At 73.4% G+C, this 115,343-nt stretch carries 91 protein-coding genes and 5 pseudogenes (1 of these 96 running past the window's edge); 41 read left to right on the top strand and 55 right to left on the bottom strand.

Annotated elements, in window-relative coordinates; genetic code table 11:
- From ACZ5DC_RS33020 to ACZ5DC_RS33000, 5 genes are all read left to right on the top strand, one after another.
- A protein-coding gene (locus ACZ5DC_RS33020) for a carbamoyltransferase family protein (RefSeq protein ID WP_468658862.1) crosses the window boundary here: on the top strand, positions 1-1,464 show its 3' portion. 246 nt of this gene lie to the left of the window's left edge; only the last 1,464 of its 1,710 coding nucleotides appear in the window; its start codon lies off the left edge, out of view; it ends in the stop codon at positions 1,462-1,464.
- Positions 1,465-1,544: 80 nt separating this feature from the next.
- On the top strand, positions 1,545-2,831 hold the full coding sequence (locus ACZ5DC_RS33015) for an MFS transporter (RefSeq protein WP_468658860.1): 1,287 nt from the start codon (positions 1,545-1,547) through the stop codon (positions 2,829-2,831).
- Positions 2,832-2,844: 13 nt separating this feature from the next.
- Positions 2,845-6,063 (top strand): AMP-binding protein, encoded by a 3,219-nt coding sequence (locus tag ACZ5DC_RS33010; RefSeq protein ID WP_468658858.1) that lies wholly within the window; start codon positions 2,845-2,847, stop codon positions 6,061-6,063.
- Positions 6,060-9,290, top strand: coding sequence for a non-ribosomal peptide synthetase (locus ACZ5DC_RS33005; protein ID WP_468658856.1), 3,231 nt, complete (start codon positions 6,060-6,062; stop codon positions 9,288-9,290). The genes ACZ5DC_RS33010 and ACZ5DC_RS33005 overlap by 4 nt, the downstream gene beginning before the upstream one ends.
- An 83-nt stretch (positions 9,291-9,373) precedes the next feature.
- Positions 9,374-12,382, top strand: a complete 3,009-nt coding sequence (locus tag ACZ5DC_RS33000) for a lantibiotic dehydratase (protein ID WP_468658854.1) — start codon at positions 9,374-9,376, stop codon at positions 12,380-12,382.
- A gap of 687 nt (positions 12,383-13,069) precedes the next feature.
- Here the strand turns inward: ACZ5DC_RS33000 and ACZ5DC_RS32995 are convergent.
- The 5 genes from ACZ5DC_RS32995 to ACZ5DC_RS32975 form a co-directional block, all read right to left on the bottom strand.
- Positions 13,070-14,311, bottom strand: a complete 1,242-nt coding sequence (locus ACZ5DC_RS32995; protein WP_468658852.1) for an MFS transporter — start codon at positions 14,309-14,311, stop codon at positions 13,070-13,072.
- Between the two features lie 85 nt (positions 14,312-14,396).
- A complete protein-coding gene (locus tag ACZ5DC_RS32990; protein WP_468658850.1) occupies positions 14,397-14,513 on the bottom strand; it encodes a class III lanthipeptide in 117 nt (38 codons plus the stop codon).
- A gap of 100 nt (positions 14,514-14,613) precedes the next feature.
- Positions 14,614-14,751 carry a class III lanthipeptide gene (locus ACZ5DC_RS32985; protein WP_468658848.1) on the bottom strand — a complete coding sequence of 46 codons (138 nt, stop codon included), beginning with the start codon at positions 14,749-14,751 and terminating at the stop codon, positions 14,614-14,616.
- A gap of 73 nt (positions 14,752-14,824) precedes the next feature.
- Positions 14,825-17,410: a class III lanthionine synthetase LanKC gene (lanKC, locus tag ACZ5DC_RS32980; RefSeq protein WP_468658846.1), complete on the bottom strand. Its 2,586-nt coding sequence runs from the start codon at positions 17,408-17,410 to the stop codon at positions 14,825-14,827.
- Positions 17,411-17,618: 208 nt separating this feature from the next.
- The gene (locus ACZ5DC_RS32975; protein ID WP_468658844.1) at positions 17,619-17,849 is read right to left on the bottom strand and encodes a hypothetical protein; all 231 of its coding nucleotides are present in this window, start codon (positions 17,847-17,849) and stop codon (positions 17,619-17,621) included.
- A 621-nt stretch (positions 17,850-18,470) separates the two neighbouring features.
- On the opposite strand from ACZ5DC_RS32975, the pseudogene ACZ5DC_RS32970 reads away from it, so the two are divergent.
- Positions 18,471-18,847 (top strand): annotated as a pseudogene (locus ACZ5DC_RS32970) (aldo/keto reductase); the annotation flags it as partial.
- 217 nt (positions 18,848-19,064) lie between these two features.
- Here the strand turns inward: ACZ5DC_RS32970 and rox are convergent.
- Entirely contained in the window at positions 19,065-20,501 is a 1,437-nt protein-coding gene (gene rox, locus ACZ5DC_RS32965; protein WP_468658842.1) for a rifampin monooxygenase, read from the bottom strand.
- A gap of 211 nt (positions 20,502-20,712) precedes the next feature.
- On the opposite strand from rox, the gene ACZ5DC_RS32960 reads away from it, so the two are divergent.
- A complete protein-coding gene (locus ACZ5DC_RS32960) occupies positions 20,713-20,952 on the top strand; it encodes a hypothetical protein (RefSeq protein ID WP_366753567.1) in 240 nt (79 codons plus the stop codon).
- On the top strand, positions 20,952-21,329 hold the full coding sequence (locus tag ACZ5DC_RS32955; RefSeq protein ID WP_468658839.1) for a fic family toxin-antitoxin system, toxin component: 378 nt from the start codon (positions 20,952-20,954) through the stop codon (positions 21,327-21,329). The genes ACZ5DC_RS32960 and ACZ5DC_RS32955 overlap by 1 nt, the downstream gene beginning before the upstream one ends.
- Before the next feature lie 22 nt (positions 21,330-21,351).
- Here the strand turns inward: ACZ5DC_RS32955 and crcB (ACZ5DC_RS32950) are convergent, their stop codons facing one another.
- From crcB (ACZ5DC_RS32950) to crcB (ACZ5DC_RS32940), 3 genes are read right to left on the bottom strand one after another with little or no spacing between them, the layout of a single operon-like run.
- The gene (crcB, locus tag ACZ5DC_RS32950; protein ID WP_468658837.1) at positions 21,352-21,726 is read right to left on the bottom strand and encodes a fluoride efflux transporter CrcB; all 375 of its coding nucleotides are present in this window, start codon (positions 21,724-21,726) and stop codon (positions 21,352-21,354) included.
- Positions 21,723-22,079 (bottom strand): DUF190 domain-containing protein, encoded by a 357-nt coding sequence (locus ACZ5DC_RS32945; protein WP_468658835.1) that lies wholly within the window; start codon positions 22,077-22,079, stop codon positions 21,723-21,725. The genes crcB (ACZ5DC_RS32950) and ACZ5DC_RS32945 overlap by 4 nt, the downstream gene beginning before the upstream one ends.
- Positions 22,076-22,570, bottom strand: coding sequence for a fluoride efflux transporter CrcB (gene crcB, locus ACZ5DC_RS32940; protein WP_468658833.1), 495 nt, complete (start codon positions 22,568-22,570; stop codon positions 22,076-22,078). Before crcB (ACZ5DC_RS32940) ends, ACZ5DC_RS32945 begins: the two co-directional genes overlap by 4 nt.
- A 423-nt stretch (positions 22,571-22,993) precedes the next feature.
- Between crcB (ACZ5DC_RS32940) and ACZ5DC_RS32935 the strand changes: the two genes are divergently transcribed.
- Both ACZ5DC_RS32935 and ACZ5DC_RS32930 read left to right on the top strand, forming a co-directional pair.
- On the top strand, positions 22,994-23,620 hold the full coding sequence (locus ACZ5DC_RS32935; RefSeq protein WP_468658831.1) for a TetR/AcrR family transcriptional regulator: 627 nt from the start codon (positions 22,994-22,996) through the stop codon (positions 23,618-23,620).
- A gap of 110 nt (positions 23,621-23,730) precedes the next feature.
- Positions 23,731-24,684 (top strand): LysR family transcriptional regulator, encoded by a 954-nt coding sequence (locus tag ACZ5DC_RS32930; protein ID WP_468658829.1) that lies wholly within the window; start codon positions 23,731-23,733, stop codon positions 24,682-24,684.
- A 59-nt stretch (positions 24,685-24,743) separates the two neighbouring features.
- On the opposite strand, the gene ACZ5DC_RS32925 is transcribed toward ACZ5DC_RS32930, so the two are convergent.
- Positions 24,744-25,208: a MarR family winged helix-turn-helix transcriptional regulator gene (locus ACZ5DC_RS32925; protein ID WP_468658827.1), complete on the bottom strand. Its 465-nt coding sequence runs from the start codon at positions 25,206-25,208 to the stop codon at positions 24,744-24,746.
- A gap of 56 nt (positions 25,209-25,264) precedes the next feature.
- Here ACZ5DC_RS32925 and ACZ5DC_RS32920 point away from each other — a divergent pair, with 56 nt between their 5' ends.
- On the top strand, positions 25,265-26,152 hold the full coding sequence (locus ACZ5DC_RS32920) for an SDR family NAD(P)-dependent oxidoreductase (protein ID WP_468658825.1): 888 nt from the start codon (positions 25,265-25,267) through the stop codon (positions 26,150-26,152).
- A 115-nt stretch (positions 26,153-26,267) separates the two neighbouring features.
- Entirely contained in the window at positions 26,268-26,489 is a 222-nt protein-coding gene (locus tag ACZ5DC_RS32915) for a hypothetical protein (protein WP_225809492.1), read from the top strand.
- Positions 26,490-26,909: 420 nt separating this feature from the next.
- On the opposite strand, the gene ACZ5DC_RS32910 is transcribed toward ACZ5DC_RS32915, so the two are convergent.
- Together ACZ5DC_RS32910 and ACZ5DC_RS32905 are read right to left on the bottom strand one after the other, a co-directional pair.
- Positions 26,910-29,006, bottom strand: coding sequence for a hypothetical protein (locus tag ACZ5DC_RS32910; protein ID WP_468658822.1), 2,097 nt, complete (start codon positions 29,004-29,006; stop codon positions 26,910-26,912).
- Between the two features lie 262 nt (positions 29,007-29,268).
- The gene (locus ACZ5DC_RS32905; RefSeq protein ID WP_468658820.1) at positions 29,269-30,198 is read right to left on the bottom strand and encodes a LysR family transcriptional regulator; all 930 of its coding nucleotides are present in this window, start codon (positions 30,196-30,198) and stop codon (positions 29,269-29,271) included.
- A 71-nt stretch (positions 30,199-30,269) separates the two neighbouring features.
- Here ACZ5DC_RS32905 and ACZ5DC_RS32900 point away from each other — a divergent pair.
- Together ACZ5DC_RS32900 and ACZ5DC_RS32895 are read left to right on the top strand one after the other, a co-directional pair.
- Positions 30,270-30,647, top strand: a pseudogene (locus tag ACZ5DC_RS32900) (RidA family protein); the annotation flags it as partial.
- Positions 30,648-30,671: 24 nt separating this feature from the next.
- Positions 30,672-31,034 (top strand): antibiotic biosynthesis monooxygenase family protein, encoded by a 363-nt coding sequence (locus ACZ5DC_RS32895; protein ID WP_468659110.1) that lies wholly within the window; start codon positions 30,672-30,674, stop codon positions 31,032-31,034.
- On the opposite strand, the gene ACZ5DC_RS32890 is transcribed toward ACZ5DC_RS32895, so the two are convergent.
- Complete coding sequence (locus ACZ5DC_RS32890) at positions 31,012-31,254, bottom strand: hypothetical protein (protein WP_468659124.1); 243 nt, start codon at positions 31,252-31,254, stop codon at positions 31,012-31,014. The genes ACZ5DC_RS32895 and ACZ5DC_RS32890 overlap by 23 nt on opposite strands.
- A gap of 226 nt (positions 31,255-31,480) precedes the next feature.
- On the opposite strand from ACZ5DC_RS32890, the gene ACZ5DC_RS32885 reads away from it, so the two are divergent.
- From ACZ5DC_RS32885 to ACZ5DC_RS32870, 4 genes are all read left to right on the top strand, one after another.
- The gene (locus ACZ5DC_RS32885) at positions 31,481-31,771 is read left to right on the top strand and encodes a hypothetical protein (protein WP_468658818.1); all 291 of its coding nucleotides are present in this window, start codon (positions 31,481-31,483) and stop codon (positions 31,769-31,771) included.
- 1,106 nt (positions 31,772-32,877) lie between these two features.
- Positions 32,878-35,697, top strand: coding sequence for an AAA family ATPase (locus tag ACZ5DC_RS32880; protein ID WP_468658816.1), 2,820 nt, complete (start codon positions 32,878-32,880; stop codon positions 35,695-35,697).
- Positions 35,698-36,032: 335 nt separating this feature from the next.
- Positions 36,033-38,330 (top strand): ATP-binding protein, encoded by a 2,298-nt coding sequence (locus ACZ5DC_RS32875; protein WP_468658814.1) that lies wholly within the window; start codon positions 36,033-36,035, stop codon positions 38,328-38,330.
- A 293-nt stretch (positions 38,331-38,623) separates the two neighbouring features.
- Positions 38,624-39,526 carry an NADP-dependent oxidoreductase gene (locus ACZ5DC_RS32870; protein ID WP_468658812.1) on the top strand — a complete coding sequence of 301 codons (903 nt, stop codon included), beginning with the start codon at positions 38,624-38,626 and terminating at the stop codon, positions 39,524-39,526.
- Positions 39,527-39,794: 268 nt separating this feature from the next.
- Here ACZ5DC_RS32870 and ACZ5DC_RS32865 read toward each other — a convergent pair whose 3' ends face one another.
- On the bottom strand, positions 39,795-41,861 hold the full coding sequence (locus ACZ5DC_RS32865) for a SpoIIE family protein phosphatase (RefSeq protein WP_468658810.1): 2,067 nt from the start codon (positions 41,859-41,861) through the stop codon (positions 39,795-39,797).
- A gap of 178 nt (positions 41,862-42,039) precedes the next feature.
- Between ACZ5DC_RS32865 and ACZ5DC_RS32860 the strand changes: the two genes are divergently transcribed.
- Positions 42,040-44,490, top strand: a complete 2,451-nt coding sequence (locus ACZ5DC_RS32860) for a SpoIIE family protein phosphatase (RefSeq protein ID WP_468658808.1) — start codon at positions 42,040-42,042, stop codon at positions 44,488-44,490.
- Between the two features lie 15 nt (positions 44,491-44,505).
- Here ACZ5DC_RS32860 and ACZ5DC_RS32855 read toward each other — a convergent pair whose 3' ends face one another.
- From ACZ5DC_RS32855 to ACZ5DC_RS32845, 3 genes are all read right to left on the bottom strand, one after another.
- Positions 44,506-45,300, bottom strand: coding sequence for an SDR family NAD(P)-dependent oxidoreductase (locus ACZ5DC_RS32855; protein ID WP_468658806.1), 795 nt, complete (start codon positions 45,298-45,300; stop codon positions 44,506-44,508).
- 51 nt (positions 45,301-45,351) lie between these two features.
- Entirely contained in the window at positions 45,352-46,176 is an 825-nt protein-coding gene (locus ACZ5DC_RS32850; RefSeq protein WP_468658804.1) for an aldo/keto reductase, read from the bottom strand.
- A gap of 194 nt (positions 46,177-46,370) precedes the next feature.
- The gene (locus ACZ5DC_RS32845) at positions 46,371-47,324 is read right to left on the bottom strand and encodes an alpha/beta hydrolase family protein (protein WP_468658802.1); all 954 of its coding nucleotides are present in this window, start codon (positions 47,322-47,324) and stop codon (positions 46,371-46,373) included.
- Positions 47,325-47,499: 175 nt separating this feature from the next.
- On the opposite strand from ACZ5DC_RS32845, the gene ACZ5DC_RS32840 reads away from it, so the two are divergent.
- Entirely contained in the window at positions 47,500-48,108 is a 609-nt protein-coding gene (locus ACZ5DC_RS32840) for a TetR/AcrR family transcriptional regulator (protein ID WP_468658800.1), read from the top strand.
- Between the two features lie 98 nt (positions 48,109-48,206).
- Positions 48,207-49,205, top strand: coding sequence for an aldo/keto reductase family protein (locus ACZ5DC_RS32835; RefSeq protein ID WP_468658798.1), 999 nt, complete (start codon positions 48,207-48,209; stop codon positions 49,203-49,205).
- A gap of 26 nt (positions 49,206-49,231) precedes the next feature.
- On the opposite strand, the gene ACZ5DC_RS32830 is transcribed toward ACZ5DC_RS32835, so the two are convergent.
- From ACZ5DC_RS32830 to ACZ5DC_RS32815, 4 genes are read right to left on the bottom strand one after another with little or no spacing between them, the layout of a single operon-like run.
- Entirely contained in the window at positions 49,232-50,392 is a 1,161-nt protein-coding gene (locus ACZ5DC_RS32830; protein WP_468658796.1) for an XdhC family protein, read from the bottom strand.
- Positions 50,385-52,523, bottom strand: a complete 2,139-nt coding sequence (locus ACZ5DC_RS32825; RefSeq protein ID WP_468658794.1) for a xanthine dehydrogenase family protein molybdopterin-binding subunit — start codon at positions 52,521-52,523, stop codon at positions 50,385-50,387. The genes ACZ5DC_RS32830 and ACZ5DC_RS32825 overlap by 8 nt, the downstream gene beginning before the upstream one ends.
- A complete protein-coding gene (locus ACZ5DC_RS32820; protein WP_468658792.1) occupies positions 52,520-53,512 on the bottom strand; it encodes an FAD binding domain-containing protein in 993 nt (330 codons plus the stop codon). The genes ACZ5DC_RS32825 and ACZ5DC_RS32820 overlap by 4 nt, the downstream gene beginning before the upstream one ends.
- Complete coding sequence (locus ACZ5DC_RS32815; protein WP_366753587.1) at positions 53,509-54,090, bottom strand: (2Fe-2S)-binding protein; 582 nt, start codon at positions 54,088-54,090, stop codon at positions 53,509-53,511. The genes ACZ5DC_RS32820 and ACZ5DC_RS32815 overlap by 4 nt, the downstream gene beginning before the upstream one ends.
- Before the next feature lie 317 nt (positions 54,091-54,407).
- On the opposite strand from ACZ5DC_RS32815, the gene ACZ5DC_RS32810 reads away from it, so the two are divergent.
- Positions 54,408-54,986, top strand: a complete 579-nt coding sequence (locus tag ACZ5DC_RS32810) for a TetR/AcrR family transcriptional regulator (RefSeq protein ID WP_468658789.1) — start codon at positions 54,408-54,410, stop codon at positions 54,984-54,986.
- 305 nt (positions 54,987-55,291) lie between these two features.
- On the opposite strand, the gene ACZ5DC_RS32805 is transcribed toward ACZ5DC_RS32810, so the two are convergent.
- From ACZ5DC_RS32805 to ACZ5DC_RS32790, 4 genes are all read right to left on the bottom strand, one after another.
- Positions 55,292-58,174: an FAD-binding and (Fe-S)-binding domain-containing protein gene (locus ACZ5DC_RS32805; RefSeq protein ID WP_468658787.1), complete on the bottom strand. Its 2,883-nt coding sequence runs from the start codon at positions 58,172-58,174 to the stop codon at positions 55,292-55,294.
- Positions 58,175-58,190: 16 nt separating this feature from the next.
- Positions 58,191-59,357, bottom strand: a complete 1,167-nt coding sequence (locus tag ACZ5DC_RS32800) for an anhydro-N-acetylmuramic acid kinase (RefSeq protein ID WP_468659108.1) — start codon at positions 59,355-59,357, stop codon at positions 58,191-58,193.
- Positions 59,358-59,534: 177 nt separating this feature from the next.
- Entirely contained in the window at positions 59,535-61,106 is a 1,572-nt protein-coding gene (locus ACZ5DC_RS32795) for a sodium:solute symporter (protein WP_468658785.1), read from the bottom strand.
- 8 nt (positions 61,107-61,114) lie between these two features.
- Positions 61,115-62,113, bottom strand: coding sequence for an N-acetylglucosamine kinase (locus ACZ5DC_RS32790; protein WP_468658783.1), 999 nt, complete (start codon positions 62,111-62,113; stop codon positions 61,115-61,117).
- Between the two features lie 225 nt (positions 62,114-62,338).
- Here ACZ5DC_RS32790 and ACZ5DC_RS32785 point away from each other — a divergent pair, with 225 nt between their 5' ends.
- From ACZ5DC_RS32785 to ACZ5DC_RS32775, 3 genes are all read left to right on the top strand, one after another.
- Positions 62,339-63,283, top strand: a complete 945-nt coding sequence (locus ACZ5DC_RS32785; RefSeq protein WP_468658781.1) for a MurR/RpiR family transcriptional regulator — start codon at positions 62,339-62,341, stop codon at positions 63,281-63,283.
- A gap of 562 nt (positions 63,284-63,845) precedes the next feature.
- Positions 63,846-64,742 carry an N-acetylmuramic acid 6-phosphate etherase gene (murQ, locus tag ACZ5DC_RS32780; protein WP_468658779.1) on the top strand — a complete coding sequence of 299 codons (897 nt, stop codon included), beginning with the start codon at positions 63,846-63,848 and terminating at the stop codon, positions 64,740-64,742.
- Positions 64,743-64,872: 130 nt separating this feature from the next.
- Entirely contained in the window at positions 64,873-66,444 is a 1,572-nt protein-coding gene (locus ACZ5DC_RS32775) for a glycoside hydrolase family 30 protein (RefSeq protein ID WP_468658777.1), read from the top strand.
- Between the two features lie 2 nt (positions 66,445-66,446).
- Here the strand turns inward: ACZ5DC_RS32775 and ACZ5DC_RS32770 are convergent, their stop codons facing one another.
- From ACZ5DC_RS32770 to ACZ5DC_RS32760, 3 genes are all read right to left on the bottom strand, one after another.
- Positions 66,447-67,091 carry a CatB-related O-acetyltransferase gene (locus ACZ5DC_RS32770; RefSeq protein WP_468658774.1) on the bottom strand — a complete coding sequence of 215 codons (645 nt, stop codon included), beginning with the start codon at positions 67,089-67,091 and terminating at the stop codon, positions 66,447-66,449.
- 639 nt (positions 67,092-67,730) lie between these two features.
- Positions 67,731-68,954, bottom strand: coding sequence for a helix-turn-helix domain-containing protein (locus ACZ5DC_RS32765; protein WP_468658772.1), 1,224 nt, complete (start codon positions 68,952-68,954; stop codon positions 67,731-67,733).
- Positions 68,947-69,165 carry a hypothetical protein gene (locus ACZ5DC_RS32760; RefSeq protein WP_468658770.1) on the bottom strand — a complete coding sequence of 73 codons (219 nt, stop codon included), beginning with the start codon at positions 69,163-69,165 and terminating at the stop codon, positions 68,947-68,949. Before ACZ5DC_RS32760 ends, ACZ5DC_RS32765 begins: the two co-directional genes overlap by 8 nt.
- Before the next feature lie 241 nt (positions 69,166-69,406).
- Here ACZ5DC_RS32760 and ACZ5DC_RS32755 point away from each other — a divergent pair, with 241 nt between their 5' ends.
- The 8 genes from ACZ5DC_RS32755 to ykgO all read left to right on the top strand — a co-directional run bounded on the left by ACZ5DC_RS32755 (position 69,407) and on the right by ykgO (position 75,745).
- On the top strand, positions 69,407-71,326 hold the full coding sequence (locus ACZ5DC_RS32755) for an ABC transporter ATP-binding protein (protein ID WP_468658768.1): 1,920 nt from the start codon (positions 69,407-69,409) through the stop codon (positions 71,324-71,326).
- 470 nt (positions 71,327-71,796) lie between these two features.
- Positions 71,797-71,997: a hypothetical protein gene (locus ACZ5DC_RS32750; protein ID WP_468658766.1), complete on the top strand. Its 201-nt coding sequence runs from the start codon at positions 71,797-71,799 to the stop codon at positions 71,995-71,997.
- Positions 71,998-72,193: 196 nt separating this feature from the next.
- Positions 72,194-72,562, top strand: coding sequence for a hypothetical protein (locus tag ACZ5DC_RS32745; RefSeq protein WP_468658764.1), 369 nt, complete (start codon positions 72,194-72,196; stop codon positions 72,560-72,562).
- A gap of 145 nt (positions 72,563-72,707) precedes the next feature.
- Complete coding sequence (locus tag ACZ5DC_RS32740) at positions 72,708-72,974, top strand: DUF2630 family protein (protein WP_366753600.1); 267 nt, start codon at positions 72,708-72,710, stop codon at positions 72,972-72,974.
- Between the two features lie 122 nt (positions 72,975-73,096).
- Entirely contained in the window at positions 73,097-74,992 is a 1,896-nt protein-coding gene (locus tag ACZ5DC_RS32735) for a Na+/H+ antiporter NhaA (protein WP_468658762.1), read from the top strand.
- Between the two features lie 93 nt (positions 74,993-75,085).
- Positions 75,086-75,250, top strand: coding sequence for a 50S ribosomal protein L33 (rpmG, locus tag ACZ5DC_RS32730; RefSeq protein WP_468656418.1), 165 nt, complete (start codon positions 75,086-75,088; stop codon positions 75,248-75,250).
- A 74-nt stretch (positions 75,251-75,324) separates the two neighbouring features.
- Positions 75,325-75,585: a type B 50S ribosomal protein L31 gene (locus ACZ5DC_RS32725; protein ID WP_468658760.1), complete on the top strand. Its 261-nt coding sequence runs from the start codon at positions 75,325-75,327 to the stop codon at positions 75,583-75,585.
- Between the two features lie 37 nt (positions 75,586-75,622).
- Entirely contained in the window at positions 75,623-75,745 is a 123-nt protein-coding gene (gene ykgO, locus ACZ5DC_RS32720) for a type B 50S ribosomal protein L36 (protein ID WP_366753603.1), read from the top strand.
- A 148-nt stretch (positions 75,746-75,893) separates the two neighbouring features.
- On the opposite strand, the gene ACZ5DC_RS32715 is transcribed toward ykgO, so the two are convergent.
- A complete protein-coding gene (locus ACZ5DC_RS32715) occupies positions 75,894-76,829 on the bottom strand; it encodes a LysR family transcriptional regulator (RefSeq protein WP_468658757.1) in 936 nt (311 codons plus the stop codon).
- Positions 76,830-76,962: 133 nt separating this feature from the next.
- Between ACZ5DC_RS32715 and ACZ5DC_RS32710 the strand changes: the two genes are divergently transcribed.
- On the top strand, positions 76,963-78,207 hold the full coding sequence (locus ACZ5DC_RS32710) for an MFS transporter (RefSeq protein WP_468658755.1): 1,245 nt from the start codon (positions 76,963-76,965) through the stop codon (positions 78,205-78,207).
- A 112-nt stretch (positions 78,208-78,319) separates the two neighbouring features.
- On the opposite strand, the pseudogene ACZ5DC_RS32705 reads toward ACZ5DC_RS32710, so the two are convergent.
- From ACZ5DC_RS32705 to ACZ5DC_RS32695, 3 genes and pseudogenes are all read right to left on the bottom strand, one after another.
- A pseudogene (locus ACZ5DC_RS32705) lies at positions 78,320-80,015 on the bottom strand (hypothetical protein).
- 130 nt (positions 80,016-80,145) lie between these two features.
- A complete protein-coding gene (locus tag ACZ5DC_RS32700) occupies positions 80,146-81,348 on the bottom strand; it encodes a hypothetical protein (protein ID WP_468658753.1) in 1,203 nt (400 codons plus the stop codon).
- Positions 81,349-81,362: 14 nt separating this feature from the next.
- Positions 81,363-81,704: a CU044_2847 family protein gene (locus ACZ5DC_RS32695; protein WP_468658751.1), complete on the bottom strand. Its 342-nt coding sequence runs from the start codon at positions 81,702-81,704 to the stop codon at positions 81,363-81,365.
- A 236-nt stretch (positions 81,705-81,940) separates the two neighbouring features.
- Between ACZ5DC_RS32695 and ACZ5DC_RS32690 the strand changes: the two genes are divergently transcribed.
- Together ACZ5DC_RS32690 and ACZ5DC_RS32685 are read left to right on the top strand one after the other, a co-directional pair.
- On the top strand, positions 81,941-82,354 hold the full coding sequence (locus tag ACZ5DC_RS32690; RefSeq protein ID WP_468658749.1) for a YciI family protein: 414 nt from the start codon (positions 81,941-81,943) through the stop codon (positions 82,352-82,354).
- Positions 82,354-83,499 (top strand): RNA polymerase sigma factor, encoded by a 1,146-nt coding sequence (locus ACZ5DC_RS32685; RefSeq protein ID WP_468658747.1) that lies wholly within the window; start codon positions 82,354-82,356, stop codon positions 83,497-83,499. Before ACZ5DC_RS32690 ends, ACZ5DC_RS32685 begins: the two co-directional genes overlap by 1 nt.
- Positions 83,500-83,912: 413 nt before the next feature.
- Here ACZ5DC_RS32685 and ACZ5DC_RS32680 read toward each other — a convergent pair whose 3' ends face one another.
- Complete coding sequence (locus tag ACZ5DC_RS32680; protein WP_468658745.1) at positions 83,913-87,911, bottom strand: trypsin-like peptidase domain-containing protein; 3,999 nt, start codon at positions 87,909-87,911, stop codon at positions 83,913-83,915.
- A 247-nt stretch (positions 87,912-88,158) separates the two neighbouring features.
- On the opposite strand from ACZ5DC_RS32680, the gene ACZ5DC_RS32675 reads away from it, so the two are divergent.
- The 3 genes and pseudogenes from ACZ5DC_RS32675 to ACZ5DC_RS32665 all read left to right on the top strand — a co-directional run.
- Entirely contained in the window at positions 88,159-88,485 is a 327-nt protein-coding gene (locus tag ACZ5DC_RS32675; RefSeq protein WP_468658743.1) for a trypco2 family protein, read from the top strand.
- A gap of 118 nt (positions 88,486-88,603) precedes the next feature.
- The gene (locus ACZ5DC_RS32670) at positions 88,604-88,774 is read left to right on the top strand and encodes a hypothetical protein (RefSeq protein ID WP_468658741.1); all 171 of its coding nucleotides are present in this window, start codon (positions 88,604-88,606) and stop codon (positions 88,772-88,774) included.
- Positions 88,726-88,848, top strand: a pseudogene (locus ACZ5DC_RS32665) (aldo/keto reductase); the annotation flags it as partial. The gene ACZ5DC_RS32670 and the pseudogene ACZ5DC_RS32665, both read left to right, overlap by 49 nt.
- Positions 88,849-88,955: 107 nt before the next feature.
- Here the strand turns inward: ACZ5DC_RS32665 and ACZ5DC_RS32660 are convergent.
- A pseudogene (locus ACZ5DC_RS32660) lies at positions 88,956-89,218 on the bottom strand (IS5/IS1182 family transposase); the annotation flags it as partial.
- 502 nt (positions 89,219-89,720) lie between these two features.
- Here ACZ5DC_RS32660 and ACZ5DC_RS32655 point away from each other — a divergent pair.
- Together ACZ5DC_RS32655 and ACZ5DC_RS32650 are read left to right on the top strand one after the other, a co-directional pair.
- Positions 89,721-90,554: an MmyB family transcriptional regulator gene (locus ACZ5DC_RS32655; RefSeq protein ID WP_468658739.1), complete on the top strand. Its 834-nt coding sequence runs from the start codon at positions 89,721-89,723 to the stop codon at positions 90,552-90,554.
- 117 nt (positions 90,555-90,671) lie between these two features.
- Positions 90,672-91,718 (top strand): beta-ketoacyl-[acyl-carrier-protein] synthase family protein, encoded by a 1,047-nt coding sequence (locus ACZ5DC_RS32650; protein WP_468658737.1) that lies wholly within the window; start codon positions 90,672-90,674, stop codon positions 91,716-91,718.
- Positions 91,719-91,782: 64 nt separating this feature from the next.
- Here the strand turns inward: ACZ5DC_RS32650 and ACZ5DC_RS32645 are convergent, their stop codons facing one another.
- The 21 genes from ACZ5DC_RS32645 to ACZ5DC_RS32545 form a co-directional block, all read right to left on the bottom strand.
- Entirely contained in the window at positions 91,783-92,934 is a 1,152-nt protein-coding gene (locus tag ACZ5DC_RS32645) for a sugar phosphate isomerase/epimerase family protein (protein WP_468658735.1), read from the bottom strand.
- On the bottom strand, positions 92,931-94,346 hold the full coding sequence (locus tag ACZ5DC_RS32640; protein WP_468658733.1) for a nucleotide pyrophosphatase/phosphodiesterase family protein: 1,416 nt from the start codon (positions 94,344-94,346) through the stop codon (positions 92,931-92,933). Before ACZ5DC_RS32640 ends, ACZ5DC_RS32645 begins: the two co-directional genes overlap by 4 nt.
- On the bottom strand, positions 94,343-95,512 hold the full coding sequence (eboE, locus tag ACZ5DC_RS32635) for a metabolite traffic protein EboE (RefSeq protein ID WP_468658731.1): 1,170 nt from the start codon (positions 95,510-95,512) through the stop codon (positions 94,343-94,345). Before eboE ends, ACZ5DC_RS32640 begins: the two co-directional genes overlap by 4 nt.
- A gap of 3 nt (positions 95,513-95,515) precedes the next feature.
- Complete coding sequence (locus ACZ5DC_RS32630) at positions 95,516-96,364, bottom strand: TatD family hydrolase (protein ID WP_366753618.1); 849 nt, start codon at positions 96,362-96,364, stop codon at positions 95,516-95,518.
- Complete coding sequence (locus ACZ5DC_RS32625; protein ID WP_468658728.1) at positions 96,364-97,008, bottom strand: EboA domain-containing protein; 645 nt, start codon at positions 97,006-97,008, stop codon at positions 96,364-96,366. Before ACZ5DC_RS32625 ends, ACZ5DC_RS32630 begins: the two co-directional genes overlap by 1 nt.
- Complete coding sequence (locus tag ACZ5DC_RS32620; protein WP_468658726.1) at positions 97,005-97,886, bottom strand: sugar phosphate isomerase/epimerase family protein; 882 nt, start codon at positions 97,884-97,886, stop codon at positions 97,005-97,007. Before ACZ5DC_RS32620 ends, ACZ5DC_RS32625 begins: the two co-directional genes overlap by 4 nt.
- Positions 97,883-98,113, bottom strand: coding sequence for a hypothetical protein (locus ACZ5DC_RS32615; RefSeq protein ID WP_468658724.1), 231 nt, complete (start codon positions 98,111-98,113; stop codon positions 97,883-97,885). The genes ACZ5DC_RS32620 and ACZ5DC_RS32615 overlap by 4 nt, the downstream gene beginning before the upstream one ends.
- Entirely contained in the window at positions 98,110-99,009 is a 900-nt protein-coding gene (locus ACZ5DC_RS32610; protein WP_468658722.1) for an SCO3242 family prenyltransferase, read from the bottom strand. Before ACZ5DC_RS32610 ends, ACZ5DC_RS32615 begins: the two co-directional genes overlap by 4 nt.
- Positions 99,006-100,130 carry an inositol-3-phosphate synthase gene (locus tag ACZ5DC_RS32605; protein ID WP_468658720.1) on the bottom strand — a complete coding sequence of 375 codons (1,125 nt, stop codon included), beginning with the start codon at positions 100,128-100,130 and terminating at the stop codon, positions 99,006-99,008. Before ACZ5DC_RS32605 ends, ACZ5DC_RS32610 begins: the two co-directional genes overlap by 4 nt.
- A 123-nt stretch (positions 100,131-100,253) precedes the next feature.
- On the bottom strand, positions 100,254-101,573 hold the full coding sequence (locus ACZ5DC_RS32600; RefSeq protein ID WP_468658718.1) for a ThuA domain-containing protein: 1,320 nt from the start codon (positions 101,571-101,573) through the stop codon (positions 100,254-100,256).
- Positions 101,574-101,585: 12 nt separating this feature from the next.
- Positions 101,586-104,072: a PQQ-dependent sugar dehydrogenase gene (locus tag ACZ5DC_RS32595; protein WP_468658716.1), complete on the bottom strand. Its 2,487-nt coding sequence runs from the start codon at positions 104,070-104,072 to the stop codon at positions 101,586-101,588.
- Positions 104,073-104,166: 94 nt separating this feature from the next.
- Positions 104,167-105,165, bottom strand: coding sequence for a sugar phosphate isomerase/epimerase family protein (locus tag ACZ5DC_RS32590; protein ID WP_468658714.1), 999 nt, complete (start codon positions 105,163-105,165; stop codon positions 104,167-104,169).
- Between the two features lie 14 nt (positions 105,166-105,179).
- A complete protein-coding gene (locus ACZ5DC_RS32585) occupies positions 105,180-106,475 on the bottom strand; it encodes a Gfo/Idh/MocA family protein (RefSeq protein ID WP_468658712.1) in 1,296 nt (431 codons plus the stop codon).
- Between the two features lie 70 nt (positions 106,476-106,545).
- A complete protein-coding gene (locus ACZ5DC_RS32580) occupies positions 106,546-107,586 on the bottom strand; it encodes a substrate-binding domain-containing protein (protein WP_468658710.1) in 1,041 nt (346 codons plus the stop codon).
- Between the two features lie 17 nt (positions 107,587-107,603).
- The gene (locus tag ACZ5DC_RS32575; RefSeq protein WP_468658708.1) at positions 107,604-108,620 is read right to left on the bottom strand and encodes an ABC transporter permease; all 1,017 of its coding nucleotides are present in this window, start codon (positions 108,618-108,620) and stop codon (positions 107,604-107,606) included.
- Positions 108,617-110,134 carry a sugar ABC transporter ATP-binding protein gene (locus ACZ5DC_RS32570; protein ID WP_468658706.1) on the bottom strand — a complete coding sequence of 506 codons (1,518 nt, stop codon included), beginning with the start codon at positions 110,132-110,134 and terminating at the stop codon, positions 108,617-108,619. The genes ACZ5DC_RS32575 and ACZ5DC_RS32570 overlap by 4 nt, the downstream gene beginning before the upstream one ends.
- Positions 110,135-110,334: 200 nt before the next feature.
- Positions 110,335-111,516 carry an ROK family transcriptional regulator gene (locus tag ACZ5DC_RS32565; protein ID WP_468658704.1) on the bottom strand — a complete coding sequence of 394 codons (1,182 nt, stop codon included), beginning with the start codon at positions 111,514-111,516 and terminating at the stop codon, positions 110,335-110,337.
- A 316-nt stretch (positions 111,517-111,832) separates the two neighbouring features.
- Positions 111,833-113,113: a phosphatase PAP2 family protein gene (locus tag ACZ5DC_RS32560; protein WP_468659106.1), complete on the bottom strand. Its 1,281-nt coding sequence runs from the start codon at positions 113,111-113,113 to the stop codon at positions 111,833-111,835.
- Between the two features lie 228 nt (positions 113,114-113,341).
- The gene (locus ACZ5DC_RS32555; RefSeq protein WP_468658702.1) at positions 113,342-114,139 is read right to left on the bottom strand and encodes a restriction endonuclease; all 798 of its coding nucleotides are present in this window, start codon (positions 114,137-114,139) and stop codon (positions 113,342-113,344) included.
- Between the two features lie 201 nt (positions 114,140-114,340).
- Positions 114,341-114,838: a MaoC family dehydratase gene (locus tag ACZ5DC_RS32550; RefSeq protein WP_468658700.1), complete on the bottom strand. Its 498-nt coding sequence runs from the start codon at positions 114,836-114,838 to the stop codon at positions 114,341-114,343.
- A 160-nt stretch (positions 114,839-114,998) separates the two neighbouring features.
- Positions 114,999-115,343 (bottom strand): NAD(P)H-dependent oxidoreductase (locus ACZ5DC_RS32545; RefSeq protein WP_468658698.1); only part of this gene is annotated, 345 nt, incomplete at its 5' end.

The raw sequence follows: 115,343 nt of genomic DNA, 5'->3' as shown, positions 1-115,343 counted from the left end.
GACTGGTTCCCCGACAGCGCCACCGCCCTGGACTTCCTCTTCCCGCGGGAGCTGTACCCGCGCGGCCGCGACCCCGAGTTGGTGTTCGTCCCGCACCACACCGCCCACGCGGCCAGCGCCTACTACTTCTCCGGCCGGGACCAGGGCGCCGTCCTGGTCCTCGACGGCCAGGGAGAGTGCGAGAGCGCCACGCTCGCCTCGGCCACCGGCGGCGAGCTCAAGGTGCTGGAAACCGTCCCGCCCGGCTGGTCCCTCGGCTACTTCTACGCCGCCGTCTGCGAGTACGCGGGCCTCGGCGCCGACGCCGCCGGCAAGGCCATGGGGCTCGCCCCCTACGGAACCCCCGGCGACCTGACCTTCGGCGGCGGCCTCGGCCTCCAGGACGACGGCTACGCCGTCGGACCGGTGCCGCGCTCCCTGCTGTCCACCGGCAGCACCGACGAGGAGGCGGACACCCTGCGGCTGTGGCTCGCCCACCTGGAGAAGACCAGCGCGCTGCCGCCCAACCGCACCAGCCGCCACTACGACCGCGAGCGCGGCCGCTTCGTCCGGCGCACCGAACGCGACCCCTACGAGTACCGGGACCTCGCGGCCACCGCCCAGGAGGCGCTGGAGCGCTCGGTCATCGCGATGGCCCGGCGGCTGCTCCGCGAGACGGGCCAGGACACTCTGCTGGTGGCCGGCGGCGTCGGCTTCAACGCGACCCTCAACGGCAAACTCGCCCGACTGCCCGAGGTCCGCGACCTGTTCGTGCAGCCCCTCGCCGGCGACCAGGGCGTCAGCCTCGGCGCGGCCGGCTGGGTGGCCGCCCAGCACGGCGAGACCATCACGCCGATGACCGGATCCCTCGCCTGGGGCGAGCAGTGGGACGCCGACGCCGTCCGCCGGGAACTGCACCGGCAGGGCGTCCGCCACACCGAGCACGACGACATAGCCGACGCGGTGGCCGGGCTGCTGGGCCGCGGCCAGATCGTCGGCTGGCACCAGGGACGCGGCGAGGGCGGGCCCCGGGCCCTGGGCCACCGCTCCATCGTGACCGCGCCGTTCCCGGTGGCCAAGCGCGACCGCATCAACCTCACGGTCAAGGACCGCGAGTGGTGGCGGCCGTTCGCGCCCAGCATGCGCCTGGAGGAGGCCGGCGCCCTGCTCGGCGACGACACCCCGCTGCCCTACATGATCGTCACCACCCCCGTGCCCGACGCCGGACGGGCCGCGATGCCCGCGGTGATCCACGTCGACGGCACCACCCGTCCGCAGACGGTCACCGCCGAGGACGACCCGCTCTACCACCGGCTGCTGGGCCGGGTCGCCGAGCACACCGGCCACGCGGTCGTTCTCAACACCTCGTTCAACGGCCGCGACGAGCCGGTCGTGTGGACCCCCGCCGATGCGCTCGCCACCTTCGCCCGAAGCCCCCTGGACGCCCTCGCGCTGGGCCCGTTCCTGATCCGGCGCACCGACTGACTCCACCGGCCCGCGCCGCCGACCGCCCTGTCCGCCGGACGCCCTCGTGCTAGCGTCCTTCCATGCCTTATTAGGTCCGCATGTCCCAGCCGCCGTCCTCCGGCCCCTTCCGTGTCGGCTTGGTGTACCTGTACACCGGCCTGACCGAACTCCTCCCGCTGCACGCCGTCTACGCCCTGGCGATGACCTCGCACGGGGTCGCCACGGGAGAACTGTCGGTTCTCTTCGCGGTGTGGACGGTGACCACCTTCCTCTGCGAAATCCCCTCCGGGGCCCTGGCCGACCGCTTCCCCCGCCACCGCGTGCTCGCCGCCGCGGCGCTCGCGCAGTGCACCGGGTTCGCCCTGTGGACCGCGCTGCCCACGCTCGGCTCGTTCGCGGCCGGATTCGTCCTGTGGGGTGCGGGCACCGCCCTCACCTCCGGGACGCTCCAGTCCCTGCTCTACGACGGGCTGGCCGCCGAGGGCAGGGCCGGACGGTACGCCCACGTCAGCAGCCGGGTGGCCGCCGTCCAGGCGTGCTCGGTGGCGGCCAGTTCCCTGGCCGCCACCCCGCTGGTCCTGCTCGGCGGCTACCCCGCCGCCGGCTGGGTGTCCGTCCTGCTCACCCTGCTCGCCGTCCCCACCGCCCTCGCCCTCGGTCACCGCACCCCCGGTCCGGCTCAGGCCGCCGCGCCGGAGCCGTCCGCGGACCCGGTCCCGGCTCCCGGCGCGTCCCCCGAGGGCTATCTGGCCGTGCTGCGCTCCGGCCTCGCCGAGGCCCGCGGCGAACCGCGGGTGCGCTCCGCCGTCCTGCTGGCCGCCGGCCTCACCGGCCTCGCCGTGGTCGACGAGTACGTTCCGGTGCTGGCCCGCGAGGCCGGCACGCCCGCGGCGGCCGTACCGCTGCTCATGCTGCTGCCCTGGGCGGCGATGGCGGCGGGCGGCTTCGCCGGGGGACGCCTGGCCGGCGCCGGCGACCGCCTGCTGGCCGTACTGCTCGGCGCGGGCGGCGCCGCCCTGGCCGCCGGCGCGCTCACCGGCCGCCCGGCCGGGTTCCTCGGCATCGCCGCGTTCTACTGGGTGCTCCGGCTGGCCCAGGTCGTCGCCGACAACCGGCTCCAGCACGCCATCTCGGGACCGGCCCGGGCCACGGTCACCTCGGTCGCCGGTCTCGGCGCCCAGGCCGTCGCACTCTGCGTCTTCCTGACCTTCGGCCTCGCGGCACGCCGGGCCTCCACGGCCGTGCTGGTCGCCCTCACCGCCGTACCGGTGCTCCTGCTGGCCGTCCGGCTGGCCCTGCGACCGGCCCGGGCCCACCACACCCCACCACCGCCCGACGACTCCCCGCGTCCCGCACGGGACGAGGCCGTCGAACGCAACTCGTGAAGGAGAGCGAAGCATGACAACGAACACGGCTGACGCCGTCGTGGAAAGCCTGGCCGACGACGTACGGCAGGCCCTCGGCCTCGCCCCGGGGGAACCGCTCGGCCGATCGTTCGCCGCCATGGGCGGCAGCTCCCTGGACGCCGCCCAGCTCACCCTGCGGATGCGCCGCGCCCACGGACTGGACGTCGGCGCCCACGAACTGCTCAACACGGCCAGCGTGCGGGACCTCCTGGACGACCTCGCCGCCCGCCCCCGCACCGCCCCGGCCGCCGACGCCGCGGACCCCGCGCCCGCCGACCGCGCGCCCCTCACCTGGCAGCAGCGGGTGATCTGGTACCAGTCCCTCCTCGACCCGGACTCCTCCCGCTACGTCTTCCACGCCCTGTTCCACCTCGCCGAGGCGCCCCGGCCCGCGGCCCTGCGCGAACTGCTCCGCCGGCTGCTGCGCCGCCACCCGGTACTGCGCACCCGGCTGGTCTTCGACGACGGCGAACCCTGGCAGGTGGTACCCGGCGCCGACGTCACCGACGCCGAGACCGACCTCACCGTCGTGGACCTCCCCGAGGCGACGGCGTCCCCGGAGGAACTCGTCCGGCTCAGTGGCGCCGACCGCCCCTTCGACCTGCGGACCGGCCCGCTGCTGCGCTGGGTGCTGGTCCGGCTCCCCGACGGCCGCGCGGTGCTGGTGCACACCGAGCACCACCTCATTCACGACGGCAAGTCCTTCATCGCCCTGCTCGGCAGCCTCCACGACGACACCGACACGCCCGACACCCGCTACTTCGGCTACGCCGCCGCCCAGACCCCCACCGACCCCGCCGAGGTCCGCGAGGTCGCCGAGCGCGTCGCGAAGGCCGCCGGCCACATCCTCGACGGCGGTCTCGCCACCACCGGCCGGGACACCTTCCTGCGGCTGCCCGTGCCGCCCGCCCTGCTGCGCGAGGTCCGGGCGGCCGCCAGCCGGGCGTCCGTGTCCCTGTTCACCGCCCTGTTCACGGCGTTCTCCCAGGCGCTCACCCAGTACGAGGGGGTCGGCGCCGCCGTCCTCGGCAGTGCGGTGGAGAACCGGCCGCCCGGCCACGAGGACACCGTCGGCATGTTCGTGTCCACCGTCCCCGTGGTCGTCGAACGGCGCCCGGGCGAGCTGCCCGAGGCCACCCTGCGCCGCACCCGGAGCGCCCTGCGGGAGGCGATGGACCGTTCCGCCGTCCCCCTGCCCGACGTCGTCCAGGCCGTCGGCGGCACCGACGGACGCGGCGACGGCGCCGTGGTCCGGGCCGCGTTCAGCATGCACCAGCAGGTCGAACGCGAGGTCGAACTGGCCGGTGTCACCGCCCGGGTCCAACTCGGCGTGTTCAACGGAGCCGCCAAGTTCCCCGTCAACGTCATCGCCGTCACCTCCGGCACCGGCGACGACACCCGCGTCGAACTGCTGATGGAGGCCCAGGACGGCGCCGTCGGCCGCGACGACCTGTGGGCACTGTGGACCGGGACCGTGGAATGGCTGCGCACCTGGGTCCAGCTGCTGCCCGAGCGGCGGACCCCGCCCGCGGCCGAGCTCGTCGCCCGGGTGACCGAGCGCGCCGCGGCCGACCCGGACGCGGTCGCGCTCGACGACGGCGAACGCCGGATCACCTATGGCCGGCTCGCGGCCTGGGGCGAGGCCGCCCGGCGGCTGCTGGACAGGCCCGGCGAGGTGGTCGGCATCCTGGGGACGGCCTCCCCCGACTTCTTCGCCTGCGCCTACGCCGTCCTGCACGCCGGCGGCACCTACGTCCCGCTGGAAGCCGGACAGCCCGACGAACGGCTGGCCTCCATGGTCGCCCAGGCCCGCTGCACCACCGTCGTCCGGCTGCCCGGCGTCCCCGACCACCGGGTCGCCGCGCTCGACGGGCCCGACACCGCGCCGCGGCGGGTGGACTGGGCCGGACTCGTCGCCTCCTGGTCCGCCGTCCTCGCCCCGGACACCGTGCCGGAAACCGCCGGCACCGTCCCCGCCTACGTCATGTTCACCTCGGGCAGCACCGGTGAGCCCAAGGGCGTCATGGTGCCCCGATCCGCCCTGGACCGGCTCGCCGACTGGGCGGCCCGCGAACTGCGGATCGGCCCCGGCACCGCCGTCGGGCAGCTCGCCAACGCGGCCTTCGACGCTTCCGCGTTCGAGGTGTGGTCCGGGCTGTACGCCGGCGCGCGCATCCGGTTCGCGCCCGCCGGACTCCGCGCCGATCCGCAACGTCTCGCGGACTGGTTCGCCGAGACGGGCGTCGAGTGCGCCTTCGTCCCCACCCCCATCGCCGAACTCCTCGTCCGGGTGCCGAAGCCGGCCGGCAGCCGGCTCGACCGCATCTCCACCGGTGGCGACCGGCTGCACGCGCTCCCCGAGGACACGCCGTTCGAGGTGCTCAACATGTACGGCCCGACCGAGACGACCGTGGTGGCCACGGCCGGCTGGGTCGACCCCGGCGGCACCGGGCTGCCCCCGATCGGCCGCGCCCTGCCCTACGGCTACACGCGCGTGGTCACCCCCGACGGCGCCCTCGCCGCACCGGGTGAGCAGGGCGAACTCTGGGTCGGCGGGGACGGGGTGGCCACCGGGTACGCGAACGCGCCCCGGCAGACCGCCGCGCGCTTCGTCGCCGACCCGCACGCCGAGGACGGCGCGCTCGTCTACCGCACCGGTGACCTCGTCCAGCTCGACAGCGGCGGCCGGCTGCACTACTCGGGGCGCCAGGACCGGCAGTTCAAGCTCGCCGGGGTGCGCTTCGAACTCGGCGAGGCGGAGGCGGTCGCGCTGCGCAGGCCCGGCGTCGAGCAAGCGGTGGCGCTGACGACCGGGTCGGCCACCGGACCGCGGCTGCACCTGTTCGTCACTCTCGCCGCGGGCACGGACCCGGACGCGACCGACGAGGCGATCCGCGCGGCCCTGCCCGCGCAGCTGCGCCACCTGACGATCCACCACCCGGACGCCCTGCCGTACAACTCCAGCGGCAAGGTGGACCAGCGCCGCCTGACGGAACTGGCGGCACAGGGGCGGGGGGCCGGGACCGCGGCGCCCACGCCGGCCGGGCCCGCACCCGCCGACGCCACCGCGCGCACCCACGGCCGAAGCGCCGCGCTTGAGGTGCTGTGGCCCGCTCTCGCACCGTTGTCCCGGCGGGAGCGGCTGGACCTGGTCTACCGGCTGATCGGCTCCGTGCTCGACGAGACGACGGCCGGCGAGGAGACCCGATGAACACCGCCCGGCATCCGGCGCCCACGCTGGAAGCGACTCCGTACCAGGCGTCCCAGCTGATCGCCTCACTGCTGTCCGACGGACACCGGGTCGGCACCCTGCCCGTCCGGATCCCGCTGAACGGCGACGGCGACGGCGCCGGGGCAGCGGACGGCGTGGTCGGCCTCGCCGAGGCGCAGCGTGCCTGGACCGCGCTGCTGCGCTCGGCGGCGGCCCTGCGCGTCCGCTTCCACGACACCTCCGACGGGCTCGTCCAGGAACTGCGCGGGTACGACGACCTGCCCGAGGAAACCGTCCGGGTCACCCTCGGCGACGCCGACCCGGACGCGGACGGTCTCGCACCGTTCGGACCTGTGCTGCTCACGGCCCGTCTGGACCTGCGCGGCAGCAGCCCGGTGCTGGCGCTGCGCGTGCACCACGCGCTCGTCGACGAGCACTCCGTGCTGCTCCTGGGCCGGGCGCTGCGGCACTTCCTCGCACACCCCGATGCCCTCCCCGAGGACGACGGCGACCACTACCGGCGTGCGCAGGAGGCGCTGCTGGAGGCCTCCCGCCGGCCGCCGGCGCCGCGTCCGCGGGGCGAGGCGCCGTCCCGTCCGGCCGGCTCCGGCGCGGCGGACGCCCCGCTGCTGAGCCGTCCCGGCACAGACCCCCGCGAACGTGCGCACCACGCGGTGCGGCTCGCCCCCGGCACGGTCGCGGCGCTGCGGCAGGCGGCTCGGCAGGCCCGCGCCTCGGCCGTCTCCGTGGCGCACGCCGCCGTCCTGGCCGCGCTGCACCGGCTGGCGCCGGACCGCACTCCCGTCGTCGGCGTCCCGATGACCCTGCGCGACCTGCGGGCCGTCGGCTTCGACGCCGTCGGTCTCTACCTCAACGTCGTGCCCACCGTGATCCCGTGCTCCGGGAGCGACACCTTCGGCGAACTGGTCGACCGGGTTCGCGCCGAGTCGCTGGCCCTGCACGGGCGCAAGTTCGCGTCCGTCGGCGACCTCGCCGCGGCGGACGGTGTCGCCCGTCCCGGCGACCGTGCCTACGCCGATCTGGTGCTCGCCTTCCGCGACGGCTCGCTGCCACCCGGCACCGACGAGCGCGCGACGGCTACCCGGCGGACCGCCGAACCCGGCGCCCCGCTCAACGTCGAGGTGGTGCTCGGCCCCGAGGACGGACTGATCCTCTTCGACTGGCGCAGCGGGCTCGTCCCCTGGCCGCCTGCCCCACAGCTCGCCTCGGCCGTCGTACAGGCCCTGACCGAGCTGCCCGCCCGGCCCGACCGGAGGGTCGCGGAGTTCCCCCTGCTGGACGCCGGGAACATCGCCGAGGTGCGGCGGCGCCTCGGCGGTCACCCGCCGACGGCAGGCGCCCCGACGCCCTCCGTCGTCGAACTCGTCCAGCGCGCCGCCGCCCGCACCCCCGGCGCTCCGGCCCTCAGCGACGCGGAACGCACCTGGAACCACGGCGAGCTGGCGACGGCCGTGCACCGGGTGCGGACCGTGCTGCGGTCCCGGCAACTCCCGCGCGGCTCGCGGGTCGCGGCCGCCTGTGGTCTCGACGCCTGGCAGGTGGCCACCGCGCTGGCGGTCTGGCAGGAGGGCCTGTGCTACGTGCCGGTGGACCCACGGGGCCCCGCCGAACGCAACCGGTTCGTGCTCGCGGACTCCACAGCCGCGCTGGTGGTGTGCGCCCCCGGCATGTCCGACGCGCCCTTCCTCGCCGATACGCCCGAGCGGGACGTCGTCACCACCGACGCCCTGCCCCCGGAACCGGCCGGCGCCGACGCGCTCCCCGGCGGCGGTCCGGCACCGGACGAGCCCGCATACCTGATGTACACCTCGGGCACCACGGGCCGCCCCAAGGGCGTGACGGTCACCCACCACAACCTGGCGGGGTTTCTCCGGGCGATGACACTCGCTCTGCCGGGAGCGGCGGAGGGTGACTGGCTGGCCGAGACCTCGCCGTCGTTCGACATCTCCTACGTCGAGATGTTCTGGCCGCTCACGCACGGCCGGCACGTCCAGCTCCGCTCGCCCGACGCCCGAGAGGACCCCGCCGACGGCCGTCCGTTCGAGCACCGCCAGTGCACGCCCGCGCGGGCGGCGCAGTTGCTGACCGCGAGGGAACTGGGCCACCCGCAGGGCCGGTGGGACGTCGTGCCGCGCTACTGGCTGCTGGGCGGTGAACGGCTGCCCGGCGCGCTCCTGGCCCGGCTGCGCGCGGCCTACCCCGACACCGTCTTCGTGAACATGTACGGTCCCACCGAGGCGACCGTCTGGGCCACCTACCACGTGGTCCGCGGCGACGAGGGCGCCGACGTGCCCCTGGGCCGGCCGCTGCCCAACAGCGGGGTGCTGGTGACGGACCCCTACGGGCACGACGTGCCCGAGGGCGTCGTCGGTGAACTCCTCGTCATCGGCGACTCGGTGGCGTCCGGCTACCTGAACCGCCCGGACGCGACCCGGCGGCGGTTCACCACGGTGGCCACGGCCGACGGGGCGCGCGCCTACCGGACCGGGGACCTGGTGCGCTCGGGCCCGGACGGGCGCCTGTACTTCTGCGGGCGTGACGACGACCAGGTGAAGATCCGCGGCCACCGCGTGGAACCCGGCGAACTGGAGCAGCGGCTGCTGGTCCTGCCGGGCGTGCGCGAGGCCGTCGCCGTCGTGCTGGACGCCGGCGATCCCGAACGGATCCGGCTGGCCGCCGCCGTCACGGTCGCCGACCCCGCGTCCTTCGACCCGGCGGAAGCACGACGGCTGCTGGCGGCCGAGGTCCCGGAGGCGATGCTGCCCGTCGAACTCGTCGTCCTGGACGCCTTGCCACGGCTGACCAACGGCAAGTCGGACCGGCTCGCCGTGCGGGCCGCCTGTGAGGCGGCCGCAGCCGGCCCCGGCGCTCCCGGCGCCGCCGCCACCGCGGCGGGCGGTGCGGTGTCCGACGCCGGTCCGACGGTCTCCGACGGCGCCCCCGGCGAGGCGGGCGCGCCCGGATCCGGCGCCACGGACGAGGCGCCGGACCCGGCCCTGGGCGCGGTCCTCGCCGCCGCCGAGAAGATCTTCCACCGGCCGGTCGGCGTCCACGACAACTTCTTCGACCTGGGCGGCAACTCCCTCACCGCGCTCCGGCTGACCGCGCTCGTGCGGGCCGAGGGCTTCCACCTGGAGGTGGAGGACGTCTTCGACCTGCCCGACATGCGGGCCCTCGCCGACCAGGCCACCGCCGGCACCGGCTGACCGGCCCGGGCGGCGCCGTACCGCGCCGCCCGCCCTCCTCCCTTCCCCCGTCCGTCTTTCCCGCTTCCCCGAGAGGAGCCCCCGTGTCCGGCGACGTCACCGTGGTCCACGTAGGCGAGCCCTGGCCCGAGCACTGGTCCGTGTCCCTCTACCTGTGCGGCCCCACACCCAGGGACCCCGCCCTGGACTCCTGGCGCCCGCACGCCGAACGCCTGCTGCGCGAGCGCTGGACCGGCGACGGCCGGCTCGCCGTCTTCCTGCCCGAGGCCCCCGAGGGTCAGTCCGAGCCGCCCTACCCGCAGCAGGTCGCGTGGGAGGAGGCGGCGATGCACGCGGCGGACGCCATCCTCTTCTACGTACCCCGGGACCTGGCCACCCTGCCCGGCCTGGTCACCAATGTGAAGTGGGGTGCCTGGCACGACTCGGGGCGCGCGGTGCTCGGCTCCCCGCCCGGCGCCCAGCGCAACGAGTACCTGCTGCACTTCGCGGAGCTGCTCGCCGTCCCGGTCGCCCACGATCTGCCCGGCGCGGTCACGGCGGCCCTCGCCCTGGCCGGTCCGGGCGACCGCCGCGAGGGCGCCGACCGGCACGTCCCGCTCGCCCTGTGGCGATCGCCGGAGTTCCGCGGCTGGCACGCCGGACTGGCCGCACGCGGCGACGCCCTGACGGGCGGGCGCCTGCTGTGGAGCCGCGGCAACCCCGTCACGGACTGGGTGTTCGAGGCCCGGCTGCGGTCGGCCGCCACCGGGCGGGAGCGCACCGAGCTGGTGTCGCGGGCCGGGGAACCCCCGCCCGCCCGGCCCGCGCACCTCGCCCCTCTGGGAACGACCGGCTGGTCCGTGTGGCGGGACGTGATGCTGCGCGGCGCCGGTTTCCCCGCCTCCGAACTCACGGCCCTGGCCAGCCCCGGTCTCGCCGCCGCGGCCGACCTCGCTGCCGACGGCGACCCCACGGCCGCGGCCGACTACAAGCGCGCCTACGACCGGGCCGTCGACGACCTGCGCGCCGCGGTGCGCCGCACGGCCGGAACGGCCGCCTTCCGGGAGGCCGTGCTCTGGCAGAACCAGGCCGTGGCCCACCACCACCTGGACAAGGCGGCCACGGGCGGCCCGCGCAACGCGCAGGGCCGCCGCAACGAGCTCGTCGTCGCCTCCTACCTCCAGCGATACACCCTGAAGAACGACACCATCGGCTGGTTCGGGCCCGTCGGCTGGGCCCGCTGCACCGACGCCGACGACCCGCTGACGGTACGTCCCGGCCCGGCGCTGACCGCCGAACGGCACACGTTCTTCGAGAACTGGGCGGTGGACGCCCTGGCCGCAGCGGTCGCCCGGACGCCCGGCGTGCTGCCCTGGCTGGTGCCGCGCCCGGTCGCCTCGCACGCCCGGCGGGGACGCACGGTGCTGCGCCCCCGTCGTCCCGCACGCGACCTCACCGACGACGAACTGGCGCTGCTCGGGCTGATCGACGGGCGGCGGACCACCGCCGAGGTGACCGCCGCCGCTCCCGGCGGCCCACGGGCCGCCCTGCCGGTCCTCGTACGGCTGCACGAGGAGGGCATCGTCCGCCTCGACCTCACCGGCCCCGTCGAGGCCCGTCCGGAACGCACCCTGCGCAGCGCAGTGGCCCGCATCGGCGATCCGGAGGTGCGGTCCCGCGCCCTCGCCCCCATAGACCGAATGGAGCGGCTGCGGCAGGACGTCGCCGCCGCGGCCGGCGACCCGGTCCGGCTGGACCCGGCGCTGACCGCGCTGCGCGGTGCGTTCGAGGAGATCACCACGCGGGAGGCGACCCGCAGGGCGGGCGCCGACTACGCCGGCCGCACCCTCGTCTACGAGGACACCACCCGGGACGTCCAGGTCGGCCTGGGCACCCGCTTCCTGTCGGAACTGGCCACGCCCCTCGGACTCCTCCTGGACAGCGCCGACTGGCTGGTACGGCGGGTCGCCGACGGCTACCGGGTCCTCTTCGACGGCCTGTACGACCGTGAGACCCGGCGCACCGGCGCGACGGGCGTCCCGCTGGCGTGGCTCGTGGCGCTGGCGGCCGACCAGCTGTCCACCGGCCACCGCAGCGTGCCCCCGCCGGTCGAGCGGGCCGTCACGGAGTTCCAGGACCGCTGGCGGCGGGTGCTGCCGCTGCCCGAGACCTCGTGCCACACGGTGGAGGCCGCCGCCCTCGCCGCGGGTGTGGCGCGCGAGTTCCCGGCGGGGCCGTCGCCCTGGGCCGCCGCGACGCACCACTGCCCCGACCTGATGATCGCGGCGACGGGACCGCGGGCGGTGGCCGACGGCGACTGGGAGGGCGTGCTCGGAGAACTGCACGTGGCCACCAACACCGTGGAGGGCCGCGCCTTCGTCGACCGGCACCCTGATCCGGAGCGGTTGCTGCGGGCGGCGGAAGCCGACTACGCGGGCCGCCGGGTGTACGCCGTGCCGCCGAAGGACTCGCTGTTCGTCAGTTCCCGGCTGGCGCCCCCGTCGGCGCTGCTGTCGCCGACCTACCGCTACTGGTCGTGGGCGGAGGGGCAGGACGCGGCCGAGGTGCCGGGGACGCCGCTGCCTGCGGGCGGACTGCGGGTACACCGGGAGGACGGCGGACTGGTGGTCCGCGCCGACGACGGGACGCGCATCCCCCTCCTGGAGGCGGTCGGCGAGTTCCTGAGCGCGGCGGTGGCCGGCGCGTTCAGCCCGTTCGCACGGGCTCCGCACCGCCCCCGGGTGACCGTCGGCCGGCTGGTGGTGAGCCGTGAGTCGTGGTCGGTGCCGGCCGCCGGGCTGGCGTGGGTCCACGAGACCGACGAGGCCGCCCGGTTCGCGGCGGCCCGCCGGTGGCGGGCCGAACTGGGGCTGCCGGAGCGGGTCTTCTACCGGGTACCGCACGAACTGAAACCGATAGCAGGGGACTTCGGCAGTCTCGCACTGGTGAACCTGATGGCCAAGACGGTCCGCGCGGTGCCGGACGGCCCGGACGCCACCGTCACCCTGACGGAGATGTACCCGGGGCCCGACAGGCTCTGGCTGCCGGACGCCGCCGGAGCCCGCTACACCAGCGAACTACGGTTCGTCGCCACCCGGGCCCGCTCCCGGTAGTGCCCGGTCACCTCGCGCATGTGATGCCGCCCGGAGGTGGGGCGAGGGCCGGGCGGCTCGACCCGTGAGCGCGGGTCCGCCGGCAGCACGGTCGCGTGCGGTGAGGGCGGCCAGGCCGCGGCGGCTGAGGACGGGGTGGGCGGGGAGGCGGCGACGCCGGCGCGGTCGGCCGGCCCGGGCGGGTCGGTGCCGTGTCGGCGTCGCAGGCGGACGACGTGTTCTTCGGCGTTGCCGGCGTGCGGTGGGGTTGGCGGTGCGGGCGGCGGAGCGGTCCCGCATCACGGCCTCGCCGAGTTGCCGGCAGCGGCCGCCCGGCGTGCGGCGGTGGCGTGGCTCGGTCTCGCGAGCGACCGCGGCGTCGATGCCCGCCCGGCGGCACGGCCGGCTGCACAGACGGGGAAGAAGCCGGTCCGGCGGTTCTCCGTGCGCCCGGCGGCGCCGGAGTGCTGCCGCTGAACCCCGGCCGACCGCGTCCCCTTCTCCACGTGCTGGACGACGTGCGTCGGTACGTGATCGGCCGGCGCTCAGACGCCGGCGGACACCCGAGGCGTTCCCGTCACGCAGGCGTCGCCGGCAGGTCATGCCGGAACCGGAGCCCAGCTCGTGGGCTCCGGTCGGCCGGACGCCCGGGCCCGGAGTTCTCGGCGTGCGGAGGTCTGACGACGATGTCCCGCGGGGTGCCGCGGATCACGTCGGATGCAGTTCCTTCCGTTCGGTGGCGGGGCGGGACGTGGGGATGTCCCGCAGGGCGGGAGTGGTGGCGGTCAGGACGGTCATGGCCGCCATGGCGGTGGCCAGGACGATCAGCGCGGTGTGCGGGGTGGTGACGCCGAGCAGGCCCGCGGCGGCGATCGGTCCCAGAGACGCCAGCAACGGCGGCACGGTCTGGTAGGCCACCTGGACACGTCCCATCAGGGCCGGCGGGGTCGTCTGGAGGAGCACTTTCTGGGTGACGACGTTGAGCGCCGGAGTGGACACGCAGCAGCAGCCCAGAAGCGGAGCACTCCAGCTGCCGGTGCCCAGGGCGGCGGCCAGGCCCCCGAAGAGGGCGGCGTTCCACGAGAGCAGCAGAATCAGAGCCCGGGGCGTGAACCGCCGCATGAGGGGAGCGATGGCCAGCGAGCCGAGGAGGTTGCCGGCTCCGGCCAGGGCGAAGAGCCATCCGGCACCGCCGGCGTCACCCGAGAGGCCGTAGTCGGTGGTGGTGATCAGGACGATGCCGCCGAGGGCGAGGTTGGTGACCGCGGCGCGGAGCGTCATGTGGCGGGGGAAGGGCTGGGTGAGCAGGAACCGCCAGCCCCTGGCGGGAGCGGCGGAAGCGTCGGCGGGCCGGCGTGCGGTACGCGTCGCCCCCGGTGGCAGTCGGGCGGTCAGGACGCAGGCCAGGGAAGCCAGGTAGGAACCGGCGTCGCAGAACAGCGGCAGAGCGGGGGAGTACTGGTAGAGGCCGGCTCCCAGCAGGGGTCCGAGGATGCCCGCGAGGGCGCTGCGGGCCTGGCCGAGGGAGAGGGCCCGAGCCAGCAGGGGGTCCGCGACGACCAGGCGGACGGCGGCGGTGGCGGCCGGCCAGAAGGGCACGCTCAGAGCGCTGTTGACGGCGGCGCACACCAGGACGGAGGGAAGGGAGAGCCGGTGCGTGGCGGTGGACCAGGCCAGGACGGCCATGACGGGTGCGCGGGCCGTGTCGCAGAAGACCATGACCGACCGGCATCCAAGACGGTCCACCGCCCAGCCCGCGACGGGCAGGACGGCCAGTACCGCGACGGCTTCCGTGAAGGTGACCAGGGCGACGGCCGAGGCGCTGTGCAGCTGGGCGAGGACGACGAGGGGAATCGCCACCACCGATGCCTGCGTGCCGAAGGCCGACAGGGCCTGCGCCGTCGACAGATGCAGATAGGGGCGATTGCGCCGCAGCGGTGTGCAGTCCATGCGGTGTGACCTCCGGCCCGGAGTGGACGGTGGCCGTGCACCCCGGACAGGGTGCACGGCCACCTGACATACGCTTCCGGTGCTGTTACTCGCCGGCCACGGCCGCGTCGCCGCCGCAGTGGTTGCTGAAGGTGCTGCCCAGGGCGAGGGCGGGCTCCGGCTCAGCGGCGGTCAGGTTCTGGAGCGCGAGGATGTCGTTCATGTCTTCTCCTTCTGGGTGAGGGCGCCGGCGCGTGTGGCCGCGACCGGCGGTGACGAGGGGGACGGTGCGCAGGGCTGCCCCGGCGGACAGCGGAAGGGGGTTACTCTCCCGCGATGTCGTCGGGCACGTAGGTGCCCGAGGTGCATCCGAAGCTGAAGGAGCTGTTCGGGGCCAGCCCGGCCTCGGCGGCGCCGGCCTGCTCGGCCTGCATGGCCTGGAGCGCGAGAACGTTGTTCATCGGTTTCTCCTTCGAGGTGTCAGAGTGATTCCGAGAGGTGCGCCCTCCAGGACTTCCCGGAGGGCCCGGTCCCTCACTGGGGCCGTGGATACGGCAGGCCCGTCGCGTGGGACCAAGTCGAGGGGATACCGCAGGCGGCGGGACGGGACGCGTCGATCGCCTGCCGAGTGGTGTGCAGGGCGTACAGCACTCCCGCTGTGCCGCTGACCAGATCCATGGACAGCCGCAACAGCCAGTGGCCGGGGAACGCGATGCCCCCGTCCAGCGGGACCGCGTGCAGGGCGAGGCCACGGATGTGGCGGCCCAGGATCTCCGGAAGGCCGGGCGTTCCGGGGTGTGCGGCCAGCGCGGCCATCAGCCCGGCGCGGCCCGCGGTGAGACCGGGTTCGATGAGGAACCGGGCCTGTCCCGCGAGCAGGATTCCGCGGTGCACCGTCGCCAGGGCGTCGTCCGGGCGCAACTTCGTGTACCTGGCGAGCGGCTCGGCCAGTCCCGCGCTTCCGGCTCCGAGGTGCGACAGCATACGGGTGCCGTCGTGGAGCGACACCTCGCCGTTGTCGTTCGTCTCGGCGAAGGCGAGGTCGCGGTCCATGGCCTGCCGGGCGAGGTCGAGGAGGGCAGGTGTCCCTGAGTCCTCGTGGCATGTGAGGAGGAACGACGCGACGCCGGCCCAGCCGTGCGTGAGGCCCGCGGTGCGGGACGTTCCGGAGGGTGCCTCGGACAGCAGCGCGGTCAGTCGGTCGAGGACCTCCTGCTGCCGCTCCCGCCACCGCGCGTCACCGGTGACCGCCGCGAAGTGACGCATCACCAGGCCGATGCCCGCGAGTCCGCCGAACAGGTGGGGTGAGTCCGGAAGCGGGACGGCGTCAACCCGGTCCAGGACGCGCAGCGCCTCCTCCTCACGGCCCAGGCCGTGCAGGACCAGCGCTGCTCCGTGCAGTCCGTCGTACAGGCCGGCACGTGCCGGAGCCCGGCGGGCGGCGTCCGCGAGCCAGTCGACGTGCACCGGATCGACCTTGCACCCGGCCACGCGCAGGGCGAACAGGACGCCCGCGGCGCCGTGCGCCAGACCGTAGCCGCCGTCGTTCAGCGCGCGGGGATCGCCGGGGAAGAGGCGGTCGGAGCGCTCGGGCGTGGCGGACGAGGTGATCGCCTCCGCCAGCGCGTCCAGCAGCGCGTCCATGGCCGGACCGGCGGGGTCGGCGGCGGCCGCTGCGAACAGCGGGCCGGGTCGCGGGGTCACGTCCCGGACGCCGAGCGTGCGACGCATGGCGGCACGTGACGCGGCCACGGTGGGGGCGGCCTGCGGGAAGTGCTCCACGATCACGTCGGCGAACTCGTCGAGTTTGTCGCCGTCGAGGTCGAGCATGGTGGTCAGCGGCAGGAACATGGCCAGGCGGATGCAGTCCAGCGCGTACCGGTCGCGCTCCGGCCCCCGGAAGGCGTTGCGCGTGATGAACCCGGGGCAGCCCAGTATGGGCGCGGGCTCGCTGTCCGGGCGGTAGGCGATCTCGAAGTCCACCAGCGCCACCCGTCCGTTCGGGCGCACCATGACGTTGCGTGGATGGAGGTCGGCGAAGACGTATCCCCGCTCGTGCAGTGTGCGCAGGGCCTGCTCCAACTGGTCGCACAGGTCCAGCACGTCCGCCGCGTACGCCGCGCACCGCTCCGGATCCTCGACGCCGCTGGCGAGCGGGTTGCGCGAGGCGAGGTAGGTCCACAGCGTCTCGCCCGCGATGTACTCCTCGACCAGGAAGTGGTGTTCCCACGCCGTGAACGTGCCGATGAACGAGGGTACGAAGTCCAGGTCGCCCAGGGCCCGCAGCGTCTCCGCCTCGCTGTGCAGCCGCGTCACCGCGTCCCGCCCGTTGCCGTCCAGCCCGGCGTGCGGCCTCGCCTCGCGCAGGACGACCTGCTCGCCGGTCGAGCGATCGCGGGCCAGGTAGATGCCGCCCGCGTTGGAGAAGTGCAGGGCGCTCTCCACCGTGTACGGCATGGTGGTGCCGTCCCCCGCTGCCTGGGCCGCCATCATCTCCGCGACGGGCGCCGGGATCGGCACCCACTCGGGAACATGGAAGCGCGGACCCCGCACGTCCGGCACCAGAGTGCCGTCGGGCCGGCGGACGGCCAGGGTCTCCCGGCCGTCCTCGCCCGTGCAGTACATCCGGCGAAAACCGCCGAAGCGGACGTAGAGCGGCCCGTCGCCCCACCGCAGGTCGCTGAGGATGTACGGGCCGGAGCGCCCTTTCAGCCTCCGCGACAGGTCACCGAGCAGCTCCGCGAGGGCCGCGTCGTCGTCGGCCGGGTAGATGGTGATCAGCTTGCCGCTGCTGCCCCGGTCGGCGTCTTTGCCGTTCAGACTCAGGTGCGTTCTCGGGGACGTGAGGAACTTGAAATCGATATTCCGCTCCAGACAGTAGTCCGTGACGATATCGATGACTTCCTCGGCGTCTTCGGGGAGCACCGAGACATGGACCTTCCAGCCCTGCTCCCGGACTGCCCTGCCTTTCCGGCTCAGATACGTCCAGTTGCCGTCCGAGACCACGTCCCATTCCTCTGGGAAGGAACGTTCAGCAGCCGGGAAACTCCGTGTGCCGACAGCGGACGGGCGGTCGTAGAAGAGCTTGTCGGCCTGACAATACGGAAGGTAACTCTCCATGTTGTCTCCCTTCGCATGCCGCCTTCACCGCCGCCGCATCGGCTTCGGACATGGCGTCCGGAGTGCGTCCTCCTTGATTCATCAGTGTGTGGCCAGGGCGTGCCCGGCGGCAGTCACGGGTCCTCGGTACCGGTAATGCGTTGCTGGTGGTCGGTTGACACCAGCGGGAAAACGGTGGCCGACCTGGTGCTGCGCGCGCCGGCAGGGGTCAGGATCCGGTGCTGTTCCAGTCGTCGACCGGGTCGAAGGCGCGGACAGCGGTCCGGCCGGTTCCGGTGTCGTCGGCGCCGTGCACGGTGAGCACGGCGACGGAAGCGAGCGCGGCCACGGGAAGCAGGACGGCGACCCGGGCCGCGAGGGAGCGGCGCCCGGGGACCGCCGCGCGCTGCCCGGCGTCCCGGCTGTCGGCCGCGGTGGTGTCCTTGCCGCAGGAGGTCATCTGTGTCGCCTTTCGTGACGGTGGTGCGAGAGGTGGTGCGAGGCAGGGCGGCGCCGGAGTACTTCGCGACCCCTCACGAACACTGGCAGCCACCGGTCAATGCACGATCAGTGCGTACGGCCGTGCCGCTGGACGACGGATCGACGCACCCCCCGCTCCGGGCACCCGGTCACCCCGGTCACCGACACCGGCCCTGGTCAACGGCGTTGATGACACGTTGATCGACCGCAGACGCCGCGCCTGACGGCCGGCGGGACGACGCGTGGGCGCCGCCCGTGGCCGGTGTGGACGCCCCGGGGAACCACCTCTTCGGCGGCCCCGCCCCATGCCCTGGCGCACGCGCTGTTCACCGCCGACTCCCGGGCCTGGCTTGACGTCCACACGGCCGTCACCGGTGCGCACCGGCACCGCGCGGATGTCCCCGGCGCTGCCGCACGCCGGCTGCCGGGCGGGCCCGGGTTCGACACAGTGCCCAAGCCCTGGCGGGACGTCCTGGGCGAACACGTGGACGCGGTGCGGCGCGCCGCCGAGCAGTGGCGTGTCCCGTGGGAACGGTCCGACGCGCGCAGGAGGCAGCGGTATGACCGCCGTCCCCACCCGGTACCCGGGCGAACTGGCGGTCTCCGCGCGGTCCTCCTCGACACCGCCGGCTTCCACGGCGCCGGGCACCACGGGGAACTGAGCGGGCGGGCCATCGCCGGGCGCGCGACGACGCGGTGCCGGCGACCAAGTCCGGCTTCGCCGACGGCCTGGGCGAGCCCGCCCTGCTCCCCGGCGACGCCGCCTGCGTGCGCCAGGCGTGCGGGGCCTGCCCGCGCCGGCTCGGGGTCGACCGCATCGACCTCTGCCGCCGGCACCGGGTCGGTCCCCGGGTGCCGATCGGGGAGACCGCCGGGGCCACGGCCGAGCCGGTGCGGGCCGGCGAGGTGCGGTACCGGGGGCTGTCCGGGGCCGCCGCGGGGACCATCCGGCGGCCGCACGCGGTCCACCCGGTCTCCGGAGCCGCGGCAGCTCGGTCTCCGCCGGGCAGCCGGCCCCGGCCCGGTTGCGGCACCGGGGCCACGATCCGGCGGCAGCGGTACCTGGAGGAGAACCTCGCGCGCTGGACCTCCGGCTGTCCGCCGAGGACGTCGCCGCGATCGGGGCCCCGGCCCCCCGGGCACGTCGCGGGCGCAGCCGGGAGGCGCCGTACGCGCCGGGAGCCGCACCCGCCGCTCACTCCACGGCGGCCCCGAACCACCGGGTCAGGTGCTCGCGCAGGTCCCGCTGGTCCTCGCCGGCCCAGGCGACATGGCCGTCCGGCCGCAGCAGCACCGCAGGCACCTCCAACTCCTCGCTGACGTCGGCGGCATGGTCGACCCGGTCCGCCCAGCCCGCCGCCGAGAGCCGGCCGGTCTGGTCGAGCAGCAGGCCGCGGCCGCCGTGCAGCAGCCCGTAGAGGCGGCCCCGCTTCAGCTGGACGTCCCGCAGGCGCCGGCCGAGCAGGTCGTGCCCCTCCCCGAGGTCGTACCGGACGTCGACGGCGGTGATGATGCCGGTGACGTACCGGTTCACCTCCTCGAAGTCCATCAGCCGGCCGAACAGTTCGCGCAGCGCGGTCGCGCCCGGATCGGTTCCCAGCAGCGTCATCTGCGCACGGGTGTTGTCCAGTACGGCGGCGCCCACCGGGTGCCGTTCGGCGTGATAGCTGTCCAGCAGGTCCTCCGGAGCCCAGCCGGCCACCTCGGCGGCCAGCTTCCAGCCGAGGTTGAACGCGTCCTGGACACCGAGGTTGAGCCCCTGGCCGCCGGTCGGCGGGTGGATGTGCGCCGCGTCGCCGGCCAGCAGCACCCGGCCGACCCGGTAGCGCTCGGCCTGCCGGGTGGCGTCACCGAAGCGCGACAGCCAACGCGGGGAGTGCGCCCCGAAGTCGGTGCCCGCGACCGCCCGCAGCCGCGCCGTGAACTCCTCCAGGGTCGGCGCGGTCGTACGGTCCTCGGCCACCCCGTCGGCGGGGACGCCGATGCGGTACACCCCCTTGTTCCCGTCGACGTCGGGAATGGCGCCGAACCGGAGCTGGGTCTTGCGGACCTCCGCGACGACGGCGGCGATCGTCGCCGGATCCTCGGTCACCTCCATGTCGCCCAGCAGCGTCTCGACCTTGGACGGCTCCCCGGGGAAGCCGACGCCGAGCAGCTTGCGCACCGTACTGCGGCCGCCGTCGCACCCGACGAGGTACCGCGAGCGCAGCCGTGTGCCGTCGGCCAGTTCGGCCGTCACCCCGTCCGCGTCCTGGCTCAGCCCGACCAGCTCCCGGCCGCGCCGGATCTCGGCACCGGTCTCCAGGGCGCGCTCGTTCAGCAGCCGCTCGGTGGCCTGCTGCGAGATGGCGAGGCCGTACGGATGAGCCGTGTCCAGCCGCTCCGGCCACGGCTTCATGACACCGCCGAAGAGCCCGCCGACGCTGAACTTCTCACCGGCCGCCAGGAACCGTTCGAGCAGCCCGCGCTGGTCCATGATCTCCACGCTGCGCGCGTGCAGACCGCGCCCGCGGGACTGCTCGGTCGGCTCGGCCAGCTTCTCCAGCACCACCACGTGTACGCCGTGCAGCCGCAGTTCGCAGGCCAGCATCAAGCCGGTCGGTCCGCCGCCGACCACGAGCACGTCGATCATTCAAAGTCCCCCGTTTCCGCAGGTTCTGGTCGAGGCCGGAGATTCTGCAACACCACGGGGGCCTTGCCGCAAGGCCCCCTGTGCGCTATACGTTGAGAGTGGCAAGGAGTGGGCGGGTGACCTCCTTGCCTTTGTCATGCGTGCGGTACCCGCGGCCCCCACCCCTCCGGAAAAGTGCCCCCGGCCTGGTAACAGCTGTTACCTTCGGGGTATGGCGAAGACACAGCTGGGCGCGCGCGTCGACGAGGAGATCGCGGAACTGGCCCGGTCCCGGGCCCGGGACCGCGGAATGAGCGTCGGCGACTACATCGCCTCCCTCGTACGGGACGACACCGGCGGTCTGCGGGAGCGCGGCATGGACGCCGCCCGCCGCTTCCTCGACGAGCACCAGGCCGTCTTCGACGCGGCCGAGGACGCGGACCGGGGCACCCCGGGCGCGCACGCCGCCTGATGGAGCTGTACGTCGACGTCCCCTGGATCCTGGAGGTCGCGGAGCTGGCCGGCGCACGGGACCCGGCCCCCGAGGACTACGGCGTGCCGGTGGCCGCCGTCGCCTGCCACCGAGCGGAACTGCTGGAACGGCCCGTCTACGACGGCCCCTTCGCCCGCGCCGCCGCCCTGGTGCACGTCCTGGGCCGCTGCCGCTGGCTGGAGCGCTCCAACATGGCCGTCGCCGCGGCGACGGGCGTGATGTACCTGGAAGCCTCCGGCATCCCGGTCAAGCCCACCCACGACGACGCCGTGGCCCTGCGCGACCTCCTGCGGGACCCCCTGTGCACCGCGCCGGCGATCGCCGCCCTGCTGCGCGGCTGGCCCCGTTCCAGCTGACCGCCACGCCCGCCCGTCGCGTTCAGGCCCACGCCGCCTGGGCGAGGGCGGTGCCGATGAACACGGCGCCGAGGCCGGTGACCACGCTGGCGATCACGTTCACGGCGGCGAAGAACCTGGCGCCGGTCTCGGCCAGCCGCAGCGTCTCGTAGGAGAAGGTCGAGTAGGTCGTGAGCGCTCCGCAGAACCCGGTGCCGATCAGCAGTTGCACCGAGTGGGAGGCGGCCCCGTAGGTGACCGCGCCGGACAGCAGCCCCAGGATCAGGCAGCCGGTCACGTTGACGAGGAAGGTGCCGAAGGGCAGGCCGGTGTCGTGCCGGGCCTGTACGGAGCGGTCGGTCAGGTACCGCAGCGGCGCTCCGACCACGGCACCGGCGATGACGAGGAGCCAGTTCACTTCGCCCGCTTCTCCTTCACGCGCCCGACGTAGCGGATGACCTCGCACTCGTCGAGGACCACCAGCCCGTTCGCGACCAGGTCGTCCAGTTGGGGCAGGAAGGCGCGGACGCGGGCCGCGTCGTCCACGATGACCACCGCCACGGGCAGGTCCTCGCTGAGCGACAGCAGGCGGCTGGTGTGGATCAGGGAGGAGGCGCCGTAGCCCTCGATGCCCCTGAACGCGCTCGCGCCGGCCAGCCCGGCCTCGTGGGCGCGCTGGATGATCTCGCCGTAGAGCGGCTTGTGACGGAAGGTGTCGCCCTCGCCGACGAAGACGGTCAGGCGGAGCGCGGAGCCGTGCAGCCGGGTCACCTTGTCCTCCTCCACGCGATCAGACAGCGGGTCGCCGCCGCAGCGAGCCACACGGCCGCGAGCGCGGCGAGCGCGGTGGCGGCCAGGTAGGCCAGGCCGGTGCGGGCGTGACCGCTCCGCACCAGCTGCTGGATGTCGACGCAGTAGGTCGAGAAGGTCGTGAAGCCGCCCAGGACGCCGGTGCCGAAGAAGGGGCGTACCAGCCGGTGCGCGGCCCACACCTCCGTGATGACGACCATGAACACACCGATCACCGCGCAGCCGGTCGCGTTCACCGTGAGGGTGGTCCAGGGGAAGGCGCCGGCGGCGGTCGGCCACAGCAGGGAGGCGCCGTAGCGGGCCACGGCCCCCAGCGCGCCGCCTGCCGCGACCACCGCGATCACCGGCGCCTGGCCGCCGGCGAGTCCGGGCCGCCGCGCGGGCGCGGACGGACCGGCGCCGGACACCGCGGGCGCCGCGGGCTCCGTGATCTGATCGCGGTGAGCTCTCATGGACGCGCGTCTCCTACTCGTGCGGCCGCCCGGCGTGCGGGCGCGTGTGCTCACAAGCAGGGACTGTCGGCGGCGTCGGTGCCGCGGTTCGGGTGCGGCGAGCCCCACCGCCACGCGACCACCCGATCCGGGCTGCCGCTGGTGACCAGGTTAACCGGGGCCATGCGGGGCCGTCGCGCCGGGTGCCGCGGAGGGGCGCGGAGGGGCGTGGAGGGGGTCAGCGCAGGGGTGGGGTCAGCGGAGGGGTCAGCGCAGGGCGAGCGTCGCGCGCGGGTTGGCGGGCCCCAACTCGCCGTGCACGACCGCGTACCGCTCGCGAGGCCGCACCGGAGCGTTGAATGGACGGCGAGGCGAAACGGACGGCATGTGCGCCCCCTCGCGTAAAATGGACCCACAGGTCCAGCGCGGGGCTGAGGAGGGCACATGGACAGGAGCGGCCGGAGCGCACCGCGGCTGACCGCCAAGGGCATGGCCACCCGGCGCCGCATCGTGGAGGGCGCGGCCGAGGAGATCCGCGAGCGGGGCGCCGCCGGGACGACACTCGACGACATCCGGTCCCGCACCGCGACCAGCAAGAGCCAGATCTTCCACTACTTCCCCGGCGGGAAGGAGGAGTTGCTGCTCGCGGTGGCCGCCCGCGAGGCCGAACGCGTCCTGGAGGACCAGGAACCGCACCTCAGCGACCTGACCACGTGGGCGGCCTGGCGCGAGTGGCGCGACGCGGTCGTACGCCGGTACGAACAGCAGGGCGTCGACTGCCCGCTCGGCGTGCTGATCACCGAGCTGGGCCGCGGCACCCCGGCCGCACAGGCACTCACGGGCCAGTTGATCGACCAGTGGCAGTCGGCCCTGCGCACCGGCATCCGGCACATGCAGGACAGCGGCGAGGTCGACCGGCGGCTGGACGCCGACCGGACGGCGGCCGCACTCGTCGCCGCCGTACAGGGCGGCGTGACCATCCTGATGTCCACCGGCGCCATCGGACACCTGGAAGCGGCGCTCGACACGACCCTGACACTGCTGCGCACCGCCGCCGCCCCCGCGACCTGACTCGCGACGGGCCAGGGCGCCGTAGCCACGAGTCCGGCGAAGGCCGGGCGAGGCCGGGCCCCGCGACGCCGGGCCGACCCGGACCACAGGCCCTAGCATCCGGACACATCATGGACTTCACGGATGTGTCACTCACCGCGCTGCGCGTCTTCCGTGCCGTCGCCGAGCGGGGGACCTTCACGGCGGCCGCCGCCTCGCTGGGCTACACCCAGTCGGCGGTGTCGCGGCAGATCGCCGCGCTCGAACGCGTCGCGGGCGCCGAACTGCTGGAACGGCGGCGCGACGGCGTACGGCTCACCGCGGCCGGCCGCGTCGTCATGCGCCGGGCGACGGTCGTGCTGGACGAGATCGACGCGGCCGCCAGGGAGCTGTCGGGTCTGCCCGGGCAGGCCGCGACCGTCCGCCTGGGCTGGTACCCGAGCGCCGGCGCCGTCCTGCTGCCGCGCGCCCTCACGGCACTGCGCCGCACCGACCCCGGCCTCCGGGTCGTCGGCCGCGAGGGGAGCACCCCGGCGCTGGTGCGCGCCCTGCGGGCCGGCAGCATCGACCTGGCGCTGCTCGCGTCCGCGCCGCCGTTCCGGCCGCCGGACGCCGAGTCACCCCCGCTGGTCGTGCGGACCCTCACCGAACGCGCGCTGTGCCTGGCGGTGCCCGCCGGCCATCCGCTGGCCCGCGGCGACTTCGTCGACGTGGCCGACCTGCGCGGGCAACGCTGGATCGCGGGGGCCTCCTCGGGCGAGGACCAGCTCATGGGGGTGTGGCCGGGCCTGGACGAGCGGCCGGAGATCGCCCACACCGCGCGGGACTGGCTCGCCAAGCTCCACCTCGTGGCCGCCGGCTGCGGGCTGACCACCGTGCCGGCCGCCCTCGCCGCCGCCGCGCCACCGGGTGTCCGCGTTCTCCCGGTCCGCGGCGGGCCCCAGGAACAGCGGCGCGTGCTCCTGGCGCGGCTGCCCCATCCGCCGACGGAACCGGTCACACGCGTGGCAGCCGCCCTGCGCGCGGCGGCCCTCGACGCGGACCCACCGGCTCCGTCGCCGCCGCCGCTCCCGCCGCCGTCCTGAGGCGGGGCGTCCCCGGACCGGTGACGTGGCGCCCGACGGGGGGCGCGCGGGGTGGGAGGTCAGCGAGTGTCGCCGTGCAGGGTGGCTTCGGCGGCGTCCGTGAGGAGCTGTTCCAGGCGCGTGAGCTGACGGGCGTCGAGGGCGCCGAAGATCCGCCGGAGTATCCGGGTGCCCGCCTGCTCGCCTGCGGCGAGGGCCGCGTGGCCCTGCTCGGTCAGCGCGACGGTCTTGCGCCGGCGGTCCACGGGATCGGGGGTCCGGGTGACCAGCCGCAGGCGTTCCAGGGCTTCGACGGCCTGGGTGACGGAGCGGGGCGCCTGGCCGAGCGCCTCGGCGAGTTCGGCCTGATGGAGAGCGCCGCGCAGGGCGAGGAGCCGCAGCAGCTTGGTGCGGGCCAGGGACAGGCCGGCCGCCGCCATGTGCTGATCGACCGCTGTGCGGACCTGGTGGGCGACGCCCAGGAACCGCAGGCCCACGTCCGCGGGGTCGGGGCCGGTGGGCGGCGCTGTCTCGTGCTCGCTCATGACGTGGGGTATCGTCCCACACGTCATTGATGAGGTACCTCACGAATGGGGGAACGGTGACCCGTCCCATTGCTGTGATCACCGGCGCGACCTCCGGGCTGGGCCGGATCGCCGCCCTGGAGCTCGCCCGCCGCGGCTACGGCCTCGGCATCGTGGCGCGCTCCCCGGACAGGGCCGGAGCCCTGCTCGCCGAGCTGGGGGAGGCAACCGGGGGCGCCGCGCACGCCGACGTCTTCCTCGCGGACCTCGGAGTCGTCGCACAGGCCCGCCGGGCGGGCCGGGAGATCGCCGCGCGGTACGCGCGGCTTGACGTACTGGTCAACAACGCGGGCCTGCACGCGTTCTCCCAGCGCGTCACGGCCGAGGGGCTGGCGGAGATGACCGCCGTCAACCACGTCGGCCCGTTCGTCCTGACCCAGGCGCTGACGGACACGCTCCTGGCCTCCGCGCCGGCGCGGATCGTGAACGTCGCCTCCGAGGCCTCCCGGCGGGCCGGGAGCATCACGCCGGCCAGGGACCTGCGGGACACCACCCCCTACACGCGGCGCGAGTCGATGGCCCGGTACGGCCGGACCAAGCTGATGACCATCATGTGGACGCGGGAACTGGCCCGGCGCCTGGACGCCACGAAGGTCACGGTGAACTGCTGCGACCCGGGCTTCAACGCCACCGGTCTCGGCCGCGACCTGCCCGGCTCCGCCGCGCTGCGGCGCGTCCTGGACGTCCTGAGGATCGGCGACCCGCGCAAGGGCGCGGGGATCATCGTCCGCCTGGCGACCGACCCGGCGTTCGCGCACACCACCGGCGGCTACTTCTCCGTCCGCGACGCCGAGCCGTTGCGGTGCCCCGAGCCCGGCCGTGGCGAGGACGTCCAGCGGCAACTGTGGACCGAAACGGAGTCGTTGCTCGCCGGGATGCCCTCGATGTCGCCTCGCCAGGACTGAAATCCGCAGGTCGCCGATTTCAAAACCGCAGGTCAGCGGCGTGACGCCGGTATTCCTGTCTGGATCTGTGCCCACGGCCACAGCAAACGGGTGCCCCGTGGGCGCATACTGAGGCATGACCCAGCCTGCTGCACCCAAGCGTCATCTGCCCACCAGCCCCTTCAAGGCCCCCGCCGTACGGGCTCCCAAGCACTTCGCCGTCGGTGACCAGGTCACACACGACGTGTACGGACTCGGCCGGGTGATCGGCGTCGAGGACGGAATCGCGGCGCTCGTGGACTTCGGCCCGGAGCAATTGCGGATCCTGAGCCCGTACGCCAAGATGACCAAGCTGTAGGACCGCTGTGCCCGGTCACGGCACACCAGGACCCCTCAGGGACCTGTGACGAAAGAGAGACCTCCCATCGAATCGACGTCGCTGTTCTCCGCCCTGGAAGGGCAACCCCGCCGCCCCGCCGCGGCATCGCCGCCTCCGGCGACGAACCCCTTCCAGGCTCCCGACTTCGGGGAGGACGAGAGCCGGCTCCCGTACGACGCGCAGGAGCCCGCCCCGGGTACGCCCGCCGCGCGACCCGAGGCGGCGTAACCCCACACACGACGACCCCGGCCCCGCACGACCGCGGTGCCGTCGTCACCGGCGCCGACGCCGGCGCGGATGGTCGCGCCGGCCGAGTCCCGGCGGCTGCTCGGACCCGGTGCCGGCGTCACCGACCGTGGAATGGGCCGCCCCGTGATGGCCGCCCCCGCGAGGACCGCGTCAGTCCGTGGTGGCCGGGGTGTTCGGGAGCCAGGCTGCGAAGATCTCCGGGAGCCGGCCCAGGTCCTCGGCCGTGACCGTGACGAGACGCAGGCCGTGCCGGCGGGCCAGCTCCCGCTTGCGCGTGACCTTCGCCGCGTACGCCTCCCTCGTCAGCAGACCCAGCGCCTCGACGAACGTGCCGTCCGCCAGGCGCCAGTCCGCCCGCAGACCGGTCGTGTTGAGTTCCGGGTCGCGCGGGTAGGCGGGCTCCGGCTCGTGGGCCACGCCCCAGTGGTGGAGGAAGTCGTCCACGTGCCGCTCGAACAGGGAACGGCACAGGTGCCCGTCCGTCGCCCTGGTCGCCGTACCCATCGACGTACGGACCCCGTCCGTGAGAAGCCCCGCGTGCCCCAGCCACTCCGTCCAGGTGCGGGCCGGGCGCGCCGGCCGTGCGCTCAGCAGCGCGGAGGCGGGGCGCGGCACCAGGAAACGGCAGAGCATCGCCTCGTCGACCAGGCCGGGACGCTCGAACGGGACGCTGACGCGGTCGAGTTGGGCGAGGGACGGCGGCCCGGAGAACTCGGTCCCGGCGAGCCGGCGCAGCGCGTACACGACCGCCTCCGTCCACGCGCCGTCCTCGCCGGTGTCCCGCAGCACCCCGTTCCTCGCGAGCGCACAGCAGCCGTGGCAGTAGAAGAGCCCCGGGCGCGCCGACTGGGCGGAGCGCCCGCAGAGCCGGCACGGCCCGCGTCGCGACAGGTCCACCGGGGCCCCGAACAGCGCTTCCAGGGCGCGCCGGTAGTACGGGTTCTCCGCCGCGTCGTCGGCGAGCGGCGGCAGCGCGCTCCCGGCCGTCGCGGTGGCCGTCCCGCCGGGCTTCGCGTCGAGCCAGCGGCGGTGGGGCTCCGGCACCAGCCGTCGCACGGCGTCCGTCACCCGGCTGGAGCGGCTGACCGGACTGACGGCGCCCGGCGCGAACGCGGCCCGGGCGTTGTGCCGTTCCACCTCCGCGGGCGGTGCGCCCCACGTCACGAGCAGCGGCCGCACTCCGTGCCGGCGCAGCAGCACCGTCAACGCCTCGGCGAGCGGCGCCGCGTACACGGTGAGCGTCCCCGAGTCCGGGTCGAACCAGCCGGCTTCGGCGAGCGCGTCCCGTGCCCGCCCCGGCTGCGGGAGCCGGATCGACCACGTGGCCGGGCCCACGACGACCACCGCGTCCGGGAAGGCGCCGAGAGCGGCCAGGTCCCCGGGCGCGTCCACGTCCACCCCGTGCGCGCGCAGCGCGTCGAGCGCCTCGGCGCGCAGTCGCTCGTCGACGAGGGTGAGCGGGCCGTCCGGTTCGTGGTACTGCCCGACCTCCACACCGGACTCGTCCAGGACGAGGATCCGGGTGTGGTGGAAGACGGATCGGGTGACGGCACGCAGGCCGCGCCGGCCGTGCGCCGCGTTCCGGTACGCCTCCCAGGACTCCAGGAGCGACCGTGCCCCGGCGTCCCGGCGCCGCCGCGCGCGGTCCCGCTCGGTCTCCCGCCCCCAGGTCCCGCCGGCGGCCCGGTGGCTCAGACCGGCCCGCAGCCGGATGGCGAGCCGCTCGGCCAGCGCCCGGCGCAGGCCCCGCTCGACACCGGCCGGAGTCTCCTGCCGCGCGTCCGGGGCCGCGTCGTGCTCCGCCAGGTACGCGTCCACGAGGGCGCGTACGGTCCGCCGCCCGGGGAGCAGGAGCCGTACCGGGCCGACCGCGTACCCGACGGCCTTCTGCTCCGCCCACGACACCGGCTCGCGGCGGCTGGGCCGCCAGTCCGCGCCGGCCCCGCCGTGTCCGTCGCCCTCGTCGCCGTGGGAGTCGTCGCACTCCTCCTCGTCGAAACGGCTGTCGCTCTCAAGGTCGTGGAGCTCGATCCACCCCTGGCAGCCGACGGGCGTGCCGGTCTCCTCGGTGAGCCTGCGGATGCTCTCACCGGTGACGTCCAGGGCGCTGTCGTAGAGGTAGCCCAGGTGCCGGTCGAGAACGGACCCGCCGTCCTCGGGCGGGGCGGCGACGGATACGGCCGCGTGTCGTAGTCGTTGTCGGGCCGGGGGACGAGACTCACGCGTACGGGTATGACGGCGTCGCACTCCGCCTCGCGCGGTGCCGGCCTGACGCGCTCCTTCCGCAGCCGGCTCAGGACGAACGCGCGCAGGGCGGGGACGCAGTCCTCGAAGACGGCGAACCCCAGGGCGTGGTCCTCGGCCGGATCGCCCGGGATCATGAGCAGACCGGCGTCGGGGGCGTACTGGATCGCGTCTCGGCTCGACATCTCCGGATTATGTCAGAGGCATATGCATATTCCACGACGAGGCGGGAGGCGTCCTCTGACGGCAGGCGTCCCCGGCGCGTTCAGGACGGCCGGCGTCGCCGTGCGGGCCTGTCCGGCGGATCCTGGCTGATGGTCGACAGCAGGTGCGCGACCAGGGGGTTGCGGTCGCCGGCACGCCAGGCGACGGCGACTCGGGTACGGGCGGTGCCGGGTTCGATCCTGCGGAAGGCGACGCCTTCGAGGCGGATGCGCCGGATGCCCGCCGGGGCCAGGGAGACGCCCAGGCCGGTTTCCACCAGGGCGCACACGGTGTTCCACTCCACCGCGTGCTGGGCGATCCGCGGTGTGAAGCCGGCCGCCGCGCACAGGCCGACGATCTGGTCGTACAGCGTCGGGCCGACCGTGCGGGGCAGCAGCACGAAGGGCGAGTCCGCCAGCTGGGCGAGCCGTACGGTCCGGTGCGCGGCCAGGGGATGGGCGGACGGCAGCACGGCCACGAAGGGCTCGCTGAGTACCGTACGGAAGCCGAGTTCCGCCTCGTCGGTGGGGGGTTCGCGCAGCAGACCGATGTCGATGGTCCTGTCGTGCAGGGCGGCGATCTGCGGAGCGGTGGTCATCTCGCGGATGTCCAGGTGCACGCCGGGGAACCGCTGCCGGAACGTGCGCAGCAGTCCGGGCAGGACGGTCAGGGCGAGGGAGGCGGCGAAGCCGATCCGCAGGCGGCCGGCCCGGCCGCCGCCGACGGCCCTGGCCGTGGCCAGGCCGTCCGCGAGGTCGGTCAGTGCCCGCCGGGCGGCGGGCAGCAGCGCGCGGCCGGCCGGGGTGAGCGTGACGCGCCCCGGTTCTCGGGTGAACAGCGCGTGCCCGACCTTGTCCTCCAGGCGGCGGATCTGCTGGCTCAGCGGCGGCTGGGCGATGCCCAGGCGGGCGGCCGCGTGGCCGAAGTGCAGTTCCTCGGCGAGCACGACGAAGGCGTGCAGCTGCGGGAGGGCGAGTTCGGGGCGCTCCATACGCCCAGAGATATCAGGCCATGCCCCGGCCGTATTAGACGTGTCTGCGCCGGCCACCTAGCGTTCGGCGCATGACAGAGCGACACGCGGTCCTCGGCGGCTCGACGTTCGAGGAGCAGATCGGCTACGCCCGCGCCGTGGTCGACGGCGACTGGGTGCATGTGTCCGGGACGACCGGCTTCGACTACACCACCATGACGATCTCCGACGACGTGGTGGTGCAGGCCGAGCAGTGCCTGCGCAACATCGAGGCCGCGCTGGCCGAGGCGGGGTGCACCTTCGCCGACGTGGTGCGGGTGCGCTATCTGCTGCCCGACCGCGAGGACTTCGAGCCCTGCTGGCCGGTCCTGCGCCGCTGCTTCGGCGACGTCCGGCCGGCCGCCACGATGCTCGTGTGCGGTCTCGCCGACCCGCGGATGAAGATCGAGATGGAGGTGTACGCGCGGCGGCGCGTCCCGCCGCACGACGGTGCCATGAGCGACCACGCGGCAGCGCCCGTCACGCCCGTCGGGGCGTATGAACCCCCTTACTACGTGGCGGTCTTCACCACGGTGCGCACCCCGCACCAGAGCGGCTACAGCGAGACCGACGCGCGTATGGCGGAGCTGGTGAAGGACGTCCCCGGGTTCCTGGGGATGGACCACGCGCAGACCCCTGGCCGACTGGGCATCACCGTCGGCTACTTCCGCGACGCCGACGCCCTCACCCGGTGGCGGACCGACGTCGAGCACCGCGCGGCGCAACAGCGCGGGCGAGCCGAGTGGTACCAGAGCTACACCCTGCATGTGGCGAAGGTGGAGCGGAGCCACGGGTTCACGCGATCCGACGGGGCCTAGTCCAGTCGTCGTCCTCGTCACGGGTGGTGGGCTCGTACCCGGCAGCGCGAAGCGTCGCCAGCTGCTGGTCGGCCCAATCCTCCGTCTCCACGAAGGGCCCGCTCGGGTCCAGCAGAAGGGGATCCCCGTCTTCCCGGACCCAGCCCCATGTCCCGTCGTCCCGGCGCAACGAGGTCAGCTCGAATCCGGGGCCGGGTCCGGCCGCACCGACCTCCGCCAAGAAGGTGCGGTACTTGCCAGGAGGCCCCCAGCCGTGTGCCCGACGCCGGGCCTCCACCATCGCGATCACACGTTCCCGGACTCCCGACCGGCCTGACTGGGTGTCCACTGCTCCTCCTGTCGACGGCGAGCACGGACGTCGGTCCATGCCACCGACAGCGGAGGTTCGCCACTTGGCGTCGCCAGGGCAGCTCGGTGGGTGTCCACGCCAACCCGGCTCTCGCCCAGTGGATGCCGAGTGCCCGAACCCGCGGGTCCGGCCGACCGCCGATGTGCTGGCGATCCTCCCCTTCCTTGCCGGCGATGAAGTCGGCTGCGACGTCGGCCTACGGGAGGTGCAGGGCCAGGAGCGACTTGATGTGTTCTGCGGCTTCCGGCGCCGTGGCTCGGACAAGGCCGAGCACAGCGCCACCCAGCGCCGGCTGCTGCTTCTGCTGGGCAAACGGCAGCACGTGCAGCATCTGAGGTGGCTCGCGCAGGTGCCGCCGGCCATGTGGCTGTGGTGGGACGGCCACTGAGGACGCCTCCCGCGCGGTGGGGCAGGGCACACGGCTCGACCGACATCGACGGCCCGCGCGGCCGAGCCCTCTGCGCCGCGAGCCCGCTGTCGCAAGAGCGCCCGGACTCCGGGCGGTCGCAGTCCCGACTCTCTGATCACGCGCACGCCCGCGTCAGTCACCGCGCGAGGTCGAGGGGGGAGCGAAGCAGTCTTTCCCGGCTTGAGACACGTGTTCAGCCGAATTGAGGATGGCGGGGTCCACGGCGGGCGGCAGCATGGAGGACACCGACGGTCGATCGCGGCGGTGGCGACCGGCCGGCTCTCCCTGTTCGCCTTCGGCTCGCACAGGGACGGCCGGCGGAAGCGGTGCTCCACGACGCCTTCGTAGGGCCGGCCACACCGGGAACGGTGAGCCGATGACACTCGAGGAGGCGTCGGGAGGAGGGTTTGTGAGCCCGGCCGGGTGCCGGGCTCACAAACCCTTGAACGGGTGAACCGGCGGCAACAGGGGGGAACGCCCGCGGACCGTACCGCAGCACGCGTGGCCGGCGGGACGTCACCGGCCCCGGCCGTTCCTCCGCCGTTGCCACCGGTGCCGCCCCGGCCCCGGCCTTCGCATGGATGCCGTCGCCGTGCTGCTCAGCGTCGCGGTGCCGCGGACCGGTGACACGCCCGTAGGCAGTCGCCGTGCCGGCCGGGCGTGCGCCTCGGCCGAGGATGAGGCAACTGAGTGCCGGAACACTTCATGCGCAGTGCCTGGTCCCCCCGAGCGCCACGGACGAGGCTGGTGCCGCGAAGACCGCTTCTGTCTTCCGCGGCGGCGGTGCGCCGGGTTCGACCGGCACCGTCCGCCCGCGCAAGGAGCACCGACGCTCGGAGACCGCAGCAGCACTCGTGGCGGGCCGCGGACACGGGGAGTGCCTTTTCAAGGACCTCCTCGCCTTCCGCTGGGGCCGGGAGCCGTACTGAGGCGAGAGCGGAGCGGACACACCTCGGCTGCGACTGCGCGCAGCCGAGCGGACAGGGGAGTTGCGGCAAGTGTCGACCAGCTGGGGGCAGGACACGGTGAAGGCATCGATGCCGTTGGTGGGACGGGGCCTTGAGACGCGGGAGCTGGATCACCTCGTGGACAGGTGGGCAGCCGGAGATCAGGCCGATGCGGCAGGCGGCCGTGCCGAGGGGCAGCTCGGTCAGGTGCGCGGCGGGAGCGGCCACCTGCTGATGGTCGGGGACCCAGGAGTGGGCAAGAGCGCTCTGGTCGCGCACGCGGCCGTCCGGGCGCGTGGGGCGGGGCTGGAGGTGATGCGGCTGGTGGGGCTGGAGAGCGAGCACGACCTCGCCTTCTCCACCCTGCACCAGCTGGTGGACCCACTGGCCGGGTACGTGGAGCGGCTGCGGTCCCATCATGCTGCGGTGCTGGAACAGGCGCTCGCCTGTCGGGGCGGCGATCGGCCCAGCAGGCTGGCCCTGTCCAGCGCGGTGCTCGAGCTCGTGCGCCGAGCGGCCCGGGAGCGCCCCTTCGCCGTGCTGGCGGAGGACATCCACTGGATCGACGTGCCCAGCGCCGAGGTACTCACCTTCCTGCTGCGCCGCCTGAGCGGCGGCGGACCGCGATTCCTGCTGGCGGCCCGCACCGGACGCACCGGGCCGATCGACACGAGGGACGTGCCGCGGCTGAACGTCGCGACGCTGGAGCCAGGAGCCGCGCGTGAACTGCTCGACCTGCGCCACCCGAAACTCGACCAGTCGCTGCGACGCCGGGTGCTGGCGGAGGCCCAGGGCAACGCGCTGGCCCTGGTGGAGCTCCCCGCGCAGCTGACACCGGCGCAGCGCGAGGGATCGCAGGAGCCGCCCGCGCACCTGCCGTTCGGCCCCGGTCTGAACGACGCGTTCGCCGAGCCCGTGCGGCGGTTGGACGCCGGCGCCCGCATGGCGCTGCTGACGGCGGCCTTGACCGGCGAGCACGCCGGCAACATGGCCGGCCTGCGCGCGGCGATGACCGGCGCTGGGCAGCCCTGGGAGGAGGAATGCCTGGACCCTGCCGCGGCCGACGGTGTGATCCACCTCGACCACGCCGCCGGGAAACTGACCTTCCGGCACCCTCTCTTCCGCGCCGCCGTGCTGTCCACCTCGCCTCGCGCGTGGCACCGCGTCGCCCACGCCAACCTGGCCGGGGCACAGGGCGGCGGACCGGACTGGAGCGCCTGGCACCTTGCCCATGCGGTTGAGCACCCCGACGAATCGGTCGCAGGCGGACTCGTCTCGGCCGCACGGCGGTTTCTGGCGCGCGGTGAGGCCGCGCAGGCTGCCGCAGCCTTCCGGCGCGCGGCGCAGCTGAGTGGCGAGGAGCCGGCGCGCATCAGGCGCATGGAACAGTCCGCCCTGGCCGCGGGCCGGGCCGGGCTGGTCGCCACCACGCAGCGGGCACTGGCCGGCGGCGTCCCGGGCTCGCCGGAGGGCAGGACGGCGGCCGGCTACGTGATGCTCCACCGCGACGGCGACGCGGACGGGGTCTTCCGCACTCTCGCACCGTTGCTCGGCGACGGTGCGCAGACGTCGCACGAGCACGATGCGGCGCCGCTCGACCCGGCACCGTTGGACGAGGCCGCGCTGGACGAGGCGTTCTTCCTGCTTCTCGACGCCGCCATGTGGACGGACCGCCCCGCACTGTGGACCCGGTTGCACACCTGGCTCGGGCATGTCTCGCCGGCCGCCCGGCTCTGCTTCGAGACGGTGAACAGCCCGGCCGCGACGCCCCAGGGCACCCGCCGCGAACTGGAACGGCACAGCGCGCTGCTGCGGCCGGATTCCCCCGCGCCGGCGATCGAGGGGCTGGTCCGCGCGAGCATCGCGCTGGACTGCTTCGGCGGCCACGAAGGGGCATGGCGAACCCTGCTCGGCAGCGCCTTCGACAACAGCCGAACCGTCGGCCTCGCCCGCTGCTGGGACGCGTACCTGCGCGGCGACTGGGAACGTGCCCGGACGCTCTCCCACGCGGGGCGGCTCCGCAGCGAGGAGCGCCTCGACCACTTCGGCGCGTCACTCTTCGACCACGTGGCGGCGCTGGTGGCCGCCGGACGAGGAGACGAGGAGGCACTGGCGCAGGCGCACCGCCGCATCGACGCCTTCGCCGCCCCGCGGCAGGTCAGCCTCCTGGCGTCCGCAGTGCCCGAGACCCTCGCGCGAGCCGCCGCCGGGCGCGGCGACTTCGAAGAGGCCTATGCGCAGGCCGCCGCGTGCACACGGCCGGGACGGCTGCCCCGGGCCGTCCCCCACGCCCACCGCGCCTTCCTGGACCTGATCGAGGCCGCCGTGCGCACCGGCCGCGTACACGAGGCACGCCTGCACCTGGAAGCCGGGCGGGCTGCCCGGATCGGCGGCGTCTCCGTCCGCCACCGGCTGATCCTCGGCCTCGGCACGGCACTGCTCGCCGACGGGGCGTCAGCCGGCGAGCACTACCAGGAGGCGCTGGCTCTGCCCGGGGCCGCCCAGTGGGCCTGGGAGCATGCGCGCGGACAACTGCTGTACGGCGAGTGGCTGCGCCGGCGCCGGGTGAACACCACGGCGCGCCCCCACCTGACCGCCGCAGCCGCTGCCTTCGACCGGCTCGGCGCCGCCCAGTGGGCGAGGCGGGCGCGCGGGGAGCTGCGCTTGACGGGAGTCGCCGTGTCCGCGCCCGAGCCGGGGAAGACCGCGGCGATCACTCCCCGCGAGCTGCGGATCGCGGAGCTCGCGGCCGGTGGGTTGTCGAACAAGGAGATAGGAAAGCGCCTGAACATCTCCTCGCACACGGCCGCCTCGCACCTCTACCGGGTCTTCCCCAAGCTCGGCATCACCTCCAGAGCCGCCCTGCGCGACGCCCTCCGCCAAGCCGAGGACCGCGCCCGGCCCCGTAACGGCAGGCAGGCTCCTCCAGGGCGTGTTCCGACGGCCCCGTCCGCGTAGCGACGCCCGGCACGCGCGCAGGCGGCGTGGTCGGTAGCGCCGGGACACATCCGGTATCCGGGCCGTCCTCCGCCTTGCGACCGCACCCGTCGGACGCCGCCGCGCCGCGCTTCGCGCGGCCGACGCCACGTTCGAAACACGCCCTGGCACCGTCAGCCTCCCGGATCGCCACCCGCTCCCCACGGGCGTGCCGGGCGTTCCCGGTTACCCGGCGCACCCGCGCGCGAGCGGCTGGTGCCAGGACGGGGTCGGCGCGGCTGACCTGGTGAAAAGGGGCGACCGGCCGCAGGAATATGATCCGTCTCGACAATGTCGGGTGAACCTCGGGGGGACGGATGGAGGCGCCGGACTTCGGCGGCATGCTGCGTGAGGCCAGGTCGCGGGCCATGCTCACCATCGAGGGCCTGGCCGAGGCTTCAGGTCTGAGCGTACGAGCGGTCAGCAACCTGGAGCGTGGGCGCAGCGTGCCCCGGCCGAGCACCCTGGCCGAGCTGATGGACGCGCTCGGCCTGGACGAGGACGAACGCCGTGCCCTGGCCGACGCGGCCCGCGGCCAGACCTCGTCCGTGGCCTCGGTGCCCCGGCAACTGCCTCCCGACCTGCGGATGTTCCGGGGGCGCGAGGAGGTCCTCGCGCGGGTGCTGCGGCTGACCGACGAGATCGGCACCCGGCCGGGACACGCGCTGATCACCGCGGTGAGCGGTATGGGCGGGGTGGGCAAGACCACACTGGCCGTGCACTGGGCACACCGGGTCGCCGACCGGTTCCCCGACGGCCAGCTCTACGTCGACCTGCGCGGCTTCGACCCCGCCGACGCCGCCGTGGAGCCGCAGGAGGTGCTGGGCGGGTTCCTGCGCGCGCTGGGTGTACCGGCCGACGCGGTGCCCGAAGGTCTCACTGCGCGTGCCGCCTGCTTCCGCGAGCAGGTCTCGCAGCGTCGCCTGGTCCTGCTCCTGGACAACGCCCGCGACTCCGAGCAGGTGCGGCCGCTGCTGCCGGGTGCGGCCGGTTGCCTGACCGTCGTCACCTCCCGGAAACGGCTCACGGGGCTCGCCGCACTGAACGGCGCACACACGGTCGACCTGGACGTGTGGACGCACGAAGAGGCGATGGCGGGCCTGGCGGCCCGCATCGGTGCCGACCGCACGGCCGCAACACCTGAGGACGCGGCCGAACTGGTCGAGCTGTGCGGGCGGCTGCCACTGGCCGTCGCCGTCATCGGCGCCGGCCTGGCCGCCGAACCCACCCTCCCCCTGCGCACGGTCGTCGAGGAACTGGCCCAGGCCGCATCCCCGCTGGACGCGCTCACCACCGACGATCCGCGCGCGGACGTGCGGGCGGTGCTGTCCTGGTCCTATCGCGCACTGGACCCCGCCGCCGCCCGCCTCTTCCGGCACCTCGCCGCACTGCCCGGTCCGGCGTTCTCGGCCGAGGCGACCGCGTCGGCCGCGGGCGTGCCCGTACCAGAGGCGCGCCGCCTGCTGCGCGCCCTGACGACGGCGAGCCTCCTCGCCCGCGACGCCGAGGGCGGCCACGTCCTGCACGACCTGGTCCGCGCCCACGCGCAGGACCTGTGGCAGCAGGCGGACGACGACCGCTTCGCAGCGCAGCAGCGCCTGCTGGAGTACCTGCATCACCACGCGCGTGCAGCGAACAGCGCCCTGGGCAGTACCCGCCAGGGCGCCGATCCGTACGAACCACCGGGCCCCGGCGTCGCGGTGGTGCCTCTTCACGACCGTGAGCAGGGCGCGGCCTGGTTCGCGCAAGAGGAACACACCATCATGGCCGCCCTGCGCACGGCGAACGATGATCGCCTGCTGCGGTTGCGGATGCACCTGGCGCGCGTGTGCACCCACTACTTCCAGGCGCGCGGGCGGTGGGCCGACGAACGGGCCGTCCAGCGCCTCGCCCTGGACACGGCGCTGCTCCTCGACGACGCCGGGAGTGTCTGCGCGTGCGCCGGCGCGCTTGCCTACGCGCTCGCCGCTTCCGGCGACCACGACCAGGCCGACGCGGTCATCAAGGTGGCCGAGGGCCATCTCGATCGTGCCCCGGTGCTGGAGCAGTCTCACACCCGGCATCTCATCAGCCTGGTGCGCGAGCAGCAGGGCCGGTATGCCGAGGCACTCGAACACGCCCGAGCCGCACTGGAACTCGACCGATGCCTGGGGGACCCCCATTTCATCGGCCGGGGACTCAACACCGTCGCCTGGTGCCTGACGCTGACGGGCCGCCACCGCGAGGCGCTGGCGGCATGCGAGGAGGCGATTCCGCTGCTCCAGTCGGCCGGCTACCGCCTGATGGAGGCCGCCACCTGGGACACCCTCGGTTACGCGCTCCAACAACTGGGTGAGCCGCGCGAGGCGGTCGCCTACTTCGAGACCTCCGCCCGGATGTACGGCGAGGTGTTCAACCGTTACCAGCAGGCCGCGGTGCTCGGCCACCTCGCAGAGGCACGCCTGGACCTGGGCGAGCGCGAAGCCGCCCGCACGACGTGGCTGCGCGCGGCCGCAGTGCTGGACGAGCTCGGCAACCCCGAAGCCGACGCGATGCGAGCCCGTGCCGACGCCGTGAGCGGCCCTGCCTCGGACCGAGCGGTCGATGTCCCTCCGGGTTCTGAGGACGGGATCTGACACGGCCGCGTGCCGGGCTGTTGTGGGCGTCGTGACCTGTCCGGGCCTCGGGCCGCCCCGCCGTCGCCGGCCGCCGGAGGGTGTCGCACGAGACGGTCGGCCGGCCGTCGAACGCCCCCCGGGCACCATCGACGCCCGCCTGCACCGGACCACTCGAACCTCGAAGTACTGACCTGGTCATTCGGCTGATGGCTCGTGGCGGTGCTGCCGCCACACTGGCGTGGACCGGGGCGAGCCGGCGGTGGCGGTCACCTTCGTCGCCTTGCCCCGCCCGAGCGTTGAAGGAGAACTTGATGTCGCGTGCCGTGGTGATGAACGGATACGGTCCGCCGTCCGTGCTGAGGTGGGCCGAGGTGCCCATGCCAGAGCCCGCCGAGGGCCAGATCCGGATTCGCGTGAAAGCCGCCGGAATCAGCCCGACCGACCTCGCGATCCGCTCCGGAGCGCTCCGCTTCCCGCTGGGCGACCCCGCGGTCCTGGGCTATGAGGTCGCCGGGACGGTGGACGCCGTGGGGCCCGGTGTCACGGGTACCGCCGTGGGCGACGAGGTCGCCGCCTTCCTGTTGGGGCGCGGCGGCTACGCCGAGTACGCGCTGGCGTCCGTCTGGGCGCACAAGTCCGCGTCCGTGTCGTGGACGGACGCCGCCGCGATCCCCGGCTCCGTCGAGGCTGCGGCCCGCGTCCTTCGCCGGCTCCGCATCGTGCAGGGTGAGCGGCTGCTGGTGCTGGGCGGCGGCGGTTCCGTCGGCCTGATCGCAGTGCAACTGGCCCTGATGATGGGCGCCGAGGTGGTCAGCGCCGTCGGTCCGCAGGACGACGCGCTCACCGAGGAACTGGGAGCCCTCCCGGTGCGCTACGGCGCCGCACTGGTGAGCGCGGTAAGGGCGTCAGGGCGGGTGGGCGCCGTCTTCGACGCCGCAGGGACAGGGGTGCTGGCGGACGCCGTCGCGCTGGCCGGCGGCCCGGAGCGGGTCATCACGCTCTCGGACCACGACGCGGCCCGCTTCGGCGTCGCACTGTCGGGGCCGACCGTCGAGCACGCGGCTGACGCGGTCGGCGAAGGCCTGCGGCTCTTCGCCGAGGGCAGGCTCCGCATCAAGGAGCGGTACCCGTTGCCGATGCCGGACGCGGCCGAGGCGCACCGGCTCCTGGAGAGCCGGGAAGTGCGCAACCGGATCATCCTCACCCTCGACTGAGTTCGCCTGCGGGGCGCGATGTGCCGCGGTCGTCGTCCGTGGGACCGAAGACCTCTCCGGGGTTGTTCCTGCCCGCGTGTGCATGCCTGGTGCTGTGGCGGTCGACCGGTGTGGCGGTGCCATCCGGGATGGCGGCGGAAGTGGCTGCGCCGTTGGCGAGCACAGGGTGAGGCATGCCTGCACGATCGTTCCAGCCGACCACGGCCTGGGCCTGGACCACTTCGAAGGCCGCACCTGGCGCGGCTGGCACCACCACGCTGCCGGCCGCCTACAGGGCCCGCGCCACGAGCAGGGCCACGTCGTCGTGGTCGTCGGGGTGCCGCAGGCCGTACAGCAGGAGGTCGCAGGTCTCCTCCAGGGGGCGCTCGGGTGCGTCGAGGAAACCGAGCAGGGCGTTCAGCCGGTCGTCGATCGGGTGCTGCCGGGTCTCGACGAGGCCGTCGGTGTAGAGCACGAGCAGGTCGCCGGGCCCCAGCTCGGCCGTGGCGGTCTCGAACCGGATGCCGCCGACACCGAGCGGGGCACCGCAGGGCAGGTCGAGCAGCCTCGCCTCCTCGCCGGGGCGGGCCAGCGCGGGCGGCAGGTGTCCCGCGTTGGCCATGCGGCACTGTCGCGTGTGCGGGTCGAACACGGCGTAGAGACACGTCACGATGTAGTGCTCCAGATCGCAGGTGATCTTGTCCAGGTGCTGGAGCACCTCGCCGGGGTCCAGGTCGAGGTCCGCGTAGGCGCAGGTGGCGGTGCGCAGCCGGCCCATCGTGGCGGCGGCGTCGATGCCGTTGCCCATGACGTCCCCGACGACCAGGGCGGTCTTGTCGCCGGTGAGGGGGATGACGTCGTACCAGTCGCCGCCCACCTCGCTGGTGGCCTGCGCCGGCTGGTAGCGGGAGGCCAGGAGCAGGCCGGTGTGGTGCGGCGGGTGGTCGGGCAGCAGGCTGCGCTGGAGGGTCAGCGCGGTGTTGCGCACGCTCTGGAACCAGCGGGCGTTGTCGATGGCGACGGCCGCACGGCTCGCCAGCTCGCCGGCCAGGATGACGTCGTCCTCGTCGAACGGGGCCGGAGTGCGGGTGCGTTTGAGGTCGAGGGCGCCCAGCACCTCGCCGTGGGCGATCAGCGGCACCGCGAGATACGAGTGGACGCCGGAGCGCGCGAGCAGCGCCGCGGCCTCGGCGTCCCGGGCGATCCGCCGCAGATCGCGTTCGCCGACGTGCCGCACCAGGACCGGCCGGCCGGTGTGCACGCACAGCGTGACCAGGCGGTCCCCGTCGTAGGAGGCCAGGTCACCGGGGTGGTCGGCCGCGCGCAGCGCCACGGTGGGGTGGGCCGCGCTCAGGGCGAGGGCGCGGAACAGCTCCGGGCCGCCCGCCGGCTCGCGCACGCGGCGGCAGGCCAGGGCGGAGTCGAGTACGTCCACGGCGACCACGTCGGCCAGTTCCCGGCTGGCGATCTCGGCCAGCTCGGCGGCGGTCTGCTCCACCTCCAGGCTGGTGCCGACGCGCGTGGAGGCGTGGGCGATCAGGGCCAGCCGGCGTCGGGCCCGGTCCGCCTCGGCGGCGGCGCGGTGCCGTTCGGTGACGTCGACGACCGACGCGGCGGCGCCGAGCACCCGCCCGCCCGGGTCCTCCAGGCGGTAGAAGGACAGCGACCAGGCGTGCTCGTGCTCGGGGTCGGAGCGGGGCCGGCCCACGTGGTACTGGTCGAGCAGCGGGGTGCCGGTGGTGAGCACCTGGCGCAGCGCGGACTCGACGGTGTCGATGTCGGTGAAGGGCAGGGTGTCCCGCAGCCCGCGGCCGAGGTGGTCCTCGGCGGGGATGCCGTCGATCCGCTCCAGCGCCGGGTTGACCAGCAGGTACCGCAGGTCGGGGTCCATGAGGGCGAGACCGATCGGGGACTGGTTGATCAGCCGCTCGCACAGGGCGAGGTCGGTCTCGACGCGCTGGAGCAGACTGTGGTCGGCGGCGAGCCCGAGGGCGTAGACGTCCCCGAGGTCGTCGAGCAGCCGCATGTTGCGGAACTCCATCAGGCGTGTGCTGCCGTCCTTGTGCCGGATGGGGAACGCGCCGGCCCAGCTCCGGCCCGTCTCCATGACCTCCGCGAACAGCTTGACGACCCCGTGCAGGTGCTCGGGGTGGATGATCAGGCGGGCCGCCGGTCGGCCGAGCGCCTCGTGCGCGGAGTAGCCGAACAGGTCCTCGGCCTGCGGGGTCCAGAACACGATGCGCCCGTCGGTGTCGAGGACCAGCGCGGCCACGCTGAGCACGTCCAGCAGGCTGGTCCGCCGGGGCCGGTCGGCGTCGTAGGCGCCGTCGTCGGACGGGAAGGATTCGGCTGTCATCCCTGAGCCTCCTGTCCCGGCCGGCGGCGCCCGGCCCAGGTCCCGGTCCCGGCCGGACCCGGCCCCTTCCATGCTGCCCCCGCTCCTCCCGGGGGGCGATACAGCCCCGCTTCCCGCCCACGGGACCGTGCGTATCAACCGCACAAGCAGGACCATAGTCATGTAAAGGAAGAACCTCATGAATCCTGTGCGAAACGGCTCCGATCCCCGCACGCCCCCCGGCGCACGCGAGCCCTTCGACGCGTCCTCCGACGCCGCAGGCGTGCTGTCCGGCCGCGGCATCGTGCTCGGCTGGACCCGGGGCGCCGAGGACCTGTCCGGCTACCCGGCGGCGGAGGTCACCGGCCGGTCCGCCGCGCGCCTGGCGGCCGTGCCGGAGGACCCCGTGCGCGTCGCCGGCATCGCCGAACGGTGCCGGGCCGGGAAGGGATGGAGCGGCCTCGTCCCCGTACGGCACCGCGACGGACACCGGTTCGAGGTCGACCTGCGGGTGTCCGCCGTCTTCCGCATACACGGCGAGGAGTGCTTCCTGGTCTCGGCGCGCGAGCGACGGCAGCGCTGGTCCATGGGCGAGTCGGTCCTCGACGGCTTCCTGACCCGCTCGCCGGTCGGCATGGCGGTGGTGGACCGGCAGCTGCGCTACGTGTGGCTGAACGACACCCTGGAACGCCTGGGCGGCGTGCCCCGGGAACAACGGCTGGGGCGCCGGCTGAGCGAACTGCTGCCCGGGCTGCGGACCGACACCCTCGAAGGGCTGATGCGGAAGGTCCTGGAGACCGGGGTCCCGGTCACCGACTACGAGTACGTCGGATGGAGCTGGTGCGACCCCCACCGCCGGCACGCCTACTCCACTTCCTTCTTCCCCCTGGTGGACGCGGACGAGTCGGTCACCGGCGTCTGCTGCATGGTGCTGGACGTCACCGAGCGGTGGAACGCCCGCCGGCTGCTGTCGCTGGTCAACGAGGCCGGTACCTGCATCGGCCGGACGCTGGACGTGATGCGCACGGCCCAGGAGCTGGCCGACTTCACCGTGCCCCGCCTCGCGGACTTCGTCGTCGTCGACCTCCTGGAGCCCGTCCTCGGCACGGCGGGACAGGGGGCGTGGCTCGCCGGCGCGGGACCGGCGCCGGAGCGGCCGGTGCTGCGCCGCGCCGGGATGAGTTCGGTACGGGAGGGCTGCCCGGAGGCCGCGGCGCGGATCGGCGACCGGGTGGACTTCCTGCCTCCGCCGCGCGACCCCGGCATGCTGATCAGGGGTGAGCCCACGCTCGTCCCGGTGCTCGACCCGGCCGACGACCTGGAGCCCGACCGGGTCGGCAGCGCCCGGGAGTTCGGACTGCACTCCCTCGTCTCCGTGCCGATGCGGGCCCGGAACACGGTCCTCGGCCTCACCACGTTCGTCCGCTCGGTCAACCCCGTCTCGTTCCAGCCCGACGACGTCCTGGTGGCCCAGGAACTGGTGGCGCGGGCGGCGCTGTGCGTCGACAACGCCCGCCGCTACAGCCGGGAGCACATGGCGGCCGTCACGCTCCAGCGCAGTCTGCTGCCCCACGCCCTGAGCGGCGGCACCGCGCTGGAGGTCGCCTCGCACTACCTGCCCGCGGGCCCGGCGGGCGGGGTGGGCGGCGACTGGTTCGACGTGATCCCGCTCTCCGGTGCCCGCGTGGGACTCGTGGTCGGCGACGTGGTCGGTCACGGCATCACGGCGGCGGCGGGCATGGGCCGGCTGCGCACCGCCGTACAGACCCTCGCGGACCTGGAGATGCCGCCCGACGACCTGCTGGCCCATCTCGACGACCTGGTGCTCCGGCTCAGCGAGGAGGAGACCGGCGACGGGGCGGCCGACGACGGCGCGAGCGCGTTCCTCGGGGCGACCTGCCTGTACGCCGTCTACGACCCCGTCACCCGGCGGTGCACGATGGCCAGGGCCGGCCATCCGCCGCCCGTCCTCGTCACACCGGACGGACACGTCGCCTTCCCCACCCCGCCCGCCGGTCCGCCCCTCGGGCTGGGCGGCATCGGATTCGAGACGGGCGAGATCGAACTGCCCCCGGGCAGCCTCTTCGGCCTCTACACCGACGGCCTGATCGCGGCGGCCGACCGCGACGTGGAGGCGGGCATGGCCCGGCTGGGCGAGGCCCTGGCCCGTCCCTGCACCGACCTGGACTCCCTGTGCCGGACCGCCGTCCAGCGCGTCGCCCCGGGCCCCCGGTCCGACGACATCGCCCTGCTCCTGGTCCGCACGCACACGGTACGGCCCGACCAGGTGGCCTCCTGGGGCGTCCCGGCGGACCCGGCCGCCGTCGCCGACGTCCGGACCCGCGCCGCCCGCCAGGTGGAGGCATGGGGCTTCGGGGACCTGGCCGTGACGACGGAACTGATCGTCAGCGAACTGGTCACCAACGCCATCCGCTACGCGGCCCCGCCGATCCGGCTGCGCCTCCTCCGCGACGCCCGCCTGACCTGCGAGATCTCCGACGGCAGCAGCACCGCCCCGCGGCTGCGGCACGCCCGCAGCACCGACGAGGGCGGCCGGGGGCTGTTCCTGGTGGCCCAGCTCGCCCATCGCTGGGGAGCCCGGTACACACCCGACGGGAAGATCATCTGGGCGGAACAGGAGCTCCCGTGAGCGGGCGGACACGGGTCAGGGCAGGATGGAGTCCACGTAGCCGCCGTCGACCCGCAGCGCGCCCCCCGTGGTGGCGGAGGCGTGCGGCGAGCTGAGGTAGACGACCATGTTGGCGATCTCCTCGGGCTCGATGAGCCGCTGGATCAGGGACTGCGGCCGGTACTTGACCATGAACTCGCGCTGCGCCTCCTCCCAGCCCAGCTCGTCCCCGATGAGTTGCCGTACGAAGTCCTCGACGCCGCCGGTGTGCGTGGGCCCGGCGATCACGGAGTTGACGGTGACACCGCTGCCGGCGGCCTCCTTGGCGAAACCGCGGCTGACCGCCAGCAGGGACGTCTTCGTCATGCCGTAGTGGATCATCTCCGCCGGGATCACCACGGCGGAGTCGCTGGCGACGTTCACGATGCGGCCCCAGCCGCGTTCCCGCATGCCGGGCAGGCAGGCGCGGATCAGCCGGACCGCGGACAGCACGTTGACCTCGAAGTAGCGGACCCACTCGGCGTCCTCGATCTCCAGCGGCGGGGCGGCGCCGAAGATCCCGAGGTTGTTGACGAGGATGTCGATCCGGGGCACGGCGTCGAGCACGGCCCGGGCGCCGTCCGCGGTCGCCAGATCGCCGGCCGCGCCCACGACATCGGCCGCGCCGGCCTCGGCCCGGACCTCCTGCACGGCCTTCTCGACGGTCTCACCGCGACGGCCGTTGACGACCACCCGCGCGCCGGCGCGGGCGAGGCCGACGGCGATGGCCTGGCCGATGCCCTGGGTGGAGCCGGTGACCAACGCGGTCCGGCCGGTCAGGTCGATGTGCATGGCGAACCTCCTCGACAGGTACGGGTGTGGGGGGCGGGGGTGGTACGGCGCTCAGTTGAACGTGTCGGGGTCCGGACCGGTCCGCAGGCCCCGGTCCAGCGCGGCCAGGCTCCGCAGGTCCTCCTCGGTCAGCTCGAAGCCGAAGACGTCCAGGTTCTGCCGGATGCGCTCGGGCGTCACCGACTTCGGGATCACGATGTTGCCGATCTGGAGGTGCCAGCGCAGCACGACCTGTGCCGGGCTCACGCCGTACCTCGCGGCGAGGTCCGTCACCGCCTGGTCGCCGAGGACCGCACCCTGCGCGAGCGGGCTCCACGCCTCCGTGGCGATGCCGTGCCGCTCGTGGAAGGCGCGCAGTTCCTCCTGCTGCAAGCCGGGGTGCAGCTCGACCTGGTTGACCGCGGGAGTGACGCCGGAGTTCTCCATCAGCCGCTCCAGGTGGGCCACCTGGAAGTTGGAGACGCCGATGGCCCGGGCGCGGCCCTCGCCGAGGATCTTCTCGAAGGCCCGCCAGGTGTCGGTGTAGAGGTCGCGGGCCGGGGCGGGCCAGTGGATGAGGTAGAGGTCGACGTAGTCCAGGCCGAGCTTGTCGAGGGAGGCGTCGAGGGCCGCGAGGGCCGCGTCGTAGCCCTGGTCCTCGTTCCACAGCTTGGTGGCGACGAACAGTTCCTCGCGCGCGATGCCGGACTCCGCGATGGCCCGGCCGACGCCACGCTCGTTGCCGTAGATCGCGGCCGTGTCGATGCTGCGGTACCCGGCCTGGAGCGCGGTGGTGACCGCCGCGGTGGTCTCGTCGTCGGGGACCTGGAAGACACCGAAGCCGAGCTGCGGCATCTCGATGCCGTTGTTCAGCTTCACGTTCGGGGTCGGGTTCATGTGTGCCGTCCTTCCGGGAGTGCGCCGCATACCGGGTGCGAGGGCGTCCCGTCTGGGTACCCCCGTCGCACCGTCCGAGGCGGCCGTTGTACGTTCCAGGCGTGAGCGATCAATGCGCGCACGCCTTACGGTCGCCGACAATAGTTGCAGGCGCGGTATACGCGCAAACGCAAGCAGTCCTGGAAGGGGTGCGCCTACTTGGATTCCACCCGCCCGAACGCGTCCGGGCCGGTGGTCAGCGCGTTCTGCGCGTCCCGCCACGCGCTGTCGCCCGGGTCGAACGCGCTGCGCAGGTAGGCGGAGGTCAGCCGGGCGAGCGCGGCGACCCGGCCGGGGTGCTCGTCCGTCGTCTCGGCGGCGTCGTACCCGGCGACCCCGCCCAGCCCGTGCTCCGCGTCGAACAGGGTGAGCAGCGTCTTGGGGGCCGGGGCCAGGTGGAACGGGTCGGCGTGCCAGGCCGGGCCCATGTCCGTGAAGTGCCGCGAGTCGTCCTTGTCCCCGGCGACGACCAGCGCGGGCGTGGTCATGGCGGAGAAGTCGAGGGTCCTGAAGGCCGGCAGCCGTTCCGCCATGGACCCGTTCAGGGCGTCACCGCCCCGGCCGGGCGCGGCCAGCAGCACGCCCCGCTTGATCCGGGGCTCGGGCAGGCGCACCTCGCCGCCGTCGTCGGGGTCGGTGAAACGGGCGCCCAGCAGGAGGCTCGCGGTGAAACCGCCGAGCGAGTGCCCGGCCACGGCGACGCTGCCGTGGTCCAGGCGCCCGGCGAGTCCGGGTACGGCGTCCTCGATCGCTTCGAGACGGTCGAGGACGTGGGTCATGTCCTCGGCGCGGGAACGCAGGAAGAAGGGCGCTCCGGGAGCGTCCGCGAGCAGCGGGGCGAGCGTGCTGGAGCTGAGGTGGGTGGGCTGCACGACGGCGAAGCCGGAGGCGGCCCAGAGGTGGGCGAGCGGCGCGTAACCGTTGAGGGAGGACAGGTTGTTCGAGCTGCCGTGTCCGTGCGAGAGCAGGACGACGGGCAGTCCGGTCCCGGTCGCCGGTGCGGTCACGCGCACCTGGAGGTCGACGGGACGTCCGGGCACGGTCAGCACCACCGGGCTGTAGGAGAGCACGGGGGCCGGCGGGGTGACGGTGGAGGCGGATGCGCTCATGGATGCGGCCTTCCTCGGGTCCGGCAACGGCCGGAACGGGTCCGGCATCGGCCGGAACGAAACGGAACGTTGTTCCGCTTGACTGGCGACTACGATACGGAACGTCGTTCCGCTTCACAAGTGCATGCGGAACATTGTTCCGCTTAGCGGCGGCGAGAGGCAGGGAGGCAGAGCGGTGTCCACTTCAGGCCAGACCGGACCGGCGCCGGGCGCGGGCCCGGGCAAGCGGGCCGACGCGGTGCGCAACCAGCAGAAGCTGCTGGCCGCCGCCGCCGAGGTGTTCGTGACCTCCGGCGTCGACGCGCCGATCCGCGAGATCGCGGCCAGGGCGGGCGTCGGGATGGGGACGATCTACCGGCACTTCCCGACCCGGGCCGATCTCGTCGTCGCCGTCTTCCGGCACCAGGTCGAGGAGTGCGCCGAAGCGGGCCCGCGCCTGCTGGCCGGCACTGGCTCGCCGCTCGCGGCGCTGCACCAGTGGATCGGCCTCTTCATCGACTTCCTGGTCACCAAGCACGGGCTCGCCGACACACCGCAACCGGACGGCAGCGGCTTCGCCGCGCTCCACACCTACTTCCTCGACCGCCTGCTGCCCGTCGCCGGGCAACTGCTCGACGCGGCGGTGGAGGCGGGGGAGATCCGGCCCGGCGTCGAGCCGTACGAACTGATGCGCGGCATCGGCAACCTCTGCGTCGGCGCCGACAACGACCCCCGCTACGACCCCCGCCGCCTGGTCGCCCTGCTCCTGAAGGGACTCCAGGCACCGCCGTCGGCGCGGGGCTGACCGCCGAGGTCGCGGCGGCCTCCGGCCGGGCGTGATCCTGGACCGGGCGCCCCCGCCCACCGGGAACCACCGGAAGACGACGAGAGCAAGGAGCACCCATGCGCTACCGCAAGCTCGGCAGTTCGGACCTGGACGTCTCGGAGATCTCCCTCGGGTCCTGGCTCACCTACTCCGGCGGCATCGAGGCGGACGCGACCCGCGCCTGCACCGAGGCGGCGTTCGACGCCGGCATCAACTTCTTCGACACCGCCAACGTCTACGGCCGAGGGGCCGCCGAGACCGCGTGGGGCGAGATCCTCTCCGCCCACCCCCGCGACTCCTACGTCCTGGCCACCAAGGTCTACTTCCCGATGTCGGACGACCCGGCCGACCAGGGCCTGTCCCCGGCGCAGATCGCCCGGCAGATCGACGCCTCCCTCACCCGGCTCGGAACCGACCACGTCGACCTGTACCAGGCGCACCGCTTCGACCCCACCGTGCCGGTCGAGGACACCGTCGAGGCGTTCCGGAAGGTCGTCGAGCAGGGCAAGGCCCGCTACATCGGATTCAGCGAGTGGACCCCCGAACAGATCCAGGCCGCGGTCGACGTCGCCGGCCCCGGCCTGTTCGTCTCCTCCCAGCCGCAGTACTCCATGCTCTGGCAGGCCCCCGAGGCCGAGGTCTTCGGACTCTGCGCCGCCCACGGCATCTCGCAGATCGTGTGGTCCCCGCTCGCCCAGGGCGTCCTCACCGGAAAGTACGAGCCCGGGCGGCCCGTACCGGAAGGCAGCCGCTTCGCCTCCGCCGACATGGCCGTCTCGAAGGACCTCGTCCACAGCGACGCCACCCTGGAAGCGGTCCAGCGGCTCGTCCCGATCGCCGAGGAGGCCGGGATGAGCATGGCCACGCTGGCGCTCGCCTGGGTCCTGCGCCGTGGCGAAGTCGCCTCCGCCATCACCGGCGCCTCTCGCCCCGAACAGGTCCACGCCAACGCCGGCGCCTCCGGCGTGGACCTGTCCGACGACCTGCTGACCGCTGTCGACCGGGCGCTCGGCGACGTCCCCGTCACCGAACCGACCCTCGCCCCCGGCGCCCGGCGGGGCGTCCTGCACCGCTGACCGGCCGGGCACCGGCGGCGGGTCCGTCAGGCGACCGCCGCCCGCCCGCCGTCCCCGTGTCCCGTCCCGTGTCCGCTCTCGTGGTGGATCGGCGTCGTGCCGCCGGTCAGCGGCGCTCCCGTTCCGCCGCGCCGGGCGGCGACGATCTCCGCCGTGATGGACAGGGCGGTCTCCTCCGGTGTGCGGGCGCCGAGGTCGAGGCCGATCGGTGAGCGCAGGCGGGACAGCTCCCGTTCGGTGAGGCCCTCCGCCCGCAGACGCCGGTCGCGGTCCTCGTGCGTGCGGCGCGAACCCATCGCCCCGACGAACGCGACCCGCATCCGCAGGGCCACCTTCAGCAGCGGCACGTCGAACTTCGCGTCGTGGGTGAGCACGCACAGGACCGTACGGGCGTCGGTCGTGGTGCTCCGCAGGTAGCGGTGCGGCCAGTCGACGACCACCTCGTCGGCGTCCGGGAAGCGGTCCGGCGTGGCGAAGACCGGGCGGGCGTCGCACACGGTGACGTGGTAGCCGAGGAACTTTCCGGCCCGGGCCAGCGCCGACGCGAAGTCCACCGCGCCGAAGACGATCATGCGCGGGGGCGGCACGTTCGACTCGACCAGCAGCGTCACACCGCCACGGCAGTGCGAGCCTTCCGCCGACAGCTCCACCGTGCCGGTGCGGCCCGCCTCCAGCAGCGCGCGGGCCTCGGCCGCCGCCACCCGGTCCAGCTCCGGACGGCCGCCGAGACCGCCCTCCACCGTGCCGTCGGACCGGACCAGCAGGGCCCGGCCGAGGAGTTCGGCGGGGCCCCGGGCGACCCGGGCGAGGGCCGCCGGTTCGCCCCGTCCTGCGGCCGACAGCGCCGGCCGCAGGACGGGGCGCACGAGGGCGTCGCCGGTCACCGGCGTGACCAGCACGTCGATCGTCCCGCCGCAGGTCAGCCCCACGGCGAAGGCGTCCTCGTCGCTGTACCCGAACCGTTCGGCCACGCTCTCCCCGGTCCGCAGTGCCTCCTGGCACAGGTCGTAGACCGCGCCCTCCACGCAGCCGCCGGAGACCGAGCCGATGACGGTGCCCGCGCTGTCGACGGCGAGGGCCGCGCCGGGACCGCGCGGCGCGCTGCCGCCGACCGCCACCACGGTGGCGACGGCGAACTCCCGGCCCTCCTCGGTCCAGCGGCGCAGCTCCTCGGCCAGGTCAAGCATCCGGCGCCCCCGCGGCGGCCGTGAGGACCCGGTCGGGCCGGATGGGCAGGGCGCGGTGGCGTACGCCGGTCGCGTGCCAGACCGCGTTGGTGACGGCCGCGGCGGCGCCGACGATGCCGACCTCCCCGATGCCCTTGATGCCGACCGGGTCGTCCGGGTCCGGGTCGTCGATCCAGTCGGCCTCGACGCGGGGCACGTCGGCGTGGGTGGCCACGTGGTAGCCGGCGAGGTCGGCTCCGACATGGCCGCCCGAGGCGCGGTCCCGGTGGGCCTCCTCGTGCAGGGCCATGGAGATGCCCCAGATCATGCCGCCGCGCAGCTGGTTGCGGGCGGTGAGCGGGTTGACGATCCGGCCCGCCGCGAAGACGCCGAGCATGCGCCGCACCCGCACCTCACCGGTGCCGACGTCGACGGCGACCTCGGCGAACTGCGCGCCGAAGGAGTGCCGTTCGGCGCGCGGCAGGGCCGCGATGGCCTCGGCGGTGTCGGAGCGCACGGTGATCCCCTCCGGCGGGACGTCGGCGCCGAGGGCCAGCCGTTCGCGCAGTTCACCGGCGGCGGTCCGGACCGCCCAGGCCCAGGAGCGGGTGCCCATGGAGCCACCGGCGATCATCGCGGGGCCGAAGGCGCTGTCCCCGATGCGCACCTCGATCCGCTCCGGCGGCACCTGGAGGGCGTCCGCGGCGACCAGGGTGAGCGCGGTACGGGCGCCGGTGCCGATGTCGGCCGCGGAGATCCGCACGGTGAAGGTGCCGTCCGGGTGCGCGGTCGCGGCGGCGGTGGACGGCATGGCGCCCGCCGGGAACGAGGCCGCGGCCGTACCGGTGCCGAGCAGCCAGCGGCCGTCGCGGCGCATCCCGGGGCGCGGGTCCCGGTCCGCCCAGCCGAACCGGCGGGCGCCCTCCCGGAAGCAGGCGGCCAGGTTGCGGCCGGCGAACGGCAGGCCCGACACCGGGCCCTTGTCCGGTTCGTTGCGCAGCCGCAGCTCGACCGGGTCGATCCCGCACTTCTCGGCGAGTTCGTCGAGCGCCGCCTCCAGCGCGAACGACCCGGGTGCCTCGCCCGGGGCGCGCATGAACGTCGGGGTCGGCACGTCGAGCCGTACGAGGCGGTTGGCGGTGTGGTGGGCCTCGGCGTCGTACATCACCCGCGCCACCCCGGCGCTGGGCTCGATGAACTCGTACACCGTGGAGGTGGCGCTGACGGCGCTGTGCTCCAGCGCGCGCAGCCGTCCGTCGGGGCCGGCGCCGAGCCGGACGCGCTGGGTGGTGGGGCTGCGGTAGCCGGCCAGCGAGAACATCTGGCGCCGGGTGAGGACCACCCGCACGGGCCGTTGCAGGACGGTCGCGGCCATCACGGCGGCGACCTGGTGGGCGCGGACGCCCTTGCTGCCGAAGCCGCCGCCGACGTGCTCGGAGCGCACCCGCACGGAGGCCGGGTCGAGCGAGAAGAGGTTCGCGAGTTCGCCGGAGACCCAGGTGACGCCCTGGTTGGAGTCGATCACCTCCAGCTGCCCGCCGTCCCAGCGGGCGGTCGCCGCGTGCGGCTCCATCGGGTTGTGGTGCTCTTCGGGGGTGGTGTACTCGGCGTCCACGACGACGGGCGAGGAGGCGAGGGCGGCATCGAGGTCGCCCTTCTCCGTCACCGCCGGCATGTGGCCGTCCAGCGGGTACGCGTCCGGGCGCCCGCCGGTGAACTCGACGTCGTGCGGCTCCTGCTCGTAGTGCACGACGAGGGCCTCGGCGGCCTCCCGCGCCTGTTCGGAGGTCTCCGCGACGACCAGCGCCACCGGCCAGCCCCGGTGCGGCACCCGGTCGTGCTGGAAGACCGCGCAGGTCGGGTCGGGACGCATGCCCATCAGACCGGTGTAGTCGGTCTCCAGGCGCATCGCGTTGCGGTGGTCCAGCACGGCCAGGACGCCCGGCATGGCGAGGACGGGCTCGGTGTCGAGGGCGGTGATGCGGCCCCGGGCGACCGTGGACAGCACCAGCCAGCCGTGGGCGAGGCCGGCGAAGGGCACCTCGCCCGCGTAGCGGGCCGCTCCGGTGACCTTGTCCCTGCCCTCGACACGGGTGTGGCCGGTGCCGACGGCGGGCGCCTGCGCGGGTGTTCCGGTGGTGACGGCGGTCATCGTGCGGTCTCCTCGGCGAGTTCGGTCAGGACGGCCACCACGAGGTTGCGGACGAGGTCCACCTTGTACCCGTTGTGCGGCAGCGGCCGGGCCGCCGCCAGCTCGGCGTCCGCCGCGGCGGCGTAGGTCTCGGCGGTGGCCGGAGCGCCGGTCAGGACCCGCTCGGCCGCGGCGGCCCGCCACGGACGGGAGGCCACGGCGCCGAGGGCCAGGCGCGCGTCCTGGACGACGCCGTCCCGGACGTCGAGCGCGGCGGCGAGGGAGCCGATGGCGAAGGCGTAGGAGGCGCGCTCGCGGACCTTGCGGTAGCGGGAGCGGGCGGCGACCGGGGCGGGCGGCAGCGTGACGCCGGTGATCAGCGCGCCCGGCGGCAGGGCGGTCTCGCGGTGCGGGGTGTCCCCGACGGGCAGGTAGAAGTCGGCGAGCGGCAGCCGGCCGGGCCCGTCGGCCGTCTCGAACCGGACCACGGCGTCGAAGGCGGTCAGGGCGACGGCCATGTCCGAGGGGTGTACGGCCACGCAGTGCTCGGAGGCGCCCAGGATCGCGTGGTTGTGGTGCTCGCCCTGGATGGCGGGGCAACCGCTGCCGGGCACCCGCTTGTTGCAGGGCTGGGTGACGTCGGCGAAGTAGCCGCAGCGGGTGCGCTGGAGCAGGTTCCCGCCGACCGTGGCCATGTTGCGCAGCTGCCCGGAGGCACCGGCCAGCACCGCCTGGGCGAGCGCCGGGTAGCGGCGGCGGACCTCGGGGTGGGCGGCCAGGTCGCCGTTGGTGACGGTGGCGCCGATGCGCAGGCCGCCCTCCGGCGTTGTCTCGATCTCGTCCAGCGGGAGTTCGCGGATGTCGACGAGCCGCGCGGGCCGCTCGACTCCGGTCTTCATCAGGTCGACGAGGTTGGTGCCGCCGCCGAGGTAGCGGGTGTCCGGATCGGCGCCGAGCAGGGCGACGGCCCCGGCGACGTCGTGCGCCCGCTGGTAGTCGAACTCCCTCATGCCACGGCCTCCTCGGCGCCCGTCGCGGAGTGCGCGCGGGCCTCGTCCGAACGGGCCCCGGCCGCGCGGGCCACCGCGTCGACGATCGAGACGTACGCGGCGCAACGGCACAGGTTCCCGCTCATCCGCTCGCGGATCTCCTCGGCGGTCAGGGGTGGTGGCCCCGCTTCGGGGCGGACGTCCTCGGTGACGGCGCTCGGCCAGCCCGCCGCGTGCTCCTCGATCATCCCGATCGCCGAGCAGATCTGGCCCGGTGTGCAGTACCCGCACTGGAAGCCGTCCAGGTCGAGGAACGCCTGCTGCACGGGGTGGAGACGGTCGCCGTCGGCCACGCCTTCGATGGTGGTGATCTCGCGGCCCTCGGCCGCCACGGCCAGTTGCAGACAGGCGACGGACCGGCGTCCGTCCAGCAGGACCGTACAGGCCCCGCACTGCCCTTGGTCGCAGCCCTTCTTGGTGCCGGTGAGATCGAGACGCTCGCGCAGGGCGTCGAGCAGGGTGGTGCGGTGGTCGACGGGCAGTGTGTACTTCTCGCCGTTGATCTTCAGGGTGATGACACTGGACGTCGATGAGGCCATGGGCTGCTTCTTTCGCGTTTCCAGGAACGGGGGCCGGCTGCCGGGGGCCGGCGCGGGGGGTGTCGTGCGGTGCGTGCCGCGCGGTGTGTGCCGTGACGGACGGGGCGAAGGTGCGGGTTCTAAGGGCGTGTTCGCAGGGCGCTGTGCCGGTCTGGGTGCCGGGGGCTGGGACCCCGGTGCGGGCGACCGACGCCTGCCGCGCGGCGGCCCCAGCCGCTATGGTGAAGCTAAACGGATAACTGTCCGGTCACAGGAAACGTAACGGACACTTGTCCGCTTAGCAAGGGCGAGGTTCGGCCACGCCGTGAGGAGGACGAGTGCCGCAGCAGAAGGACTCACCCCGGCGCTCGGACGCACAGCGCAACCGCGAGCGCATCCTGCAGGTGGCGCTCACCGAGCTGTCGCGCTGCGCCGACGCCCCGCTCAGCGTGATCGCCAAGAAGGCCGGGGTAGGGCAGGGCACCTTCTACCGCAACTTCCCCAACCGCGAGTCACTCGTCCTGGAGATCTACCGCCACGAGATGCGGCAGGTCGCGGACAGCGCGGAGGACCTGCTCGCCGGCCGGGCGCCCGACGAGGCCCTGCGCGCCTGGATGGACCGGCTCGCCGAGTTCGCCATGGCCAAGGCCGGGCTGGCCGACGCGATACGGCAGGTCACCGGCGCGCCGGGCGGCCCCGCCAAGCCGTCGCCCACCCCGGTGGCCCGCGCGGCGGAGCTTCTGCTGCGCGCCAACGAGGAGGCGGGCACCATCCGGCCCGGAGTCACCTCGGACGACTTCTTCCTCGCCATAGCGGGCCTGTGGCAACTCGACCCCCACGACGACTGGCAGCCCCGCGCCGCCCGCCTCCTCGACCTGGTCATGGACGGACTGCGCGGCGGGGCGCGCGGGACGTGAGGTGCGGCCGAATTCGGGTGGGTCGCCTCACGGTGGGGCGCGGCCGGACCGGGGCGGCCTGGGGTGAAGCGGTTCCGGGCTGCGGGCCGGCGGGCCCTGCGGCCCCAGGGATAAGCGTCGCCCGGAGGGGGCCGGGGCGGGCCCGCCTCGCGGGTGAGGCTCCGAGCCGGTGATGGCCCCGGTAGCGAGGGGCGACGCGGCGCGTCGACGGCCGCCGGCAGGGGGCGCGCGCCTTGCCCCCCGGCGGGGAGGCCGCCCCGGGCCGGGGCCGCCGTGCCCCCCTCACGCCGTCCCCCTCACGCCCCTCAGGCCGTCGCCTCGTCGAGGAGTTCCAGGACGTGCCGGTAGGGGTGCCCCGTGGCCCGGGTCAGGCCCAGTTCGCAGGTGCGGTTGCAGGAGGCGTACGCGTCGTACGTGACCGCGTTCAGCTCGGCCGCCTGGGCGGCGACGGCCGACGCGGTGATCTCCGGGTGCAGCAGACCCCGGTCCCCGGCGAACGCGCAGCAGCCCCAGCTGTCGGGGACCGTCACCTCGTCGCTCACCGCCGCGGCGACGGTGCGCAGGGCGGTCTCGACGCCGAGGTGCACCGTGGAGCAGGTGGGGTGCAGGGCGAGGCGGCCCAGGCGCCGGGGCTCGGGCAGGGCCGGGAGCAGGTGCTCGGCGGCGAAGACCACGCTGTCGACGAAGCGCAGCGCGGCGAAGCGGGCGCGGTCGGACTCCGGGACGGCGTCGCGCAGCTGGTCCAGGCCGTGCGTGCAGGACGAGGCGTCGCACACCACCGGCAGCCGGCCGTGCCCGCTCGCCTCCCACAGCGCTTCCAGGGTGCGCGCGGCCATGGTGCCGTACCCGGCGGTGTACCCCTTGGACTGCCAGGGGGTGCCGCAGCACAGCCCGTCCAGCCCGGAGGGCACGGCGACGGGAACCCCGGCCCGCGCGCACAGCCGCAGGAAGGCCCCGGCCGCGCCGGTCGCCCCGCCGGGGCTGCCCTGTCCGCCGGCCTCCGGGGCGAAGAGACTGCCGATGCACGCGGCGAAGAACACCGCGCGGGCTCCGGCCGGCCGGCGGGGCGCGGGGCGGGCGGGGCCGCCACGCGGGATGTCGTCGCTCCAGGCCGGCACCAGCTCGCCCGCCCCCAGCCGGCGCAGCGCGCCGGTCGCGGTGCGCAGCACGGGGGAGGGGGCGGCGTGCGCTGTATTCAGGGCGGCGCGCACGGCCTTGACGGCGGTCCCCCAGTGCCGGGCCGCCGTGTCCCCCGCGCGCTGCGCGACCGCACCGTGTCCCTCGGCGCGCAGGCGTTTCATCACCGCCCCGGTGTCGATGGTGACCGGGCACGCGGTGACGCAGAGGCTGTCGGCCGCGCAGCTGTCGACGGCCGCGTAGCCGTAGTCCTCCACCAGCGCGCGCCGCCGCTCCTCGTCCCCCGCCGCCGTGGCCAGCGCGATCTCGCGCCGCAGGGCGATGCGCTGACGCGGTGTCGTGGTGACGTCGGCGGTGGGGCACACCGGCTCGCAGTAGCCGCACTCGACGCACGCGTCGACGGCGGGGTCGACCTCCGGGATGCTCTTGAGGTTGCGCAGGTGCGCGCTCGCGTCGTCGTCCAGGAGCACACCCGGGTTGAGCACCCCGTGCGGGTCGCACAGCCGCTTCAGCTCACGCATGACGTCGTACAGCTCGTCGCCGTACTGGCGGCGCACGAACGGCGCCATGGCCCGCCCGGTGCCGTGCTCGGCCTTCAGCGTGCCCCCGGCGTCCAGGACGAGGTCCACCATGGCGTCGGTGAACCGGGCGTAGCGCTCGACCTCGGCGGCGGAGTCGAAGTCCTGGGTCAGCATGAAGTGGAGGTTGCCGTCGCGGGCGTGGCCGAAGATCACCGCGTCCTGGTAGCCGTACCGGTCGAAGAGCCCGGCCAGGCCCTCGCAGGTGCGGGTGAGCCGGTCCATGGGCACCGCGATGTCCTCCAGCAGCGCGGTGGTGCCGGGGCGGCGCGCGCCCGCGACGGCGGTGTACAGGCCCTTGCGCAGGTGCCAGAGCCGGGCCCGCGCGCGCGGGTCGCCCACGAGCGCGGTGTCGCCGACGGCGGGCAGCCGGTCCAGGACCCGCCGCGCGTCCGCCACCCGCTCCGCCAGCAGTCCCGGGTCCTCCTCGGCGAACTCCACCAGCAGGGCCGCGTGCCGCTCCACGCGCAGGCCGCGCACCTCGTCGACGGGGTCGGGGGACCGCTGCGCCACCCGGAGCGACGCCGCGTCGAGGAGTTCGGCGGTGCGGGCACCGGCGGCGAGCAGCGCGGGCAGGGCGTCGGTGGCCTCGGCGAGCCCGGGCAGCACCAGCAGGCCGGTGGCGGTGTGCGGCAGCAGCGGGACGGTGCGGAAGACCGCCTCCCCGACGAAGCCGAGGGTGCCCTCGCTGCCGATCATCAGGTGGGCGAGGACGGCGGCCGGTTCGTCGTGGTCCAGGAACGAGTTGAGCCCGTAGCCCATGGTGTTCTTCATCGAGAACAGCCGCTCGACGGTGGCCCGGGACCGGGCCGAGCCGCGCACCCGGTCGCGCAGCCGCAGCAGGCCCGCGTGCAGTTCGGGTTCGCGGGCGCGCAGCGCCTCGTCGGCGTCGGGCAGCGCGGTGTCGACCACCGTGCCGGAGGGCAGCACGAACTGGAGGGACTCCATGGTCCGGTAGGCGTTGTCCCGGGTGCCGCAGTTCATGCCGCTGGAGTTGTTGGCGACCAGACCGCCGATGGTGCAGGCGGACTCACTGGCCGGGTCGGGGCCGAGCCGGCGCCCGTACCGGGCGAGCCGCGCGTTCACCTGCCGCACGGTCAGCCCCGGCTGCACCCGCACGCGCAGTCCGTCGTCGAGGACCTTGGCGGCGCGCCACGCGCTGCGGACGTCCACGAGGATGCCGTCGCCACCCGCCTGCCCGGCGAGGCTGGTGCCCCCCGAGCGCAGCGTGAGCGGCAGCCCGGCCGCGCGGGCGCCGGCCATCAGGGCGCCCACCTCGGCCGCCGACACGGCCCGCACCACCGCGCGCGGGGTGAACAGGTACGGCGAGGCGTCGTGGGCGGCGGCGACCCTGCGGGGGACGTCGGTCGTGACCCTGGCCGGGTCGTCGACGCACGCGGACAGCAGCTCGGCCAGGCGGTCGGGCCGGTCCGGCGCGTGCGCGGCGGCGGAGGGGGCGTCGGAGGGGGTCATGGGTCCTCGGGTGGGATCAGACGATCCGCAGCAGGTGCGGCGGCCGTGCGACGGGGGCGGGCAGGCGCAGCGGCGCCAGGCCGGGGGTGATGCTGCCGAGCAGCGTGGCCCTGGCGGCGCCGGTGGCGGAGGGGTGGGTGCCGGGCAGGCCGTGGACGGTGAGGAAGCCCAGGACGGCGAAGGCCAGGGCCTCCTTGGCGTCGGAGGGCAGCCCCAGGTCGTCGCTGCGGCGCACCGGCACGCCGGGCAGCTCCTCGCCGATCATGCGCATGAGCACCGGGTTGCGGGTGCCGCCGCCGGAGGCGACGAGCTGGGTGACCCCGTGGGCCCGGCAGGCGTCGGCCACGGTCACGGCGGTCAGCCGGGCCAGCGTGGCCAGCACGTCGTCGGTGGCGGGCGTGGGTACGGCGTCGAGCGCCCGCAGCAGGTACGGCAGGTGGAAGTGCTCCTTGCCGGTGGTCTTCGGTGCGGGCCTGCGGTAATAGGGGTCGGCCAGCAGGAAGCGGAGGAGTCCGGGGCTGACGTTCCCGGCGGCGGCCCGGCGTCCGTCCGCGTCGTAGGCGGCGCCGTCGCCGGTGAAGTGCCGTACGGCCGCGTCGAGCAGGGCGTTGGCGGGGCCGGTGTCGAAGGCTAGCGGTTCGGCGCCGGGCGCGAGGACGGTGACGTTGGCGATGCCGCCGAGGTTCAGCGCCGCCGGGGTGCCGGGCAGGGCGCGCAGCAGCAGGCTGTCGGTCAGGCCGACCAGCGGGGCGCCCTGGCCGCCGGCGGCGACGTCCCTGCTGCGCAGGTCGGAGACGACGGGCAGCCCGGTCTCCTCGGCGATCCAGGCCGGCTGGCCGAGTTGCAGGGTGCCGCGCACGACGCCGTCCTCCACCCAGTGGTGCAGGGTCTGGCCGTGCGAGACCACCAGGTCCGCCGCCCCCGCGCACAGCTCCCGCAGGGCCCGCGCCGCCGCTCCCGCGAAGGCCTGCCCGATGCCGCTGTCCAGCGCGCAGACGGCCTGCGTGGTCGTGGCGGCCGGCGGCAGCGTGGCGGCGATCAGGGCGCGCAGGTCCTGCGGGTAGGGCACGGAGAGGTGGCCGAGGGGGCGCAGGAGCAGGGTGTCGCCGTCCAGGGTGAGGTCGGCGGCGGCCGCCTCGATGGCGTCGTACGACGTGCCGGACATCAGCCCGATCACCCGCATGGCGCCTTCGGGACCGTCCGCCGCCCGCTCGGCGGACGCGGTGCGCTGCGGCTGGGACATGGTGCGTGCCTCCGGGGGCGTGCGTGGAAGGAAGGGGGCCGGGGTGGGTGCGGTCCTCGCTGTCCGGCGCGCGGCGGGGGGCGTGCCGGTCCGGTCCGCCCCCCCGCCGGGCAGGGATCAGTCCTGGTGGACGGCTGCCGCGACCCGCCCCTCGTCCGGGCCCGGTTCGCCGTCGGCCGGCCGGGCCGCCCCGGGTTCGGGGGCGCGGTGGAACAAGCTCATCAGGCCGCCGACGACCAGGGTGACCACCACGCCGATCGGCACCAGCCACTGCGCGGCGATGGCCGTCGGCACGGTGGCGCCGCCCACGGTCACGTCGATCTTGACCTCACGCACGATGTACGTCATCACCGCGACCGTCACCAGGAACGCCACCACGGAGTCGGCCTCGCCCGCGCGCCGGACGATCCGGCCGAGCAGGAACGCCCCGAGCAGGGCGCCGTAGGTGTAGCCGGCGATGGTCAGGCCGGTCAGGTAGACGTTGCCCGTGCTGGTGCTGAACGCGCAGGCGAAGACCGCCATCAGCGCCGCCCACACCAGCGTCATCACCCGGGCGAGCTTCAGCAGGGACGCCTCGGACGGCGTCGTGCGGAAGAAGCTGTGGATGATGTCGGCGACGGTCGAGTTCGACATGGAGTTCAGCGCCGAGGACAGCGAGCCCATGGCGGCGCCGAGGATGCCGGCCACGAGCAGGCCGGAGACCACCACGGGCAGGCCGTGCAGGATGAAGTCCGGGTACAGGTTGTCGGAGCTGTTCAGGCCCAGCTCCTTGAAGCTCTTGCCGTCGTTGTACGACCACAGCAGCGCGCCCACCAGGGAGAACGCCGCGAACTGGACGGTGACGAAGACGCCGGAGGCGATCATCGCCTTCTGGCCGTCGCGCAGGGAGCGGGTGGCCAGGATGCGCTGGACGATGAGCTGGTCGGAGCCGTGGCTGGCCATGGCGAAGATCGCGCCGCCGACGATCGCGGTGGGCAGCGCGAACGGGCTGGTCAGGATGTGCGCCAGGGTGAAGTCGGTGTCGAACAGCCGGAACTCGCCCGCGTGCAGGGCGTGCGAGAAGCCGGCGCCGCCGACGTGCCCGGACAGGACGGCGATGGCGAGGACCGCGCCGCCCAGGTAGAGGCCCATCTGGATGGCGTCGGTCCAGATGACCGCCTTGATGCCGCCGAGGTAGGTGTAGACGACGGTGATCACCGTGAGCACGATGATGATGACGCGGTAGCCCGCGTGCACGCCGAACTCGTCGAGCAGCAGCTTGATCGGGATCGCGGAGGCGAACAGCCGCACGCCCTCGGCGAGCAGACGCGTGAAGACGAAGGTGACCGACGCCAGCCCCTGGAGTTTCAGCCCGAACCTGGTCCCGAGGTACTGGTAGGCGCTGACGAAGCCGCCCCGCTTGTACAGGGGGATGAGTACGGTGGCCACGACGACGCGGCCGATGACGTAGCCGAGGGCCAGTTCGACGTTGCCGAAGCCCTGTCCGCTGTACGCGCCGCCGGGCACGCTGATGACGGTGAGCACGCTGGTCTCGGTGGCGACCACGGAGAACGACACCGTCCACCACGGCATGCCGCTCTCGCCGACGAAGTAGTCCTTCGCCGTCTTCTGCCGGCCGGCCAGGCGCAGTCCGATCACGGCGATCGCCACCAGATAGACGACGATCACCACGAGGTCGAGTTGGCGCACGCTCTCTCCTAAGCAACGGCCGGCGGGGAGACCGGCGGGGTGGGGACAGGGGGGAAGGGGGCCGTCCGCCGGACGCGGACGACATGCGGTTCGTGCGGCCCGCGGGCGTCCAGGGCCAGCAGGCGCGCGCCGTCCAGCGGGTCGCCGAGCGGGGGGCGCAGCCGCAGGGGGCGCGGGAAGCCGGCGAGCGCGGAGCGCAGCGGCCCGAGCAGCGGTTCGCCGAGGCCGGTGAGCCCGCCGGTGACGGCGACGTCGAGGCCGTCGCCGCCGATCCGGCGGGCCGCGGCGAGCACGGCCTCGCCGAGCGCCGTGGCGGCGTCCCGGACGATCGCCGAGGCCGTGGGGTCGCCCGCCGCGGCCGTGCGCGCGACGTCCGGTGCGAAGGACGCGGCGGTACGGGCGGGGTTGCCGTCGCGGCCCAGGGCCGACGGCAGCCGGTCGGGGTCGCCGAAGCGCTCGGTCGCGGCGGCCAGCAGCGCGGTGTCCGGGCCGCGTCCGTCGTGGGCGCGCAGCGCGGCCCGCAGCCCGGCGGCGCCGATCCAGGCGCCGCTGCCCTCGTCGCCGAGCCAGGGACCCCAGCCGTCGACGCGGGCGTACGCGCCGTCGCTCCCGATGCCGATGGCCACCGCGCCGGTGCCGATCGCGAGCACGACGCCGGTACGGCCGCCCAGGGCGCCGGCGTGGGCGGTGACCGCGTCGCTGGTCACGGCCACCTCCTCGGCGGACAGGTCGTCCAGGAGCAGCCCGGCCAGGGCACGGGCCGCGTCCGGTGCGGCGGCGGCTCCCGCCGCGCCCACGCAGACGGCCGCCGGCCGGACGGACGGCTCCCGCGCCAGCAGGGGCCGGACGGCGGCGAGCACGGCGGCGCGGGCCGTCGTCACTCCGTCGTCGGTGGCGAGCCCGGGGGCGCCGGGCACCTCGTGGACGTCTCGGGCAGGGCCGGCGCCGTCCCACAGCACGGCACGGCAGCCGGTCTTGCCCAGGTCCACCGCGACTGCTGCTGTCATGCGGCACGCCTTCGTGTGTCCAGGGATCCGTCACGTCGAACGGTCACCAGTGGCCGGAAGACCGGTGGCCGGCGCGGATCGCGGTGCAGCGAGTATCAGAAGGCGGACCTCCGGATGTCAATAAGTAACGTCATCGAGTGAGTCCCGTAAATTTTTGACGCCGCTCGCAGGGCGTGGTTACTGTGGCGCCACCCAGTCGGGCGTTCATCCAGGAGGCAGCGGTCCATGGCCGGCCAGAAACCACCCCGCACCCCGGCCCGGCCGGTGGACGAGTCCCCCGCCGGGACCCTGGCGCGCATCCGCGCCGAACTGCCCGCCATGGCACCGTCGGAACGACGGGTGGCCGACGTCGTCCTGGCCGATCCCGCGCAGGCGTCGGAGCTGTCCATCAGCGCGCTCGGCCGGCGGGCGGACACCTCCGTGGCCACGGTCATGCGCTTCTGCCGGACCATAGGCATCACCAACTACCCCCAGCTGCGCCTCGCCCTCGCCGCCGCGGCGGCCCGCGAACACGCCCTCGACGGCGAGCGCCCGATGCCGAGCACCGACATCAGCGCCACCGACACGCTGAGCGAGATCGTCGAGAAGATCGTCTACAACGAGGTGCGGGCCCTGGAGGACTCCGGGGCCGGTCTGGACATCGACGTCCTGGGCCGTGCGGTGGACGCCGTGGCGGGAGCCCGGCGGATCGACATCTTCGGCGTCGGCGCGAGCGCCTTCGTCGGCCAGGACCTGCACCAGAAGCTGCACCGCATCGGCCACATGGCGTTCATCTGGACCGACCGGCACGCGGCCCTCACCGCGACGGCGCTGCTCGGACCCGGCGACGTGGCCCTCGCGATATCCCACTCCGGGGAGACCGAGGACACCGTCGAGCCGCTCCAGGCCGCCGCCGCGCGCGGCGCGACCACCATCGCCCTCACCAACGTCCCCCGCTCCGCGCTCGCCCGCAGCGCGGACCTCGTGCTGACGACCTGCGCCCGGGAGACGCCCTTCCGGTCCGGCGCGACCGTCAGCCGCATCGCCCAGCTCGCCGTCGTCGACTGCCTGTTCGTGGGCGTCGCCCAGCGCGGCTACGACGCCGCGACCGCGGCCCTGCACGAGACCTACGAGGCGGTCCGCCGCCGCAGCACCCCGCAACCGGGACGCCGCACGCAGACGCCCGACTGACGCCGTACCGGGGGTGCTCGGCAGGAGCGCCACGTCTCCGACCAGTTGGCACCGGCGGCTCCGCCCCAGCGGCCGGCGCGTCCGCCCCCGAGCCCCGCCCCTGTCCCCGAGCCTCCGGCTCCGAGCCCCGCCCCTGTCCCCGAGCCTCCGACTTCGACCAGCAGCCCGCGCCTCCGACAGCAGTCCGCGCCGACGACTCTCCGTACCCCCTGAGCCTCCGGCTCCGACCAGCAGCCACCGAGCTTCCGTCCCCGGCCAGGAGCCCCTGCCCACGAATCCCCGGGCCTAGGACCCGGACCCCCGCCTTCGAGCCCCCGGCTCACTCCCGCAGCTCCCGCTCCACCACCCAGACTTCCCGCCTCCGCCTCACTCCAGGAGCCCCGGCTCCGACCAGCAGCCCCCCCGAGCTCCCGGCTCACCCCCCGACCCCTCCCGTTTCGATGCGGAGCCCCCCGCTCCGGCCACCAGCCCCGCCACCCGAGCCTGCGCCGCCCCCCTAGCCTCCGCTCACCCCGAGCCCCCGGCTCACCCCCCCGTACCGTCCAGGAAAGGAAAAGCCGCCGTGGACCTCAGCACTCTCGGCACCGAGACCCGCAACGAGCGGACCGTCGATCTCGACCGCATGCCGGTCGGCGAACTGCTGTCGGTCATGAACGACGAGGACCAGACCGTCGCCCTCGCGGTACGCGGCGCCCTCGCGGAGATCGGCACCGCCGTCGAGGCGATCACCGCGTCCCTGCGCCGCGGCGGACGGCTCATCTACCTCGGCGCCGGCACCAGCGGCCGTATCGGACTGCTCGACGCCGTCGAGTGCCCTCCGACCTTCGGCACCGCCCCGGAACAGGTGGTGGGACTGCTCTCCGGCGGTCCCGGCGCCTTCGTCGTCGCGGTGGAGGGCGCCGAGGACGAACCCGAGCGGGCCGCCGCCGACCTCGAAGGGATCGGCGTGGACGACCGCGACACGGTCGTCGGGCTCGCCGCCAGCGGCCGTACCCCCTACGTCGTCGGCGGACTGAAGCACGCCGCCGCCAAGGGCGCGACAACGGTGTCGGTCGCCTGCAACCGCGACGCCGTGATCAGCCGCTACGCCGACATCCCCATCGAGGTCCCCACCGGGCCCGAGATCCTCACCGGGTCGACCCGGCTGAAGGGCGGCACCGCCGAGAAGATGGTCTGCAACATGCTCTCCACCGCCTCCATGGTCCGCCTGGGCAAGGTCTACGGGAACCTGATGGTCGACGTCCGGGCCAGCAACGAGAAGCTGCTCGACCGCGCCCGCCGCATGGTCGTCCAGGCGACCGGCGCGGACCCCGACGCCGCCGCCGGGGCACTGCGGGCGGCGGACGGACACGCCAAGACCGCCATCGTCATGCTCCTCGCGCACTGCACCGCCGAGGAGGCCGCCCGGCGCCTGGAGAAGGCCGGCGGCGACACGCGGACGGCCGTGGGCCGGCCCTGAACAAGGCGCACACCAGGCTTACTTCAAACCTTGACTTAACTCCGCGGAATTGCTTGGATCCGGAGCGGTCGCGCGCCGCCGGCACCGTGCGGCGCCGACCCCCGACACCCCCGGAGCCCAGGGAGCAGGCGTGGGACGTCATCTCACCGCACTAGCGGCCGTCGCGACCATGGCCGTGTCCGCGCTGGTCGGCGCGGGCCCGGCCGCGCACGCCGACCGAGCCGCGGGCGGGCCGCCCGGCCACGGCCGGATCGTGACCGGCACCTACTCCACCGGCGCCGCGCGGGCCTGGGTGCCGCTGCCGGAGGTCAGGACCGGCACCGACCCCGGCGGCCCGGTCGACGCCACCGTCGTCGCGGACCCGAAGGCCGTCCGGCAGCAGTACGCGGGCGTGGGCTTCTCCCTGGACGAGACGAGCGTGTCCAACCTGTGGAAGCTCACCCCCGCCGAACGGGAGAAGGCCGTCCGGCTCCTCGTCGACCCCGTGCACGGCGCGGGCCTGGACCGGTTCCGGCTGACGATCGGCAGCCCCGACCTCATCGAGCACCTGCCGTTCTGGTCGGAGGACGACCTGCCCGACGGCGTCACCGACGACTTCGGGCTGAAGCACTTCTCCATCCGGCGGGACGTCGACCTGCACATCATCGACACGGTCAAGCTCATCCAGCGCTACAACCCCCACGCCACCTTCTTCGCGTCCGCGTGGAGCGCACCGGCCTGGATGAAGACGAACAACCGGTTCACCGGGCAGGTCGCGCTCAAGCCCGGGAGCAGCACGGAGTACTACCAGGCCGGCAAGTTGCGGGACGACTGCATCGACGTCTTCGCCCGCTACTACGTCAAGTTCGTCCAGGCTTACGCCCGGCACGGCATCCGGGTCGACGCCCTGACCCTGCTGAACGAGCCGGGCATGGACGTCGTCTACCCGGCCATGGACATCAGCGTCGCCCAGCAGCAGAAGCTGGCCCTGGCGATCAAGCGGGAGTTCCGGGCCGCGCGGCTGAACACCGGGCTGTACGTGCATGACTTCAACTTCTGGGACTGGCGCGACCCCCACAGCGAGGCGACCAAGAACTACCACCGCATCTTCGACGACGCCCCCGACGGCTCGGTGACCGGCGCGCAGGTCCGCGAGGCGGCCGACGCCATCGCCTTCCACCCCTACTGGGGCGACCCGACCGTCATGCGCGACGCCTACGAGCAGACGGGCAAGCCGGTCCAGCTCACCGAGACGAGCGACCTGTCGCCCTCGACCATCCTCGACGACTTCCGCCTCGACGCCGGTTCCTACATCCTGTGGGCCCAGACCACCGACCAGGACGGCGGCACGCTGCACTGGACACCGGCCCGGGACAACGACGTCGACTGGAACCAGGTCGCGGCCACCACCAAGTGGCGGGACCGGCTGGTGACGGTGAACACGGCCACGCGCGACTTCACCGTCCGCGACGAGCTGTACCCGATCGGGCAGTTCGCAAAGTACCTCGCGCCCGGCGACGTACGCCTCGAATCCAGCGCCGCCGAGCACGGCATCGGCAACGTCGTCTACCGCAAGAAGGACGGCTCCTTCGTCGCGGTCCTCGGCAACAGCGCCCACACCGACGGCAAGGTCCGGATCACCGTCGCCGGCCAGTCGTTCGTGGTGACGGTCCCGGCGGACTCCTTCGCCACCTACCGCTGGAGGAGCGGCCCCGGCCGCTGACGTCAGCGACCGCCCGGGGCGGCGGCCTCCAGGTCGGCGACGCTGCCCGACATGATGGTCCGCACATGCTCGGTGATGTGCTCCAGGGGCCAGTCCCACCAGGCCACCGCCAGCAGCCGGGCGACGTCCCGGGGGGTGTGGCGGGTGCGGACGAGGCGGGCCGGGTTGCCGCCGACGATGCCGTAGTCGGGCACGTCGCCGGTGACCACGGCCCCGGTGCCGATGATCGCGCCGTGCCCGATGCGCACCCCGGGCATGACCGTCGCGCCGTGGCCGAACCACACGTCGTTGCCGACGACGGTGTCCCCGCGGTTCGGCAGGCCGGTGAGCAGGTCGAAGTGGTCGGCCCAGGAGCCGCCCATGGTGGGGAAGGGGAACGTCGAGGGGCCGTCCATGCGGTGGTTGGCGCCGTTCATGATGAACCGCACGCCTGTGCCCAGCGCGCAGAACTTGCCGATGACCAGCTTCTCCGGCCCGTAGTGGTAGAGCACGTTGCGCGTCTCGAACGCGGTCGCGTCGTCCGGATCGTCGTAGTAGGAGAACTCCCCGGCCTCGATCAGCGGGGACTTCACCAGCGGCTTGAGCAGCACCACCCGCGGCTGCTCGGGCATCGGGTGCAGGACCGTCGGGTCGGCGGGTACGGGCATGGCGAAGGGCTTCCCAACGGTCGGCGTGACACGGGCCGTTCCATGATCCCCGTACCGGGTCGTCCGGTACACCGGTTTACGGGGGCCCGGCTATGCGTCCAGCCCCTCGGCGCACGCCGACCGGATCTCCTCCAGGAGCTCCGGATAGTGCTCGCCGTAGGTGTTCACCGCGTGCCACACCGCGTCCAGTGCCGCCCTGAGCGGGGCGGCCCCGGTCGGTACGAGCGTGCCCAGGGCCTGGCCCAGGCCCCGCCTCGGCCCGCCGTCTCCCGAACCCGCTGGACCTGGGGGCCGACGGCATCGAGCGCGTGCACCAGGTCGCTGTCGAAGCGGAGCAGACCGCGGACATTGCCGCCGGCACCGCGCAGCGCCTCGCTCGGCAGCCGTCCGCTGGACCAGGCTGGTGCGGTCCGACACCGGGCGGAAGGACACCTCGGCCACGTCCTCCCAGCCCGGGTCCAGCGCGGGGGCGCCGTCGTGCACCTCGCCCGTGACCGGCCTGCGCATGGTCGCCCTCCCCTCGGCCGCCGACGGCCTCCTGGATCCCCTGCCGGGCGGGCCGTCACTGCTTCGCATCATGCGGCACGCCACTGACGACGCCGTGGCACCACGTCCGCGCGACGGCGACGGCCTCGGGACTCAGACGATCGACTTGATGGTCCTGTCCGCGTAGCGCAGCGTCTCGTCGACGGCCTCGTCCATCTCGCGCAGGGCGCCGGGCTCCGCCGTGAGCAGGGCGCTGACGTTGATGCTGCTCACGGCGACGAGGCAGCCCGCCACGGTCAGGAACTCCCGGTACCGGGCCTGCCCTTCGCGCCCGAGCGACTCCCAGTCCCGGGGCTCCGGCGGCAGACCGGCCCTCCACTTCTCCAGGGCGTGGGTGCCGTGCACGCTGACGTACTCCATGATGGCCGTGGCGCGGTGCAGTACGTCGATCATCGTGTCGAAGCCGTGCTGCGACTGGTCCAGAGCCGCCTCCGCGACCTCCACCTCGGTGCGGAGCCGCTCCTCCTCCCTCTTGGTCCGGCGCTGCCTCAGGACGTAGAAGCCGGCGGCCGCCAGCGCTGCCGCCGGGGCGGCGACCATCCCGGTGAGCAGGAGCACTCCACCCGCCATGCCCGCACCGCCGGCGGCCAGCGTGCCCCCTCCGAGGAGGGCCAGGGTCGCGTTGGTCGCGGCGACCCCGGACAGCGTCGAGATGGCCGCTCCGGTGGAGGCGGTCCCGAGCAACGCGGCGGCGGTGAACGCACCGTAGGCGGCGGCGCCGCCGACTGCCGCCCCCGCCGCGCCTCCGGCGGCGGCACCCCGGATCGCGTTGGCGATCCCGGCGGACATGGCCTCGACCCGGATCGCGGTGGGGGTCTCGCCCGTGCCCTCGATCTCCTCCTCACCGGGCCGCTCGGGCTCGGGCGCCCCGCTGATGCTCTCGGCCAGTTCCACGAACCTCAGGAAGAACTCGTCACGGGCGGAGTCGTGGACATGGTTGAAGGCCTCTCCGAGTTCCTGGGTGATCTGGGACCGCTGGGCCACCTTCTCGTTGATCCCGGCGTGGCGCCTCTTCGTCTCCGCGACCTGGTCGCGCAGCTTCACCGGCCGCTGGCCGCGCTCACGGGCGAGGGACCTGGTGCGCTCCTCGGCCTCCTGCGTGAGCTGCGCCGGAGTCAGTCGCAGGGCGAGGGCTATGGCGGCCAGACGGCGCTCACCGGGGCTGATGAGCCCGCGTTCGATCCGGGAGATCGACACCGCGCCGCCCTTCCCGTAGTCGGCCCGCCCGGCCAGCTCTTCCTGGGTCATCGGCGGTGTCAGGGCCAGGCGGTGCTCGCGGATCACGAGGCCCATCGCCTCCGGGCTGACATCAGTCACCGGTTCCGGCCTCCTTGGTCAGCGGGCTGTGACGGCGCCAGGAGGCCTGTGCCTCGCGGACGAGCGCACCACCGGAACGGAAGGCCTGGGCACTGTCCTCGGCGAACCGCCTGGCCGCCTTGACGACGGCCGGGTCACGGCGGACCTGGTCGGCGACCTGGACGTTCTGGACGGCCGTGAGGGTCAGGAGAGCGATGTTGAGGCGGGACATGGCGGTGGACCCTTCGTCGCTGATGACGCCTGCGCGCGCCAACATAGCGTCACTTAGTGCGCGGCGTCCGCACTATGACGGAACCGGCCGCGGCGGCAGGCCGGCCACCGCCACCGGACACGCCCGCCGGGTGTCCTGAACGCGGCACGCCTGTCCGGTTCTCGCCGTTCCGCGTTAAATGCCTGGACTGAGAAACTCCGCGGACGGGAGACTTCGACGTCTCCGAACCTCCGGGAGTGTGATGGGGACAACAGACGCACGCGGGCCGGCGCCGGGCAGGAGCGCGGTCGTTCTGGCGCTGCGCCGCTACGGCCGGGAACTGCTGCGACTACGACCGCTGACCCTGCCCGCGCTGCTGTTGCCGGCCGTGGGCAACATCGGCATCCGCTACGTCGCCCCCCTGCTGATCGCCAAACTGGCGGGACAGGCCGCCGGCGAGGGCGGGCTCACCCTCGGCCCGGCACTGCCGTACGTGCTGGGCTTCGGTGTGACGCTGCTGCTCGCCGAGGCCGTGTGGCGGGTCGGGCAGCACTGCCTGAACCGCCTGGACGCCCTCGGCATGGAACACCTGTACGTGAGCGGCATGGACGAACTCCTGGCCAAGGACGCGGCGTTCTTCCACGACAACTTCGCCGGCTCCCTGACCAAACGGGTGCTCAGCTACGGCAAGCGCTTCGAGGACTTCGTCGACACGGTGACGTACCGGATCGTGGGCAGTCTCGTCCCCCTGGTGTTCGGCTCCGTGGTGCTGTGGAGCTACCAGCCGATGCTCGTCGTCGGCCTACTCGTGATGATCGCGCTGACCGTGGTGGCCGCGACGCCTCTGATCCGCCGCAGGCAGAGGCTCGTCAACGAACGTGAGGCGGCGATCGCCAGAGTCTCCGGCCACGTCGCCGACAGCCTGATGAACATGGAGACCATCCGGGCGTTCGCGGCGGAGCGGCGGGAGGCCGACGAACACCGCGGCCGAGTCGCGGACTCCCGCCGCCTGACGCTGAGGTCGTGGGACTACGGCAATCTGCGCGTCGACACCCTGGTCGCCCCCATGTCCGTGCTGACCAACGTGCTCGGTCTGCTGGTGGCCGTCGCCTTCGGCGGCTCGGGCCAGGGCGTCGAGGAGATCGTCGTCAGCTTCACCTACTACTCGAACGCCACCCAGATCATGTTCGAGTTCAACCAGATCTACCGACGTCTGGAAAGCTCGATGACCGAGGCCGCGCAGTTCACCGAACTGCTGCTGGAGCCGCCCACCGTGCTCGACCCGGCGGAGCCCGAACCGCTCGCACCGCGGGACACGGGCATCCGCTTCGAGGCGGTGACGTTCGCCCACGCGGGTGCGAAGCCCATCTTCCGGGGACTCGACCTGGACGTGCCCGCCGGCGCACGGATCGGTCTGGTCGGCAGGTCCGGCGGTGGCAAGACCACCCTCACCCGACTGCTGCTGCGGATGTCGGACGTCGACGGCGGACGCATCCTGATCGGCGGTCAGGACATCAGCCGGCTGCGCCAGAGCGACCTGCGCTCACTGATCGCCTACGTCCCTCAGGAACCCGCCATGTTCCACCGCAGCCTGCGGGACAACATCGCGTTCGCCCGGCCCGGCGCCACCGACGAGGAGATCCGCGAGGCGGCCGCGGCCGCGCACGTCACCGAGTTCGCCGACCAGCTCCCCGACGGCTTCGCCACGCTGGTGGGGGAGCGGGGGGTCAAACTCTCGGGCGGCCAGCGCCAGCGGGTCGCCCTCGCCAGGGCCATCCTGCGCGACGCCCCGGTGCTGCTGCTCGACGAGGCGACCAGCGCGCTGGACTCGGAGAGCGAACTCCTCGTCCAGGACGCCCTGTGGCGGCTGATGGACGGGCGTACCGCCCTCGTGGTGGCCCACCGGCTGAGCACCGTCGCCGGCATGGACCGTCTCGTCGTCCTGGACCGCGGAAGCGTCGTCGAGCAGGGCACCCACGAGGAACTGATCGCCGCGGACGGCGCCTACGCCAGGCTCTGGCAGCACCAGTCGGGCGGTTTCCTCGGCGAGAGCACCGAGCCGGCCCGGGGACCCCGGGTGCCGGAAACGGGAGCCGGCGCGCGGTCCGGGCCGGCCGGCCCGGCACCGGACGAGGGCCGCAGGACACCGTCCCCCGCGCATACGAGCCCCGGGTTCCCCTGACCGACTGATCGCCGGCCGTCCCCGGCCGCGCCCGGCGTCCCGGCGGACCGGCGCTCCCGGTCGGCAGGCGGCCGTGAGCCCGGTCGGGCGCGGGGGGCGCCGGTGCGGACCGTGACGTCCTCCACGGTCACGTCCGGTGCCGTCAGCGTGCACCCGCGCCGGGGGCGACCCGCGGCCGGCGGTTGACGGCGACCGCGGGCCGCCCTCGCCACCTCCGCCGTCCCCCGCCTCAGGCGAGGGACGGGAAGAGCTTCTCCAGCCGGGCCCTCATCCGCTCCCGCTGACCGGCCTCGGCGACATCCCCCTCGTCCGCGCCCCCGGAGCCCGCTCGGAGAACGCCTGCCGCGTCCCCGCCGGGAACGGCGTCGCCACCGCCCCCCTCGCCGGAGGAACCGCGGCCTGGACCGCCGGGGGCTACGACGCCCACCGGCCCGAGGCCGTCACAAAGGCCACCTGGAGCATGGATCGCCGTGCTGCCCGGCCTCCTGCCCGGCGTGGCGGTCCACCCGGCCTTCCACCCGCTGTCCGCCGGCATCGCGGCCGGCCCGGTCCGCTCCGCCCTCACCGGCGCCTGCGCAAGGGCGGCCGCGCTCGCCAGGCCGCCCTACCACCGCCCCCGCCGGGCCGACCCGGACGCCGCACTCGCCCGGCTGCGCGGTACCGCCCGGTGAGATGAGCCGTCGGGCCACGTCAGCCCCGCTCGGCCGTCCGCGCTCGTGCCCCGGCCGCACCGTCCGGCGGACGGCGGCGTGCCGATCACCCCGCCCCCGTGGATGATCGTACGGTGAGAGGGCCGGACACCGGTGCGGCGCGCACTGACGCCCGACCCGCCCCGGCTCGTTCGTCACCGCGAGGGAGACACCTGTGATGCGTTCGATCATGACGGGGGCGGCCGCGGGCCTGCTGGGCGCCGCCGCGCTGTGCCTAGGGGCCCCGGCCCCCGCGTTCGCCGGCACGGGCGCCGCCGCCCGGTCGCCGGTCACGTTCTGCGGTGTGGACAAGGCCACCGGGCTGGCGGTCTGGACCGACCCGGCCGGGTCCTGCGCCACCGCCCTGGAGGTCGCGAGCACCTACACCAAGTCCGCGTCCAGCAGGGCGGGCGCGCCCGCCGCGATCCGTGTCGGGGCGGCCACCTGGACGTGCCAGGAGCGCCAGGGCGACCCGAACCCCTATCAGGAGTGCGTCACGGGCGACAGCGGCGGCCGGACCGGCGGCCGGGTCGTTCTCACATCTTGAGGTGCCTCCGGCATCCCCTGCCTCCCCAGGCATCCGACGGCCGGACACGATCATCGCTCGTCCCGCCGTGGCGAACGGCTCGAACCTGCTGTTCAATACATGAAATCGACTGATTGAGGTCGGATCGCGGCTTGGGGAGACAGACATGACGACGGGACCCGGCGCCGAGGCCGAGAAGCAGATCCTCGGACGCATCACGGAAATGATCAACCAGGAGAAGGACCTGCGGGACCGTCTGGCGGACCACGGCATCGACCAGCCGACCGAGCAGGAACGGCTGGCACGGCTGGAGACCGAGCTCGACCAGTGCTGGGACCTCCTGCGGCAGCGCCGGGCCCGCGCCGCCGCCGGCCAGGACCCCGAAGAGGCCCAGGTGCGCCCGGCGTCGCAGGTGGAGCGGTACCTGTCCTGACGACCGGCACGGGCCGTCCGCCCCCTCCCGTCTCCACCCCCGGAATGAACGCCCCACCCGCCGCTGTTGCCACGGCAGTGCCGGCCGGCACGAGACTCGGCACGAGGTGGAGATGAGCACGGATGAGCACGGCGTTCGCACCCGACGACCTCTCGGGCCAGACCGCCTGCGCCGGCTCCCGCTCGCCGCTGCGCCACTTCCTGCGGACCGAGACCGGTAGCGCCGCCGTCCTGGTGACGGCGGCGCTCGTCGCGTTGCTGTGGGCCAACGCGGCGCCCGCGGGCTACGCGTCGTTCTGGGAGACGCACCTGTCCGTCGGGATCGGCACCCACGGTCTGTCCCTCTCACTGCGGGAGTGGATCAACAGCGGTCTGATGGCGCTGTTCTTCTTCGTCGTCGGACTGGAGGCGCGCCGCGAGTTCGACATGGGCGAACTGCGCGACCGCCGGCGTCTGGCCCTGCCGCTCGCCGCCGGGATCAGCGGCATGGCCGTCCCGGTCGCCCTCTTCCTCGCGGTCAACGCGGGGCACTCGTCCGCGCACGGCTGGGGTGCGGCGATGTCCACCGACACCGCCTTCGCCCTCGGCATGCTCGCCGTCACCGGGCACCGGTTGCCGAGCGGGTTGCGGATCTTCATCCTGACGATCACGGTCGTCGACGACTTCGTCGCCCTGGGCGTCATCGCCGTCGCCTACAGCGCGCACGTCGACGTACCGGCGCTGCTCATCGCGGTCGCGGTGTTCGGCGTCATCCTGCTCGCCCGCGCGCTCGGGGTGCGCCGGGGCCTGGTCTACGCGCTGCTCGCGCTCGTCGCCTGGGTCGCGCTGCTGGAGTCGGGTGTCGATCCCGTGGTCATCGGCCTCGCCATGGGCCTGATCACCTACGCGTACCCGGCGGCACGCGCCGACCTCGAACACGCCACGGGCCTGTTCCGGATGTTCCGCGAGCAGCCGACGCCCGAGCTGGCGCGCTCGGCGCAGGCCGGCCTCGCGTCCGCGATCTCGCCCAACGAGCGGCTCCAGGGCCTGTACCACCCGTGGACCAGCTATCTCGTCGTCCCGCTGTTCGCCCTGGCCAACACGGGTATCCCGCTCGACGCCGGCCAACTGGCGCGGGCGTTCACCTCGCCGGTCACGCTCGGCATCCTGCTCGCGTTCCTCGTCGGCAAGCCGCTGGGCATCGTCGGGGCGTCCGCGCTGGCGTACGGGGTCAGCCGGGGGCGGGTCCGGCCGCCGGTCGGCTGGGGAGCCGTCGCGGCGGGCGGTGCCCTGGCCGGGACGGGCTTCACCGTCTCCCTGCTCATCGCGACCCTCGCCTTCCGGGGGACACAGCTGGCGGACGCGAAGATCGGCATCCTGAGCGCCCTGGCCGGCTCCTTCCTGATCAGCCGGCTCCTCACCGCGGTCCTCGCGGTGCTGCCGGGCAGGCTGCGGCAGCGGGCGCTGCTCGGCGACGCGGAGACGCTCGTCGACCTGGCCGTGCCGGTCGACCCCGACCGCGACCACGTGCGGGGGCCGCGGCACGCGTCGGTGACCGTCGTGGAGTACGGCGACTACGAGTGCCCGTACTGCGGACAGGCCGAGCCGGTCGTCCGTGAGCTGCTCGGCGACTTCGGCGACGTGCGGTACGTGTGGCGGCACCTGCCCCTGACGGACGTGCACGTCCACGCCCAGCTGGCGGCCGAGGCGGCGGAGGCCGCGGCGGCGCAGGGCCGCTACTGGGAGATGCACGATCTGCTGCTCGGTCACCAGGGCGAGCTGCGCCTGGGCCATCTGCGCACGTACGCCGACACCCTCGGGCTTGACGCCCAGCGCTTCGACCGGGACCTGCGCTCCCACCGGGGCGCGGCGCGGATCGCCGAGGACGTGGAGTCGGCGGACCTCAGCCAGGTGGCGGGCACGCCGACGTTCTTCGTGAACGGGCGCCGGCACCACGGGGCGTACGACATCGCGAGCCTGTCGGCGGCGGTGCGGGCGGCTCGTGAGCGGGCGGCGATCGGGGCCGGCGCGGGGCGGTGAGGGCCGGGAATGCGTCACGGGGTGACGGTGTTGAGAGAACCGTCTGACATGTTCGAGTCAACGGGCTCGGGCGGTCGGCGGAAGGAGTCCCTCATGGCACGCAGCACCACACGCCCCGTCGTCAAGCTGAAGTCGACGGCCGGCACCGGCGTCACCTACGTGACCCGCAAGAACCGTCTGAACGACCCCGACCGGATGGTCCTGCGCAAGTACGACCCGGTGGCCGGCGCGCACGTCCTCTTCCGCGAGGAGCGCTGACCCGCGCGCACCCCGCCCCCCGCGAAGAACACACCCCCTGCGAGGAACACTCGCCCTGCGAGGAGGAACACCCCATGAGGAACGGCATCCACCCCGTCTCCCGCCCCGTCGTCTTCCGCGACCGCGCGGCAGGCTTCCAGCTGCTCACCCGCTCCACCATCGACACCCACCGCACGGTCGAGTGGGAGGACGGCACCACCTACCCGGTCGTCGACGTCGAGATCTCCTCGGCGAGCCACCCGTTCTACACCGGCACCACGCGCGTCGTGGACACCGCCGGCCGGGTGGAGCGCTTCCAGCGCCGCTACGGCCGCACCACCACCGACCGCCACTGACGGCACGACCCGTTCGACCTCCCGGGAGGAGACCGCGATGAAGGTACGCAAGTCCCTGCGCTCGTTGAAGGCCAAGCCGGGCGCCCAGGTGGTGCGCCGGCGGGGCGTCACCTACGTGATCAACAAGAAGGACCCCCGCTTCAAGGCCCGCCAGGGCTGACGCCCCGCAACGCCCCCGGCACGGCCCGGCACCGCACCCGCGGTGCCGGGCCGTTCCCGTCCCCTGGACGGACGGCTGACGAACGGCAGCGAGGCGTTCACCCTCGCGGCACACTGACCGAGGGCACGGCCCCGCCGCAGCGGGCGGGTCAGCGGGGGAGCACCCAGTCCGGCGTCCAGGTCCCGGTGGCGTCGTGGCCGGCCGTCGTGGTGGCGAGGTGCTCGCGGAGGGTGGCCAGTGCCGGGTGGGAGTTGTCGCGGTGCCACAGGAGTGAGTGCGGGTAGACGGGCGTCGGGTCGGTCACCGGGATGCGGCGCAGGCCGAGGCCGGCGGGCCAGACGAGGCTGGTGTGCGCGCCCATGAAGGTGGCCAGGGCCGGGGTGTCCGCGACCGTGTCGAGGAGCGCGTCGGAGCCGAAGTTGGGGCCGGTCGCCTCGATGGTGAGGCCGAACTCGGCGACCAGCTCGTCGTAGTAGGCGGCCCACTCGGTACCGGGGACGACGCCGGGCATCCAGATCCGGTGCCCGGCGAGCCGGGCGAGGGGCACCGAGCGGGCGCCCGCCAGCGCGTGGCCGGGGCCGGTGAGGAGCTGGAGCGGTTCGTCGAGCACCCGGACGGACTCGACGTCCTCCGGGAGGGGCCGGCCGGGCGCGGCGACGGCGCGGAAGGACGCGTCGATCGTGCCGGAGCGGAGGGCGGCGACGGCCTTCTCGATGTCGAAGAGCATCACCACGTCGAGGTCGATCCCGGGGTGCGCGCGGTGGAACCCGCGCATCAGGCCCGTCGCCGCGCCGCGCGAGGCGATCACGTCGACGCGCAGCGGGCGGCGGCCGGTGCGTACGGACGCCACCGCGCGCTCGGCGGCGCGCAGCAGTTCGCGCGCGTGGGGCAGGAACGCCTGCCCGTCGATGGTGAGCTCGGCTCCGCGCGGGGTGCGGGTGAACAGCCGTACCCCGAGGGTGCGCTCCAGCGCGGCGATGCGCTTGGAGACGGCCTGCTGGGTGACCGCCAGCTCGGCGGCGGCCTCCTGGAACTGCCCCGCGTCGGCGGCGGCGACGAAGGTCCGGACGGTGTCGAGGTCCATACCGCCACCCTAGGGCCACAACCGACGGTTGTGGCCGACGGCTCCGGGGTTGTTTGCCCGCTGCTCACCCGGCTCGCTTTGATGGTTCCGGTCGCGGACCGGTTGTGCGGATGAGGGCGAGGGGGCGTCGGGCATGAGAGGCGGACACCGGCTGGGGCGACGGTTCGGCTGGCTCTGGGGAGCGTACGGGACCAGCGCGCTCGGCACCTGGCTCGCCTTCGGCGCGTTCCCGCTGATCGCCGTCCGCGTGCTGCACGCCGGGCCGGCCGAGGTCGCCGCGCTCTCCTCCGTGGGCGCCGCGGTGGGCGCGGCGGCGGCGGTGCCGCTCGGGCCGTGGGTGGAGTTCCGCCGCAAGCGGCCCGTGCTGATCGCGATGGACCTGGTGCGGTGCGCGGCACTGCTGACGATCCCCGTCGCGTTCGCGCTCGGCGCGCTCACCTTCCTCCAGCTCCTGCTGGTCTCGGTCGTCGTCGCGGCGGCCGACATCACCTTCCGCGCCGCCTCCGGCGCGTACCTGAAGACGCTGCTGCCGGCCGAGGACCTGCTCGTGGCCAACGCGCGGTTCGAGTCCACGGCCTGGACCACCACGATCATCGGGCCGCCGCTGGGCGGCGCGGCGACCGGGCTCCTCGGTCCGGTGGCGACGGTGGTGGCCGACGCGGTCAGCTACCTGCTGTCGGCCCTGGGCCTGCGCGCGATGGGCGGGCAGGAGCCGCCGCCCGAGCGCCGGCCGGCCGCGGGTCCGCGGGCCCGGGACCTGCTCGACGGCTGGCGGTACATCCTCGCCGACCCGACGCTGCGGCCGCTGTTCTTCACCACCGCCCTCTTCAACGGCCTGGTGATGGCCGCCGATTCGCTGCTGGCCGTCCTGATGCTCGGCCGGCTCGGGTTCGCGCCGTGGCAGTACGGCCTCGCCTTCGCGGTGCCCTCGATCGGCGGGCTGCTCGGCGCACGGCTGGCCCGCCCGCTCGCCGCCCGGTTCGGGCAGCACCGCGTCCTGGTCGCGTCCGGGACGCTGCGCGCCCTGTGGCCCGTCGGCCTCGCCTTCACCGGGCCGGGCACCGGGGGACTGCTGCTGGTGACGGGCGTCGAACTCGGCCTCATCTTCGGCTGCGCGGTGTTCAACCCCGTGTCCGCCACCTACCGCCTGGAGCGCACCGCGACCGACCGCGTCGCCCGCACGCTGACCGCGTGGACGGTGACGACCAAGGCGTCGACCGCGCTGCTGATAGCCGTCTGGGGCGTCCTGGGCAGCCTGCTCGGCCCGCGCCCGGCCATCGGCCTGGCCGGCGCGCTCCTGCTGGCGACCCCGCTGCTGCTTCCCCGCCGCGCGGCGACGCCCCGCCCCGCCCCGGAACCGGCACCGGTCCGCCCCTGACGAACCGGTACGGCGCCGCCCGGTACCGGGGTCGTGCGGCCCTCGGGCGCCCGGGGTCCGGACGACCCGCGCACGGACGTGCTTCCGCCCCCGCCGGAGCGGCACGTGGCCGTCAGTGCTCCTCGGCGCAGCAGCCCCGCGGGGGCGCGGAGCCCGCGGCGGCGGTCCGCAGGCGGCAGAAGCACGACGCCTCGACGGGTACGTCCGCCAGCGCCGCGGCGATCTTCAGCTGCTGGACCACGATGCGTGCCTCCCCCTCCTTGCCGAGCCGCACCAGGCACTCGTGGAGACCGTGCAACGCCCAGACGTTGCCCGGGTGCTGCAGCGGGCGGGGGAGCGTGTCGTCGAGTCCGAGGTCGGCACGGTAGACGGCCTCGGCCTCCGCCACCAGGCCCTGTTCGAGGAGCAGCGCGCCGTAGGCGTGCCGGGCGGGCTGCATCCAGCCCCACGGCTCGTCGTACGGCAGGCCGTCGTCCAGCTCGATCGACCGGCGCAGCGCGGCGAACGCCTCCTCGTACCTGCCCCTGCGGTAGTCCAGCTCGCCGTCCAGCATCCGCGCGGCGATGGCCAGGATGTCCGTACAGGTGTTGTTGAACAGCATCCGTGTCCGCGGCACCCGGGCGACCGCCTCGTGGAACAGCGCGCGTTCCGTGTCGGCCTCGCCGGTGCGGCCCGTCGCCGCGAGGGCGACCCCGCGCGCGTACCGCCGCATCGCCGTCGTGACGCGGTGCAGCCGGGCGTCGGCGGGCAGCGGCAGGCGCAGGATGTCGTCCCAGCGGCCGAAGCGGATCAGTACGTGCACCCGCATCGCGAGGAAGCCCTCCAGCCAGTCCGCCATGGGCGGGCTCTCCACGCGCAGCAGCTCCTCGGGTACGGCGGCCTCCAGCCGGTCCGCCGTGTCGAGGGCGTCCTGGTAGCGGCCGAGGAACATCGCGCCGTAGATCTTGAAGTGGAGGTTGTGGCACCGGTACAGGGTGTAGAAGTTCATCGCGCCCGACCGGGCACGGAACTTCTCGTCGGCCCTGATCGCCTCAGTGTTGTCGCAGACCACCCGGCGGTAGTCGCCGCAGAGCACTTCCAGGTGGGACGGCATGTGCTGGAGGTGGCCCGCGTCCGGCACCAGTCCACGCAGCCGGTCACCCGCCGGCAGGGCGGCCTCGGGCGTGGGGGACATCTCCATCAGGTGGACGTACAGGTGCAGCAGCCCCGGGTGCCGCGCCCCCGCCCGTGTGGCGAGGGCCTTCTCCAGGACCTCCCTGGCCTCGGTGGTGCGCGCGCCCGGGGCCGGACGGCCCGTGCGGATGTCCCACAGCCGCCAGGGCGTGAGGTTCATCAGGGCGTCGGCGTACAGGGCGGCCACGTCGAGGTCGCCGTCGGCCAGCCGGTGGGCGGCCCGCATGCCGTCGGCGTAGGCGGCGTTCCATACGGAACGGTCCTCGGTTTCCGGGGCCCGGGACCGCGGGTAGCGGGCCCCCAGCGCGCCGATGAGGGCCTGCTCGACAGGGGTGGAGCCGGCCGCCTTCGCCGTGGCGCGCCGCACGGCGGCGTGCGCCCGCTCCGCCGTCCGCTCCAGGTCCTGTTCGTCGAAGGACTCCCAGGGCTTGTTGTAGTTGGGGCCGAGGGCGTGGGCCAGACCCCAGTCGGCCATGGCACAGTCGGGGTCCGCCGCGGCGGCGGCCTCGAAACAGCGGACGGCCTCCTCGTGGTTGAAGGCGTACGTCCAGTTCAGCCCGCGGTCGAACCAGGTCTGCGCCGTCGGACGACGTGGTCACGCGCCGGGTGTGGCCGCCGAGGTCGTAGTAGTCCATGCCCGAGCCTCCCTCGTGGGGGTCGCCGACCGGTCGCGCAGCGAAGGGTATCGCCCGGGGGACCGCGTTTCGTCGCACAGGCGGCGGGGCGGGCCGCTCGCGCCGCGTACGGCTGGTCGCTTCCGGCAAGTCAGGTCAGCATGTCCTCCGGTACGGGATGTCGGGGATGTGTGTTCTCCATTCGGATGCGGTCAGGGGACCCGACTCGTCGCAGAGGTCCCGCACCAGCCGCGCGGCCGCGAGGGTGTGGGTGACTGTCCTCCCGTACCGGTCCACGCTGGTCAGCGCGGAGCCGTCGGGGGTGAACGCGAGCGCGACGATCTCGTCGGGGGACGCCGTGAGCGGGACGCCGAGCTGGGTCCCCGTGCGGCTGTCCCAGACCTTGATCTCGTAGGCCGGTGCCGGATTCGTGCACGGTGGCGAACAGCCGGCCGTCGGGTGAGACGGCGGTGGCCCTTTCCGGCGCGGACAGTGGAGAAGCCACGGGCCCGGTGCGCAGGTCGTCTCCGTCGGGCAGGAGCGTCGACGCGTTCCAGGAGCGGATGTAGGGCCTGAAGGCCCGGGGGTAGGTGTAGAGCGTCCTGCCGTCGTCGCTGATCGCGTCCACCTCCATGCTCGGGGTGCCCCTGGTGACGATCCGGCCGGACGGGAAGGCGACTCTGCCGAGGTTCGGGGCGGCGATCACGCTCTTGCCGTCGGGCTGGAAGACGACGGCGGCTCCGTCGTCCGGGTAGCCCAGGCCCGCGCGCACGTCGCGGACGCGGCGCATGCCGGTCAGGTTCCAGAAGGTGAGCGCGTTGGTCCCGTCCTGTGTGGCGACCTGGACCGCGAGCGACTTCGTCAGCTGGAGCTGCCGTCCCGCACCGCCGTCCCCCGGCAGCAGCCCGCCGACTTCGCCGTACCCGAAGTGGCCGCCCCGCAGGGCCTGGGCGGGGAAACCGAACGAGAAGAAGCCGTGCCCCCGGCACCCCGCGCTCGCACCCACGGCCAGGGACCGGGCCCCCGCGGGAACCGGGCCGGGACGGAGAACCGCCACGTCCTCCGCTTCGGGCGCCCGCCACTGCACCACGTCGGCCATCAGCCGCGGCGCCCCCGGCAGATGCGGGAACCGCACCTCCACCCGGCCGCCCGGGGACTGCCCGGCGGCGCGCACGACGTGCGCACAGGTGAAGCCGGTGTCCTCCCCGGCCAGGAAACCGGCCCCGGCGACGCGGCCGTCCGGTGCGAGGACCTGGAAGACCGAGGCGGGCACCGAAGGCTCACCCGCCCCGGCGAGATGCCTCTCGTCGTCGGGGAGACCGCCGCCCTCCACCGGTTCACCGTCCCCCGCCATGGCCCCCGAGTTCCTCACCGGCCGTCTTGGCCGGGCTCGCCGCTCTCCCACACCAGGCGGACCTTGAGATGCACGGCGGCCTCGCCGAGGCTGATGACCGCTCCGGCCTTCGCCGACAGGTTCACCCCGAACTCCACCTCCACCTCCCGCGGGCCCGCCTGCCGTAGCTGGTCCAGTACCGCCCGCGCCGTCTCCCGTACCGGAACCAGCGACTCCTGCAACGTGCGGGGCAGTTCCCGCACCGCGTCACCGACCCGGCCCGCCTTCACCGGCCCGTCCGGCTCCGGTGCGCCGGCCACCTCTTCCAGCAGAATCGCCCCGCCACCTTCCAGCGGCACCCGTACGAGACTCGGCACCGGCCAACCTCCTCGCAGTCCAGAACCGCATCCCGGCTACTCAACCGAAAGGCAGCCCCCATCGACCCCTGCTTCCACAGTCCACCTGAGAGCCACCACATACGGAGCGCATGACTCCGCACACGGGACACCTCCGCGGAAAAAAATCCGGCGGCGATGTCGAGAACCCGTGACCGGCTCCGTCCCAGGGGTGAACGCGGCCACAATGGGTCGCACCAGCACCGAGGAGAACCACGATGGCCAAGTACCTGCTGCTCAAGCACTACCGCGGCGCCCCGGCGGCGGTCAACGACGTGCCCATGGACCAGTGGACGCCCCAGGAGGTCTCGGCGCACATCCAGTTCATGCGGGACTTCGCGGCCCGGCTGGAGGAGACCGGCGAGTTCGTCGACGGCCAGGCGCTCGCCCCCGAGGGCACGTGGGTCCGGTACGACGGTGAGGGGCGCCCGCCGGTCACCGACGGCCCCTTCGCCGAGACCAAGGACCTCATCGCCGGCTGGATGGTCATCGACGTCGACAGCCAGGAGCGCGCCGTCGAGCTGGCCGGGGAACTGTCGGCCGCCCCCGGTGCGGGCGGGAAGCCGATCCACGAGTGGCTCGAGGTGCGCCCGTTCCTGACCGCGACGCCCGACACCACCGAGTGCCACTGATGGACGAGGCTCTGCTGAGGAGCCTCACGCCGGGCGTGCTCGCCCTCCTCGTCCGCCGCGGAGCAGACTTCGCGGCGGCCGAGGACGCCGTCCAGGAGGCGCTGCTCGAAGCGGTCCGCGGCTGGCCGGCCGACCCGCCGCGGGACCCGAAGGGCTGGCTGGTCACCGTGGCCTGGCGCAAGTTCCTCGACCAGACCCGGGCGGACACCGCGCGCCGCCGGCGCGAGGACCGCGCCGAAGAGGAACCCGCGCCCGGGCCGGCGCCGACGGTGGACGACACGCTCCAGCTCTACTTCCTGTGCGCCCACCCGTCGCTGACGCCGTCGTCCGCGGTCGCGCTCACGCTGCGCGCCGTCGGCGGGCTCACCACCCGGCAGATCGCCCAGGCCTACCTGGTGCCCGAGGCGACGATGGCGCAGCGGATCAGCCGGGCCAAGCGCACCGTCTCCGGCGTGCGGTTCGACCGGCCCGGCGACGTCGCCACCGTGCTGCGCGTCCTCTACCTGGTCTTCAACGAGGGCTACTCCGGCGACGTCGACCTGGCCGCCGAGGCCATCCGGCTCACCCGGCAGCTCGCGGCACGCATCGACCACCCCGAGGTGGCGGGGCTGCTCGCCCTGATGCTGCTCCACCACGCCCGGCGCGCGAGCCGGACCGCGCCCGACGGCGGCCTGGTCCCGCTCGCCGAGCAGGACCGCACCCGATGGGACACGCGCCTGATCGCCGAGGGCGTCACGGTCCTCCAGGCGGCCCTGGCCCGAGACCGGCTGGGCGAGTTCCAGGCCCAGGCCGCCATCGCCGCCCTCCACGCCGACGCGCCCACCGCCGAGGAGACCGACTGGGTGCAGATCGTTGAGTGGTACGACGAACTGCTGCGCCTGACCGGCAACCCGGTCGTCCGGCTCAACCGCGCCGTGGCCGTCGGCGAGGCCGACGGCCCCCGCGCCGGCCTGGCGGCACTCGCGGAGCTGGACGACTCGCTGCCCCGCCACACCGCCGTAGCGGCCCACCTGCACGAACGCGACGGCGACCTCGCGACGGCGGCGCGGCTGTACGCCGAGGCGGCCCGCCGCGCCACCAACCTCGCCGAACGCGACCACCTCACACGCCAGGCCGCCCGCCTCAACACCCGCCTGCGCCACTGAGGACCGCGCCCCAGCCTCGCGGTGCAACTCACAGGGTTCGAGCAGGACCACGTCCGCCCCGACGACCGGGAGCTGCACAGGCGCGGCCGGGAGAGCGCCTCGACAGCGAGCGGGCGCGGCGGCGTGGTCCTCGGCATGAACAGCGACCTCGGACGCGGACGGCGCCGTTCCGGCACGCGGCTGCGCGGAGGGGGAACAGCCGGCCGTTCGGCTGGTGCCGCGACCGTACTCGGGGATCGGCCGCGGCCCAGCCACCCGGGACGCACCCGGGCAGGACCCGAATTCCCCGCGCCGACGTGTCCATGCGGAGCCGAACGGGTGGACCGGCGGGCAGGCGGGCCACACCCCGACGCATGTCCACTGACACCGGCCTCACGTGGACATCGGCATAACGTCGCGTCGATACGAGATCCTTATGAGACGTTCTCAGATGGGACGGACCATATGCTGACTTCCCAGTTTGAATGAGCCAGCAAAATTTCATCGGACGTGCAGTATGCGATGACCTGCACTATGTCAGGGCAGAGCGCCCTCGCAATTTCCTTGGCGAGGTCGACGTCCCATATGCGTACCTGCCGGTCGGCGCCGCTGGTGATTACCCGGCCGTCCGGCGTCGTAGCAACAGCTGTCACCCTTTCATCATGACGACCGATTTCCACCGGCTCCTCCGCTTTTAGCGCCGGATCCCAAAGCAGTACCTCTCCTTCCGAGCCACCACTGACCACTCGGCTGTCTGGCAGCGCGGCCAACGCAGTCAGACGGGGACCGCCGAGCGGCGCTTCAAAGCTGCCCGGGGTGTTGCCGAGTTGGACGGGGATTGAGTCAGGCACTGCGGGATTCCAGATGAGAACCTGCCCTCTGGCGCCACCGCTTGCCACCCTGCCGTCGGGTAGAGCCGTCAGCGCTGACACTCCGCCATCGTGGTGCCCGAGCGAGACTGACTTGGACCCGGGTACCGCAGGGTCCCACAGGGCGATCTCGCCTTTCGCGGTTCCGCCGAGGATTCGTCCGTCCGTGAGCACCGTGAGGGCCCTCGGCCCATACGGCCCAAGACGCTGCTCGCCGACACCAACGGGGGCGGCGCCAGGTGTCTTAGGGTCCCAAATCAACACCTGGAGGTACCCGTCGCTTGCCACGCGCCCATCGGGCAAGGTTGTCAACGTTCTCACCCCCCCAGCCGTTCTGCCGAGTTCGATCGGATCGGCATCGGACACCTGAGGGTCCCAGACCAGCAATCTCCCCTCTTGTCCTCGTCCGCCTACAACGACACAGCCGTCCGGAAGCGTTGTGGCAGCTGTTACTTCGTCTCTATTGACGGCGCGCCCTGCTTGGCCGGCCCCCTGGGGTCTTGGATCCCATAGACGCATCCGCTTATCACTACCGCTGCTTACCAGCCGACCGTCAGGGAGTGCTTCCAATGCGCATATCAGACCACTATGGCTGCCGACGTGCACCGCCTTGCCGTCAGCTGCCTTCGTATCCCAAAGGCAGATGCTCTTACCGCTGCCAAAAGCCACAACGCCGTTCGGAAGGGCTGCGATCGCCCCCGCACCATGTGCGCTGGTCAACCTGACAGGGCCGGAGCTCTGAGCCGCAGGGTCATGTATCTGTATCTCGTTGCCACTGCTGGTGGCCACCCGGCCGTCAGGAAGTATCGCCACTCTCAACGCTGCATATCTATGGATTGTCAGCACCCATGGATCCGCTTCAGGACTTTCTGGGTTCCATACAAAAACATAGCCTTGCTCGTCGGCACCGGCAACTTGTCCGTCCGCAAGTGCAGCCAGGGCGATAGTCGGCGGAATCGAGCGTGAAATCAGTTTCTCGCTACTTGTCCGGATCGCCACCTTTTCTGTGTCCCAGTCGGCGACCGACCAGCCGGAAGGAAGAGTCGCAGCAAAACATCGAACCCATCCCTCAAGGGTGCCTAGCTTCACCGGTGGCGCATGTGGCGCGTCAGGGTTCCAGACCAGGAGTTCTTTCCCACCTGTGACCAACCGGCCGTCCGGTAGAACGGTGAAGCATCTAGGCCAACCCTTGGAGTGCTCGAACTTCACCGGAGGGGCGTCCCAGACTTCTAGAGACCACACCAGCAGCTCGTCCCCGCAAGTTACCACCCGGCCATCCGGCAGTATTGCCAGACCTCTCACGGAGCTTGTGATCTCGCTGCGCACAAGCGGAGGCACGCCTGGTGCATCGGGGTCCCAGATCAGCAGTTCGTTGCCGCCGGTGACCACGCGGCCGTCCGGGAGCGCTGCAACGTTCGCCAGGGCCTCCTTGTAACCGCCCAATTCGACCACCAACGCGGGACCCGATCTGTATGTTGTCCACTGGGGAACAAAACCCGGACGGGGCAAACGCTGGAGCCGCCTTCTGAAGTCGCTGGCAAGTTCGTCGTCGCCGAGAGCGGTGGCTTGCAGACACAGCTGCCGTAGCACGTAGCCAGGGTCATGAATCGGCTGTGGCGAGCGCAGGTCGGGCGCCTGCAGACGGACTGAATCTATGAGATTGTCTCTATGGGGCAAAGCGCCAATGGACTGCGCCGTTCGCAACTCAGCCAAAACCCTATCCGCGCCGACAACCTGCAGCGCCGCAGCTACCCATCCGGCGTCACCCACCACCGCGGCGAGTCGCTGTGGCTGATCTCTCAGTGTGGCCGGATATTCGTCGAGTAGATATCTTGGAGTCGGGCCGTCCCCTGTGATTGACGTCGGCCACGCAGATTTACTCCATTGATCCGCCCAGCGCTCGATTCGCTGCCGATAGCCAGGGTGGCGCAAAGGGGAGAGAACTTCATCCCTCTGTGCTCGTTCGAGCAGCGAGCCATGAGTATATTGGTAACGACGCTGGCCTGGTCGGCCGAGCGGCTGCAAGGTGCGCGCGGCTTGCTCTGTGACCAGACCGGTTATCTGATGGAGCCGCCCGGGAGAGGCCGGTTGGAAAGGGTCGCCGGTCAATACCGCAAGGTCGTCGACCGTCAATGCGCCCGCAGCCGCCGTCAGCATCCCCAGGATTTCGATCGCTACGTCTTTGCTTGTCCCGCGCAACATGTTGTCGAGTTCCTGTCTCGCCAGGTCCTCCAAGCGCTCCACGTCTGGCAAAGAATGAAGCTCCATCAGCGGGGCTGTAAGCACCGGATGACCTGTCTGGATGTCCACTGGGAGCTCAGGGTGGTAGCGACTGCTCACCAGCACGTGTGCTTGATTCCTCACAAGGGCCGGAAGCAGGCTGGCAATGCTCGGCAGGCCGGAGGGATGCAGATCTTCGTCAAGGCCGTCCACCAGAAGAAGCAAGTGCCTGTTGGCTGCTTCCGCACGGTCAACGGCACGCTCCCACAGTGATCGGAATTGATGACGATCAGGAGTGGGGGCTTCGCGGTCTAGCAGGTTGGCCAACTGTGGCACTATCGCGGCGAGAAATCGATTGCTGTCTGCATCGGATTCAAGGCGAGACGCGAAGTATGCTACGACGTCCACTTGCGGAGGCAAGGCAGTGCTGGCGACCTCAGCCATGAGAGCAGTTTTCCCGGACCATGCTCCGCCGATCAGCCGACAGTAGCTCGCTGCGCTGGTGGCAAAATCAGCTAGCTGGGCTAGCTCTGATTCCCGGCCGAGCAACTGCGGTGTTCGCGCATGAATCTCTCGGATCGTTGAGCGATATGCTGGCTCAGACCGAGTAACCTGTACGGGGAGCTGCTGCAGCGCATGTAGTCCGGATACTCCAAGCCGCGCCCACCACTGAGTAGGATCGGCTACACCGGCTCCCCAGCCCGCATGCTTGGGATCGTACTCCAGTGCACTGAGGGGAACGGCTGTTATTGCCGATGCACCTTCGCGCGGTGCATGCTCTGTTACGACACCGATCAGATAGCCGCTTGCGATCACCGGAGCCCCTGACATGCCGGACCACTCCGACTTGCCCAGCGTCGTCTCCTTTGGAGGCAAGGGGCGTGGCAGACTGGTCAGTTCCAGGGACAGCAACCCACTGGCCAGCTTGGACAGGACTGGGATATGCCCCCATGCCTGAACTGTGTCTCGCATTGACGACGTCTCCGCAAACTGCGGATAACCAACCGTCTGACAGGCCTCCACCGCGACCGCTGTGGGACTTCCTCTGTCTATCACAGCGATATTGAGCGGCTCCAGTGCCATGCAGTCGTCATCGATACTGATGAGGGCGATATCGGGCGCGCCTTCGCAGTCGCCGACAAATTCCGGGTCGACCCTCACAGCGTGCTTTTTCTTGTCGGGCCGCCTCACCCACACGTTTTCTGAGTCAGAGATGACGTGTGCCGCAGTCAGTACCGTCCGGTCCTTCACTATGCAGCCGGAACCGTACCGGTAACGTGGCGATACACCCTCGCCAAGGTCGGCTATAACTTCGACAACCCGATCCGACAGCGGAACGGACACTATTGATCCTCGGAACTTTGAAGGGCGCTACTATCAACTCCATCCTCCGCCCTACTCGCGCTGACCGCAACCGTTGTATGACCTGCCCACAGGACGCGGACACGTGTCGTAGCCTCCGTGCTACGCACCGCAGTGCTCCCGCATAGGTGATTCTTCTTCCGCCACCGTGAGTGGCGAATCTGCAAAAAGCCGTCTACTGTGAAACTGGTGCCAAGAGTGGTTTTTTTCGGTAGCTTCGGAGGGGCGAATGCCTAGCGAATCAGAAGTAGGAATTGGGTTGGCAGACGCCATAGAGGTCTTGCGGGCTGAGCTCACTGAGGCGCGCCTGGCGGCCGCGGGGAGGAAGATTCAGTTCCCGGTAGCCTCGATGAAGGTTGAATTGAAAGTCGTCGCGACCCGAAAAGCGGATGGCAAGGCCGGGTTCAGTGTTCCATTCGTGAACGTCGAACTAGGAGGGTCTGCCGGTTGGCAGCGGGATACGACGCAAACGGTTACTGTGGAATTCGGCCCGCCAGTTGATCATGAGGGTAATCCGGTTCGAGTCGCCGGGTCCAGTGATGAGCTAAAAGGATAGAGCTACGCCCTCGCGCCGATCCGGGACGAGGTGACGTTCGCGACCGAGTTCGGCTCAACGCCCGCCTTCGCGCCCGACTCGCGGCCCGGCCGCGTCCGTCGAGGGCGTCGTCGGCGCCATGATGGAAGAGCTCGGCATCGGCTTCGTCGCTGACTCCCCGCTCGCCCGCGGTTTTCTCAGCGGCGCGGTGAAGCCCCGAGACCACTACGCCGCCGACGACTTCCGCCGACGCCTGGCCTGGTGGAAGCCGGAGAACTTCGACGCCAACCTCGCCATTGCGGGCATGTGACCGAGCTCGCCGAGAGCAAGGGCGCCACCCTCCCCCAGCTCGCCCTGGCGTGGCTGCTGGCGCAGAAGGACTACATCGTCCCGGTCCCCGGCTCGCGCAACGCCGACCGGGTCGCCCAGAAGACCGCCGCGGCCGACCCGCAAGGGGGCGGGCACTCCGGCTTCACCGCCGCGGGCCGGCACCTGAGCCGGAGACGGAGCGCGGCGGCTGTGACGGTGCCGTGGAAAACGCAGGCGCGTTTGTCGAAGCGGCTTCGCCACAGCCGCCGGCGCGGACAACGACGGTTGCGGAGCGGGCTGTACGCCTTGTCCCCGCCGTGATGGTCGGGGCTCGTATGTGGACGTCCGCCCCCTGCACGCTTGACCCTATGCGTTCCAGCGCCGGCATCGGTTGCGGGCTGTCGCCCCATTGCCCTGGCTTGACCAGCAAGGCCAGTGAGGGACGATGACGCTTGCACACGGTCGTCGAGCCACCGAACCTCTCCAGCGGGTCCCGCCACGGAACCCCGGTGTGGATCCGAGCAGGGCACGCCCAGGAGAACCGCCGGACACGGCCTGGCCGGACGGCCGGTGCCGAGGCCCCTGGGGTGGGGCGAGGGGGCACCGGCCGTGGCCTGGCAGCCGGGCGCCGTACCGTGAGTGCCGCGTCTCGGGCGCCGCACATGTCCCGCCGACGGGAAACGGCACCCGAAAACCGGTCGCCCTCCCGGTCCGTCCCGGCCCCCCGCTCACGGATACCGGCCGGCGTCGCGGGCGACGCCGATCAGCACCCGCGAGGGTGTCACCACGCGGTCACTGATCACCGCATCCGCAGGCCAGCGACCCCGCGCCACCGAGCATGCAGCACGCGACCAGTCGATATCTACGGCGAATCTTTTACATCAATACCGCGTGACAGTAATTAAACTGAGCCGCAGTCAACGCCAGCCCCGGGGGACAAGCCGCCAGTGAACCGCCAAGCATTGAAAAAGCTCCTCAAAGACCGCCGCGCGCTCATATCCCCCGAAACGCACGGACTGCCCCGCCCCACCGGCCGCGGGCGCCGCGCGCCCGGTCTGTCACAGGGTCAGGTCGACGAACTCCTCGGCTACTCCGAGCGCACCTACCAGCGCCTGGAATCGGGCAACTACCACCACCCCCCGGTCGACCTCCTCCGCGACGTCGCGCGCCTGTACGGCATGAACGAGCAGGAGTGGATCAGCCTGTGCCGGTACGCCCGCGGCGAGGACCCGCCCGGCCCCCTCTACGACACCTCCGGCCACGCCCTGCCCGCCGCCTGGGCCGACGCCGTCGCCGGCATCACCCACCCCGCCTACGTCACCGACGCCTCCTGGAACCTCGTCACCTGCAACGACCGCTTCCACGCCCTGTTCGACAGCGGCCGGGCACCGGCCAACACCATGCGCTGGATGCTGCTGGACGGGCGTGACCAACTCCTGGACTGGGCGACGGCGTGGGCGCCGCTGGTGATGCCCCAGTTGCAGGCCGCGCTGGCCCAGCGCGCCGACGACAAGGTCCTCCGGCAGATCGAGGCCGACGTCCTCGCCGACCCCCTGGCCCAGCCCCTGTACGAGAAGGGCGGGGCCTCCATCCACCCCGACGGCGACGAGCGTCCGATCCGTCACGCGGTCGAGGGGCCGGGGTGGGTGACGATGTGTGTGGCGCAGCCGCTCGCGGCGCCCGGGTCCCGGTGCATGATCCTCGTATTCCGGCCGGGGCCGCGGCGGGCCAGGAGCCGACCGCGTATGTTGAAAGCCCAGGAGAACGGCATGAACGCCTGAATTTGCCCGCCTTTGGTGCGCGGCCAGGCAGTATTTCGAGGACGGCCAAGGAAACAAACCAGCCAACTTTGCCGTACCTTGACTTAATCAGGTCGCAGCGCCTTCAGGGGGGAACCCATGCCTGCTCATATCGCCCGGCCCACCACCGTCCTCGCCGCACACAAAATCACCACGACCGAGATAGCCGACGACATTCGCACCCACCACCCGCACCACCCCCGGCTCGGCGCGATCCTCCGCGTTCTCGGCAACTGCGGCGTCGAAAGCCGCTATTTCACGCAGCCGTTGAACTCGCCCACCATCAACGGCACCGCGGAGGTGGGCGACCGAGCCGCCCGCGCCTTCGCGGACGGCCTCGCCCTGGCCGAACAGGCCGCCCGCGCCACCCTCGACCGGTACGGGCTCCAGCCCGGCGACATCACCGGCCTCATCACCACCCACGCCACCGGCTGGGCCGTCCCGAACCTCGACGTCCACCTGGTGGAGCGGCTCGGCCTGCGGCCCACCGTCCGCCGTACAGCCCTGACTACCACCGCCTGCGCGGGCGGCGCCCACGCCCTGCTCCGGGCCGTGGAACAGGCCCTGCTCCACCCCGGATCCCGTGTCCTCGTGGTCGCCGCCGAGGTGCTGTCCACCGCATACAACCACGCCGACACCAAGATCGAGCACATGATTTACAAGGCGTTGTTCGGCGACAGCGGAGCCGCCACCGTCGTCTCCAGCGACCCCCTCGGCCCCGGCCTCGCCGCCGACGCCGACGGGCTGTTCGAGTACGTGCTCCCGGACAGCCTCGCCATGTACGCGGGCCGCATCGACAGCACGGGCCTGCACTTCGACAGCACCAAACAGGCGGCCGGCGGCGCGAGACACGTCATGCCCGCCGTCACCGGCTGGCTCGCCGGACGCACCGTCGACGTGCCCGTCATCCACCCCGGTTCCAGGCCCATCATCCTCGACACGGCCGACGCCCTCGGCCTCACCGAATCCGACGCCCGCCACTCCCTCGACACCCTCTCCGAAGAGGGCAACCTGGGGGGTGTGTCGGTCCTCCGCGTCCTCGAACGCACCCACGGCGAGCCCCCGGCCGACGGCGCGAGCGCGCTGGTGGTCGCCTACGGCCCGGGATTCTCCGTCTCCGCCCTGCGGGGCACCTGGCGGCACTAGCCGGCCGCCGACGGCAACGGCCGGGGCCGTCGGCACGGGGGGCCGGCCGTTGCCAGGAGGGGTGTCAGCGGCGCAGTGCCGCCAGGTTGCGGTAGCCGATGGCCGCGTGCTCCAGGGACTGGGCCGGGTTGGCCGTGCTCGGGGCGTTGTCCTGCTCGACCATCGGGTTGTGGTAGTTGCGGTGGCCCACGCGGGAGAAGAACGTCGTGTAGTCGATGACCCCGGTGCCGAACGGGACCATGTCGTACCCCATGCCGTTCGTCGTGTTCACGGTGCCGTCCTTGGCGTGGAAGAGCGGGTACCGCTTGTCGTGGCGGGTGACCAGGCCCGCCGGGTCGAAGACGTTCGTGCGCGTGGAGCCGTCGTGGGCGGTGTAGGCGCGGAACTTGTACTGGGCCACGTGCGCCCAGAAGACGTCCATCTCCAGCCAGACCAGCTTCGGGTCGGTGACGGACAGGAAGTACTCCAGCTTGCGGACCCCGGAGCTGCGGGTCGGCCTGCCCTGGGCGTCCAGCGGGCCGCCGTCCAGCAGGAAGTCGTAGGCGGCGTCGTGGTTGTGGGTGTACAGCTTCAGGCCCGCGCGGCGGGCGATCTCCCCGAGGGCGTTCCACTTGTCGGCGGCCACGTCCCAGTCCGCCTGGTAGCGGCTGCTGGTGGGGTCGGCGCCGGTGCCCATGTGCGCCATGCCGAGGATGTTCGCGATCTCCAGGTGCTTCTTGAAGGTGTCCAGATCGGCGCTGGTCAGCGGCCAGGAACCGGGGATGAAGCCGTGGTTGCCCTGGGCGCGCAGGCCGGCGTCGTCGAGCCAGCGGCGCAGCAGCTTCGCGCCCTGGACGGACTCCAGGTTCGCCCCGCCGGGCGCGTTCGCGTGCTGGCCGTAGCCGGCGAACTCCACCTGGCGGTAGCCGAACCGGGCCAGCTGCTCGAACACGGCGCGGAAGCCCGACGGCAGGGAGGTGGAGAGCGGGTCCCGGCCGACGGCGTCGCGGACGGTGTAGAGGATGATGCCGCGCTTGTCCTCGGGCACCAGGGCGTGGCCCTTGCCGCCGGCCGCGGCCCGGGGAGCGGCCTGGGGCGCCGCCTGGACGGGTGCGGCGCCGAGGACGGGGGCGGCGACGGCGCCGGCCGCGACGGCGGTGCAGGTGCTCAGGAAGCGGCGGCGGCCGATGCCGAGGCTGCGGCGCAGGTCTTCGTCGGTGTGCTGGCTGATGTTCACGGGTGCCTCTCTCTGGACGGGTCGTCGGCGGTGAGACCGGCGAGGTGCAGCAGGAGCGGTTTCACGTCGGTGGCCGCGATGCGGTCGCCGACGGCGCGGGGGGTGGAGCACAGCAGGAGCGGACCGTCGTCGTCGCTCGCGGGGAGGCGGCCGTGGCTGCCCCGGATCGGTGAGGGGTCGAGGGGGACGACCGCCATGCGGTAGCGCAGGCCGAGCTTCTTGCGGGCCAGCGCCGTCGCCGCCCTGACCTTCACATAGGGGTCCTCGGGGTCCATGAACAGCTCGACCGGGTCGTAGCCCGGCTTGCGGTGGATCTCCACGAGGGGCGCGAAGTCGGGGGCGCGGGCGTCGTCCAGCCAGTAGTAGTACGTGAACCAGGCGTCCGGTTCCGCGACGGCGACGAGCTCGCCGGAGCGCGGATGGTCGAGGTGGTGGGCCTTCTTGCCCTCGTCGTCCAGGAGGCGTTCGATGCCGGGCAGGCCGTCGAGGGCGGCGCGGGTGGCCGCCAGGTCCTCGGGGCGGCGGACGTACACGTGGGCGATCTGGTGGTCGGCCACCGCGAAGGCGCGGGACGCCATCGGGTCCAGGTACTCCATGCCGTCCTGGGTGTGGACCTCCAGCAGGCCGGCGCGGCGCAGGGCGCGGTTGATGTCGACGGGCCGGCTCACCGGGGTGATGCCGTACTCGGACAGCACGACGACGGTACGGCCCTCGGCGCGGGCCTCGTCCAGCAGCGGGGCCAGGGCCGCGTCGAGGCCGGCGGCGGCCTTCAGGGAGCGCGGATCGTCCGGGCCGTGGCGCTGCAGGTCGTAGTCGAGGTGCGGCAGGTAGCAGAGGGTCAGGTCGGGCTGCCGGGTGCGCAGGACGTGCCGGGTGGCGTCGATGATCCACTGGCTGGACACCAGGTCGGCGCCCGGTCCCCAGAAGCGGAACAGCGGGAACGTGCCGAACCTGTCGGTGAGTTCGTCGTGCAGGGCCGGCGGCCGGGTGTAGCAGTCGGGCTCCTTGCGGCCGTCGGCGTAGTAGACGGGCCGCGGGGTGACGGTGATGTCGGTGTCGGCGCCCATCGCGTACCACCAGCAGATGTTGGCGACCGTGTAGCCGGGGTGGGCGCGGCGGGCGGCGTCCCACAGCTTGTCCCCGGCGACCAGGCCGTTGTGCTGGCGCCACAGCAGCACCTCGCCGAGCTCCCGGAAGTACCAGCCGTTGCCGACGATGCCGTGCTCGGCGGGGAGCGCGCCGGTGAGGAAGGTGGACTGGGCGGCACAGGTGACCGCCGGCAGCACGGTGCCGAGGTGCGCCCGGGAACCCGCGGCGGCGAGGGCCTCCAGGTGGGGCATGTGGGCGAGGAGGCGGGGGGTGAGGCCGACCACGTCGAGGACGAGGAGCGGGGTGGGGGTGCGCTCGGTCATGGCAGCTCCTTCAGGCCCAGGTCGGTCAACAGGTCGCGGGCGAGGGAGAGTTCGGCGGCGATGCCGTCGGCGAGCCGGTCCCGGCCGCGCGGGCGCAGGCCGGGCGGGAGCGCCTGCCAGGTGTACGTCTCGACCTCCAGGTGCCGGGTGAGCGGGCGCGGTCCGCCGACGAGCCGGGCGAGGGCCGCGCGGAGCACGGGGAGGGTGCTGGTCAGCGGCGCGGTGGGGGACGCGTGCAGCGGGACGTGGAAGTGGGCGCGCCAGGGCGCGTCCGCCGGCAGCGGCCCGCCGGCCAGGGCCTCGGGCAGGTCGTCGGCGCCGTGCACCCCGGCGCCGGTGAGCGCGCGGGTCTGGTGCAGGAAGCGAGGCTCCGCGAAGCCGGCGAGGGCGGTACGCACCTCGGGCCGGCCGGGGTGCTCGGCGTGCAGCGCGGCCGACAGCTGCGCCTTCACCACCGGCACCGGGGACGCGGCGAGCGCGTCCAGCGCTGCCGCCGGGTCCTCGAACGAGGTGGCCAGATGACAGGTGTCGACGCAGACGCCGACGCGGGGGTGGCCGACGGCGCCGAGCGGTGCCAGGGCGTCCGCCGTGGTCTCGATGACGCAGCCCGGCTCCGGTTCCAGGCCGACGCGGACCGAGCGGCCGGTCAGCTCCGCCAGCGAGTCAAGGCGCTGCCCGAGGGCGCGCAGCGCCGCCCGGCCCGCCGCGGCGCGGTCGGCGCTCCAGGTGGTGCGCCAGCCGAGCGGCAGGGTGGAGACGCTGCCCTCGGTGACGTCGTCGGGCAGCAGCGCGGCCAGGACACGGGCGAGCGCGGTGGTGTACTCCAGACGCTCGCGGTCCGCCCAGTCGGGCTTGTACACCCGGTACTTGACCTCGGCGGCGCCGAAGCCCTCGTAGGGGAAGCCGTTGAGGGTGACGACCTCCAGTCCGCGCCGGTCGAGTTCCCGCCGCAGCGTGCGCAGCGCGGCCGGGTCGGTGTCCACCGCGCGGGCCGCGTCATGGGCGAGCCACAGGCCGATGCCGAGCCGGTCACGGCCGAGCCGGCGCCGGACGGGCTCGCAGTGGTCGCGCAGCTGGGCGAGGACGCCGTCGAGGGTCTCGGCGGGGTGGACGTTGGTGCAGTAGGCGAGGTGGACGGTCGTACCGTCCGGGTGGCGGAAGCGCATCGCTCACTCCCCGCCGCGCAGCAGGGAGTTGCCCTCGTGGGTGGGCTCGGGCGGGACGACCTCCAGTTCCAGCCGGCCGCTCATGCCGTAGAACGCGACCGGGTTGCGCCACAGCACCCGGTCGACGTCGTCCTCGGTGAAGCCCTCGGCCAGCATCAGGTCGGCCACCCGGCGGGTCTTCAGCGGGTCGCTGCGGCCCCAGTCGGCGGCCGAGTTCACCAGGACCTTCTCGGGGCCGTAGGCGCGCAGGATCGCCACCATCCGCCGCTCGTCCATCTTGGTGTCGGGGTAGACGGAGAAACCGAGCCAGCAGCCGCTGTCCTTGGCCTCCCGCACGGTCGTCTCGTTGAGGTGGTCGACCAGGACCCGGTCGACGGGCAGGGCGGACTCGCGGACGACGTCGAGCGTGCGGCGCAGACCGGCGAGCTTGTCGCGGTGCGGGGTGTGCACCAGCGCGGGCAGGCCGTGGTCCGCGGCGAGCTGGAGCTGGGCGGCGAGGGCCTTGTCCTCGGCCGGGGTCATCGCGTCGTACCCGATCTCGCCCACCGCCACGACCTGGTCCTTGACGAGGTAGCGCGGCAGTTCGTCCAGGACGGGGGCGCAGCGCGGGTCGTTGGCCTCCTTCGGGTTCAGGGCGAGCGTGCAGTGGTGGGCGATGCCGTACTGGGCCGCGCGGAACGGCTCCCAGCCCAGCAGCGAGTCGAAGTAGTCGAGGAAGGAGGCGGGGGAAGTGCGGGGCTGGCCCAGCCAGAACGACGGCTCGACCACCGCGCGGACCCCCGCGTCGCGCAGGGCCTCGTAGTCGTCCGTGGTCCGTGACGTCATGTGGATGTGCGGGTCGAACAGGCGCATCAGGAGACCTCCTTGCCGGACTCCGCGGTGGCGTGGGCGAGCACGCGGTACAGGCCGTCGGGGACGGGGCGGCCGGCCGCCGTGCGCTCGGCCGCGAAGTCGGTGAGCATCCGGGCGAGTTCGGCGTCGCCGCGGGCCCGCTCGGCGAGACCGGCCACCGCCTCCACGGGGACGCCGGTGAACAGGCACTTCAGTACGGCCTGCCGCCAGCCGTGGGCGTCGAGGTGGCGGGCCGCGTAGGGGCCCACGGCGACGGCGAGCAGCCGGGTGTCGTTCGTGCGCAGGGCGTCCTCGACGAGGGGGAGCGCGTCGGGGCCGGGGACGAGGTGGGGCAGGGCGAGCAGCACGGCCCGCCGTTCGGCGGCGGTGCCCTGCCGGTAGACGCGGGTGACGGCGGCGAGGTCGGCGTGGGCCGTGCACAGGATCAGGACACGGGCGGCGTCGGCGTGCCGGCTGCCGCAGCGCCGGCCGGCCTCGGCCAGCCGCAGCTCCCAGGCGGAGATCGGGCCGTGTCCGCCGGGGTGGTCGGCGGCCTCGGCCAGCGCTCCGCGCAGCCAGGCGCGCGCGGGCGGCTCGAGGTGGGCTTCGAGGTGGTCGCGCAGCGCGTCGGGCGAGGGCGCCGCGGCGGCGGTCGAACGGGTCACGGGGTGCTCCCTTCGTGCACGGTGGCCGGGGTACGGGCGGTCGCGCGGCGCAGGAACGGCAGGGAGGCGGCGGCGTGGTGCGGGCCGGCGTGGGAGTGGCGGGGCAGCTCCACGACCGTCAGGCCCCGGTAACCGGTGGCCGCGAGCGCCGCGAGGACGGGCGGGAAGTCGATCTCGCCCTCGCCGAACGGGAGGTGGTCGTGCACGCCCCGCCGCATGTCCTCGATCTGCACGTGCCGCAGCCAGGGCGCGGCGGCGCGTACGCAGTCGGCGGGCGGCAGCGGCTCCAGGCACTGGCAGTGGCCGATGTCGAGGGTGAGGCCGAGCGCGGGCCGGTCGCCGAGGAGGCGGCGCAGGTGGTGGAAGTCGGCGAGGGTCGCGAGGAGGTGGCCGGGTTCGGGCTCGACGGCGAGGGGCACGCCGGCGGCCTCGGCGGCGTCGAGGACGGGGGAGAGCGAGACGGCGAGCCGCTCCCACGCGGGGGCCGGGTCCGGATCGGTCGGCGGAACGATTCCGCTGAAGCAGTGCACGGCCGTGGCACCGAGGTCGGCGGCCACCCGCACCGCCCGCAGCAGCAGGTCCACGCGCCGGGCACGGGCCTCGGGGTCCGGGTCCAGCAGCGAGGGGCCGTGTTTGCGGCGCGGGTCGAGGACGTACCGGGCGCCGGTCTCCACGGCCACGTCGAGCCCCAGTCCGGCCAGCCGCCGGGCCACCCGCCGGGTACGGCCGGCGAGGCCGGGGGCGAGCGGGTCGAGGTGCATGTGGTCGAGGGTCAGCCCGACACCGTCGTACCCGAGGTCGGCCAGCAGGGCGAGGGCGTCGTCCAGCCGGAGATCGGCGAGACCGTTGGTGCCGTAGCCGAAGCGCGGGGGGTTCACTCGGGGCTCCCTTCCATGACCGGCGGCCCCATGCGACACGCCTCTTCCCGGCCGCCCGGTCCCGGGGCCGTGGTGCGGATGCCGGCGGTGCCGCTTGCGCGCGTGTCGCCGGCCGAGCGGGAGGTTGGCGGGCCGGGGGGCGCCGTGACCGGGGCGGTGGTGCGGGTGCGGGTGCGGGCGGTGGCGGTGGCGGTGGTGGTGTGCTGGTGGGCGGGGGTCGGGTTCATGTGACGCTCACCCTTCTCGCCGTGCGGGCGGCCAGTGGGCCGAGGGCCGCCGTGAACAGGGCCGTCGCCCCGGCTCCGGCGCGGGCGGCGAGGGCGGCCTGGAGGGGGATCGTGGCGCGGATGCCGGCGCCGACCGCGCGCTGGGTGAGCGGGGGTGACGGGTTGAGGACGGCGTGCAGGTAGGGGCGGGCCGCGGTCCCGGCGTAGCCGAGGGCGAGCGCGGTGGTGAGCGCGCGGCCGGGGAGCAGCCGGGTCACGGCGGCGGTGGCGGCCAGCGCGGCGAGCGGGGCGGTCGGGGAGCCGCCGCGGGTCTCCTGGCGCGAGACGGCCGTGACCGCGAGCGTGTGGGTGCCGAGCAGGGCCGCCGACGGCAGGGCCGGCCGGACGCGTCCGGCACCGGCGGCGGCGCCGAGCAGCAGGTCCAGGGCGCGGGCGGCGGCCATCGCGGCCGGGCCCGCCGGGGTCCGCTTGAGCAGCAGGTCGTACGACCAGACGGTGGCCGCGAGCGGGGTGGCGACCGCCAGCGCCGGGCGCCCCGCGCGGGCGGCCAGGGCGAGCCCGGCGGCCGTGAGGGCACAGGCCGCGGTGAGGGCGGCGGCGGGGCGCACCCTTCCGGACGGCAGGGGCCGGTGCGGGCGCTCCACGGCGTCCTCGGCGCGGTCGGCCCAGTCGTTCAGCGCCATCCCGGCCTCGTACAGGCACACCGACGAACCGATGGCGAGCAGGCTCGCGCGCCCCGGCCGGACGCCCGCGGCCGCCGCCCCGGCGAGCGCGTCGCCGGGAACGGTGAACAGGGCGGGCAGCCGCAGCAGTTCGGCCCACGCCCGCAGCCGCCGCCCGCCCGGTGCCGGGGTGCCGCCGCGGGCGTCGCGGCCGGTGCCGGGCCGGCGGCTCACTGCGGGGCTCCCAGTTCGCGGGCGAAGCGCAGGAGCGCGGTGTACTGGTCGGCCAGGGCGGCCGGTGCGCCGCCCACCGGGTCCTTGAAGTAGAAGGCCAGGTCGGTGAGCGGGCCGGCGCGGCCGGTCTCGTGGGCGCGGGCCGTCAGCCGGGCCAGGTCCAGGACGAGGGGCGCCGCCAGGGCCGAGTCGCAGCCCTGCCAGATGGTCTGCAGGACCATGCGGGTGCCGAGGAAGCCGTCGAAGGCGATGTGGTCCCACGCGGTCTTCCAGTCGCCGAGCGCCGGTACGTCGTCGATGTGGACCTCGCCCTCGGGGACCGTGCCCAGGGTGTCGGCGAGGACCCGCTCCTTGCCTGCGTTCTTCGCCGCGGCGGCGGCCGGGTCGGCGAGCGCGGCGCCGTCCCCGCCCCCGAGGAGGTTGGTCCCGGACCAGGCCCGCACGGCGAGCGCCCGCTGCGCGAACATCGGGCCGAGCGCGCTGCGCAGCAGCGTCTGCCCGGTCTTGCCGTCCCGGCCGGCGTACGGCAGCCCGCTGGAGGCCGCGAGGCCGGCGAGCGCGGGGTGGTGCAGCCCGGTCGAGGGGGTGAAGTTGACGTACGGGCAGCCGGCGCGCAGGGCGGCCGCCGCGTAGAGGGAGCTGGGCGGCAGCTCCGCCCCGGTCGCGGCCGGTTCCGTGGAGGCGACGTTCACCACCACCGCACGGGCCAGGCCGTGCCGTCGTACGAAGCCGCGCAGGTCCTCGGCGAAGGCGGTGATCAGTTCCTCCGCGGTGCGGGTGTCGCCGGGCAGGGGGCCGCCAGGCTTGATCTCCCGGTCCGCGGCGGCGAGTTCGGCGGCGACGGCCGGGGGGAGGCCGGGCGGGAGGACGCCGCCGGCGGCGAGCTGTTCGGCCCGCTTGGGCAGGGGGCAGTCCGTGGTGTCATGGCCGCCGAAGACCAGGGACGACAGCGCGGGCAGGCCGCTGCCCGCGAACGCCGGGCCCTCGGTGACCAGGCCCGTCGGCGGGTGCAGGCCCGCCGTCAGCGCGGCGCAGCCCGCGACGACGCTGGTGGCGACGGAGCCGCGGGCGCCGATCAGCCAGACGCCGGCACGCGGGGAACGGGCGGGGGGCGCGGACATGGGCAGCCTCCTTGTCGAGCGCGGACACCGCAAGCGGTGGGGACGAACGCCGTGCGTGGGGGGTTCGGGCGTGCGGAGGTGGTGACGGCGGGCGGGAGTACGGCGTCTCCCGCCCGCCGCCGTTCAGTGGCCCTTGGCGGGCAGTTCCCTGATCCGGATGTCGCGGAAGGACACCTCGTCACCGGCTCCGTGGTTCTGGATGCCGATGTGCCCGTCGGTGAGGCTCCGGGCCGGATCGGTGTTGGTGAAATCGTTGATCTTCACGCCGTTGAGCCAGATCCGCAGGCGTTCGCCCTGGACCCGGATCTCGTACGTGTTCCACTCTCCCGGCGGGTTCAGCGCACGATCGCGCTTCTTCAGGTCGGCGGAGCGGAAGCCGTAGACGGACCCGGTGGTCTTCTCCGGGACGTCGGTGGCGTCGATCTGGATCTCGTAGCCGTTGTCCACGGCCGACCACGGGTCGTCCGAGGGCGGGAAGCCCACGAACACGCCCGAGTTGTCGTCGCCGGCCGCCTTCCAGTCGAGCTTCAGGGAGTACGATCCGAAGCTCCGGCCGGCGTACCAGAGCAGGCCCATCCCGCCGGACGAGGTGAGCGTGCCGTCGTCGGACAGGGTGAAGGAGCCGGGGCCCGCCTGCCGCCAGCCGTCGAGGGAGTCACCGTCGAACAGGCTGGTGTATCCGCTCTCCGGCCGGCAGTCGGCCTGGGCGGCGCCGGTCGCGTACCGGATGCCGCCCAGCAGGTGCCGGCGGAACTCCGGGTCCGCGTACGACTCCTTGGTGTGGCCGCCGCCGGTGTAGAAGGCCCGGCCGCCCTGGTACTCCTGGCACCAGGCGATCGGATGGTCGCCGTTCATGGTGCCGCCGGTGTACGACGACTCGTCGAGCGAGGCGAGGACGTGGGCCCGGTCCCGGGGGTTGGAGCGGTAGTTGTACCACTCGTCGGTCCGGTTCCAGGTCCGCGCCAGCCCCGAGGTCGCCGGGTGGGCGCGGTCCTCGACCCGCACGGTGGCCGGCTGGATCGCCGGGTGCGACTGGAAGTACGCGCCGGCGAGGCCGCCGTAGAACGCCCAGTCGTACTCGGTGTCGGCCGCCGCGTGGACGCCGACGTAGCCGCCGCCGCGGTGGACGTAGTCCTCGAACGCCGCCTGCTGGGCGCTGTCGAGGACGTCCCCGGTGGTCGACAGGAACACCACGGCGTCGTAGCGCCGCAGGGTGGACGGGGTGAAGGCGCCCGCGTCCTCGGTGGCGTCGACCGTGAAGCCGCCGCTCGCGCCGAGCTGCCGCACCGCGGCCACGCCCTCGGGGATCGAATCGTGCCGGAAGCCGGCCGTCTTGGAGAAGACCAGCACTCGCTTGGCGCCGTCCGTGCCGTGCGACGCGGCCGGTGCCGCGGCGCAGCCGAGGAGCAGCGCGGCCGTCGCGACGGCGGTCACTGTGCGCATGTGCCGCTCCTCTCAGCCGGTGGTGAAGGTGAAGTCGTCGACGTCGAACAGGGCTCCGCTGCCGCCCTTGAACACCAGGTAGAGGGTGGTGGTGCCGCGCGGGGCGCGGGACAGGTCGGCCTGGACGTCCTGGAAGGTCTCCCAGCCGCCGGTCACCGGCACGGTCGCCTTGCCGAGCAGCGTGCCGCCCGCCGAGCCGGCCCGGACCTCCAGGGTGCCGCCCGCGCCGCCGGAGGAGACGCGCGCGGTGATCTTCTCGGCGTTGCCCAGGACGTACGGCGTGAAGGAGATCCAGTCGCCGTTGTCGATGTCACCGACGGTCTTGCCGCCGTGTGCCGTCCCCTTCGCGATCACCGAGACGCCGGAGCTGTTGCCGAAGTGCTCGGCCTGGCGGTGGCGGGGCTGGAGGACGCTCTGGTCGTGCGAGGTGAGCGCGGCCTGGCCGCCGCCTCCGTTGTCGGTGTACTCGGCGTTCAGCACCCCGAAGATGTTGGCGTCCTCGTCGTGGCCGCCGTCGGCGCTGGTCTGGATGGTGCCGGTGCAGCCGGTGGCCGAGGTGAGCGGGTGGCCGTGGGTGTCGTGGCCGAGGACGAAGGTGACCTTGACCTTGGCGCAGTCGATCCGGCGGCCGTCCTCGGGGTCGGTCACCTTCACGGTGAAGGGGACGGCGTCACCGAAGCTGAACAGCTGCCCGTCCTTCGGGGTCTGGAGCACCACCGTGGGCGCGGTGTTGCCGACGACGATCTGCACGCTGGCGCCGCCGGTGCGGCCCGAGGGGTCCTTCGCGGTCACGGTCGCGGTGTAGGTGCCGTTCTTGCGGTAGGTGTGCGTGGGGTTGGCGTCGGTCGACCGCGTGCCGTCGCCGAAGTCCCAGCTGTAGGTGAGCGCGTCGCCGTCCTGGTCGCTCGTGCCCTGCGAGGAGAACTGGACCTTCAGCGGCGCCTGGCCGGAGGTGCGGCTCGCCGCCGCCTGGGCGACGGGCGAGTGGCCGTCGGTGGCGTTCTCGATGCGGTACAGCGCCGAGTTCTCGTCGCCGCCGAACCAGGAGACGCCGTAGTCGAGGACGTACAGCGCGCCGTCGGGCCCGAACGCCATGTCCATCACCTGGGTGCCGGTCCAGGGCACGTCCTTGATGGACCGCACGGTGCCGTCCGCGTCGCTGCTGATGCGCTTGATCCAGCGGCGGCCGAACTCACCGGCGAAGAAGTCGCCGTCGTAGGCCTCGGGGAACTTGACCGGCGAGTCGAGCGCGGGGTCGTAGTGGTAGACCGGGCCGCCCATCGGGGACTCGGAGCCGTCGCCGAACTCGGGGACCGACGGGCCGTTGTAGGGGATCCAGGCGGGCTGGGCCGGCGGCAGGTCGGTCAGGCCGGTGTTGTGCGGGGAGGTGTTCTTCGGGGCGGAGCAGTCGAAGGAGGCACCGGAGGCCTTGGTCGCGAAGTCGTAGTCGACGTAGGCGTCGTTGGCGCCGGTGCAGTACGGCCAGCCGAAGTTGCCCGGCTTGGTCACCCGGGCGAACTCGACCTGGCCGGCCGGGCCGCGCTTCGGGTCGGCGGCGCCGGCGTCGGGGCCGTAGTCGCCGACGTAGAGGATGCCGGTCTCCTTGTCGACGCTGAACCGGAACGGGTTGCGGAAGCCCATCGCGTAGATCTCGGGCCGGGTCTTGTCCGTCCCGGGCGGGAAGAGGTTGCCGTCGGGGATCGAGTAGGAGCCGTCGGCGCCGACCTTGATGCGGAGGATCTTGCCGCGCAGGTCGTTGGTGTTGCCGGCGGTGCGCTGGGCGTCGAAGCCGGGGTTGCGGTCCGCGCGCTCGTCGATCGGGGTGTAGCCGTCCGACTGGAAGGGGTTGGTGTCGTCGCCCGTCGACAGGTAGAGGTTGCCGGCCGCGTCGAAGTCGATGTCACCGCCGACGTGGCAGCACAGGCCGCGCGTGGTGGGGACGTCGAGGATCTTCTTCTCGCTGGCCGTGTCCAGGGTGCCGTCGGTGTTCAGCACGAAGCGGGAGAGGCGGTTGACGCCGTCGAAGGGGGCGAAGTCGGCGGCGGTGCCGGTCTCGGGCGCGTCGCCCGCCGGGGTGTTCAGCGGGGGCGCGTAGTAGAGGTAGATGAAACGGTTCGTCGTGAAGCCCGGGTCGACGCCGACGCCCTGGAGGCCCTCCTCGTCGTGGGAGTACACGGCGAGCTTGCCGGCGATCTTGGTGTTCCCGGCCGCGTCCGTCAGGCGCAGCTCGCCGTCACGCGAGGTGTGCAGGACCGAGCGGTCCGGGAGGACGGCGAGGGACATGGGCTCCCCGGTCTCCGCCTCGCCCTTGGCGAGGGTGACCTGCTGGAAGTCCTCGGCCGCCGCGGCCGGGTCCTGGCCGGCGACGGCTGCGCCGGCCTGGGGCGAGGTGAGGGTGAGGGTGGCGCCCGCGAGGAGCGCGCCGCCGAACAGGGCGAGCGCCTTGCGCAGGCGTGGTCTGCGGGTTCCGGTGCGGGTGGTGCGATCGTTCCCGTGCACGAAAGGCCTCCAGAGTGGGGCTGGTTGTACGGGGCGGGTGAGTACGCCGGGACGCGCCGTCGTCCCGGAGCCGTGCATCAACCGACGCGGGACGTCAGTTGGCGAACGCCGCGTCGAACGAGGCCGACGGCGGCTCGAAGTCGTACGCCTTCAGGCGGGACAGGGCCTCGGGAGCGCCCTGGAGCCGGTCCATGCCGGCGTCCTCCCACTCCACGGAGACGGGCCCGCCGTAGCCGATGGAGCGCAGCATCCGGAAGACGTCCTCCCAGGGCACGTCCCCGTGTCCGGCCGAGACGAAGTCCCAGCCGCGGCGCGGGTCCCCCCACGGCAGGTGGGAGCCGAGGCGCCCGTTGCGGCCGTCGAGCCGCCTGCGCGCCTCCTTGCAGTCCACGTGGTAGATCCGGTCGCGGAAGTCCCACAGGAAGCCGACCGGGTCGAGGTCCTGCCACACGAAGTGGGAGGGGTCGAAGTTCAGCCCGAAGGCGGGGCGGTGGCCGACCGCCTCCAGGGCGCGGTGGGTGGTCCAGTAGTCGTAGGCGATCTCGCTGGGGTGGACCTCGTGCGCGAACCGCACGCCCTCGGCGTCGAAGACGTCGAGGACCGGGTTCCACCGGTCGGCGAAGTCCTCGTAGCCGCGCTCGATCATCGACTCGGGCGCGGGCGGGAACATGGCGACCAGGTGCCAGATCGCCGACCCGGTGAAGCCGACGACGGTGTCGACGCCGAAGGCCGCGGCGGCACGGGCGGTGTCCTTCATCCGGTCGGCCGCGCGCCGCCGCACGCCCTCCGGGTCGCCGTCGGCCCACACCGCGTCGGGCAGGATGGCCCGGTGCCGCTCGTCGATGATGGCGTCGCAGACCGCCTGGCCGACGAGATGGTTCGAGATCGCCCAGCACTTCAGGCCATAGGAGTCGAGGAGCTGGTGCCGGGACTTCACGTAGCCGGGGTCGGCGAGGGCCTTGTCGACCTCGAAGTGGTCGCCCCAGCAGGCGAGTTCGAGGCCGTCGTAGCCGAAGTCGCGGGCGAGCCGGCAGACCTCGGCCAGGGGCAGGTCGGCCCACTGGCCGGTGAACAGCGTGAACGGGCGCGGCATGAGCGCGGCCTCCTTCAGCCCGCGACGGGCGTGTAGACGGAGTTCTTCTCGGCGCTCTCCTCCACCGCGGCCAGGACGCGCTGCACCTGGAGTCCGTCGGCGAAGGAGGGGTCGGGGCGGGTGCCCGCGGCGACGGCGTGGACCAGGTCGCGGGCCTGGTGGACGAAGGTGTGCTCGTAGCCGAGGCCGTGGCCCGGCGGCCACCAGGCGTCCAGGTACGGGTGCTCGGGCTCGGTGACGAGGATGCGGCGGAAGCCCGCCTCGGCGCCGGGCCCGGTGGCGTCGTGGAACCACAGCTCGTTCAGCCGCTCCAGGTCGAAGGCGAGCGAGCCGCGCTCCCCGTTGAGCTCGACGCGCAGGGCGTTCTTGCGGCCGGTGGCGTACCGGGTCGCCTCGAAGGCGGCGAGGGCACCGGAGGCGAACCGGCCGGTGAACACGGCGGCGTCGTCCACGGTCACCGTGCCGGTGCTCACCCGCGGGGCGCCCGTCGCGGACCCGGCCCCCAGACCGCGGCTCGGGCCGCCGGGCAGCGGGCGCTCCCGGACGAAGGTCTCCGTCAGCGCCGACACCCCGGCCAGCGGCTCCCCCGCCAGGTACTGGGCGAGGTCCACGATGTGCGCCCCCAGGTCCCCGAGCGCGCCGGAACCGGCGTGCTCCCTGCGCAGCCGCCAGGTCAGCGGGAAGGCGGGGTCGGCCAGCCAGTCCTGGAGGTACGTCACCCGGACGTGCCGCAGGGTGCCGAGGCGGCCGCCGGCGATCATCCGGCGGGCGAGCGCGGTCGCGGGAACCCGGCGGTAGTTGAAGCCGACCATCGCCACCCTCCCGCGCCCGTACGCCTCTTCCGCGGCGCGCGTCATGGCCTCGGCCTCGGCGACGGTGTTCGCGAGGGGCTTCTCGCACAGCACGTGCTTGCCGGCGGCGAGCGCGGCCACCGCGATCTCGGCATGGCTGTCACCGGGGGTGCAGATGTCCACGAGGTCGACGTCGTCCCGGGCGATCAGCGCGCGCCAGTCGGTCTCCACGGCGGCCCAGCCGTGCCGCTCGGCCGCCGCCCGGGCGGCGGCGCCGTCCCGTCCGCAGAGCACGGCCAGCACCGGCCGGCGGGGCAGGTCGAAGACGTGGCCCACGGTACGCCAGCCCTGGGAGTGGGCGGCGCCCATGAAGGCGTAGCCGACCATGCCGACGCGCAGCGGCGGTCTCCCGGCTCCGGGGGCCCCGTCCGGTGCCGTCCCCGGTGCCGTCCCCGGTGCGGCCCCCGGGGCCCTCTCCGGTGCGGCCTCGGGGCCGGCTGACTGCTGCGGCTGTTCCATGCGCTCGTCCTCCTCGTCGTCGGGGCGCGTTCGTCGTGGCGCGGTGGGGGGTGCGGGCCGGCGGGCCGGCTCAGCGGAAGCCGGTGGGCATGTACCGGTCGACGTTGGTCTTGTCGACCACGGCCGAGTACAGGGTCAGGGACGCCGGGACCTCGAACTCGGCGAGACCGCCGACGCCCTTGCCCTGGCCGAGGGCGCGGGCCAGGTCGATGGCGGAGGCCGCCATGGTCGGCGGGTACAGGACGGTCGCCTTGAGCACGCCGTCGTCCTGCTTGATGGCCTCGAAGGCGGAGAGGGCGCCCGCGCCGCCGACCATCAGGAAGTCGTCCCGTCCGGCCTGCTGGATGGCCCGCAGCGCGCCCACGCCCTGGTCGTCGTCGTGGTTCCACAGGGCGTCGAACCCCCGCTGCGCCTGGAGCAGCTGGGCCATCTTGGCCTGACCGGACTCGACGGTGAACTCGGCCGCCTGCCGGGCCACCTTCTTGATGTTCGGGTAGTTCTTCAAGGCGTCGTCGAAGCCCTGGGTGCGCTGCTTGGTCAGCTCCAGGTTGTCCAGGCCGGCGAGTTCCACGACCCGGGCGTCCGGCTTGTCCTTGAGCTTCTCGCCGATGTAGTGCCCGGCGTTGAGGCCCATGCCGTAGTTGTCGCCGCCGATCCAGCAGCGGTAGGCCTGCGCGGAGTCGAAGACGCGGTCCAGGTTCACGACCGGGATGCCGGCCCGCATCGCCTTGAGGCCGACCCGGGTCAGGGCCTTGCCGTCGGCGGGCAGCACGACCAGGACGTCGACCTTCTTGTTGATCAGCGTCTCGATCTGGCCGATCTGCTGGGCGGTGTCGTTGGAGCCCTCGGTGATCTCCAGGGTGACGTCGGAGTACTTCTTCGCCCGGTTCTTGGCGTTGTCGTTGATGGCGTTCAGCCAGCCGTGGTCGGCCTGCGGTCCGGCGAAGCCGATGGTGACGTGCCTGCCGGGCTTGTCGTCGGCGGCCGGCTGCTCGTTCGCGGCCGTCTTCTCCTCCTTCGTCTCGTTGCTCGTGCAACCTGCGAGGAAGGCGCCGGCGGAGACGGCGGCGGTCCCGAAGAGCAGTCCTCTGCGGCTCGTCAGCTGTGACATGGTGGTGAACCCTTTCCTCAGGTCGTGCTCGCGGTACGGCGCTGGACCAGGACGGCGGCGACGATGATCGCGCCCTTGGCGATCTGCTGGACGTCGCTCTGGAGGTTGTTCAGGGCGAAGATGTTCGTGATCGTCGTGAAGACCAGCACGCCGAGCACGGAGCCGGTGACGGTGCCGCGGCCCCCGCTGAGCAGGGTCCCGCCGATGATGGCGGCCGCGATGGCGTCGAGTTCGTACAGGTTGCCGTTGGTGTTCTGGCCGGAGCCGGAGAGCACGATCAGCAGGAAGGCGGCGATGCCGCAGCACAGCCCGGACAGCAGGTACAGGTAGAGCCGCTGGCGGCGGACGTCGATGCCGGCGAGGCGGGCCGCTTCGGCGTTGCCGCCGACGGCGACCGTGCGCCGGCCGAAGGTCGTGCGGTTGAGCAGCAGCCAGCCGAGGACCGTCACGATCGCGAACACCAGGACCAGCGGCGGGACGCCGAGCACATAGGAGTCGCGCTCACCGAGGTTCAGGATGCCGTCCACGGTCACGATCTGCGTCTTGCCGTCGGTGATCTGCAGGGCGAGTCCGCGCGCCGACGCCAGCATGGCGAGGGTGGCGATGAAGGGGACCATCCCGCCGTACGCGACGAGCAGTCCGTTGACGAGCCCGCAGCCGAGGCCGACGGCCACCGCCGTGAAGAGGATGCCGGCGAAGCCGTACTCCTGCGTGGCGACCGTGGTCGCCCACACGGAGGCGAGGGCGACGATGGCGCCGACCGACAGGTCGATGCCGCCGGAGGTGATGACGAACGTCATGCCGACGGTGACCACGCCGATCACCGACGCCTGGGTCAGCACCAGTTGGAGGTTGCGGGTGTCGAGGAACTCGTCGGGCTTGGTGACGCCGCCGATGACGACCAGAGCGGCGAGCACCCCGAGCAGGGAGAGGGTGCGCAGGTCGGCGCGGGCCGGCAGGGCGCGCCAGACGGGGAGCCGGGCCGGCGGTGTCGGGCCGGCGGTGTCCCGGGGCGGGGAGACGTGCTGCGTCATGACGCCGGGCTTCCTTCCATGACGAGGTCGAGGACTCGGTGTTCATCCAGCTCCTGGGCGGGCGCCGTGTGCACGACACGGCCCTCGCGGAGCACCAGTACGCGGTCGGCGAGGCCCAGTACCTCGGGCACCTCGCTGGAGACCAGCAGAACGGCCAGGCCCTCGTCCGCCAGCCGGCGCACCACCGCGTACAGTTCGGCGCGGGCGCCGACGTCGACGCCGCGGGTGGGCTCGTCCAGCAGCAGCACCCGGCAGCCGCGCAGCAGCCAGCGGGCGAGCACGGCCTTCTGCTGGTTGCCGCCGGACAGGGTGCGCACCGGCACGTCCGGGTTGCCGGGGCGCAGCGACAGCTCCCGGGTCGCCGCCCGCGCGGCGCCGCGCTCGCCGCGCCGGTCGATCCAGCCGCCCCGCGAGAAGCGGGACAGGGACGACACCGACACGTTCCGCGTGACGGACTCCAGCATCAGCAGGGCCTGCGCCTTGCGCTCCTCGGGCGCGAGCCCTATCCCGGCGCGCACGGCGGCACGGACGCTCCCGGTGCGCAGCCTGCGCCCGTCGACGACGACGTCGCCCGCGGTCGCCCGGCGCGCCCCGTAGACGGTCTCCAGGATCTCCGAGCGACCCGAGCCGACCAGGCCGGCCAGCCCGACGATCTCACCCGGGCGCAGATCGAGGTCGAACGGCGCGAACTCCCCGTCCCGGGCGAGGCCCCGCACCCGGAGGACGGGCTCGGCCTCCGGCGCCCGGGCGGGCCGCTCGGGGAAGACGTACTCCACGCTGCGGCCCGTCATCAGGGCGACGACGTCCCGGGTCGGCGTGGTCTTCGCGGGCAGCCCGCCGGCGACGGCCCGGCCGTCCTTGAGCACGGTCACCCGGTCGCCGATGCGCCGGATCTCCTCCAGCCGGTGCGAGATGTAGACGACGGCGACCCCGTCGGCGGTGAGATCGCCGACGATCCGGAAGAGGTTGTCGACCTCGTCGGGGTCGAGCGCGGCGGACGGCTCGTCCATCACGATGAGCCGTACGTCGTGGGACAGGGCCCGTGCCATCGACACGATCTGCTGCTGCGCCGCCGACAACTCCCCGACCAGACGGGCCGGATCGATCTCGGGATGCCCGAGCCGCTTCAGCAGCGCCGCCGTCGCGGCGCGCGCGGCCTTGACGCGGACGACGAACCCGGCGGCCGTCGGCTCGTGGCCGAGGTGGACGTTCTCCGCCACCGACAGGTGCTCCACCAGGTCGAGTTCCTGGTAGATGGTGGCGATGCCGAGGCGCATGGCCGCGATCGGGGAGCGCAGGGTGACCGGCTCGCCGCGCCAGTGGATGCCGCCGCCGTCCGGCTGGTGGGCGCCGGCCAGCACCTTGATGAGGGTGGACTTCCCGGCGCCGTTCTGGCCGAGCAGGCAGTGCACCTCCCCGGCCTGGACGTCGAGGTCGACGCCGTCCAGAGCGCGGACTCCGGGGAACGACTTGGTGATTCCGGACATGCTGAGCAGCGGTGGTTCTGATGCCATGTGAGTCCCCTCGGCGGGCGTGCGGACCGGTGTCAGGGCGTAGCGAGGCGAGCGCCCTGCGGCCAGGGAGCGGCGTTACACGAGTAAGTGGGGCGGTGCGGCGGTGCGGGGGATGGGTCGCTGATGCGGGCCGGGTGCGCGGGCGGGGTGGTGACGGCTTGCGCGGGTGGAACGCTGTCGGGTTTGCGCGGGTGGTGCGTCTACGCGGGTGAGAAGAGGTGGTCGCTGATCAGCCGGGCGGCGCCGATGACTCCGGCGCTCGGTCCCAGCTCTCCGAGGACGATGGGCAGGTTGCCGGTGGCCAGCGGCAGTGACTGGCGGTAGACCTGGGTGCGGATTGCGGCGAGCAGGGTGTGGCCGAGGCCGGTCACCCCGCCGCCGATCACCACCAGGCCCGGGTTGAAGAAGGACACGAGTCCGGCGATGACCTGGCCGACCCGGGTGCCGCCCTCACGGATCAGTTCGAGGGCGGTGGCGTCCCCCGCGGCGGCAGCGGCGGCGACGTCCACGGCGGTGAGGGTGCCGTTCGCCTCCAGCCGGGCCGCGAGTTCGGCGGACAGGCCCTGCCCGGCCGCCTGCACCGCGTCCCGGGCCAGGGCCGCGCCGCTGAAGTGTGCTTCCAGGCAGCCCCGGTTGCCGCAGGCGCAGGGCCGGCCGTCGGGCACCGCCTGGATATGGCCGATGTCGCCGGCGCTTCCGGTGGTGCCCCGGTGCACCCGGCCGCCCGCGACGATGCCGCAGCCGATCCCGGTGCCGATCTTGACGCAGAGGAAGTCGGCCGTGGTACGGGCGACCCCCGCGTGCTGTTCTCCCATCGCCATGAGGTTCACGTCGTTGTCGACCATGACCGGGCAGCCGAGCTCCTGGCTGAGCGCCTCCCGGACGGGGAAGCCGTCCCAGCCGGGCATGATCGGCGGGGCGACCGGTACGCCCTCGGGGAAGCGGACCGGTCCAGGGACGCCGATGCCGGCGCCGTCGAAGCCCTCGGCGAGCCCCGCGGCCCTCAGCTTCCCCGCCAGGTCCAGGACCTGCTCGAAGACCGCTACCGGCCCCTCGCGCACGTCCATGGGCTGGTTGAGATGGCCGAGGACCTCCAGTTCCGGGGTGGTGACGGCGACGTCGACCGAGGTCGCGCCGATGTCGACGCCGAGGAACCTGAGGTCCGGGTTGAGCCGGACGTTGTGGGAGCGCCGGCCGCCGCGCGAGGCGGCGAGTCCGTCGGCCGCCACCAGGCCCGTCTCCAGCAGCCGGTCCACCTCCACGGCCAGCTTCGACCGCGACAGGTCGACCTGGTCGCCCAGCTGGGCCCGGGAGTTGGGGCCGCCGTCCCGCAGCAGCTTCAGCAGGCGGGCCTGGTGCGCGTTGGCCGGTCGAGCCGTCATGCGTCTCACGTGCCCCTCCCCGCCCTTTGCGGCCACCAGTGTCGGGCTTTCGACAGGGAACGTAGCAGTGGCCGCCGAACCTGGGAAGAAGTTGTGCACGGATTCCCGGGAACTTCTTCCACTGAGAGGACAAAGAGCGTGGGCTAAGGGACGGCTCCCGGACAGCCACGGGTGCGCGGAGGCGGTAGCCGGGGGGCGCGGGCCGGGGCCCAGGTGGTGCCGTCCGCTCGCATCGGTTGTGCGGCGGGCGGCTGTTGGGTGGCCGCCCGCCGGCGGAACTCCTGCCGGCGCGCGTGTGTCCCGCGCCGGGGGCGGGCTAAGGGACGGCTCCCAGTTCCGGTTGCGGTTCCGGTTGCGGTAGGGGAGCGGGAGCGGGCTTCGGTTCCCACAGTGCGGTGGTCCGCACGAAGCCGTGGACCACCGAGAGCATCGCCAGCAGGAGAAGGGGGCCGAACAGCCACGGGTGCGCGGCCATAGGCACCGGCAGAAAGCGGTACGACAGCAGGAGCGCGGCGAATACCGCCGTACCGTGGGCGACCAGTTGGATTCCGGACCGGTCCCAGCCCCGGTCGTACGCGCGCAGCGCCGCCTCGATGGTGAGCGTGAACACCGCACCGGCGAGGAGATCGGCGCCGTAGTGGTAGCCGAACCCGAGTGTGGCGGTGAGCGTGGCGACCAGCCAGAACGTGCCCGCGTAGCGCAGGAAACGCGGTCCCTTGCGGGAGTGGACGAAGATCGCGGTGGCCCATGCCGTGTGCAGACTGGGCATGCAGTTGCGCGGGGTGATCCCGTCGAACGGTATGGGGTGCGGGGTACCGAGAGGCGACGGTGTGTCCGGCCACAGGGCGGCGACCGCCCAGTGCCCGCCGTCGGCGCCGTAGGCGAAGACCGGCCCGACCACCGGGAAGATCATGTAGATGGCCGGCCCGAGGAGCCCGATGACCAGGAACGTGCGCACCAGGTGATGGCGCGGGAAGCGGCGCTCGGCCGCCACGTGGCGCAGCTGGTACATCGCGACGACGACCGCGGCCACCGCGAGCTGGGCGTAGACGTAGTCGAGGGTGTGGGCGCCGACCGTGCCGGTGGCCCGCACGATCCGGCCCACCACCCACGACGGGTCGCCCAGCGCGTGGTCGGCGGTCGCGACGTACGGGTCGAGCACCGTCGGGCGGGTCTTCGACGTGATGAGGAGCCAGGTGTCGCCCGTCTTGCGGCCGGCCACCAGCAGCAGGCCCAGCCCGACGCCCTTGAGCAGCAGCAGGCGTTCGCTGCCGGTGCGGCGCGTGACCGCGATGACCGCGCAGCCCACGATGACCCACAACGCGCCGTTGCCGAAGGGATGGCCGCCGTCGGTCAGGCCGGCGCCGGCCGTCCACCGCGCCAGCAGGAAGACGACGTCGATGCCGATCGCCGCGCCCAGCGCGAGGAACCGTTCCCGCCAGGTGAGGACCACCATCGTCAACGCCATGCTGGCGTACAGCAGGAACCCCGATTTGGGCGGGAACACCAGTTCCCGCACCTGGTAGGTGACCGGCCCCGGCAGACCGTAGTGGCGCGCGGCGATCTCCAGCGCGACGAGGAACGCGAGGGTCACCACAGCGGCCGTGGCCCAGAGCACCGTCCGGGGTCGACGCCATGCGGCGAACGAACTTCTGTTGTCTGGTGGCGGAATGACCCGCGATGCTCTAGATATCAATTGTTTGGCCGATGTGTTCGGTGTTGTGTGGTTTTCCGGCGAGGTCGGGCTATGCGGGCGTGCTTGTCGTGAGTTCGATCATGTTATCCGAGCACCCGCGCCTTGTGGATGGGGAAGTGCCCGCCACGGTCAGCACGCGATGCCCGCTCCGTCCCACGGACTCGGCCCCGTACCGCGGCACCAGGCGTCCAGGGCGTCGCCGTCCACGCACACGATGCCGCACTGGCGCGCGTACTCGACAGCGGGCGTGGTGAAGTCGCTCGTGGTCACGACCGCCGCGACATCTGCCTCGTGGATGGTGAAACAGGTTCCGCCGAACCGCTGGAGGTCCTGCGAGCCGACCTTGTTGGCCGGACCGTACTGCTTGCACTGGATCACCACGCGCCGTCCGTCCGGGGTGAGCGCCGTGACGTCCGCCCCCAGGTCGCCGGCGCCGCCCACCACCTCCACCTCCCGGCACCCGTCACGGGCGCACAGGTCGGCTATGGCCTCCTCGAAACCGTCGGGCCCGAGCTCGGCGCAGTCCACCACACCGCCGGGGAACGCGGCCGTCTCCTCACCGGCCGCCTCCCCACCGGCCGTCTCCTCGTCTGCCGGCCACGGCGGTACGGCTGCCTCCGGGGCGGGCCGCGACGGAACCACCGCCTCCGCGGCCGGCCGCAGCGGAACGGCTGCCTCCGCGGCCGCTTCCTCCAGTGCGCGGGCGGTCCGGCGCGCGTACTTCGCGGCGGAGAACCGGCGCCACCTGGACCGGCCCGTCACGGCGGCGGCGATGCCGAGCACCGCCAGGACCCCGGCCCACAGCGGGCGCCGCTCCACCATGCCCGCGGCCGTCCGCACCACCAGCGCGAGGAGGCACAACAGGACCGCGAGCAGCAGGAAGAACAGAGCGGTCGTGCGCAGATCGAAACGTCGGTCGTTCCGCACACGTCGAACGGGGCGCAGAGGTACGGACACGCGGGTTCCCTCCCGGACGGCGACGACAAAGGCCGGTCCTCTCCGGATGCCCGAGATCATCGAAAGATCGCACACCGCGCATGGCTCAGCCCTGGCCGGCGACCTCGCCGACCAGGGCTGTCCCCGGTACGGGAGCGGCGGAGCCCGCCCCGTACCGGTGTCCGTCCGTGTCTAACCGCACCGGAGCAGGTACTTGTGCTGTCCGGACAGCACGAGCTCGCCGCGCTGGTTGTGGACGGTGGCCTGCGTCACCACGACACCGTCGTCGCCGCGCGGTTCCAGGCCGGTGATGGTCAGGGCCGGGTACAGGGTGTCCCCGGAGTGCACCTCGGCCAGGAACGTGCAGGACACCTCCAGGAATCTGATGAACACCTCGCCGATGAAGTGGGGGAACAGCGTGGCGCCCGGCGCGGTGAACGCCAGCACCTGGAGGCCGTGCACCACCGGCGCGGAGTGCCCGTGCCGGCGCGCCCACTCGGCGTCGTAGTGCACCGGGTGGTTGTCCGCGGAGACCGTCTGGAAGGCCGCCGCGTGGGCGTCGGTCAGGGTCCGGCTGGGGGCCCGGAACACCTCGCCGACGTGCAGGTCCTCGAAAGTCCTGGGCGGGACGACGAGGAACGCGTCCGGGTCGAACCCGGTCGCCGGCGGTGCCGTGTCCTGAGTGTCCATCGTGCTGTCCTCTCCGTCGTCTCTCGGGGGTGCGTCTTTCCGGTACGTCTTTCCGGTGCGTCTCTCGGGGTACGCGTGAGGGGCCCGGCTCACGGTGAGTCAGACCACATGACTCCCGGCGTCGGCCTCGGCCGGTGCGGGGCGCGCTGCCGGGCCGGGGTCACCGGCCCCTGGCGCTCGGCACGGTGGGCGCGGGCGGGCGGAACTCGAAGGCCGGCTGGGCGGGGCGCGCGACCACGGGCGGCCCGCTCATCAGCGCGACGAGTTCCGCCGCGGCACGGTCGGTCCTCTCGGCGAGTCCTTCGGCGCCCCAGTCCTCGGAGGCGGCGTAGACGCCGGTGGGGACGACGACGGCGCGGAGGTAGGCGAACAGCGGGCGCAGCGCGTGTTCCAGTACCAGGGAGTGCCGGCCGGTGCCGCCGGTGGCGCCGATCAGGACCGGCTTGCCGGTCAGCGCGTCCTTGTCGAGCACGTCGAAGAAGGACTTGAACAGTCCGCTGTAGGA

It is taken from the genome of Streptomyces sp. NPDC031445 (assembly GCF_055581365.1).
Note: the sequence above shows the minus strand (reverse complement) of the source record. Positions and strands in the feature narration are given on the sequence as shown.

Bases quoted from the DNA above. Each gene is read 5' to 3' on its own strand.
- ACZ5DC_RS32715 (WP_468658757.1), bottom strand. From the start codon at position 76,829: ATGGACCTCGACACCGTCCGGACCTTCGTCGCCGCCGCCGACGCGGGG.
- ACZ5DC_RS32630 (WP_366753618.1), bottom strand. From the start codon at position 96,364: ATGCGCCTGTTCGACCCGCACATCCACATGACGTCACGGACCACGGAC.
- ACZ5DC_RS32800 (WP_468659108.1), bottom strand. From the start codon at position 59,357: ATGCGGGTGATCGGGCTGATGTCCGGCACGTCGTACGACGCCATCGAG.
- ACZ5DC_RS32990 (WP_468658850.1), bottom strand. From the start codon at position 14,513: ATGAACGACATCCTCGCGCTCCAGAACCTGACCGCCGCTGAGCCGGAG.
- ACZ5DC_RS32905 (WP_468658820.1), bottom strand. From the start codon at position 30,198: ATGGAGCGCCCCGAACTCGCCCTCCCGCAGCTGCACGCCTTCGTCGTG.
- ACZ5DC_RS32590 (WP_468658714.1), bottom strand. From the start codon at position 105,165: ATGCCGCGCCCGTTCACGCTGTTCACCGGCCAGTGGGCCGACCTGCCC.
- ACZ5DC_RS32725 (WP_468658760.1), top strand. From the start codon at position 75,325: ATGAGGAACGGCATCCACCCCGTCTCCCGCCCCGTCGTCTTCCGCGAC.
- ACZ5DC_RS32875 (WP_468658814.1), top strand. From the start codon at position 36,033: ATGGAGGCGCCGGACTTCGGCGGCATGCTGCGTGAGGCCAGGTCGCGG.
- ACZ5DC_RS32770 (WP_468658774.1), bottom strand. From the start codon at position 67,091: ATGCCCGTACCCGCCGACCCGACGGTCCTGCACCCGATGCCCGAGCAG.
- ACZ5DC_RS32585 (WP_468658712.1), bottom strand. From the start codon at position 106,475: ATGGAACAGCCGCAGCAGTCAGCCGGCCCCGAGGCCGCACCGGAGAGG.
- ACZ5DC_RS32580 (WP_468658710.1), bottom strand. From the start codon at position 107,586: ATGTCACAGCTGACGAGCCGCAGAGGACTGCTCTTCGGGACCGCCGCC.
- ACZ5DC_RS32570 (WP_468658706.1), bottom strand. From the start codon at position 110,134: ATGGCATCAGAACCACCGCTGCTCAGCATGTCCGGAATCACCAAGTCG.
- rpmG (WP_468656418.1), top strand. From the start codon at position 75,086: ATGGCACGCAGCACCACACGCCCCGTCGTCAAGCTGAAGTCGACGGCC.
- ACZ5DC_RS32825 (WP_468658794.1), bottom strand. From the start codon at position 52,523: ATGACCGCCGTCACCACCGGAACACCCGCGCAGGCGCCCGCCGTCGGC.
- ACZ5DC_RS32565 (WP_468658704.1), bottom strand. From the start codon at position 111,516: ATGACGGCTCGACCGGCCAACGCGCACCAGGCCCGCCTGCTGAAGCTG.
- ACZ5DC_RS32735 (WP_468658762.1), top strand. From the start codon at position 73,097: ATGAGCACGGCGTTCGCACCCGACGACCTCTCGGGCCAGACCGCCTGC.
- ykgO (WP_366753603.1), top strand. From the start codon at position 75,623: ATGAAGGTACGCAAGTCCCTGCGCTCGTTGAAGGCCAAGCCGGGCGCC.
- ACZ5DC_RS32815 (WP_366753587.1), bottom strand. From the start codon at position 54,090: ATGGCCTCATCGACGTCCAGTGTCATCACCCTGAAGATCAACGGCGAG.
- ACZ5DC_RS32860 (WP_468658808.1), top strand. From the start codon at position 42,040: ATGAATCCTGTGCGAAACGGCTCCGATCCCCGCACGCCCCCCGGCGCA.
- ACZ5DC_RS32830 (WP_468658796.1), bottom strand. From the start codon at position 50,392: ATGCTTGACCTGGCCGAGGAGCTGCGCCGCTGGACCGAGGAGGGCCGG.
- ACZ5DC_RS33010 (WP_468658858.1), top strand. From the start codon at position 2,845: ATGACAACGAACACGGCTGACGCCGTCGTGGAAAGCCTGGCCGACGAC.
- ACZ5DC_RS32925 (WP_468658827.1), bottom strand. From the start codon at position 25,208: ATGAGCGAGCACGAGACAGCGCCGCCCACCGGCCCCGACCCCGCGGAC.
- ACZ5DC_RS32755 (WP_468658768.1), top strand. From the start codon at position 69,407: ATGGGGACAACAGACGCACGCGGGCCGGCGCCGGGCAGGAGCGCGGTC.
- ACZ5DC_RS32865 (WP_468658810.1), bottom strand. From the start codon at position 41,861: ATGACAGCCGAATCCTTCCCGTCCGACGACGGCGCCTACGACGCCGAC.
- ACZ5DC_RS32640 (WP_468658733.1), bottom strand. From the start codon at position 94,346: ATGACCGAGCGCACCCCCACCCCGCTCCTCGTCCTCGACGTGGTCGGC.
- ACZ5DC_RS32575 (WP_468658708.1), bottom strand. From the start codon at position 108,620: ATGACGCAGCACGTCTCCCCGCCCCGGGACACCGCCGGCCCGACACCG.
- ACZ5DC_RS32710 (WP_468658755.1), top strand. From the start codon at position 76,963: ATGAGAGGCGGACACCGGCTGGGGCGACGGTTCGGCTGGCTCTGGGGA.
- lanKC (WP_468658846.1), bottom strand. From the start codon at position 17,410: ATGGAGAGTTACCTTCCGTATTGTCAGGCCGACAAGCTCTTCTACGAC.
- ACZ5DC_RS32600 (WP_468658718.1), bottom strand. From the start codon at position 101,573: ATGCGCACAGTGACCGCCGTCGCGACGGCCGCGCTGCTCCTCGGCTGC.
- ACZ5DC_RS32895 (WP_468659110.1), top strand. From the start codon at position 30,672: ATGAGCGACCACGCGGCAGCGCCCGTCACGCCCGTCGGGGCGTATGAA.
- ACZ5DC_RS32685 (WP_468658747.1), top strand. From the start codon at position 82,354: ATGGACGAGGCTCTGCTGAGGAGCCTCACGCCGGGCGTGCTCGCCCTC.
- ACZ5DC_RS32930 (WP_468658829.1), top strand. From the start codon at position 23,731: ATGGACTTCACGGATGTGTCACTCACCGCGCTGCGCGTCTTCCGTGCC.
- ACZ5DC_RS32855 (WP_468658806.1), bottom strand. From the start codon at position 45,300: ATGCACATCGACCTGACCGGCCGGACCGCGTTGGTCACCGGCTCCACC.
- ACZ5DC_RS32835 (WP_468658798.1), top strand. From the start codon at position 48,207: ATGCGCTACCGCAAGCTCGGCAGTTCGGACCTGGACGTCTCGGAGATC.
- eboE (WP_468658731.1), bottom strand. From the start codon at position 95,512: ATGCGCTTCCGCCACCCGGACGGTACGACCGTCCACCTCGCCTACTGC.
- ACZ5DC_RS32615 (WP_468658724.1), bottom strand. From the start codon at position 98,113: ATGAACCCGACCCCCGCCCACCAGCACACCACCACCGCCACCGCCACC.
- ACZ5DC_RS32760 (WP_468658770.1), bottom strand. From the start codon at position 69,165: ATGTCCCGCCTCAACATCGCTCTCCTGACCCTCACGGCCGTCCAGAAC.
- ACZ5DC_RS32605 (WP_468658720.1), bottom strand. From the start codon at position 100,130: ATGTCCGCGCCCCCCGCCCGTTCCCCGCGTGCCGGCGTCTGGCTGATC.
- ACZ5DC_RS32740 (WP_366753600.1), top strand. From the start codon at position 72,708: ATGACGACGGGACCCGGCGCCGAGGCCGAGAAGCAGATCCTCGGACGC.
- ACZ5DC_RS32960 (WP_366753567.1), top strand. From the start codon at position 20,713: ATGGCGAAGACACAGCTGGGCGCGCGCGTCGACGAGGAGATCGCGGAA.
- ACZ5DC_RS32850 (WP_468658804.1), bottom strand. From the start codon at position 46,176: ATGAACCCGACCCCGAACGTGAAGCTGAACAACGGCATCGAGATGCCG.
- ACZ5DC_RS32745 (WP_468658764.1), top strand. From the start codon at position 72,194: ATGCGTTCGATCATGACGGGGGCGGCCGCGGGCCTGCTGGGCGCCGCC.
- ACZ5DC_RS32650 (WP_468658737.1), top strand. From the start codon at position 90,672: ATGCCTGCTCATATCGCCCGGCCCACCACCGTCCTCGCCGCACACAAA.
- ACZ5DC_RS33015 (WP_468658860.1), top strand. From the start codon at position 1,545: ATGTCCCAGCCGCCGTCCTCCGGCCCCTTCCGTGTCGGCTTGGTGTAC.
- rox (WP_468658842.1), bottom strand. From the start codon at position 20,501: ATGATCGACGTGCTCGTGGTCGGCGGCGGACCGACCGGCTTGATGCTG.
- ACZ5DC_RS32935 (WP_468658831.1), top strand. From the start codon at position 22,994: ATGGACAGGAGCGGCCGGAGCGCACCGCGGCTGACCGCCAAGGGCATG.
- ACZ5DC_RS32985 (WP_468658848.1), bottom strand. From the start codon at position 14,751: ATGAACAACGTTCTCGCGCTCCAGGCCATGCAGGCCGAGCAGGCCGGC.
- ACZ5DC_RS32675 (WP_468658743.1), top strand. From the start codon at position 88,159: ATGCCTAGCGAATCAGAAGTAGGAATTGGGTTGGCAGACGCCATAGAG.
- ACZ5DC_RS32790 (WP_468658783.1), bottom strand. From the start codon at position 62,113: ATGACAGCAGCAGTCGCGGTGGACCTGGGCAAGACCGGCTGCCGTGCC.
- ACZ5DC_RS32845 (WP_468658802.1), bottom strand. From the start codon at position 47,324: ATGAGCGCATCCGCCTCCACCGTCACCCCGCCGGCCCCCGTGCTCTCC.
- ACZ5DC_RS32915 (WP_225809492.1), top strand. From the start codon at position 26,268: ATGACCCAGCCTGCTGCACCCAAGCGTCATCTGCCCACCAGCCCCTTC.
- ACZ5DC_RS32690 (WP_468658749.1), top strand. From the start codon at position 81,941: ATGGCCAAGTACCTGCTGCTCAAGCACTACCGCGGCGCCCCGGCGGCG.
- ACZ5DC_RS32955 (WP_468658839.1), top strand. From the start codon at position 20,952: ATGGAGCTGTACGTCGACGTCCCCTGGATCCTGGAGGTCGCGGAGCTG.
- ACZ5DC_RS32870 (WP_468658812.1), top strand. From the start codon at position 38,624: ATGTCGCGTGCCGTGGTGATGAACGGATACGGTCCGCCGTCCGTGCTG.
- ACZ5DC_RS32670 (WP_468658741.1), top strand. From the start codon at position 88,604: ATGATGGAAGAGCTCGGCATCGGCTTCGTCGCTGACTCCCCGCTCGCC.
- ACZ5DC_RS32550 (WP_468658700.1), bottom strand. From the start codon at position 114,838: ATGGACACTCAGGACACGGCACCGCCGGCGACCGGGTTCGACCCGGAC.
- ACZ5DC_RS32995 (WP_468658852.1), bottom strand. From the start codon at position 14,311: ATGGACTGCACACCGCTGCGGCGCAATCGCCCCTATCTGCATCTGTCG.
- crcB (WP_468658833.1), bottom strand. From the start codon at position 22,570: ATGAGAGCTCACCGCGATCAGATCACGGAGCCCGCGGCGCCCGCGGTG.
- ACZ5DC_RS32700 (WP_468658753.1), bottom strand. From the start codon at position 81,348: ATGGCGGGGGACGGTGAACCGGTGGAGGGCGGCGGTCTCCCCGACGAC.
- ACZ5DC_RS32805 (WP_468658787.1), bottom strand. From the start codon at position 58,174: ATGACCCCCTCCGACGCCCCCTCCGCCGCCGCGCACGCGCCGGACCGG.
- ACZ5DC_RS32975 (WP_468658844.1), bottom strand. From the start codon at position 17,849: ATGACCTCCTGCGGCAAGGACACCACCGCGGCCGACAGCCGGGACGCC.
- ACZ5DC_RS33005 (WP_468658856.1), top strand. From the start codon at position 6,060: ATGAACACCGCCCGGCATCCGGCGCCCACGCTGGAAGCGACTCCGTAC.
- ACZ5DC_RS32820 (WP_468658792.1), bottom strand. From the start codon at position 53,512: ATGAGGGAGTTCGACTACCAGCGGGCGCACGACGTCGCCGGGGCCGTC.
- ACZ5DC_RS32785 (WP_468658781.1), top strand. From the start codon at position 62,339: ATGGCCGGCCAGAAACCACCCCGCACCCCGGCCCGGCCGGTGGACGAG.